This is a genomic window from Agrobacterium sp. 20P9.1.2 (genome assembly GCF_057799395.1).
In genome coordinates, this window is record NZ_JBYOKI010000003.1 from 400,007 (window position 1) to 512,284 (window position 112,278).

115 protein-coding genes, 3 tRNA genes and 2 pseudogenes (2 of these 120 only partly in view) are annotated in these 112,278 nt (G+C 57.3%); 42 read left to right on the forward strand and 78 right to left on the reverse strand.

The genetic code is table 11. The annotated features are described in order from the left end of the window. From glnA to hspQ, 3 genes are all read left to right on the forward strand, one after another. Positions 1-185, forward strand: the final stretch of a protein-coding gene (gene glnA, locus AC27VJ_RS11245; protein WP_062449491.1) for a type I glutamate--ammonia ligase. Its footprint begins 1,225 nt before the window's first position; 185 of the gene's 1,410 nt are visible here — the last part of the coding sequence; its start codon lies off the left edge, out of view; its stop codon occupies positions 183-185. A gap of 292 nt (positions 186-477) precedes the next feature. Next, positions 478-1,410: a DMT family transporter gene (locus tag AC27VJ_RS11250; RefSeq protein WP_488684090.1), complete on the forward strand. Its 933-nt coding sequence runs from the start codon at positions 478-480 to the stop codon at positions 1,408-1,410. Positions 1,411-1,474: 64 nt separating this feature from the next. Further along, positions 1,475-1,804, forward strand: a complete 330-nt coding sequence (gene hspQ, locus AC27VJ_RS11255) for a heat shock protein HspQ (protein WP_488684091.1) — start codon at positions 1,475-1,477, stop codon at positions 1,802-1,804. Positions 1,805-1,881: 77 nt separating this feature from the next. Here hspQ and AC27VJ_RS11260 read toward each other — a convergent pair whose 3' ends face one another. Together AC27VJ_RS11260 and AC27VJ_RS11265 are read right to left on the reverse strand one after the other, a co-directional pair. Then, positions 1,882-2,538, reverse strand: a complete 657-nt coding sequence (locus AC27VJ_RS11260; protein WP_113087724.1) for an invasion associated locus B family protein — start codon at positions 2,536-2,538, stop codon at positions 1,882-1,884. Positions 2,539-2,672: 134 nt separating this feature from the next. Further along, a complete protein-coding gene (locus AC27VJ_RS11265) occupies positions 2,673-2,885 on the reverse strand; it encodes a hypothetical protein (RefSeq protein ID WP_488684348.1) in 213 nt (70 codons plus the stop codon). Here AC27VJ_RS11265 and AC27VJ_RS11270 point away from each other — a divergent pair. The 3 genes from AC27VJ_RS11270 to AC27VJ_RS11280 all read left to right on the forward strand — a co-directional run bounded on the left by AC27VJ_RS11270 (position 2,863) and on the right by AC27VJ_RS11280 (position 6,457). Then, positions 2,863-4,689 carry an extracellular solute-binding protein gene (locus AC27VJ_RS11270; RefSeq protein ID WP_488684093.1) on the forward strand — a complete coding sequence of 609 codons (1,827 nt, stop codon included), beginning with the start codon at positions 2,863-2,865 and terminating at the stop codon, positions 4,687-4,689. The two genes, AC27VJ_RS11265 and AC27VJ_RS11270, sit on opposite strands and share 23 nt — an antisense overlap. Before the next feature lie 96 nt (positions 4,690-4,785). Continuing rightward, positions 4,786-5,457, forward strand: coding sequence for a DsbA family oxidoreductase (locus AC27VJ_RS11275; protein WP_488684094.1), 672 nt, complete (start codon positions 4,786-4,788; stop codon positions 5,455-5,457). A gap of 55 nt (positions 5,458-5,512) precedes the next feature. Continuing rightward, positions 5,513-6,457, forward strand: a complete 945-nt coding sequence (locus tag AC27VJ_RS11280; RefSeq protein ID WP_488684095.1) for a DMT family transporter — start codon at positions 5,513-5,515, stop codon at positions 6,455-6,457. A gap of 22 nt (positions 6,458-6,479) precedes the next feature. Here AC27VJ_RS11280 and AC27VJ_RS11285 read toward each other — a convergent pair whose 3' ends face one another. The 3 genes from AC27VJ_RS11285 to AC27VJ_RS11295 form a co-directional block, all read right to left on the reverse strand. Further along, positions 6,480-6,818: a hypothetical protein gene (locus AC27VJ_RS11285; protein WP_488684096.1), complete on the reverse strand. Its 339-nt coding sequence runs from the start codon at positions 6,816-6,818 to the stop codon at positions 6,480-6,482. 354 nt (positions 6,819-7,172) lie between these two features. Then, complete coding sequence (gene mfd / locus AC27VJ_RS11290) at positions 7,173-10,670, reverse strand: transcription-repair coupling factor (RefSeq protein ID WP_488684097.1); 3,498 nt, start codon at positions 10,668-10,670, stop codon at positions 7,173-7,175. Continuing rightward, the gene (locus tag AC27VJ_RS11295; RefSeq protein WP_488684098.1) at positions 10,667-10,984 is read right to left on the reverse strand and encodes a succinate dehydrogenase assembly factor 2; all 318 of its coding nucleotides are present in this window, start codon (positions 10,982-10,984) and stop codon (positions 10,667-10,669) included. Before AC27VJ_RS11295 ends, mfd begins: the two co-directional genes overlap by 4 nt. 170 nt (positions 10,985-11,154) lie before the next feature. Here AC27VJ_RS11295 and recG point away from each other — a divergent pair, with 170 nt between their 5' ends. The 3 genes from recG to AC27VJ_RS11310 are packed head-to-tail and all read left to right on the forward strand — an operon-like array spanning position 11,155 to position 13,835. Then, positions 11,155-13,260 (forward strand): ATP-dependent DNA helicase RecG, encoded by a 2,106-nt coding sequence (gene recG, locus AC27VJ_RS11300; protein ID WP_488684099.1) that lies wholly within the window; start codon positions 11,155-11,157, stop codon positions 13,258-13,260. 5 nt (positions 13,261-13,265) lie between these two features. After that, positions 13,266-13,526: a hypothetical protein gene (locus AC27VJ_RS11305; RefSeq protein WP_488684100.1), complete on the forward strand. Its 261-nt coding sequence runs from the start codon at positions 13,266-13,268 to the stop codon at positions 13,524-13,526. Positions 13,527-13,580: 54 nt separating this feature from the next. Further along, complete coding sequence (locus AC27VJ_RS11310; RefSeq protein ID WP_488684101.1) at positions 13,581-13,835, forward strand: type II toxin-antitoxin system Phd/YefM family antitoxin; 255 nt, start codon at positions 13,581-13,583, stop codon at positions 13,833-13,835. Between the two features lie 17 nt (positions 13,836-13,852). Here AC27VJ_RS11310 and AC27VJ_RS11315 read toward each other — a convergent pair whose 3' ends face one another. The 8 genes from AC27VJ_RS11315 to pcsA form a co-directional block, all read right to left on the reverse strand. Then, on the reverse strand, positions 13,853-14,521 hold the full coding sequence (locus tag AC27VJ_RS11315; protein WP_488684102.1) for a DUF502 domain-containing protein: 669 nt from the start codon (positions 14,519-14,521) through the stop codon (positions 13,853-13,855). Positions 14,522-14,709: 188 nt separating this feature from the next. Beyond that, on the reverse strand, positions 14,710-16,536 hold the full coding sequence (gene glmS / locus AC27VJ_RS11320; RefSeq protein WP_488684104.1) for a glutamine--fructose-6-phosphate transaminase (isomerizing): 1,827 nt from the start codon (positions 16,534-16,536) through the stop codon (positions 14,710-14,712). Positions 16,537-16,637: 101 nt separating this feature from the next. Then, on the reverse strand, positions 16,638-17,996 hold the full coding sequence (gene glmU, locus AC27VJ_RS11325) for a bifunctional UDP-N-acetylglucosamine diphosphorylase/glucosamine-1-phosphate N-acetyltransferase GlmU (protein ID WP_488684105.1): 1,359 nt from the start codon (positions 17,994-17,996) through the stop codon (positions 16,638-16,640). A 478-nt stretch (positions 17,997-18,474) separates the two neighbouring features. Then, positions 18,475-19,548, reverse strand: coding sequence for a BMP family ABC transporter substrate-binding protein (locus AC27VJ_RS11330; protein WP_488684106.1), 1,074 nt, complete (start codon positions 19,546-19,548; stop codon positions 18,475-18,477). A gap of 37 nt (positions 19,549-19,585) precedes the next feature. Then, positions 19,586-20,506, reverse strand: coding sequence for an ABC transporter permease (locus AC27VJ_RS11335; RefSeq protein ID WP_488684338.1), 921 nt, complete (start codon positions 20,504-20,506; stop codon positions 19,586-19,588). Then, positions 20,506-21,594, reverse strand: a complete 1,089-nt coding sequence (locus tag AC27VJ_RS11340; RefSeq protein ID WP_488684107.1) for an ABC transporter permease — start codon at positions 21,592-21,594, stop codon at positions 20,506-20,508. Before AC27VJ_RS11340 ends, AC27VJ_RS11335 begins: the two co-directional genes overlap by 1 nt. Beyond that, positions 21,584-23,143 carry an ABC transporter ATP-binding protein gene (locus AC27VJ_RS11345; protein ID WP_488684108.1) on the reverse strand — a complete coding sequence of 520 codons (1,560 nt, stop codon included), beginning with the start codon at positions 23,141-23,143 and terminating at the stop codon, positions 21,584-21,586. The genes AC27VJ_RS11340 and AC27VJ_RS11345 overlap by 11 nt, the downstream gene beginning before the upstream one ends. A gap of 180 nt (positions 23,144-23,323) precedes the next feature. Then, positions 23,324-24,049 (reverse strand): phosphatidylcholine synthase, encoded by a 726-nt coding sequence (gene pcsA, locus AC27VJ_RS11350; RefSeq protein ID WP_062449926.1) that lies wholly within the window; start codon positions 24,047-24,049, stop codon positions 23,324-23,326. A gap of 211 nt (positions 24,050-24,260) precedes the next feature. Here pcsA and AC27VJ_RS11355 point away from each other — a divergent pair, with 211 nt between their 5' ends. After that, positions 24,261-25,475: a UbiH/UbiF family hydroxylase gene (locus AC27VJ_RS11355; RefSeq protein ID WP_488684110.1), complete on the forward strand. Its 1,215-nt coding sequence runs from the start codon at positions 24,261-24,263 to the stop codon at positions 25,473-25,475. Here AC27VJ_RS11355 and AC27VJ_RS11360 read toward each other — a convergent pair. Next, on the reverse strand, positions 25,453-26,397 hold the full coding sequence (locus AC27VJ_RS11360; RefSeq protein ID WP_488684111.1) for an AEC family transporter: 945 nt from the start codon (positions 26,395-26,397) through the stop codon (positions 25,453-25,455). The genes AC27VJ_RS11355 and AC27VJ_RS11360 overlap by 23 nt on opposite strands. 35 nt (positions 26,398-26,432) lie before the next feature. Beyond that, positions 26,433-27,179: a cytochrome c biogenesis CcdA family protein gene (locus tag AC27VJ_RS11365; protein WP_353575970.1), complete on the reverse strand. Its 747-nt coding sequence runs from the start codon at positions 27,177-27,179 to the stop codon at positions 26,433-26,435. A gap of 273 nt (positions 27,180-27,452) precedes the next feature. Here AC27VJ_RS11365 and AC27VJ_RS11370 point away from each other — a divergent pair. From AC27VJ_RS11370 to AC27VJ_RS11390, 5 genes are all read left to right on the forward strand, one after another. Next, positions 27,453-27,528 (forward strand) — tRNA-Lys (locus AC27VJ_RS11370). Between the two features lie 135 nt (positions 27,529-27,663). Then, a complete protein-coding gene (locus tag AC27VJ_RS11375; RefSeq protein ID WP_488684112.1) occupies positions 27,664-27,816 on the forward strand; it encodes a hypothetical protein in 153 nt (50 codons plus the stop codon). 25 nt (positions 27,817-27,841) lie between these two features. After that, entirely contained in the window at positions 27,842-29,800 is a 1,959-nt protein-coding gene (locus AC27VJ_RS11380; RefSeq protein WP_488684113.1) for an AfsR/SARP family transcriptional regulator, read from the forward strand. A gap of 27 nt (positions 29,801-29,827) precedes the next feature. Beyond that, a complete protein-coding gene (locus AC27VJ_RS11385) occupies positions 29,828-30,046 on the forward strand; it encodes a hypothetical protein (protein WP_488684114.1) in 219 nt (72 codons plus the stop codon). A gap of 138 nt (positions 30,047-30,184) precedes the next feature. After that, a complete protein-coding gene (locus AC27VJ_RS11390; RefSeq protein WP_488684115.1) occupies positions 30,185-30,814 on the forward strand; it encodes a class I SAM-dependent DNA methyltransferase in 630 nt (209 codons plus the stop codon). Positions 30,815-30,851: 37 nt separating this feature from the next. On the opposite strand, the gene sufA is transcribed toward AC27VJ_RS11390, so the two are convergent. From sufA to AC27VJ_RS11430, 8 genes are all read right to left on the reverse strand, one after another. Then, positions 30,852-31,244: a Fe-S cluster assembly scaffold SufA gene (gene sufA, locus AC27VJ_RS11395; RefSeq protein ID WP_488684116.1), complete on the reverse strand. Its 393-nt coding sequence runs from the start codon at positions 31,242-31,244 to the stop codon at positions 30,852-30,854. 111 nt (positions 31,245-31,355) lie between these two features. Continuing rightward, positions 31,356-31,739, reverse strand: coding sequence for an SUF system Fe-S cluster assembly protein (locus AC27VJ_RS11400; RefSeq protein WP_353575972.1), 384 nt, complete (start codon positions 31,737-31,739; stop codon positions 31,356-31,358). 12 nt (positions 31,740-31,751) lie between these two features. Then, a complete protein-coding gene (locus AC27VJ_RS11405; RefSeq protein ID WP_488684117.1) occupies positions 31,752-33,002 on the reverse strand; it encodes a cysteine desulfurase in 1,251 nt (416 codons plus the stop codon). Beyond that, positions 32,995-34,266, reverse strand: coding sequence for a Fe-S cluster assembly protein SufD (sufD, locus tag AC27VJ_RS11410; RefSeq protein ID WP_488684118.1), 1,272 nt, complete (start codon positions 34,264-34,266; stop codon positions 32,995-32,997). The genes AC27VJ_RS11405 and sufD overlap by 8 nt, the downstream gene beginning before the upstream one ends. Positions 34,267-34,287: 21 nt before the next feature. Further along, the gene (sufC, locus tag AC27VJ_RS11415) at positions 34,288-35,043 is read right to left on the reverse strand and encodes a Fe-S cluster assembly ATPase SufC (RefSeq protein WP_353575976.1); all 756 of its coding nucleotides are present in this window, start codon (positions 35,041-35,043) and stop codon (positions 34,288-34,290) included. A gap of 13 nt (positions 35,044-35,056) precedes the next feature. After that, the gene (locus AC27VJ_RS11420; protein WP_488684119.1) at positions 35,057-35,350 is read right to left on the reverse strand and encodes a cytoplasmic protein; all 294 of its coding nucleotides are present in this window, start codon (positions 35,348-35,350) and stop codon (positions 35,057-35,059) included. Next, on the reverse strand, positions 35,350-36,819 hold the full coding sequence (gene sufB, locus AC27VJ_RS11425; protein ID WP_488684120.1) for a Fe-S cluster assembly protein SufB: 1,470 nt from the start codon (positions 36,817-36,819) through the stop codon (positions 35,350-35,352). Before sufB ends, AC27VJ_RS11420 begins: the two co-directional genes overlap by 1 nt. 179 nt (positions 36,820-36,998) lie before the next feature. Further along, entirely contained in the window at positions 36,999-38,168 is a 1,170-nt protein-coding gene (locus AC27VJ_RS11430; RefSeq protein WP_488684121.1) for a cysteine desulfurase family protein, read from the reverse strand. Between the two features lie 213 nt (positions 38,169-38,381). On the opposite strand from AC27VJ_RS11430, the gene AC27VJ_RS11435 reads away from it, so the two are divergent. Then, positions 38,382-39,059 (forward strand): alpha/beta hydrolase, encoded by a 678-nt coding sequence (locus AC27VJ_RS11435; protein WP_062449413.1) that lies wholly within the window; start codon positions 38,382-38,384, stop codon positions 39,057-39,059. 245 nt (positions 39,060-39,304) lie between these two features. On the opposite strand, the gene AC27VJ_RS11440 is transcribed toward AC27VJ_RS11435, so the two are convergent. After that, complete coding sequence (locus AC27VJ_RS11440) at positions 39,305-40,426, reverse strand: anhydro-N-acetylmuramic acid kinase (protein ID WP_488684122.1); 1,122 nt, start codon at positions 40,424-40,426, stop codon at positions 39,305-39,307. A gap of 148 nt (positions 40,427-40,574) precedes the next feature. Between AC27VJ_RS11440 and tyrS the strand changes: the two genes are divergently transcribed. Then, on the forward strand, positions 40,575-41,828 hold the full coding sequence (tyrS, locus tag AC27VJ_RS11445; RefSeq protein ID WP_488684123.1) for a tyrosine--tRNA ligase: 1,254 nt from the start codon (positions 40,575-40,577) through the stop codon (positions 41,826-41,828). Between the two features lie 173 nt (positions 41,829-42,001). On the opposite strand, the gene AC27VJ_RS11450 is transcribed toward tyrS, so the two are convergent. From AC27VJ_RS11450 to AC27VJ_RS11465, 4 genes are all read right to left on the reverse strand, one after another. After that, positions 42,002-42,763 carry an ABC transporter permease gene (locus tag AC27VJ_RS11450; protein WP_113087753.1) on the reverse strand — a complete coding sequence of 254 codons (762 nt, stop codon included), beginning with the start codon at positions 42,761-42,763 and terminating at the stop codon, positions 42,002-42,004. Beyond that, a complete protein-coding gene (locus AC27VJ_RS11455) occupies positions 42,760-43,686 on the reverse strand; it encodes an ABC transporter ATP-binding protein (RefSeq protein WP_488684339.1) in 927 nt (308 codons plus the stop codon). The genes AC27VJ_RS11450 and AC27VJ_RS11455 overlap by 4 nt, the downstream gene beginning before the upstream one ends. Before the next feature lie 124 nt (positions 43,687-43,810). Further along, a complete protein-coding gene (locus AC27VJ_RS11460) occupies positions 43,811-44,992 on the reverse strand; it encodes an extensin-like domain-containing protein (protein WP_488684124.1) in 1,182 nt (393 codons plus the stop codon). Positions 44,993-45,173: 181 nt separating this feature from the next. Further along, positions 45,174-46,097 carry a hypothetical protein gene (locus AC27VJ_RS11465; RefSeq protein ID WP_488684125.1) on the reverse strand — a complete coding sequence of 308 codons (924 nt, stop codon included), beginning with the start codon at positions 46,095-46,097 and terminating at the stop codon, positions 45,174-45,176. Positions 46,098-46,340: 243 nt separating this feature from the next. Between AC27VJ_RS11465 and AC27VJ_RS11470 the strand changes: the two genes are divergently transcribed. Then, a complete protein-coding gene (locus AC27VJ_RS11470) occupies positions 46,341-46,652 on the forward strand; it encodes a DUF1883 domain-containing protein (protein ID WP_113087755.1) in 312 nt (103 codons plus the stop codon). 13 nt (positions 46,653-46,665) lie between these two features. On the opposite strand, the gene AC27VJ_RS11475 is transcribed toward AC27VJ_RS11470, so the two are convergent. Both AC27VJ_RS11475 and AC27VJ_RS11480 read right to left on the reverse strand, forming a co-directional pair. Further along, a complete protein-coding gene (locus AC27VJ_RS11475; RefSeq protein WP_353579250.1) occupies positions 46,666-47,982 on the reverse strand; it encodes a replication-associated recombination protein A in 1,317 nt (438 codons plus the stop codon). Further along, entirely contained in the window at positions 47,979-49,385 is a 1,407-nt protein-coding gene (locus tag AC27VJ_RS11480; protein WP_488684126.1) for a DegQ family serine endoprotease, read from the reverse strand. The genes AC27VJ_RS11475 and AC27VJ_RS11480 overlap by 4 nt, the downstream gene beginning before the upstream one ends. Before the next feature lie 166 nt (positions 49,386-49,551). On the opposite strand from AC27VJ_RS11480, the gene AC27VJ_RS11485 reads away from it, so the two are divergent. After that, the gene (locus AC27VJ_RS11485; protein WP_113087758.1) at positions 49,552-49,905 is read left to right on the forward strand and encodes a lysozyme inhibitor LprI family protein; all 354 of its coding nucleotides are present in this window, start codon (positions 49,552-49,554) and stop codon (positions 49,903-49,905) included. On the opposite strand, the gene AC27VJ_RS11490 is transcribed toward AC27VJ_RS11485, so the two are convergent. Beyond that, entirely contained in the window at positions 49,902-50,894 is a 993-nt protein-coding gene (locus AC27VJ_RS11490; protein WP_488684128.1) for a serine hydrolase domain-containing protein, read from the reverse strand. The two genes, AC27VJ_RS11485 and AC27VJ_RS11490, sit on opposite strands and share 4 nt — an antisense overlap. 147 nt (positions 50,895-51,041) lie before the next feature. Continuing rightward, complete coding sequence (locus AC27VJ_RS11495) at positions 51,042-51,719, reverse strand: SDR family oxidoreductase (protein ID WP_488684129.1); 678 nt, start codon at positions 51,717-51,719, stop codon at positions 51,042-51,044. Between the two features lie 111 nt (positions 51,720-51,830). Here AC27VJ_RS11495 and AC27VJ_RS11500 point away from each other — a divergent pair, with 111 nt between their 5' ends. After that, positions 51,831-52,343, forward strand: a complete 513-nt coding sequence (locus AC27VJ_RS11500; RefSeq protein ID WP_488684130.1) for a GNAT family N-acetyltransferase — start codon at positions 51,831-51,833, stop codon at positions 52,341-52,343. Positions 52,344-52,440: 97 nt separating this feature from the next. Here AC27VJ_RS11500 and AC27VJ_RS11505 read toward each other — a convergent pair whose 3' ends face one another. After that, positions 52,441-53,193, reverse strand: a complete 753-nt coding sequence (locus AC27VJ_RS11505) for a glycosyltransferase family 2 protein (RefSeq protein ID WP_488684131.1) — start codon at positions 53,191-53,193, stop codon at positions 52,441-52,443. Between the two features lie 478 nt (positions 53,194-53,671). Here AC27VJ_RS11505 and AC27VJ_RS11510 point away from each other — a divergent pair. Beyond that, positions 53,672-53,780: pseudogene (locus AC27VJ_RS11510) on the forward strand (integrase core domain-containing protein); the annotation flags it as partial. Between the two features lie 212 nt (positions 53,781-53,992). Beyond that, entirely contained in the window at positions 53,993-54,904 is a 912-nt protein-coding gene (locus AC27VJ_RS11515) for a hypothetical protein (RefSeq protein WP_488684132.1), read from the forward strand. 146 nt (positions 54,905-55,050) lie between these two features. On the opposite strand, the gene ilvD is transcribed toward AC27VJ_RS11515, so the two are convergent. Then, positions 55,051-56,886 carry a dihydroxy-acid dehydratase gene (gene ilvD, locus AC27VJ_RS11520; RefSeq protein WP_488684133.1) on the reverse strand — a complete coding sequence of 612 codons (1,836 nt, stop codon included), beginning with the start codon at positions 56,884-56,886 and terminating at the stop codon, positions 55,051-55,053. 172 nt (positions 56,887-57,058) lie between these two features. After that, entirely contained in the window at positions 57,059-58,027 is a 969-nt protein-coding gene (locus AC27VJ_RS11525; RefSeq protein ID WP_488684134.1) for a LysR family transcriptional regulator, read from the reverse strand. Positions 58,028-58,162: 135 nt separating this feature from the next. Between AC27VJ_RS11525 and AC27VJ_RS11530 the strand changes: the two genes are divergently transcribed. Then, a complete protein-coding gene (locus AC27VJ_RS11530) occupies positions 58,163-58,777 on the forward strand; it encodes an FMN-dependent NADH-azoreductase (protein WP_488684135.1) in 615 nt (204 codons plus the stop codon). A gap of 68 nt (positions 58,778-58,845) precedes the next feature. Here AC27VJ_RS11530 and AC27VJ_RS11535 read toward each other — a convergent pair whose 3' ends face one another. Next, complete coding sequence (locus tag AC27VJ_RS11535; protein ID WP_488684136.1) at positions 58,846-59,157, reverse strand: HlyU family transcriptional regulator; 312 nt, start codon at positions 59,155-59,157, stop codon at positions 58,846-58,848. Positions 59,158-59,225: 68 nt separating this feature from the next. Next, positions 59,226-60,476, reverse strand: coding sequence for a threonine ammonia-lyase (gene ilvA / locus AC27VJ_RS11540; RefSeq protein WP_488684137.1), 1,251 nt, complete (start codon positions 60,474-60,476; stop codon positions 59,226-59,228). Between the two features lie 183 nt (positions 60,477-60,659). On the opposite strand from ilvA, the gene AC27VJ_RS11545 reads away from it, so the two are divergent. Further along, entirely contained in the window at positions 60,660-62,120 is a 1,461-nt protein-coding gene (locus AC27VJ_RS11545; RefSeq protein ID WP_353579239.1) for a TrkH family potassium uptake protein, read from the forward strand. 69 nt (positions 62,121-62,189) lie between these two features. Here AC27VJ_RS11545 and AC27VJ_RS11550 read toward each other — a convergent pair whose 3' ends face one another. From AC27VJ_RS11550 to AC27VJ_RS11590, 9 genes are all read right to left on the reverse strand, one after another. Continuing rightward, positions 62,190-62,801, reverse strand: a complete 612-nt coding sequence (locus AC27VJ_RS11550; protein WP_488684139.1) for an SGNH/GDSL hydrolase family protein — start codon at positions 62,799-62,801, stop codon at positions 62,190-62,192. 299 nt (positions 62,802-63,100) lie between these two features. Next, a tRNA-Leu gene (locus AC27VJ_RS11555) sits at positions 63,101-63,186 on the reverse strand. A 65-nt stretch (positions 63,187-63,251) separates the two neighbouring features. Next, entirely contained in the window at positions 63,252-63,959 is a 708-nt protein-coding gene (locus tag AC27VJ_RS11560; protein ID WP_488684140.1) for a nuclease, read from the reverse strand. A 203-nt stretch (positions 63,960-64,162) separates the two neighbouring features. Further along, positions 64,163-64,693, reverse strand: coding sequence for a MerR family transcriptional regulator (locus AC27VJ_RS11565; protein WP_488684141.1), 531 nt, complete (start codon positions 64,691-64,693; stop codon positions 64,163-64,165). A gap of 165 nt (positions 64,694-64,858) precedes the next feature. Further along, positions 64,859-65,197, reverse strand: coding sequence for an integration host factor subunit alpha (locus AC27VJ_RS11570; protein WP_062587057.1), 339 nt, complete (start codon positions 65,195-65,197; stop codon positions 64,859-64,861). Positions 65,198-65,341: 144 nt separating this feature from the next. Beyond that, positions 65,342-66,313, reverse strand: a complete 972-nt coding sequence (locus AC27VJ_RS11575) for a beta-ketoacyl-ACP synthase III (protein WP_113087807.1) — start codon at positions 66,311-66,313, stop codon at positions 65,342-65,344. Positions 66,314-66,316: 3 nt separating this feature from the next. Then, complete coding sequence (gene plsX / locus AC27VJ_RS11580; protein WP_113087959.1) at positions 66,317-67,378, reverse strand: phosphate acyltransferase PlsX; 1,062 nt, start codon at positions 67,376-67,378, stop codon at positions 66,317-66,319. A 100-nt stretch (positions 67,379-67,478) separates the two neighbouring features. After that, positions 67,479-68,042 carry a YceD family protein gene (locus tag AC27VJ_RS11585; RefSeq protein ID WP_488684142.1) on the reverse strand — a complete coding sequence of 188 codons (564 nt, stop codon included), beginning with the start codon at positions 68,040-68,042 and terminating at the stop codon, positions 67,479-67,481. Next, the gene (locus AC27VJ_RS11590; protein WP_488684340.1) at positions 68,042-68,647 is read right to left on the reverse strand and encodes a ubiquinol-cytochrome C chaperone family protein; all 606 of its coding nucleotides are present in this window, start codon (positions 68,645-68,647) and stop codon (positions 68,042-68,044) included. The genes AC27VJ_RS11585 and AC27VJ_RS11590 overlap by 1 nt, the downstream gene beginning before the upstream one ends. A gap of 218 nt (positions 68,648-68,865) precedes the next feature. On the opposite strand from AC27VJ_RS11590, the gene AC27VJ_RS11595 reads away from it, so the two are divergent. Next, positions 68,866-69,405, forward strand: coding sequence for an outer membrane protein assembly factor BamE (locus AC27VJ_RS11595; protein WP_113087809.1), 540 nt, complete (start codon positions 68,866-68,868; stop codon positions 69,403-69,405). Positions 69,406-69,639: 234 nt separating this feature from the next. Here AC27VJ_RS11595 and AC27VJ_RS11600 read toward each other — a convergent pair whose 3' ends face one another. From AC27VJ_RS11600 to ribH, 4 genes are all read right to left on the reverse strand, one after another. After that, positions 69,640-71,778: a sodium-translocating pyrophosphatase gene (locus AC27VJ_RS11600; RefSeq protein ID WP_488684144.1), complete on the reverse strand. Its 2,139-nt coding sequence runs from the start codon at positions 71,776-71,778 to the stop codon at positions 69,640-69,642. A gap of 201 nt (positions 71,779-71,979) precedes the next feature. Then, complete coding sequence (locus tag AC27VJ_RS11605; protein WP_488684146.1) at positions 71,980-73,209, reverse strand: MFS transporter; 1,230 nt, start codon at positions 73,207-73,209, stop codon at positions 71,980-71,982. Positions 73,210-73,227: 18 nt separating this feature from the next. Continuing rightward, positions 73,228-73,725 (reverse strand): transcription antitermination factor NusB, encoded by a 498-nt coding sequence (gene nusB / locus AC27VJ_RS11610; RefSeq protein WP_113087812.1) that lies wholly within the window; start codon positions 73,723-73,725, stop codon positions 73,228-73,230. A gap of 4 nt (positions 73,726-73,729) precedes the next feature. Further along, a complete protein-coding gene (gene ribH, locus AC27VJ_RS11615) occupies positions 73,730-74,176 on the reverse strand; it encodes a 6,7-dimethyl-8-ribityllumazine synthase (RefSeq protein WP_062449984.1) in 447 nt (148 codons plus the stop codon). 186 nt (positions 74,177-74,362) lie between these two features. On the opposite strand from ribH, the gene AC27VJ_RS11620 reads away from it, so the two are divergent. Further along, on the forward strand, positions 74,363-74,896 hold the full coding sequence (locus AC27VJ_RS11620) for a GNAT family N-acetyltransferase (RefSeq protein ID WP_488684147.1): 534 nt from the start codon (positions 74,363-74,365) through the stop codon (positions 74,894-74,896). Here AC27VJ_RS11620 and AC27VJ_RS11625 read toward each other — a convergent pair. The 7 genes from AC27VJ_RS11625 to AC27VJ_RS11655 form a co-directional block, all read right to left on the reverse strand. Next, positions 74,862-75,479 carry a riboflavin synthase gene (locus tag AC27VJ_RS11625; RefSeq protein ID WP_488684148.1) on the reverse strand — a complete coding sequence of 206 codons (618 nt, stop codon included), beginning with the start codon at positions 75,477-75,479 and terminating at the stop codon, positions 74,862-74,864. The genes AC27VJ_RS11620 and AC27VJ_RS11625 overlap by 35 nt on opposite strands. Next, positions 75,479-76,774 carry a bifunctional diaminohydroxyphosphoribosylaminopyrimidine deaminase/5-amino-6-(5-phosphoribosylamino)uracil reductase RibD gene (gene ribD, locus AC27VJ_RS11630; RefSeq protein WP_488684149.1) on the reverse strand — a complete coding sequence of 432 codons (1,296 nt, stop codon included), beginning with the start codon at positions 76,772-76,774 and terminating at the stop codon, positions 75,479-75,481. Before ribD ends, AC27VJ_RS11625 begins: the two co-directional genes overlap by 1 nt. 2 nt (positions 76,775-76,776) lie before the next feature. Continuing rightward, the gene (gene nrdR / locus AC27VJ_RS11635) at positions 76,777-77,256 is read right to left on the reverse strand and encodes a transcriptional regulator NrdR (RefSeq protein WP_077107058.1); all 480 of its coding nucleotides are present in this window, start codon (positions 77,254-77,256) and stop codon (positions 76,777-76,779) included. A 13-nt stretch (positions 77,257-77,269) separates the two neighbouring features. Next, the gene (gene glyA / locus AC27VJ_RS11640; RefSeq protein ID WP_488684150.1) at positions 77,270-78,559 is read right to left on the reverse strand and encodes a serine hydroxymethyltransferase; all 1,290 of its coding nucleotides are present in this window, start codon (positions 78,557-78,559) and stop codon (positions 77,270-77,272) included. 190 nt (positions 78,560-78,749) lie between these two features. Beyond that, positions 78,750-80,081 carry a L,D-transpeptidase family protein gene (locus tag AC27VJ_RS11645; protein WP_113087816.1) on the reverse strand — a complete coding sequence of 444 codons (1,332 nt, stop codon included), beginning with the start codon at positions 80,079-80,081 and terminating at the stop codon, positions 78,750-78,752. Positions 80,082-80,393: 312 nt separating this feature from the next. Then, on the reverse strand, positions 80,394-80,903 hold the full coding sequence (gene ldtR, locus AC27VJ_RS11650; RefSeq protein ID WP_173645921.1) for a transcriptional regulator LdtR: 510 nt from the start codon (positions 80,901-80,903) through the stop codon (positions 80,394-80,396). A gap of 234 nt (positions 80,904-81,137) precedes the next feature. Continuing rightward, positions 81,138-81,575 (reverse strand): DUF6163 family protein, encoded by a 438-nt coding sequence (locus tag AC27VJ_RS11655; protein ID WP_488684151.1) that lies wholly within the window; start codon positions 81,573-81,575, stop codon positions 81,138-81,140. A 367-nt stretch (positions 81,576-81,942) separates the two neighbouring features. Between AC27VJ_RS11655 and hemB the strand changes: the two genes are divergently transcribed. The 4 genes from hemB to AC27VJ_RS11675 all read left to right on the forward strand — a co-directional run bounded on the left by hemB (position 81,943) and on the right by AC27VJ_RS11675 (position 85,004). Continuing rightward, positions 81,943-82,956, forward strand: coding sequence for a porphobilinogen synthase (gene hemB, locus AC27VJ_RS11660; RefSeq protein ID WP_488684152.1), 1,014 nt, complete (start codon positions 81,943-81,945; stop codon positions 82,954-82,956). Between the two features lie 65 nt (positions 82,957-83,021). Continuing rightward, positions 83,022-83,480, forward strand: coding sequence for an RDD family protein (locus AC27VJ_RS11665; RefSeq protein ID WP_113087819.1), 459 nt, complete (start codon positions 83,022-83,024; stop codon positions 83,478-83,480). 135 nt (positions 83,481-83,615) lie between these two features. Continuing rightward, positions 83,616-84,380 carry an arginyltransferase gene (locus AC27VJ_RS11670; RefSeq protein WP_353579227.1) on the forward strand — a complete coding sequence of 255 codons (765 nt, stop codon included), beginning with the start codon at positions 83,616-83,618 and terminating at the stop codon, positions 84,378-84,380. Positions 84,381-84,437: 57 nt separating this feature from the next. Next, on the forward strand, positions 84,438-85,004 hold the full coding sequence (locus tag AC27VJ_RS11675; protein ID WP_488684341.1) for a DUF922 domain-containing Zn-dependent protease: 567 nt from the start codon (positions 84,438-84,440) through the stop codon (positions 85,002-85,004). Between the two features lie 10 nt (positions 85,005-85,014). Here AC27VJ_RS11675 and AC27VJ_RS11680 read toward each other — a convergent pair whose 3' ends face one another. Continuing rightward, positions 85,015-85,617: a J domain-containing protein gene (locus AC27VJ_RS11680; protein WP_353579254.1), complete on the reverse strand. Its 603-nt coding sequence runs from the start codon at positions 85,615-85,617 to the stop codon at positions 85,015-85,017. 340 nt (positions 85,618-85,957) lie between these two features. Here AC27VJ_RS11680 and AC27VJ_RS11685 point away from each other — a divergent pair, with 340 nt between their 5' ends. Both AC27VJ_RS11685 and AC27VJ_RS11690 read left to right on the forward strand, forming a co-directional pair. Beyond that, positions 85,958-86,311 (forward strand): nuclear transport factor 2 family protein, encoded by a 354-nt coding sequence (locus AC27VJ_RS11685; protein WP_488684153.1) that lies wholly within the window; start codon positions 85,958-85,960, stop codon positions 86,309-86,311. 101 nt (positions 86,312-86,412) lie between these two features. Further along, positions 86,413-86,488: transfer RNA gene (locus AC27VJ_RS11690), tRNA-Thr, on the forward strand. Positions 86,489-86,595: 107 nt separating this feature from the next. Here AC27VJ_RS11690 and AC27VJ_RS11695 read toward each other — a convergent pair. The 6 genes from AC27VJ_RS11695 to AC27VJ_RS11720 all read right to left on the reverse strand — a co-directional run bounded on the left by AC27VJ_RS11695 (position 86,596) and on the right by AC27VJ_RS11720 (position 93,763). Then, positions 86,596-87,705 carry an endonuclease/exonuclease/phosphatase family protein gene (locus tag AC27VJ_RS11695; RefSeq protein ID WP_488684154.1) on the reverse strand — a complete coding sequence of 370 codons (1,110 nt, stop codon included), beginning with the start codon at positions 87,703-87,705 and terminating at the stop codon, positions 86,596-86,598. A gap of 56 nt (positions 87,706-87,761) precedes the next feature. Continuing rightward, complete coding sequence (locus AC27VJ_RS11700) at positions 87,762-88,790, reverse strand: ABC transporter ATP-binding protein (protein WP_488684155.1); 1,029 nt, start codon at positions 88,788-88,790, stop codon at positions 87,762-87,764. After that, entirely contained in the window at positions 88,778-90,472 is a 1,695-nt protein-coding gene (locus AC27VJ_RS11705; RefSeq protein WP_488684156.1) for an ABC transporter permease, read from the reverse strand. The genes AC27VJ_RS11700 and AC27VJ_RS11705 overlap by 13 nt, the downstream gene beginning before the upstream one ends. A gap of 9 nt (positions 90,473-90,481) precedes the next feature. Further along, a complete protein-coding gene (locus AC27VJ_RS11710) occupies positions 90,482-91,465 on the reverse strand; it encodes an ABC transporter substrate-binding protein (protein WP_488684157.1) in 984 nt (327 codons plus the stop codon). A gap of 81 nt (positions 91,466-91,546) precedes the next feature. Further along, positions 91,547-92,380: a PhzF family phenazine biosynthesis protein gene (locus AC27VJ_RS11715; protein WP_488684158.1), complete on the reverse strand. Its 834-nt coding sequence runs from the start codon at positions 92,378-92,380 to the stop codon at positions 91,547-91,549. Positions 92,381-92,518: 138 nt separating this feature from the next. Then, positions 92,519-93,763 carry an aminotransferase-like domain-containing protein gene (locus AC27VJ_RS11720; protein WP_488684159.1) on the reverse strand — a complete coding sequence of 415 codons (1,245 nt, stop codon included), beginning with the start codon at positions 93,761-93,763 and terminating at the stop codon, positions 92,519-92,521. Between the two features lie 240 nt (positions 93,764-94,003). On the opposite strand from AC27VJ_RS11720, the gene AC27VJ_RS11725 reads away from it, so the two are divergent. Further along, positions 94,004-94,459 (forward strand): RbsD/FucU family protein, encoded by a 456-nt coding sequence (locus AC27VJ_RS11725; RefSeq protein WP_488684160.1) that lies wholly within the window; start codon positions 94,004-94,006, stop codon positions 94,457-94,459. Here AC27VJ_RS11725 and AC27VJ_RS11730 read toward each other — a convergent pair. The 5 genes from AC27VJ_RS11730 to AC27VJ_RS11750 form a co-directional block, all read right to left on the reverse strand. Beyond that, a complete protein-coding gene (locus AC27VJ_RS11730) occupies positions 94,450-94,719 on the reverse strand; it encodes a Txe/YoeB family addiction module toxin (RefSeq protein WP_488684161.1) in 270 nt (89 codons plus the stop codon). The two genes, AC27VJ_RS11725 and AC27VJ_RS11730, sit on opposite strands and share 10 nt — an antisense overlap. Then, positions 94,716-94,970, reverse strand: a complete 255-nt coding sequence (locus AC27VJ_RS11735) for a type II toxin-antitoxin system Phd/YefM family antitoxin (protein WP_488684162.1) — start codon at positions 94,968-94,970, stop codon at positions 94,716-94,718. Before AC27VJ_RS11735 ends, AC27VJ_RS11730 begins: the two co-directional genes overlap by 4 nt. A 298-nt stretch (positions 94,971-95,268) precedes the next feature. Beyond that, positions 95,269-96,288: a ketol-acid reductoisomerase gene (gene ilvC / locus AC27VJ_RS11740; protein ID WP_353578129.1), complete on the reverse strand. Its 1,020-nt coding sequence runs from the start codon at positions 96,286-96,288 to the stop codon at positions 95,269-95,271. Positions 96,289-96,333: 45 nt separating this feature from the next. Then, on the reverse strand, positions 96,334-96,990 hold the full coding sequence (locus AC27VJ_RS11745) for a TetR/AcrR family transcriptional regulator (protein ID WP_062450018.1): 657 nt from the start codon (positions 96,988-96,990) through the stop codon (positions 96,334-96,336). A 165-nt stretch (positions 96,991-97,155) separates the two neighbouring features. Next, complete coding sequence (locus AC27VJ_RS11750) at positions 97,156-97,563, reverse strand: winged helix-turn-helix transcriptional regulator (protein ID WP_488684163.1); 408 nt, start codon at positions 97,561-97,563, stop codon at positions 97,156-97,158. Positions 97,564-97,697: 134 nt separating this feature from the next. Between AC27VJ_RS11750 and AC27VJ_RS11755 the strand changes: the two genes are divergently transcribed. Continuing rightward, entirely contained in the window at positions 97,698-98,588 is an 891-nt protein-coding gene (locus tag AC27VJ_RS11755; protein WP_488684164.1) for an SDR family oxidoreductase, read from the forward strand. 175 nt (positions 98,589-98,763) lie between these two features. On the opposite strand, the gene AC27VJ_RS11760 is transcribed toward AC27VJ_RS11755, so the two are convergent. After that, the gene (locus AC27VJ_RS11760) at positions 98,764-100,029 is read right to left on the reverse strand and encodes an NAD(P)/FAD-dependent oxidoreductase (RefSeq protein ID WP_488684165.1); all 1,266 of its coding nucleotides are present in this window, start codon (positions 100,027-100,029) and stop codon (positions 98,764-98,766) included. Positions 100,030-100,109: 80 nt separating this feature from the next. Further along, the gene (locus tag AC27VJ_RS11765) at positions 100,110-100,865 is read right to left on the reverse strand and encodes a pyridoxine 5'-phosphate synthase (protein ID WP_488684166.1); all 756 of its coding nucleotides are present in this window, start codon (positions 100,863-100,865) and stop codon (positions 100,110-100,112) included. A 311-nt stretch (positions 100,866-101,176) separates the two neighbouring features. On the opposite strand from AC27VJ_RS11765, the gene AC27VJ_RS11770 reads away from it, so the two are divergent. Continuing rightward, positions 101,177-101,872: a MerR family transcriptional regulator gene (locus tag AC27VJ_RS11770; RefSeq protein ID WP_488684342.1), complete on the forward strand. Its 696-nt coding sequence runs from the start codon at positions 101,177-101,179 to the stop codon at positions 101,870-101,872. A gap of 65 nt (positions 101,873-101,937) precedes the next feature. On the opposite strand, the gene AC27VJ_RS11775 is transcribed toward AC27VJ_RS11770, so the two are convergent. Both AC27VJ_RS11775 and AC27VJ_RS11780 read right to left on the reverse strand, forming a co-directional pair. Next, positions 101,938-103,065: an ATP-dependent DNA helicase gene (locus AC27VJ_RS11775; protein WP_113087868.1), complete on the reverse strand. Its 1,128-nt coding sequence runs from the start codon at positions 103,063-103,065 to the stop codon at positions 101,938-101,940. Between the two features lie 211 nt (positions 103,066-103,276). Next, complete coding sequence (locus AC27VJ_RS11780; RefSeq protein ID WP_488684349.1) at positions 103,277-103,543, reverse strand: hypothetical protein; 267 nt, start codon at positions 103,541-103,543, stop codon at positions 103,277-103,279. Here AC27VJ_RS11780 and AC27VJ_RS11785 point away from each other — a divergent pair. The 6 genes and pseudogenes from AC27VJ_RS11785 to AC27VJ_RS11810 all read left to right on the forward strand — a co-directional run bounded on the left by AC27VJ_RS11785 (position 103,431) and on the right by AC27VJ_RS11810 (position 109,052). After that, entirely contained in the window at positions 103,431-105,368 is a 1,938-nt protein-coding gene (locus AC27VJ_RS11785) for a methyl-accepting chemotaxis protein (protein WP_488684167.1), read from the forward strand. The genes AC27VJ_RS11780 and AC27VJ_RS11785 overlap by 113 nt on opposite strands. A 126-nt stretch (positions 105,369-105,494) precedes the next feature. Beyond that, a pseudogene (locus AC27VJ_RS11790) lies at positions 105,495-106,779 on the forward strand (SDR family oxidoreductase). Between the two features lie 3 nt (positions 106,780-106,782). Further along, positions 106,783-107,262 (forward strand): DUF2269 family protein, encoded by a 480-nt coding sequence (locus AC27VJ_RS11795; protein WP_488684168.1) that lies wholly within the window; start codon positions 106,783-106,785, stop codon positions 107,260-107,262. 98 nt (positions 107,263-107,360) lie between these two features. Continuing rightward, positions 107,361-107,735, forward strand: a complete 375-nt coding sequence (locus tag AC27VJ_RS11800) for a COG4315 family predicted lipoprotein (protein ID WP_488684169.1) — start codon at positions 107,361-107,363, stop codon at positions 107,733-107,735. Beyond that, the gene (locus AC27VJ_RS11805) at positions 107,719-108,279 is read left to right on the forward strand and encodes an RNA polymerase sigma factor (RefSeq protein ID WP_488684170.1); all 561 of its coding nucleotides are present in this window, start codon (positions 107,719-107,721) and stop codon (positions 108,277-108,279) included. The genes AC27VJ_RS11800 and AC27VJ_RS11805 overlap by 17 nt, the downstream gene beginning before the upstream one ends. Next, complete coding sequence (locus AC27VJ_RS11810; RefSeq protein ID WP_488684171.1) at positions 108,276-109,052, forward strand: anti-sigma factor family protein; 777 nt, start codon at positions 108,276-108,278, stop codon at positions 109,050-109,052. Before AC27VJ_RS11805 ends, AC27VJ_RS11810 begins: the two co-directional genes overlap by 4 nt. A 2-nt stretch (positions 109,053-109,054) precedes the next feature. On the opposite strand, the gene AC27VJ_RS11815 is transcribed toward AC27VJ_RS11810, so the two are convergent. Further along, complete coding sequence (locus AC27VJ_RS11815; RefSeq protein WP_488684172.1) at positions 109,055-109,648, reverse strand: LysE family translocator; 594 nt, start codon at positions 109,646-109,648, stop codon at positions 109,055-109,057. Between the two features lie 143 nt (positions 109,649-109,791). On the opposite strand from AC27VJ_RS11815, the gene AC27VJ_RS11820 reads away from it, so the two are divergent. Continuing rightward, complete coding sequence (locus tag AC27VJ_RS11820) at positions 109,792-110,637, forward strand: aldo/keto reductase (protein WP_488684173.1); 846 nt, start codon at positions 109,792-109,794, stop codon at positions 110,635-110,637. A gap of 75 nt (positions 110,638-110,712) precedes the next feature. Here AC27VJ_RS11820 and AC27VJ_RS11825 read toward each other — a convergent pair whose 3' ends face one another. The 4 genes from AC27VJ_RS11825 to AC27VJ_RS11840 all read right to left on the reverse strand — a co-directional run. After that, complete coding sequence (locus AC27VJ_RS11825; protein ID WP_488684174.1) at positions 110,713-110,895, reverse strand: hypothetical protein; 183 nt, start codon at positions 110,893-110,895, stop codon at positions 110,713-110,715. After that, entirely contained in the window at positions 110,885-111,037 is a 153-nt protein-coding gene (locus AC27VJ_RS11830; RefSeq protein WP_488684175.1) for a hypothetical protein, read from the reverse strand. Before AC27VJ_RS11830 ends, AC27VJ_RS11825 begins: the two co-directional genes overlap by 11 nt. A 93-nt stretch (positions 111,038-111,130) precedes the next feature. After that, positions 111,131-111,703, reverse strand: a complete 573-nt coding sequence (gene ilvN, locus AC27VJ_RS11835) for an acetolactate synthase small subunit (protein ID WP_113087878.1) — start codon at positions 111,701-111,703, stop codon at positions 111,131-111,133. Positions 111,704-111,722: 19 nt separating this feature from the next. Beyond that, a protein-coding gene (locus AC27VJ_RS11840; RefSeq protein WP_488684176.1) for an acetolactate synthase 3 large subunit crosses the window boundary here: on the reverse strand, positions 111,723-112,278 show its 3' portion. The gene runs 1,238 nt beyond the window's last position; the window shows 556 of its 1,794 coding nt (coding positions 1,239-1,794); the start codon falls outside the window, past its right edge; its stop codon occupies positions 111,723-111,725.

Consider the following 112,278-nt stretch of genomic DNA (forward strand, 5'->3'; position numbering starts at 1 on the left):
CAACGGTGTGCGGATCGCTGCGTGAAGCCCTCGACAGCCTCGACAAGGATCGCAAGTTCCTCACCGCCGGCGGCGTGTTCGATGACGACCAGATCGATGCCTTTATCGAACTGAAGATGCACGAAGTCATGCGTTTCGAAATGACCCCGCACCCGGTCGAATTCGACATGTACTACTCGGCTTAATTGCCGGAAAAGGCGCTCTTCGGGGCGCCTTTTTTGTTTTGTTGTACGCCATGCGGGTGTGGCTTACCCCCCTCTGTCCTGCCGGACATCTCCCCCTCAAGGGGGGAGATCGGCTGGGCGCAGTGGCATCACTTCAATCTCAACGTCTGAGGTTATCGAGGGGTTTGCTGCGAGTCGATCTCCCCACCTGAGGGGGAGATGCCCGGCAGGGCAGAGGGGGGTGAGCGGCAATCGCCGTGATTTAATTGTGGCAGGCCACAAGACAATGAACCATCGCATACCGGAAAGCCCCATGCCCCCAGCCACCGACACCACCCCTCGCGTGCGTGACTGGCTGATATTCCTCGCCGTACCCTTCTTCTTTTCCAGCAACGTCATTTTCGGTCGCGGCGTGATTGGCGAAGTCTCGCCATTCGTCACCGCATTTCTGCGCTGGTTCTTTTCGGTGGTGTTCGTGGCACCCTTCATCATCCATGATTGGCGCGCCTGCCTGCGCTTCATCCAAACGAAAACGGCGCTCTGGCTGATCCTCGGCTTTCTCGGCATGGGCATCTGCGGCGGCGTGGTCTATTGGGGTCTCACCATGACCTCGGCAGCCAATGGCACGCTGATCTACACAACATCGTCTCTCTTCATCATCCTGTTTCAGCGGGTGCTTTACGGTCGTGCGATCCGGCGGCTGGAAGTGCTGGGCATGGTCATCGCCTTTGCGGGCGTGGCGGCAATTGTGCTGAAAGGCGATGTGGCGCAACTATTGCGGCTTGATTTCAATCGCGGCGATCTTGCCATTCTCGTCGCGTCGATCTCCTTTGCGATCTACTCTCTACTGCTGCGAGACCCAGCCGCCAGAGACATGGCGTCGCTTAGCCTGTTTGCCGTCATCGCACTGTCAGGCGCGCTGGTGCTGCTGCCACCGGCTGCTATCGAGCTTGCCCATGGCGGCATGTTGCCTTCATCAGTCGTGGCATGGGCAAAGATCGGCGGCATCATTCTGTTCGCATCAATTGCCGCCTTTTACTGCTTCACTCACACGGTGCGGGTCTTTGGCCCGGCCACCGCAGGCATCACGCTTTATATGATGCCGCCGGTATCCATCGTCATGGCCGTAGTGTTTCTGGGAGAGCGTTTCGAGCATTATCATGCGCTCGGCATTGTCCTGGTTACCGGCGGCGTGGTGCTGGCAACGGCACCCTTTGGCAAGCTGAAATCACAAAATCGCGCTTGACCACTAAATATCTTGATATTTTTCATCCGGACCCCAAATTGTATGGGGAAAGGATGTGCATGCCATGAAACAAAGAGACGCAAAATTTACGATTGGCGAGGTTGTTCGCCACAAGGTGTTTCCGTTCCGCGGCGTGGTATTCGACGTAGACCCGGAATATGCCAATACCGAAGAATGGTGGAACGCAATTCCAGCGGAAATCCGTCCGGATCGCGACCAGCCGTTTTACCACCTGTTGGCGGAAAACGATGAGACCGAATATGTCGCCTATGTCTCGGAACAGAACCTGATCCATGACGAGAGCGACCAGCCGTTGCGCAATCCGAATATCACCCGGATATTCGACACCACGCCAACCGGCGATCTACGCGCGAAAGCGGCCATGACGCACTGATCTCCCAAACGGAGCGTCACCCAACAAAAAACCGGCCTGATAACAGGCCGGTTTTTTTAATGTCGTGAATGACGATATTAGTTTGCAGGTTTGGTCTTTGCAGCATCCTGAGCAGCTTCCAGCTTCTTGCGAGCTTCTTCTGCCTTCTTCTGCATGCCTTCCTGTAGCGAACGCTGGCTTTCAGCGAGCTGGGACTGCGTGATTGGCTGGCCGTCATAAGCGCCCGTGAAGCCGCTGAGAGCGATCTTGATCGGGTTTGGCGCGCGGCGGAAGTTGATGGAGGTGAACACGATTTCCGTGCCCTTCTTCATGCTGGCAATCATTGCATCCGTCAGCGGCACTTCAGCTGTGCACTTGTCTGGAAGGCAAACCGCGTAGTCAAGCTTCTGGCCCTTGGCACCATCGATCTGCATCATGACGCCCGGAGGCAGCAAGCGTGCGGTTGGAACCGAAACCTGAAGAAGCTTGCGGTTGACCTTGCCTTCAACGCTGATGAGGCCGACAGCCGTAATCATCTGGCCGTTCTGGGCAAGAACAACGTTCTGCACGACGCAAACATCATTGTCTTCCTGCTTGCTGCATGTCTTGAACCAACCGAGCGGGGGTGCGCCAGCACCTCCGGCAGCCGGAGCTGCCTGCTGAGCCTGCGACACGGCAGGTGCAGACACGGCACCCAGAGAAGCAACGACAGCAGCTAGGGCTGCGCGGGTGAATGTGTTTGCGTTTTGCATCATAAGAGTTCCGTCTCCTAAAATTTTTTATGCGAAGCAGAACGGATCGAACTGCTCAACATCACCGGTATCCGTCTGCCCGTTCCACTGTCGTTTAAATGAGGCAAATGCGTGACCCGACTGTTTCGGCAACCCTGTTACATCCCGTTGGGCGCGATATCCAGCACTTCTTTGAACTTTTCTTGAGCGCCGACAGATTTTCTCTCGTCGGATGTCTGCCATAGTTGGGTGTGATACATTCCCGCGGGAATCAATACAAGACGAGCGGCGTTTGCCTCACGTAGCAATCCCGTGATTAAACAGCCCGAATGCGACAGGACAACTAACATGCGAAGCCTTTTGGCGTTCATCCCCGCCCTTCTTTTTTCCGGTCTGGCGTTGGCGGAACCCCTCCATGGAATTTCGATGCATGGGACTGTTGCCCTGTCTCCCGACTACAAAAATTTCCCCTATGTGAACCCTGATGTCAAAAAAGGCGGACGCATTTCCTATGGCGTCGTCGGCACCTTCGACAGCCTCAATCCCTTTGTTCTGAAGGGCATGCGCACCACCGCCCGTGGCGTATGGGATCCGGAATTCGGCAATCTTCTCTATGAACCATTGATGCAGCGCTCCGGCGATGAACCATTCTCGCTCTATGGCCTGCTGGCTGAAAGCGCCGAGTGGGACGACGACCGCACCTACATCCAGTTCAACATCAACCCGAAAGCAAAATGGCAGGATGGCCAGCCGGTCACGCCAGATGATGTGATCTTTACGTTCAATCTTTTGAAGGAAAAAGGTCGCCCGCCCTTCAACAGCCGCCTGAATGGCGTGGCGAAAATGGAGAAGGTAGGTGAACATGGCGTTCGCTTCACCTTCAACGAGAATGCGAATCGCGAGACGCCGCTCATCCTTGCCTCTTCGACGCCGATTTTGCCCAAGCACGCAATCGATCAGGCCACATTCGAACAGAGCGGCCTCGGCCCGGTCGTTGGCTCCGGTCCTTACCGAATCAAATCTCTGCGACCAGGAGAGCGGATCGTCTGGGAACGCGACCCGAACTACTGGGGCAAGGACGTGCCGTCAAAGGTCGGTTTCGACAATTACGACGAAATCAGCATCATCTATTTCCTTCAGGTCACGACCATGTTCGAGGCGTTCAAGAAGGGCGATATCGACATCTACCCGGAAGGTGATGCCATCAACGGCACGTCCGACACCTCCCATTGGGGGCAGGCCTATAACTTCCCCGCCGTTCATCGCGGTGAAATCGCCCGGGATGTTTTCGAATCCCGCTTGCCATCCGGCATGTTCGGCCTAGTATTCAACACCAGACGTGCCATGTTTGCGGATGAAAAAGTGCGCGAAGGCCTTTCTTTCGCGCTCGATTTCGAATGGATGAACCGCAATATTCTGGGCGGCGCTTTCAAGCGCACGCAAAGCTACTGGCAGAACTCCGCGCTGGGTGCCTTCGGTAATGCCGCCGATGCGCGCGAACTCGCCTTGTTGGGCGATGCTGCCAAGAAACTACCACCGGCACTTCTGGCTGGCACCTATGCCATGCCTGTCACCGATGGTTCGGGCGCAGACCGCAAGGTGCTGAAGCTTGCCGTCGATAGGCTGAAGGAAGCCGGTTATACGATCAAGAAGGGCAAGATGTCGGACGCCAATGGCCGGGCGCTGACCTTCGAGATCATGACGCAGAACCCGGCGCAGGAACGGATTGCGCTTGCCTATCAACGTTCGCTGAAACTGATCGGCGTCGATATGGCCATTCGCTCTGTCGATGACGGGCAATATCAGGCCCGCTCCAACAGTTTCGACTACGATATGATCATCCGCTCGCTGCCCTCTTCGCTGTCGCCGGGTGCAGAACAGCTGAACCGCTGGGGCTCGGATTCGCGTGATGCCAATGGCAGCTTCAACTATGCGGGCGTTGCCGACCCCGATGTGGACCGCATGCTGGAAGCTCTGTTGCAGGCGCGCTCCACAGAAGATTTTCAAGCCGCTGTGCGAGCCTATGACCGCCTGCTGACTGGCGGGCATTACATCATTCCGCTTTACTACATCGGCGCGCAGTGGGTGGCCCGCTGGAAATACATCGAGCGACCAGAGTCCACACCGCTTCTGGGCAACCAGAAAACGACGTGGTGGGACAAGCGCGTTCAGTAACGCTGCGGGACATGGTTCTCTTCAGGTAACGCCTTGCGCAAGCGCAGCAACGCCCCTAGATGGGGCACAGATTTTCAGGTCCGAAAGGGAAGCACCATGCAACGCATTGTTATCGACGTCGTCTCGGACATGGTCTGCCCCTGGTGTTATCTCGGCAAGGCTAGGCTTGATCTGGCGCTGGCAGAAGTACTGGATGAGGTGAGCGTCGACGTGAACTGGCGTCCCTACCGCCTCAACCCGGATTACCCGCCTGAGGGTGTGGACCAGAAGGCCGAGCTGGAAAAAAAGCTGGGCGGCAAGGACAAGGTCGAGCAGGCGCATGAGATGCTGACGCAGCTCGGCAAGGAAGTCGGCATCAACTTCGATTTTGACACCATCAAGGTTGGCCCGAATACGCTCGATGCCCACCGCCTGTCGCTCTGGGCGCATGCCGAAGGCCGCGAGTTTCAGGACAAGGTCGTGACAGAACTCTTCCGCGCCAATTTCGAGGAAGGCCTCAACATTGGCGACCACAAGGTTCTGGCCGATATCGGCGAGAAGGCTGGTATGAACCGTGAGGTCGTTGAGAAGCTTCTGGCATCCGACGCCGATAAAGATACCGTCATTGCCGAAATCGATGCCGCTCAGCAGATGGGCGTTGCGGGCGTTCCCTTCTTCATTCTCGACCAGAAATACGCTGTCAGCGGCGCGCAAAGCAAGGAAGTGCTGATTAATGCACTGCGGGATATTGCCAGAATGAAGCTGGAAGAGCATAGGGCAATGAACTGATCGTCAGCGCCTCCCCGCTGTCGATTTCCGGCCCCTAATATTTTCAGGTGTTTCCGTGTCCGATAGCACGTTGAAGGGCATTCTGCTCGCATTCGCAGCCTTTGCTGCCTACGCGTGGAGCGATGCGAGCGTGAAGCTCATCGAAGGGCAATTGTCGCCCTTCCAGTCCGCCTTTTTCGGCGCACTTTTCGGCCTCTGCGCCTTGCCCTTCATCCGCAAACGCAATGATGACTGGCGCGATATTGTTCGCACCACCAACCGTCCGCTCTGGTTACTGCGCTTCGTGACATCCGGCCTCGGTGCCATCACCTCGGTTACGGCCTTCACCCATCTCTCCATGGCCGAGGCCTTCGCGCTCATCTTCCTGCTGCCAGCCTTCGTCACCATCATGTCCGTCGTCTTCCTGAAAGAACAGGTTGGCATCAAGCGCTGGTCCGCCGTCATCATCGGCTTTGCGGGCGTATTGATCATTCTGCGTCCGGGATTTCGCGAGCTTTCGACCGGTCATTTCGCCGCCATTGTCGCTGGCCTCTGCGGCGCGATCTCCATCGTCATCTTCCGCGCCATGGGGCCATCGGAAAAGAACATCTCGCTCTATGGCGCAGGCTTGCTGGGAACGCTGGCGATTTGCGGTGTGGCGATGACGTCGTCGTTTACGCCGCCCAATGCCGAGCAATGGATGTTCCTGGCCGGTTACGGACTGCTTGGCGCGCTGGCCAACGTGCTGGTCATGTATGCTGCGAAATACGCGCCTGCGGCGGTCATTGGTCCCACCCAGTACAGCCAGATGTTGTGGGCGATCCTGTTCGGTTACCTGATTTTCGGCGACCATATTGATGGCTGGATGTTTGTCGGCATCGCGCTGATCATCGGCTCGGGAATGATCACGCTCATACGTGAGCGGCAGAGACATGTTGCACTTCCAACATCGGTCGCGGCGGCAGACCAGAATGTCGCCGTCGCGATGACACGGAAAGGTGATGAGGCGAAGACGGACTGATCAGCCCGTCTTCAATCGACCATCAATCGCAGACACGCACGCGGTACATGTCGCCGTAGCCATCCTGACGCCATGCCAGATGGCAGCGGTGATAGACCGGCTCATAGACAACGGGTGGGCCATAGACGGGCTGGCCGTAAGCGGGTCCATAGCCGTAGCCATATCCATAACCCGGCGAACCATAATAGTGGTGGGATGCTCCAGCAATCAGCGCGCCGCCGAGAACGCCCCCTGCTAGACCGGCGACGACGCCGCGTCCAAAATTATTGCGTGCTTCTGCCTGGCTGGTGGTGGCAATTGTGGTACCCGCAATTGTCAAGGCAAGCAGACCAGCGGTGACAAATCTATTCATCGTCCACATAGTCCTGCTCCTTAAGTGTGTGAGGGCAGCAACCAATGCCACCGACACGGTGAGACTATGCTTTCAACGGCTACCGCCGCATGTCCGTTTCATTAAATCTCGGTAAGGAATGGGAGTAGGTTATCACGGTAGCATGATGACTGTTTTGCCAACGCGCTCGTCCCGTGTGATCCGGTTAAGACCAACCTTAGCCATTCGAGACGCCCCTTGCTTCCGTCATACCGGCCTTGAGCCGGTATCCAGTCAGCCCAAGTCCTTGGGCGGAAAGAACGTTTTTCGCCGCGCAGACGCGCGTCTGCTGGCCCCTACTAGCCAAGTGCGGAGTGACGGGGAGAAACTGCTAAAACCTCGATATTAAGTCTTCGCAAGCTCCGCAAGCTGCGTCATCACCAGTGCCGCACCCGCTAGACGCTTCTCAGGCGTCGGCAGATCGCGGGTCAGGAACACGCTGTGATCTGGCCTGATCTTGGCCATGGAGCCCTGCTTGCCGATATAGCCCACAAGTGCTGCGGGGTTCGGGAATTGCTTGTTGCGGAACTGGACGACGACGCCCTTTGGACCGGCATCCAGCTTTTCGACATTGGCGGTGCGGCAGAGCGACTTGACGTAGACGATCTTGAGCAGGTGCTGCACTTCCTTCGGCAGCGGGCCGAAGCGGTCGATCATTTCGGCACCGAAGCCATCGATTTCGCCGAGATCGGTCAACTCGCCAAGGCGACGATAGAGACCCATGCGCAGGTGCAGGTCCGGCACGTAAGCCTCGGGGATCATGACCGAGGTGCCAACGGAAATCTGCGGCGACCAGCCGCTGTCGATGACATCGTCCTCGCCCTTCACTTCGGCCACGGCCTCTTCTAGCATCTGCTGGTAAAGCTCGAAACCGACTTCCTTGATATGGCCGGACTGTTCTTCGCCCAGCAGGTTGCCCGCGCCGCGAATATCGAGGTCATGGCTGGCCAGCTGGAAGCCAGCGCCCAGCGTATCGAGCGATTGCAGAACCTTCAGGCGCCGCTCCGCCATGGTCGTCAGCACCTTGTTGACCGGCAGCGTAAACAGGGCGAAGGCGCGAACCTTGGAGCGACCGACACGGCCACGAAGCTGGTAGAGCTGTGCGAGGCCGAACATATCGGCACGGTGGACGATCAGCGTGTTGGCGGTCGGCACATCTAGCCCGGATTCAACGATGGTGGTGGAGAGTAGCACATCATATTTGCCGTCATAGAAGGCGTTCATGATGTCTTCCAGCTCACCCGCTGCCATCTGGCCGTGAGCGACAGCGACCTTCAGCTCCGGCACGTCGGATTGCAGGAAGGCGTGAATGTCAGCCAGATCGGCAAGACGCGGGCAGACATAAAAACTCTGGCCGCCGCGATAATGCTCACGCATCAGCGTTTCACGGATGACCAGCGCATCGAACGGCGAAATGAAGGTGCGCACCGCCATGCGGTCCACCGGTGGCGTGGTGATCAGCGACAGTTCGCGAACGCCCGTCATGGCAAGCTGCAACGTGCGCGGAATGGGAGTGGCCGACAGCGTCAACACATGCACGTCGCTTTTCAGTTCCTTCAGGCGTTCCTTATGCTTCACGCCAAAATGCTGCTCTTCATCGATGATGAGAAGGCCGAGATTGGCGAAATTGATGCCAGCGCCGAGCAGCGCGTGGGTACCGACGACGATATCCGTCTTTCCCTCGGCCACTTCCTTCTTCGTCAGCGCCAGTTCCTTCGTGCCAACGAGGCGCGATGCCTGCTGAACGCGGATCGGCAGACCACGGAAGCGTTCGGAGAAGGTGCGGAAATGCTGCCGTGCCAGCAACGTTGTCGGCACGACGACAGCCACTTGCACACCATTCATGGCGGCGAGGAATGCGGCGCGCAGCGCCACTTCCGTCTTGCCGAAACCGACGTCACCGCAGATCAGGCGATCCATCGGGCGACCTGCCCCCAGATCGTCGCGAACGGAATCGATGGCGTTCTGCTGATCTTCCGTCTCGTCATAGGGGAAACGCGCAGCAAATTCGTCGTAGAGGCCATCGGGCGCAATCAGCGTCGGGGCGTGGCGCACCATGCGCGCTGCTGCGATGCGAATGAGATCGCCCGCCATATCCAGCAGGCGCTTCTTGAGCTTGGCCTTGCGCATCTGCCATGCGCCGCCACCCAGCTTGTCGAGATTGGCTTCCGCCGCATCCGAACCGTAGCGGGACAAGAGGTCGATGTTTTCGACCGGCAGGAAAAGCTTGGCCTCATCGGCATAATGAAGCTCGAGGCAATCGCGTGGCGCACCCGCCGCCTCGATAGTGCGCAGACCAACGAAGCGCCCGATACCATGTTCGGCGTGAACGACGAGCGAACCCTCGTCCAGACCGGCGACTTCCGAGATGAAATCCGCTCCGCGTTTGCGGCGCTTGGAGCGGCGCACCATTCGGTCGCCGAGAATATCCTGCTCACCGATGACGGCGAGGTTGCCCATTTCAAAACCGGCTTCAAGGCTTAGAACCGCAGCCGCGGCCTCACCCTTGCCGAGCTTCTCAATCTCCTTGAACGACTGGATGGTCTTGATGTTCTCAAGGCCATGCTCGTTCAGAACCTGCAACATGCGGTCGAGCGAACCTTCCGACCAGCCCGTGATCAGAACCTTCCAGCCCTTGGACCGGCGTTCCGCGATGTGCTTTACAGCAAGGCTGAACACATTGACGCGCTCTTCGCTCTCGCTTTCCGTCTGCGATTTCGCCCAGCGCGGGCCGACATGGGCATCCAGCGTTGCAACCGGCTTTTCCTGGCTGTCCTGCTCGTTAAAGGGCGTCAGGCGCACCGCATTGACGGCGTTCAGTGTCTCGGCGAAGCTCTTGCCGCCAAGGTAGATCTGGCTTGGCGACACCGGCTTGTAGGGCGCGCCTTGGGTTGCGCCCTTCGTCTGGCCGGATTGCTGCCGTGCCTCGAAATAATCATGTACCAGCTTGGACCGCTCGACGGCGGCTTCCCGCGCGGTATGGTCGGTGACGATGCGGAAACCCTGGAGATAATCGAAGGCCGTTTCCAGTTTTTCGTAAAACAGCGGCAGCCAGTGTTCCATGCCCGCATAACGGCGCCCCTCAGACACGGCCTGATACAGTGCATCGTCCCGCGTCGCGGCACCGAAGAGCGACAGGTAATTCTTGCGGAAACGGCTGATCGTATCCGGCGTCAGCGTCACCTCGCTCATCGGATTGAGGTCAAGCGAGCGGGCCTGTCCGATGGTGCGCTGGCTGGCGGGGTCGAAGGTGCGGATGCTCTCCAGCGTATCGCCGAAGAAATCCAGCCGCACCGGCTCTTCCGTACCGGGCACGAACACATCGAGAATACCGCCGCGCACCGCGAACTCGCCCACTTCGCGCACCGTCGCAACACGGTCGAAGCCGTTACGCTCCAGCCGTGCGGCGATGTCGTCCATGCGGATCTGGTTGCCGGGCTTGGCCGAGAACGCAAGGCTCTCGATGACATCGCGCGGGGCCATCTTCTGCAACATGGCATTGACGGTCACCAGCACGATGGCCGGGTGCGGCTTTTTCTGATGGTGGATAAGACCGGACAGGGTGGCAAGGCGGCGAGCCGACACATGCGCGCTGGGCGACACGCGGTCGTAGGGCAGGCAATCCCAGGCGGGGAGGCTCAGAACGGGAATATCAGGGGCAATGAAGCTAAGCATCTGCTCCAGATCGGCCACACGTTGACCATCGGAGAGCACGTAGGCAACAGGCGTGCCCTGCCGCGCCAGATCCGCGAGCAAGAAGGCTTCCGTGCCCGAGGGCACGTTGCCGATGGTCAGCGGCGTATCGGCCGATGCCACCAGCCTGACATCGAATCCGGCTATCATTTTGGGGTGTGTCCGTTCTGGGCCATGACCAGATCGAAATCCGGGCGGTAGGAAATGATGGTCTGAAACAGGGGCGTCTGAAATTTTTCAGGAATGGCCTGCGCGCCCGTTACCATCTGAACGAGGTCCTGATCTTCCTCGTTCATGATGATTTCAAGCTCGTCCAACTGCTCATCGGAAAGGTCCGCAATGTTCTCTTCCGCGAACTGGCCCAGAACGAGGTCCATTTCCCGGATACCGCGATGCCAGCACCGATAAAGAATTCGCCTGCGCCTCGGATCGAGGTCGGCGCTTGTGCGCACCAGTCCTGTCATCGCATTCACCCGTTTGTTGACTTGGACTTTCCTATAGAACAGGACAGGAACGATTGGGAACCGGTTTTTATCGAAATATTGTCGCACGAGCCAAAAACTGCCGGTGATAAACCGAGTTTATCGCTGTGACGGTCTTGCATTGCGCCCGCCCTTCCACGATTTTGCTCGCCATGCGCCCCGCCCTCCTCGATCCGCTGTTTGCCACCGTTGCCACGCTGACTGGCGTAGGCCCGAAGCTTGCCGATTTGCTGGCGAAGCTTTTAGGCCGGGAAAGTGTCGAGGAAAGCCGCGTTGTAGACCTTCTGTTTCATGCTCCCTACAACATCATCGACCGGCGCAACCGCCCCGGCATCGCGCATGCGCCGCAGGGCTCCATTGTCACCATTCAGGGACGTGTGGACCGCCACCAGCCAGCACCGCCCGGTAATCGTTCCGCACCCTACCGCGTGTTCGTCCATGACGAGACCGGCGAGATCGCGCTGACCTTCTTCCGCGCCCGGGGCGACTGGCTTTCAAAAGCGCTTCCCATCGATGAAGAGGTAATGGTCAGCGGCAAGGTAGACTGGTTCAACGGTCGCGCCTCCATGGTGCATCCCGACTTCATGGTGAAGGTTTCCGAGGCCGACAATCTGCCGCTGGTAGAGCCCGTATACCCGTTGACGGCAGGGCTTTCGCCCAAGGTGTTGAGACGGGCCATCGAAGGTGCGCTGACCAAACTGCCGGTCTTTCCCGAATGGATCGATGAGACGCTGGCCGCACGCCAAAGCTTTCCGCATGTGGCAGATGCGTTCCGCGAGCTTCACGACCCACGCGATGAGACTGATATCGATCCGCAGGCCCCTGCCCGGCGACGTCTGGCCTATGACGAATTTCTGGCCGGTCAGCTTTCGCTTGCACTGGTGCGGCAAAGACTGCGCAAGGTCACCGGCCAACCCATCCGCGCCAAGGGCGATTTTGCCGCCAAAATTCTGGCGAACCTGCCGTTTTCAATGACGGCAAGCCAAAGTGCTGCTGTAAAAGACATTCTGACCGACATGGCAAGCGAAGACCGCATGTTGCGCCTGTTGCAGGGCGATGTCGGAGCGGGTAAGACGCTGGTGGCGCTGATGGCCATGGCGACAGCGGTAGAGGCTGGCGGTCAGGCGGTGCTGATGGCACCGACGGAAATTCTCGCCCGCCAGCATTTCGCGACGATCTCGAAATTCGCCGCTGCCGCTGGTATCTCCTGTGAGGTCCTGACCGGTCGCACCAAGGGCAAGGAACGCCGCGAGATCGAGGAGCGCATCGCTTCCGGTGAGGCGCAGATCGTCATCGGCACCCATGCGCTGTTTCAGGATAGCGTCAGCTACAAGAACCTCGTTCTGGCGGTGGTGGATGAGCAGCACCGCTTCGGTGTGCACCAACGCCTGCGGCTAACCGCCAAGGGAATCTCGCCGCATATGCTGGTCATGACGGCAACGCCCATTCCCCGTACGCTGGTTCTGGCTGCTTTTGGCGACATGGACGTTTCCAAGCTGACGGAGAAGCCTGCTGGCCGCAAGCCGATCACCACCGTAACTATCCCAACGGAGCGCATCGGCGACATCGTAGCGCGGCTGAAAAGCGCGCTCGCGGAAGGCAAGAAAGCCTACTGGATTTGCCCACTGGTGGAAGAGTCGGAAGAGTCTGATCTGATGTCCGCAGAGGAACGCCATGCCGTTCTTGCGAAGTCACTGGGCGCAGACATAGGCCTCATTCATGGCCGCATGAGCGGGCCGGAGAAGGATGCAGCGATGCTGGCCTTCAAGAGCGGCGAAACCCGCCTGCTTGTGGCGACGACCGTGGTCGAAGTGGGCGTGGACGTGCCAGATGCGACCATCATGGTCATCGAACACGCAGAAAACTTCGGCCTTGCTCAGCTGCACCAGTTGCGCGGGCGCGTGGGGCGGGGTGACGAAGCCTCCACCTGCATTCTGCTCTACAAGGGACCGCTCAGCGAAAACGGCAAAGCACGCCTTTCCATTCTGCGCGATAGCGAAGACGGCTTTCTGATTGCCGAGGAAGACTTGAAGCTGCGCGGCGAAGGTGAGCTTCTGGGCACGCGCCAATCCGGCACGCCGGGCTTTCGCATCGCCAGCCTCGAAGCCCACGCCGACCTCCTCGAAATCGCCCGCAAGGACGCCGCCTATATTATCGAGCGCGACCCGGAACTATCAAGCGAGCGAGGCCGCAATCTGCGCACCCTGCTCTACCTCCATCGCCGTGACGAGGCGATCCGTTTCCTCCATGCAGGCTAACGATCATGAATGACATGCCCCTACCGCCAGCCGCCTTCTGCAAAGGCTACGCCCTCTGCTCGCCAGACAATCTACTGCTGCCGGACACCTTTGCCAAAAGCGAAAAGAAGGCCATCGGCAAGACCTTCAAGAAACCGGGGCGAAAGAAAGCATGGGCGAAGGCGCGGGAAGAAGGCTGGAGCGTGCGTTTCGTCTATATGCGCGTGTTCGTGCCGGTGTTCCACTCGACATCGACTGCTGGCAGCGAGGTGTTTGACGAGGATTGAAACGGACCATTTCATGGTCTGTCTTTGAACGGTAGTTCTCAAATCGAGACTGAGATGCAGATATCTGTAACCGATGCGAAAGCACAACTGACCGATCTCGTTCGCCGTGCTGAAGCGGGTGATGAGATTGTGACGCTTCACGGTCATCCTGCCGTGCGCCTCGTGCCCATTAATGCTGTCGTAGAGGCGTCAGCCCGCAGGCGTATAATTGAGGAAATCCGTGCGTCGGCGGCACAAAAACGAACCGATGGCCCCAGTGCTGCGCTCAGCCAGGATTTTCTCTATGGCAACGATGGCCTTCCTGAATGATCGCGGCGCTGTAACCATCAAACCGGCGCGATTGCCTTCGGCAGCTCGAAATCCGGCGCAACAAGTCCACCCGAGATCAGAAGTTTGGCACCGTCTTCCGGGGTCATATCCAGCATGATGATCTTGTCTTTTGGTACGAACAGCAGGAAGCCTGCGGTGGGAACCGGCGTCGGTGGCAGGAAGACGGCGACCATTTCCTGACCAATTTCGTTGAAGCGGTAAGCCATTTCGCCTTTGGCGTCCGACGCCACGAAAACCATGGCCCACGTGCCGGGCGATGGAAACTCTATGAGGCCGACTTTTTTGAACGAGCTGGAGTGTTCTTTCAAAACGGATTCGAAAAGCTGCTTGATGCTTTTATAGATGGGCCGAACGAACGGCATGTGGTTGAGAATGGACTCACCAAAACCTACAACCCATTTGCCGATGAGGTTGTTTCCTAGAAACCCAATCAGCGTAATGCCGATGACGGCGACCAGAAGGCCGAAGCCGGGAATGGCGACATCGAAATACTGCTCGGGATCGTAACGTGCTGGAATATAAGGCTTAACCCAGCTATCGACCCATTGCAGGAATGTCCAGACCAGCCACATGGTAATCGTGACCGGCGCCAGAATGAGGATGCCAGTCAGAAAATTATTACGCAACCGCGTGGCAAAGGAAACTTTGAGTGGGTGATCTTTCATACAATCCGTGGGGCTGTTGTTCGGTATCACCAAAGAAGGTTGGATGATAACGGACAATGCAGGAGGGGGTTCCTCCCCGCAAGGCCGGCTATCATGAAATGTTCGTCATGATTGGCCGCCGCCGCGCAGCTATTTTAAACCGGACAAACGGGCAACGGCGGATTTTGCGCCCTCGCCCGCGCACCAGATTACTCCACGGTCACCGATTTCGCCAGATTGCGCGGCTGGTCCACATCCGTGCCCATGAAGACGGCGGTGTGATAGGCCAGAAGCTGGATCGGCAGCGAGAAGACCATCGGGGCGATGATTTCGTCGACGTTCGGCAGAACGATGGTCGCCATGGTTTCGAGCTTGGAGGCAGCCGCGCCCTTCTCGTCGGTGATGAAGATGATCCGGCCGCCGCGAGCTGCGACTTCCTGCATGTTGGACACGGTCTTTTCGAAAAAGCGGTCATGCGGGGCGATGACGATAACGGGCATGTTCTCGTCGATCAGCGCGATGGGCCCATGCTTCAATTCGCCTGCGGCATAACCTTCGGCGTGGATGTAGGAGATTTCCTTGAGTTTGAGCGCGCCTTCCAGCGCCAGCGGGAAGCTGGTGCCGCGACCGAGATAAAGCACGTCCTTGAAGCGGGAGAGATCGCGCGACAGGGTTTCGATCTGCGGCTGGATGGCGTTCAGGACTTCGCTCATCACGCGCGGCATTTCGATAAGGTGGCGAACGAGGTCCGTTTCCTGCTCAACCGTCAGCGTACCGCGCGCCTTGCCTGCGGCAATGGCAAGCGAAGCCAGAACGGCCAACTGGCAGGTGAAGGCCTTGGTGGAGGCAACGCCGATTTCAGGGCCGGCCAGAATCGGGAACACCGCATCCGACTCGCGCGCCATGGTCGATTCGCGGACGTTGACGACCGTGCCGATCTTCAGGCCGTTTTCTTGGCAATAGCGCAACGATGCCAGCGTATCCGCCGTCTCGCCGGATTGCGAAATGAAGAGTGCGGCCTGCGTCGGCAGAAGCGGCATTTCGCGGTAGCGGAATTCCGAGGCGACATCGATCTCCACCGGCAGGCGTGCATAGCGCTCGAACCAGTATTTGCCGATGAGGCCGGACAGATAGGCCGTGCCGCAGGCGGAAATGGCGAGGCCTGTGAGCTTGGCAAAATCGATGGCGGGGTCGGCATCTTTCACGCGCTTTTCAGCGAAATCCACATAGTGGCTCAGGGCGTGGGAAATGACTTCCGGCTGCTCGTAGATTTCCTTTTCCATGAAGTGGCGGTGGTTGCCCTTGTCCACCACATAAGCCGTCGCCTGCGAGATTTGTCGCTGGCGCTGGACGGGATTGCCGGAGAAATCGATAATTTCTGCACCCTTGGCGGTGAGAATGGCGCAATCGCCATCCACAAGATAGGTGATTTCATTGGTGAAAGGCGAAAGCGCAATCGCGTCCGAGCCGAGGAACATTTCACCGCGTCCGTAACCGATGGCGAGCGGCGGGCCGGAGCGTGCAGACAGAAGCGTAGTAGGGTCATCCTGGAACATGACGCCCAGCGCGTAAGCACCGGTGACACGGTTCAGCATGGCCAGCATTGCGGCGCGGTGGTCCAGCCCTTCGCGGGTGAACTTGGCCAGAAGCTGGGCCACGACTTCCGTATCCGTCTGCGTGGTGAAGGTGGCACCGTCTGCCGCCAACTCATCGCGCAGTTCCGAGAAGTTCTCGATGATACCGTTATGAACGACGGCGACGCCATCCACGAAATGCGGATGCGCATTGGTTTCGTTCGGCACGCCGTGGGTTGCCCAGCGGGTGTGGGCAATGCCCGTCAGGCCGGGTAGCGGCTCTTCCGACAGCTTCTTTTCCAGATTGAAAAGCTTGCCTTCCGCACGGCGGCGGGCCAGTGCGCCATCATGGATCGTTGCAACGCCAGCGGAGTCATAACCCCGATATTCCAGCCGCTTGAGCGCATCCACAAGTCGCTCCGCAACCGGCTGCGTTCCAACGATTCCAACAATGCCGCACATGCAATTCTCCGAGGTATTTTATGTTGACCGAAGTCCTAGCGATTTCCGCAAAAATCGCAATTGCAACCGCGGTCACTTTCAATGTCTATCCGTTACGATTGTCAGGACTTCTTCTTGGCGTCCTTGATGGCCTGCGCGCGGGCGCGAAGAGCGGTTGCACGTCCCTCCTTCACCTCCTGCCGGGCACGACCAAAGGCCAGCGCATCGGCGGGCACATCGTCCGTAATCACGCTGCCGGAGGCGACATAGGCGTCGTCGCCAATCGTCACCGGCGCAACCAGCGAGGAGTTGGAGCCGACAAAGGCGTTTTTGCCGATGCGGGTTTCGTGCTTGTTGATGCCATCATAATTGCAGGTAATCGTCCCTGCCCCGATATTGCTGCCCGCACCAACGAAGGCATCGCCGATATAGGTCAGGTGATTGACCTTGGCACCCTCACCGATCTCGGCCTTCTTGACCTCGCAGAAATTGCCGACCTTGGAATTGGCGGCGAGATTGGCGCCGGGGCGAAGCCGCGCATAGGGACCAACCGCCGCGCCGCCGCTGACATGCGCGCCTTCCAGATGCGAAAAGGCATGAATGACAGCACCCGATTCGATGGTCACACCGGGCCCGATCACCACATTTGGCTCGATAAGCGCATCCTGCCCGATTTTGGTGTCCCAGGACAGAAACACGGTTTCTGGCGCGATCATCGAGACACCATCGATCATGAACTGATGGCGGGCGCGCTCCTGCCAGAGTTTTTCGATGTAAGCCAGTTCGGCGCGGTTATTGCAGCCGGTCAGTTCTGTCTCAGGCGCATCGATGGCGATGGCCTTGCCGCCTAGCGAGCGGGCTATTTCCACTACGTCCGTGAGATAATATTCGCCCTTGGCATTATCGTTGCCGATGCGAGTGAGCAGATCGAGCGCGCGGCGGCCATTGATCGCCATCAGGCCGCTGTTGCACCACGTGACCTTGCGCTCGTCCTCGGTCGCATCTTTTTCCTCGCGGATAGCAACGAGTTCGCCATTCTCCACCAGCAGACGACCGTAGCCGGTCGGCTTGTCGGTGTGGAAACCAATGACCACGACATCGACATTGTCGCTCAGCGCCTGACGCGCCTTGTTCAGCGTTTCGGATGTCAGCAGCGGCACGTCGCCATAGGCAATCAGAACATCGTCATAACCGCTTTCGATGGCAGCACGCGCTGCCAGCACGGCGTTGCCGGTGCCCAGACGCTCTTTCTGAAGATAGGGCTCGACGCTGACGCCAGCGCTGCGCGCCGCATCCGCCACCTTGTCCGCATCACGGCCCACCACAAGCGCGGCAGCACTGACGCCCGCGCCTGCCACCGCCTGCATCACATGCGCAATCATCGCCCGGCCAGCCACCGGATGCAGCACCTTCGACATGGATGACTTCATGCGTGTGCTTTCACCAGCGGCGAGAATGACGGCAAGGCAACTGCGTTCCATTGGTATCTCCGACTTGATCGTTCATTTGACCGCCAATCGATGGGCGGGCTCATTTTCCCGCTATAAACGCTCGAGAATAAAGAAACCATGGAAATTGCGTGAATGTTGGAAACCTGCCGTGAGCGGAGGCAAAGAAAAAGCCGCGCCTGTTTCCGGGCGCGGCTTGATTGATGAGACCCACGGTCGTCATGCTCGGGCTTGTCCCGGGCATCTGCCACGTAGCATCCGCAGAAGCGTGGTTAGATCCTCGGGACAAGCCCGAGGATGACGATGGAGGGTGAGGCAGTCCGCGTCTGAACATGCCAGCCGCACGCTCGACTTCACAAGCTTACTTGGCCGCATTCCCCAACTCCGTCATACCGGACTTGATCCGGTATCCAGCCGCCGCGCGTCTGCGCGACGAAACAGTTTTTCGTGGTCAAGGACTTGACCACACTGGCCCCCGGCTCAAGGCCGGGGTGACGGAAGTAAAACCAAGTTACTGCGGCAGCTTGTCGTCTACGCCAGCGACGTAGAAGTTCAGGCCGAGAAGAACCTTGTCTTCAGCCTTTTCGCCAGCCTTCAGCCACTCGGAGCCGTCCTGCTTCTTGATCGGGCCGGTGAAGGGGTGCAACTCGCCGGACTTGATCTTGGCTTCGGTTTCCTCAGCCATTTTCTTCACGTCGTCTGGCATGTTTGTGTAAGGTGCCATGGTGAGAATGCCGTCCTTCAGGCCGTCCCAGATCGATTCGGACTTCCATGTGCCATCCAGAAGCGCCTGCGTGCGCTTGATGTAGTAGGCGCCCCAGGTATCGACGATGGCCGTCATCTGCGTGTTTGGACCGGCCTTGATCATGTCGGATGCCTGACCGAAGGCCTTGATGCCACGCTCGGCAGCAACCTGCATCGGGGCTGTGGTGTCGGTGTGCTGGGTCAGAATATCGACGCCCTGGTCGATCAGCGCCTTGGCGGCATCGGCTTCCTTGCCGGGGTCGAACCATGTGTTGGCCCAGACGACCTTGACCTTGAATTCAGGGTTCACGGACTGTGCGCCGAGAACGAAGGCGTCGATGCCCATCACGACTTCAGGGATCGGGAAGGACGCGATGTAGCCGGCAACGCCCTTTTTCGACATCTTGGCTGCGATCTGGCCCTGAATGTAACGGCCTTCATAGAAGCGCGAATTGTAGGTCGCGAGGTTGTCGGCGTTCTTGAAGCCGGTCGCGTGTTCGAACTTCACCTTCGGGAACTTCTGGGCAACCTTCACGGTCGCATCCATGAAGCCGAACGACGTCGTGTAGATCAGTTCGCAGCCGGAACGGGCCATACGCTCGATGGCGCGCTCGGCATCCGGGCCTTCCGGCACGCTTTCCAGATAAGGCGTTTCGATCTTGTCGCCGAAATGCTTCTGCAATTCCTGACGGCCAATGTCGTGCGCCTGCGTCCAGCCGCCATCGGTCTTGGTGCCGACATAGACGAAGCAGACCTTTTTGGCGTCTGCGGCTTGGGCTGTGGGAACCACGCCGACGATGGCGGCGGCCGAGGCGGCCAGTGCGATGATGAGTTTCTTCATTTTTACCCCTGCTTGGTTAGGCGTGAACCTGGTTTTTTTAACGGTCCGGCACGAACGGTTTCCCGAGCGATGCCGGTGTATTGATCAGCGTTGTGCGACGATTATGGGAGATGATGATGAGGACCACAATAGTCGCTATGTAAGGCATTGCTGAAAGAAGTTGGGACGGCACACCGATGCCGAGAGCCTGCGCGTGCAGCTGGCCAATGGTGACGGCCCCGAAGAGATATCCGCCCGCCAGAACCCGCCATGGCCGCCAGGAGGCAAACACCACCAGCGCCAGCGCAATCCAGCCGCGCCCGGCCGACATGTTTTCCACCCATTGCGGCGTATAGACCAGCGAAAGCTGCGCCCCAGCGAGCCCCGCGCAGGCACCACCGAACGTGACGGCGAGATAGCGCGTACGGATAACGTTGATGCCCAACGCGTGGGCCGAACCGTGATTATCGCCAATGGCGCGGATTTTCAGGCCCGTGCGGCTCTTGAACAGAAACCAGCCGATGCCAATGACCAGCGCAATCGACATGTAGAAGATCAGATCCTGCCGGAACAGCGCCGGGCCGATGACGGGAATCTCCGACAGAACCGGAAAGGCGATGGGCGGCAACTTGACGCCAGGCAGGCCGACGAAGCTCTCGCCCAGCATGCCGGATACGCCAAGCCCGAGAATGGTCAGCGCCAGCCCCGTCGCCACCTGATTGGTGACGAGCGTCAGCGTCAGGAAACCGAAGAGCAACGAGAAAATGGCTCCAGCCGCAATGCCAGCGACGATACCGATATAGGGCGAACCGGTGATATGGGCGGCAGCAAAGGCGCAGACCGCACCCATGATCATCATACCTTCGACACCGAGGTTCAGCACGCCTGCACGCTCCGTCACCAGTTCGCCCAGAGCGGCGATGACCAGCGGTGTTGCGGCGGTAATGACGGTGAGAAGGATCGCCTGAAACATATCCATCATGCGGCTCCTTCGGTATTGCTGCCGCGCCCGAAACGGATGCGGATTTTGTAGATGATCAGCGTATCGCAGGAGAGCACGAAGAACAGCATCAGCCCCTGAAACACGCGCGTGACCTTATCTGACACGCCGATCGAAAGCTGCGCCGCCTCGCCACCCAGATAGGTCAGCGCCAGCACGAAGCCCGACGCGATGATGCCGAGCGGGTTCAGACGGCCCAGAAACGCAACGATGATGGCGGTGAAGCCGTAGCCGGGCGAAATGGACGGCTGCAAATGGCCGATGGAGCCGGAGACTTCCGAAATACCGGCAAGACCGGCCAAAGCGCCAGACAGCACCAGCGAAAACCAGACCATGCCGCGCGAGGAGAAACCGGCAAAGCGCCCTGCCCGTGGCGACTGGCCCAACACCGTGACTTCAAACCCCTTGAGCATGAAGCGCATCATAAACCACAGCGCAATGGCGGCGATGATGGCGAAGACGATGCCCCAATGGGCGCGACCGGATTCCAGAATTTCCGGCAGCACGGCGCTTTCGTTGAAGGCTGTTGTCTGCGGGAAATTATAGCCCGCCGGATCACGCCAGATGCCCCGCGTCAGCCAGTCCAGAAACAGTTGCGCGACATAGACCAGCATCAGGCTGGTCAGGATTTCATTGGTGTTGAAACGGGTTTTAAGCAGCGCCGGAATGCCTGCATACAGCGCACCACCCGCAGCACCCATGAGGAGCATCAGTGGCAGGATCATTGGCGATTGCCATTGCGGATAAAGCACCGGCAGAATGGAGCCGGTGATCGCGCCGATGGTGAATTGCCCTTCGGCCCCGATATTCCAGTTGTTGGAACGATAACAGATCGACAGGCCGACCGCGATCAGGATCAGCGGTGCCGCCTTGATCGCCAATTCGTGCAGCGACCACACCTCCAGCAGCGGATCGATGAAGAAGCTGTAGAGCGCGCTGAACGGGTTCTTGCCCAGCAGGGCAAACATAATGGCACCGAAGACCAGCGTCAGAAACAGCGCCAGCAGAGGCGACAGAATGGCGAAGAGGTTGGAAACGCCTGTGCGTTTTTCGAGTTCAATGCGCATGGGCAACGGCCTCCGCATGTCCGGCGTGAACACCGCCCATCAAAAGTCCGATCTTTTCACGATTCATTTCACCGGCCGGATAGGACTGCGACAGACGCCCATCGGAGATGACAGCAATGCTGGAGGCCACCTCAAAGATTTCATCCAGATCCTGACTGATGACGATAACCGCCGAACCGGCCTTGGCGAGATCGACCAGCGCTTGGCGAATGCGGCTGGCGGCACCGGCATCCACGCCCCAAGTCGGCTGGTTGACGACCAGCACGGATGGCTGGCGATCCAGCTCACGCCCGACGATGAATTTTTGCAGGTTCCCGCCAGAAAGCGAGCCGGCCAGCGGATCATCCCCACTTTTACGGACATCCATGGAGGCGGAAATGCGCTTGGCTGCATTTTTGATGGTGGAACTGCGGATGACCTTCAGAAAACCGCCGCTGAGGAAGGCTTTTCTATCAGAGCGGCAGCGCGCCAGAAGCAGATTGTCGGATAGTGTCATGGTCGGCACGGCGGCGTGGCCGTGGCGCTCCTCCGGCACAAAACCGGCACCCAGCAGGCGGCGGCCATTGATGCCCATGCGCCCCACCGGCTTGCCGCGCAGGAAGATCGAGTCATCCTTTGCCACCGGATATTCGCCGGAAAGAGCATCGAACAGTTCCCCCTGCCCGTTACCGGCAACACCGGCAATGGCCAGAACCTCGCCAGCGCGGACCTTCATGGAGATGTCTTTGAGAGAAACGGCAAAGGGTGTGCGGGCCGCAACGGAAAGACCGATCATTTCCACGCTGACATCACCGATAGTGCAGGTGTCATCCCGCTGAATGCCCGCGACATCCGAACCCACCATCATGCGCGCCAGCGAAGACGGCGTTTCCTTGCGCGGATCGCAAGCGCCCGTCACTTCGCCATGGCGCAGCACGGTTGCCCGGTCACAGATGCGCTGCACCTCTTCCAGACGGTGGCTGATGTAGAGAACCGAACGCCCCTCGGCCTTCAACTTCGCCAGCGTTTCGAACAGGCGGTCGGCTTCCTGCGGCGTCAGCACGGAGGTTGGCTCGTCCAGAATGATAAGCTGCGGGTTTTGCAGCAGCGCACGCACAATTTCGATACGCTGTCGCTCGCCCACGGACAGGTCGGCGACATGAGCGTAAGGATCGAGCGGCAGGCCGTAAGCCTTGGAAAGCGCTTCGGCCTCACGGGCAATTTCTTTCAGCGAAATGTTCGGGTCCAGCGATAGCGCGATGTTTTCGGCAACCGTCAGCGCTTCGAACAGCGAGAAATGCTGGAAGACCATGCCGATGCCGAGCTTGCGCGCCTCACCCGGCGAAGCGATGCGAACCGGCTCACCCTTCCACAGGATATCTCCTGCAGATGGTTCCAGCACGCCAAACAGCATTTTGACCAGAGTGGATTTTCCAGCACCGTTCTCACCCAGCAGCGCATGAATTTCACCGGGCGCAATATCGAGATCGATCGCATTGCAAGCGCCGAATGTTCCAAACAGCTTGGTCAGCTGGCGAACGGACAATAGAGGCGTGGCCCCAGACGTCACCGATCCCGTCACCTGTTCCCCTTTTCCAACCCGCCGCCGCACTTTCTTCGAAGTGTTGAACGACTGGATCGATAACGATGCACTAAATTTGGGCAGTGCCCTTAATCGATACTAAATACCGGTTTTATTGCCGCGCACAACTCTAAAAGACGTTCGAACGAAGGTTTTAAACGACTGACGTTAACGCGCACCAAGCGATGGGAAAAGCTGCATGATACCACCGATGCAATAGAGATAGATGCCGGTGATCACGACGCCCGCAACGACCCAATCCGGGGAGGCAAAGTGCAGCAGCAGCGCATATCCACTCAACACGCACCAAGCCAGGAATACAGCCATATTCAACCACCGCAGGCGCTTGACGCGCACCGGATGAAGAAAATTGATATTCAGGAAGGTCAGGACCACCGAAATCGTCACGACAATCATCGCGGTCGTCGCGCTGGCATCGATGACAAAGAGCGTGAACACCACCATGTTCCACACCACAGGAAAGCCGGAGAAGAAATATTCATCCGTCTTCATGCCCATATCGGCATAATAGATGGCGCTGGACACCACGATCATGCCTGCGGCCACGAAGGACCAGGGCTCGCCGATCATGCCGCTTTGATACAGCGCGAAGGCGGGCAGGAGGACATAGGTAACGTAATCGATGATGTTATCGAGCGTATCGCCGGACCAGTTCGGCAGCACTTCCTTCACCCGCACCTTGCGGGCAATGGGACCGTCGATACCATCGACGGCAAGCGCCAGACCCAGCCACCAGAACATATCGACAAAGCGATGTTCGGCAGCAGCAACGACACCCAGAAAGGCAAGAAAAGAGCCGGAGGCAGTGAGAATGTGGACTGAAAAGGCCCGCATTTCGGCATAGGGCACGCGCTTGTATTTGAATATTTTCATAAGCAGCGCAGACGCCTCACTCTTTATCTGGTCAGTCCCTCCGGTATGCGACCATTCACCGCTGTTTGCAACCATTCCCCGGGGCTTATCCTAGGACTAATATTGATTTTACATCAGCATCATGGCCCGCACGACACATCTGCCTTCTGGATTTGGCCGGGCTAAACGCCTATGTTCGCAGTCAGATTTGCGCGTGAAGTGGAATGGAACGATGAAAAACGTCGAGATCGCTATCGTTGGTGCGGGACTTGCCGGCCAGATTGCCGCCATTGCCCTTGCGCGCTCGGGCCGCAGCGTCGCGCTGATTGCACCGAAAACCGACAAGGTGGACAAGCGCACCACGGCCCTGATGGACCAGTCCATCCGCTTTCTCGACCGCCTTGGCTTGTGGTCGAAGATCGAGCCTTCCGCCGCCAAGCTCTCCACCATGCAGATTATAGACGGGACCGACCGCCTGCTGCGCGCGCCGACCGTCGCGTTCCGCTCGTCCGAAATCGGCCTTCCCGCCTTTGGCTGGAACATGCCAAATGAGGCGCTGCTGAAGGCACTTGGCGAAGCGGTCTCGCAGGAAAACAACATCACCCTCATCGATGGCGTGGCCGAAACCATCGACATTGGCGAACATGACGCCACCATCACGCTTGATAATGGCGAGCAGATTTCCGCAAACTTCCTGATTGGCGCTGATGGTCGCAAATCCAAGGTGCGCGATGTCGCCAATATCGGCGTGCGCTCTTGGTCCTATCCGCAGACGGCGCTGGTTTTGAACTTCGCCCACACACGTCCGCATGGCAATGTCTCGACTGAGTTCCACACGCCGACTGGCCCCTTCACGCAGGTCCCGCTGAACGGCAACCGCTCCAGCCTTGTCTGGGTAGTGACGCCGGGACAGGCAGCTGACTTCGCCGCACTGCCGCTGGAGGAACTGAGCCAGCGTGTCGAAGCGCGCATGCAATCCATGCTCGGTTCCGTCACTGTTGAAGACGACGTGCAGACATGGCCGTTATCCAGCATGACGGCACACCGCTTCGGTAAGGGCCGCGTGGCGCTGATTGGCGAAGCAGGCCACGGCTTTCCGCCCATCGGTGCACAGGGCCTCAATCTCAGCCTGCGTGACATCATTGTCCTGACCGAATTGCTCGGCACCCTGACGGGCGGTCCCATTCCATCGGATGCCGGTGCGAAATTCGACCGCCGCCGCCGTGCCGATGTGGTGAGCCGCACCCTGAGCGTTGATCTGCTCAACCGCTCGCTTCTGTCAGGCTTCCTGCCGATGCAGGTGGCGCGTGCTGCCGGTCTCCATGTGCTGTCCAACGTCGCACCGTTGCGCGGTCTGGTCATGCGCGAAGGCATCGAGCCGGGTCGTGGGCTGAAGGCGCTGCCTTCGCTTCTGGTTGGCAGCCTCAGACGCTCATGGAACGGATGACGTAAAGCACCAGCGAAACGGTGAAAACCGAAAGCACGGTCGAGATCAGGATCGTAGCCGACGCCCGCTCCTGCCAGACCTGATATTGCTGACCGATAACGAACACGTTCGTCGCAGTCGGCAAAGCGGCCAGAAGCACCGCAGTCGAGACCCAGATCGGATCGAACGAACCGAACGACGATAGAATGGCGTAGGCCAGAAGCGGGTGCAGAAGAAGCTTGGCTGGAACGATATAGCTGATCTCCACCGGCACGCGCTTCAAGGGCCGCAAAGCCAGCGTTACCCCCATGGCAAACAGCGCGCAGGGTGCTGCCGATTGTGCCAGATAATCCACCAGTTGCTGCACCGGCTGCGGTGGTTGCCACGCGATGACAGCGGCCAGAAACCCGGCAATCACCGAGAGAATGAACGGATGCGTCAGCACCTTCTTCCCCACATCTCCCGCCAGCCTTAGCGGTGAACGCTTGTCTCCACCCGCCACCGCCATCAGCGCCGGTGCGGTGATGAAATGCATGGCATTCTCCAGACAAACGATCAGCGCCACCGGCACCGCAGCCCGCTCCCCGAAAGCCAGCAGCGCCAGCCCAGGCCCCATATAGCCGATATTGCCGTAGCTTCCCGCAAAGCTCTGGATCGTCACATCGGCCAGATTGTTGCGGCGGATGACATAACCAATCACGAACAGCAGACCGAAAATGCTGTAGGTCGCCAGCAGGCTAAGGCCCACGAAATCCATCCGCGCCAATTGCTCCACGGGCGTCTTGGCAACCAGCTTGAAGAACAGCGCGGGCAGAGCGGCATAGATGATGAAGGTGTTCAGCCAGCCCATCGCTTCGGCAGGCTGTCTGGTAACGCGCCCGACCAGAAAGCCGATGAAGATCAGCCCGAAAAACGGAAACAGCAATCCGGCGATGTCGGCCATGGCTCCCCCTCACCCAATGCGATGCCTGGGCGGATTTAGCCGATTTGCATGAGGATTGGAAAGCTTTCCTGAAACCAGATCGCCACATTGGTAATGAAACCAGACATGAAGGCGATGCCGGTGAGAATGAGAAGCACGCCCATGGCCTTTTCCACGACACCAAGATGGCGGCGGAAGCGGGTCAGAAAGCGCATGAAGCTTCCGGAGAAGGCAGCAGCAATCCAGAAGGGAATGGCAAGTCCCGCCGAATAGACGGCAAGCAGCATTGCGCCCTCACCCACGGTTTCGCGAGATGCGGCAACGCCCAGAATGGCACCCAGCACCGGCCCGATGCAGGGCGTCCAGCCGAAGGCAAAGGCAAGCCCCATGACGTAGGCCCCGGACAGCGTTGCAGGCTTACCACCGCTCTGAAACCGCGCCTCGCGCGAAAACAGGCCGATTCGGAACACGCCGAGAAAATTCAAGCCCATCAGAATGATGATGAAGCCGCCGATCTTGGCCAGAATATCGAGATTTTGGCGCAGCACCATGCCGATGCTGGATGCACCAGCACCCAGCGCCACGAAAACCGTCGCAAATCCCAGCGTGAAAAACAGCGCCGCCAGCATGACCGCTTTGCGCACCTGCGGCTTTGCCTCGTAACGCTCATCGCGAAACTGCTCGACTGAAATGCCCGCCATGTAGCAGAGATAAGGTGGCACCAGCGGCAGCACGCAAGGCGACAGGAAAGACAGGGCTCCCGCCAGAAGCGCTGTAAAAAGGGATATATCGGCGATGGACAAGGCAGGACTCCGCTACATTTCGAAACGCATTTAACGCCGCCAACCCCTTGCGACCAATCACCTTTTTGTATCAGCGACAAAAAAACGCGGGAAGGTGAAATATTCCTGTTTTTATGGGTTGACCGCAGACCTGCCCCTCCCTATGTTCCGCCCACTTCCGAAGGGCGCTTCGCCGCCAACTGGGACAAGCGCAATTCTGCCAATACGGCAACTGAACCGAAACACATGCTGTGTGTTGATACGTCAGTGAAACGCGCAGGACGAAAATGGTGAGAGAGGCTAGCTCAGCTGGTAGAGCAGCGCACTTTTAATGCGCGGGTCGTGGGTTCGAGTCCCACGCCTCTCACCAACAAATTCAATCATTTAAGACATCAGACTGAACCCACAAGCTCAAACAAGGCTTTCGGCTTGACGCCGATCTGATGCCTAGCGTGGCCGGATGGATTTTGGAACACGTTAAAAAGCGCCTGTTCCTGATGAAATCATGGTCCGTTTTTTCAACCTTTTCGCCCTTGTCATTGCGGTCGATATTCAGATGCTTCAGGCCAATGCGCTGATAAAACACATCATCACGCTTGCGATGCACAAGATGCTTCCAGTTATCGAGAAAATCCCTATACAAATCAGTGATCGGTAATTCATGTCGCCTGGGCGCATTTAAAATGACGTTTTCTCTGCAAACATTCGGACAACTTCAGCTCTTGGATACGGAGGGCAAAGCCGTCCCCTTTCCGGAGAAGGGTCTCTTGATCTTTGCCTATCTGCTGACAAGCCATGAAGGTTCTGCTCCTCGCACGGCGCTGGCACAGTTTTTATGGGGCGATGTAAATAAGGATGTTGCGCTCATCAATCTGCGCTCAACCATTTCAAGGATCAAATCACGGCAGGATGAACTTGGCGCAGAGTTTCTATCCTTCACGGGGAGTACGATCTCGCTTGGAAAGACGGCGGTTGCCTCCGATTTGTTGTCGCTTCACAACAAGGAATCTGAGGAACCCCTCATCTGGTTAGGGCGACTTGTTGCGCTTTTTAATCGGACATTTCTGGCTTCTGTTAACTGCCAAAGTCGCGAGTTTGACGTATGGCTGATTCAGCGTAAAATTTATCACAGCTCTCTTCTCAAGGGATTGGTGAAAGAAACGTCCCAATCAGCCATGACGCCCAAAGAAGAGGAGATCATCAAAAATGCCGCTATCCTCATCTTCCATACAGAACCGGAAAATCCGGACACACTCAAGTTCCTCGTACAGATATTCAACGCAGAGGAAGAAGTTGAGTATTTTCGGAAATACCTTGAGCAACGCAAACAGTCACTTTCACGAGGCGTGGGCCATCTAGGTGCCAATTCCGATAAGACTTCTTCGGAAACCGTTACGAAAACGGGCGCGTCTGAGCGGTTGTCCACATGGGACAGATCAGTACCCGACCCTCTCACCCAAACCGAAAAAACACTGAAAAGCGCCGTCCCTCGCCTCGCTTTGCTTCCTCCTACGAACCTCCATCGTGATCCGATGGTCGCCATGGTCGCATCCTCGTTAATCGAAGATATTACGATAGGGTTCTGCGCCCTGAATAGCCTTGAGATCATTGCGCCTCATACGGCAGTGAGAATAGGAAAAACATCGGAAGACAAGCCCGGGGTTTTTGAGCGCTATGACATAACCTATGTTCTGGAAACGCGTTTAAGCGGCGTGGATAATGACGATCTGTCCCTGTTCGTTCAGCTTACATATGTCAACAACTCGGAGATTGTGTGGGCAGAGCGCTATAAGCTCGAAAGCCTAAACCTGATAGACAGACGCCGAGACCTCTTGCGGCAAATTACAATTTCCGTGGCCGGACGAATCGAGAGCCATCAGATTACTCGTCCCTATTTCGAGCGGAGCGCCGCTGCCTATCACCGGTACCTTGTTGGCCGTCACTACCTCAATCGTCTGACCCTTCAAAACCTGCGCCGTTCGCGGAAAGAGCTGAGAGGGGCGTTACAGGAAGACGCAAATTTCGCGCCTGCTCTGAGCGCAATTGCACGCACCTATTCAAAGGAATGGCTTCTGACCGCACGCGGAGATATGGACCTTCTGGAGACCGCAGCAGAATACGCTACGCGTGCAATCGAGGCGCGGCGTGACTTCGCAGATGGATATCGCGAACTGGGTGTCACAAAGCTTCTCATGGGAGAAATTGAAGAAAGTGCGCAGACGTTGGAAGTGGCTGAAACACTTAGTCCCCACTATGCCGACATCATCGCCGACCATGCTGACACCTTGAATCATTTGTCGCGGCCTGATCTTGCTTTGCAAAAGCTTGAACGAGCGATGGAGCTTAATCCACTTGCCCCGGACTCTTATTTATGGACCGCAGCAGGAGCGAGCTATAGCCTCGGCAACTTCAACGATGCCCTCGGTTACATCGATAAAATGGTCGACGGCGAACTGGCGGACCGGCTCTCGGCAGCAAGCTGGGCAATGCTCGGAAACGAAAAGAAGTCGCGTTTCTTCGTGCAGCGGGCTCTTGAAGCAAACCCCCAATTTGATCTCGATACATGGCTGGCCGTCGTTCCTTTTAAGGAACAATGGCAAAAGAATATTTACCGCGAAGGTTTAAAGAAAGCAGGGTTTTAGTTCGTTCACAGAAAGGAAGTTATTGAAATGGCTAAAGTTGTTGTGATTGGTGTGGCCGGTGAGCAAGGTCTTTGGGTTGTGGATTTCGGCGCAGGAACTGTTGCGCAGCTAGAGGAACCTACGACCGGCAATTTGAAAAACGTTGTCGATCTGCGGGCAGCCGGAGCTTCGGTCATTAAGGGGGTTGATGTGGCTATTGCAGTGGAGTCCGCTGGCTCTGTCGCCGCTGGTCACATGGAAGGATAATCCAGTCAGCTACCGGGGTGAAGTGCTGTGGCGGCGGCTCTTCACCTCTTTTGCGGCTTGCTGAGTATAGCATCCTATGCCGTTTCACCTTTAAACGTCCCGCACGTCGATGGGGCTTTCCCAATCAGATGAAGCACTATGCAGCGTGTGTCGCCAATGCCCGATGAGGATAGCCGAAACGTCATCAAACTCTATCACAAACATGCCGAACTATGGGACGAGTTGCGAGGGCGCACGCTGATCGAGCGGCACTGGTTGGACCGCTTTCTCGACACCATACCCCTCCCAGCGCCAGATATTCTCGACATTGGATGTGGCTCTGGCGAACCTATCGACCGATATTTGATCGGTCGCGGGTGCCAGATAACCGGTATTGATGGCGCCGTTGCTCTGGTTGAACGCGCCAAAACGAGTTTTCCCGAACACACATGGATGAACGTCGATATGCGCAGGCTGCCATCGTTACAGCGCTACCACGGTATTATCGCATGGCACAGCTTTTTCCATCTGACACCCGAAGAGCAGCGGCCCATGTTCGAAGTGTTTGATCGCCTGAGCGTGTCTGGCGCGGCACTCCTCTTCACCAGCGGTACGACGCACGACGAATCGTTTGGGTCCTTCGCGGGACAGCCGCTTTATCATGGCAGTCTGGATAGCTCAGAGTATCGAGACCTACTGCACGCAAATGGATTTAGCGTGGTCCAGCATGCGGAAAACGATCCGAATTGCGGTGGCGCAACTGCGTGGCTTGCGAGAAAAGTGCGTTGAGGCCTTGGGCACTACACACGACGGCCTTCAGCCTGCCTCAAGCGCTCGCGCCAGCCTCTTCCCGCTGCTTGGCAAGAGCGGCCAAGTCTGCCGGTTTTAACTCGACGGACTCACCGCAGCCGCAGGCAGATGTCTGGTTCGGGTTGCTGAAGGTGAAGCCAGAGCGGAGTTTGGTGGTTTCGAAGTCCATCTGGGTGCCCAGCAGGTAAAGCACGGCGGAAGGCTCTACCCAGACCTTGGCGTCCTGGAACTCTACCAAATCGTCCTTGGCATCTGGCTCGGTCACAAGGTCGATGGTGTATTCCATGCCTGCGCAGCCGCCCTTCTTGATGCCGACGCGAAGGCCTTTTGCCTCTGGGCCGGAATTTGCGACGATTGCTTTGACGCGGGAGGCGGCGGCCTCGGTTACGGTCATAATGGCAAAGCCCATGGGCTCATTCTCCTTCGACAATCGGGTTCAAGGCCCGATGCTTCATGGTCTTGAATCTAGTCCTACCGCGACGCGGTATCAATAGGCACGTCCGTTAAAGACGCGGCAGTATCAATACCAGCCGACAGCGACCTGCGCTTCTTCCGACATACGCTCAGGCGTCCAAGGTGGGTCAAAGGTCATTTCAACAGTAACACCAGACACGCCTTCGACGGCGCCCACGGCATTCTCAACCCAACCCGGCATTTCACCGGCAACCGGGCAGCCGGGGGCGGTGAGCGTCATGGCGATCTTCACCATCCGGTCGTCTTCGACGTCGATTTTGTAGATCAGGCCGAGTTCAAAAATATCGGCTGGAATTTCAGGATCGTAGACGGTCTTCAAAGCCGCGATCACATCATCGCTGATGCGCGCCAGCTCATCCGGAGCGATGGCGGAAACCTTGGCCGGGGCCTCGGTAACGGCGTCTGTCTGTTCTGTGATGTCGGTCGTCATGATCCTGATCCTTCAGGCGAAAAAGTTGCGGGCGTAGTCCAGCGCTTCGGCCAGAGCGTCCACTTCCGCGCGCGTATTGTAGAGGCCGAACGATGCACGGCATGTGGAGGTGACGCCGAAGCGTTTCAAGAGCGGCATGGCGCAATGGGTGCCTGCGCGCACGGCAACGCCGCGCCTGTCGATCACCATCGAGACATCATGCGCGTGAATGCCCTCAAGCTCAAAGGAGAAAATTCCGCCCTTGCCCGGCGCGTTGCCGATGATGCGCAGCGAATTGATCTCACGCAGACGTTCAGCCGCATAAGCCGCCAGATCCGCCTCATGCGCCGCAATCGCAGCACGGCCGACGCCGTCCATATAATCCAGCGCGTAACCAAGACCGATGGCTTGCACGATGGGCGGTGTGCCCGCTTCGAAACGGTGCGGCGGCTCGTTATAGGTGATTTCGTCCTCGGACACGTCGAGGATCATCTCGCCGCCGCCCTGGAACGGGCGCATCTCCTTCAAGCGGTCGGCCTTGCCATAGAGCACGCCAATGCCCGACGGGCCATAAAGCTTGTGGCCAGTCATCACATACCAGTCACAATCGATATCGCGCACATCGACCGGCATGTGAACCGCAGCCTGACTGCCATCGACCAGCACCGGAATGCCGCGCTCATGCGCGATGCGGCAAATCTCTTTGACGGGAACGACCGTGCCCAGCGCATTCGACATATGGGTGATGGCGACGAGCTTGGTCTTTTCGGTCAGGCTCTTTTCGAAATCCTCGACGTGGAAAGCGCCCTCATCATCCACCGGCACCCAGACGAGCTTGGCACCCTGCCGCTCGCGGATGAAATGCCATGGAACGATGTTGGAATGGTGCTCCATGATCGACAGAACGATCTCGTCGCCCTCGCCAATCTTGGGCATACCGTAGCCATAAGCCACCGTATTGATGGCCTCCGTCGAGGATTTGGTGAAGACGATCTCATCCACCGAACCGGCATTCAGGAAACGACGCACCTTTTCGCGCGACGCCTCGTATGCATCGGTTGCGGCATTGGAGAGAAAATGCAGGCCACGATGCACGTTTGCATATTCATTCGAATAGGCATTCGAGATGGCATCGATGACGACCTGCGGCTTTTGCGCGGACGCGCCGTTGTCCAGATAGACCAGCGGCTTGCCATAGACCTCGCGCGAAAGGATCGGAAAATCCTTCCGCACGGCTTCGACGTCATAAGGGGCGGCCACAGCGGCGCGTTCGCGATCAGGCATGGTGTTCCAGCCAGCTGGCGATGATATCTTCCAGCGCTTCTACCAGCTGCTCGTCTTCCAGCTCTTCGATGATCTCATCGACAAAAGCGTTGACCAGCATGGCCCGCGCCTTTGCCCGTGGCACGCCGCGCGCCATGAGGTAATAGAGATGGTTGTCGCTGATATCGGCAACAGTCGCACCATGGCCGCACTGAACGTCATCTGCAAAGATTTCAAGCTCGGGCTTAGCCGAAAACTCGCCATCGTCAGACATCAGCAGCGTGTTGCAGGCCATTTTGGCATCGGTCTTCTGGGCATCGGGCGCAACCCGGATCATGCCCTGGAAGATCCCCTTGGCGCGGTCGAACACCACGTTGCGGAAGACTTCCGTGGAGCTGGTGTTCGGCACGTTGTGGCCGAGAACCATAGTCACATCAGTATGCGTTTCGCCACCCAGCAGGTTGACGCCGCGGATGGAAAGATCAGAATTCTCACCCTGAACATCGACACGCAGTTCCTGCCGCACCAGCTTGCCACCGGCATTGATGACGAACAGACGCAGCTTGGCATCCGCGCCCATGACGATCCGCAACTGCCCGAGATGCGTATCGGCTGCACCCTGTTGCTGGAGAATGACGTAGGTCGCTTCCGCGCCGTCCTGAACCTCGATCTCGCTGACCGAAGAAACAAGAGCGGCCTCAGATGTCACCGACAGGTGACGCTCGATGACGGTTGCCTTGGAGCCCTTGCCGAAGCGAACCGGGAAGCGGGTGTGAACCTGCCCTGCCCCGTGAATGGCCTGAAGTTCCAGCGGCTGCTCGAGATCGGCTTCATCGGGAACGACGACAGAGACGCCATCGCGCACGAAGCTGCCGTTGATACGGCCAATCGTATCATCCTTGCTGGCGGCAACGAGAGCTGCGGCAGCGGTGCCATCGGAAAGGCTTTCCGCGTAGCTTTCGATCTGGAAGCCTTCAATCTGCGCATCGATTGCTTTGCCGTGCATGACATAGGCGACAGGCGCACCGGCCACGAGGCCCGCGCGCTTTTCGATGACAGGAGCAGGCGCATCTTCAGGCAGGCCGCGCAGCAGCGTCTTCAGGTCGGTATAGTGCCAGGCTTCGATACGGCGTGTCGGAAGACCGGCGGTCTTCAAATCGTCGAACAGCACATCGCGCGCGGCAACGACATTGCCATCACCCGGCAGTTCGCTGAACTTGGCGGTAAAGGCCTCAACCAGCGCCAATTCCGCTGGCGTCTGCCGGTTTGTGGTTTGCATGTTCATCACATCACCTTTCCCAGCCAATCAGGCTGCTTCACCGATGATGTCGGCATAACCGTTGGATTCCAGATCGAGCGCGAGGCTCTTGTCACCGGAACGGATGATCTTGCCCTTGTAGAGAACGTGAACACTGTCAGGCACGATGTAATCCAGCAGGCGCTGGTAGTGGGTGATGACGATGGTAGCGCGGTCCGGGGACTTCAGCGCGTTGACGCCATCGGCAACGATCTTCAGCGCATCGATGTCGAGACCAGAGTCGGTTTCGTCAAGCACGCAAAGCTTCGGCTCCAGCAGCGCCATCTGCAGAATTTCAGCGCGCTTCTTCTCACCGCCGGAAAAACCGACGTTGAGCGGACGCTTCAGCATGTCCATGTCGATCTTCAGATCGCCAGCGGCTTCCTTCACCTTCTTGATGAAGTCAGGCGTGGAAAGCTCGGCCTCGCCGCGCGCCTTGCGCTGCTCGTTCATCGCAACTTTCAGGAACTGCATGGTGGCAACGCCGGGAATTTCGACCGGGTACTGGAAAGCCAGAAAAATGCCCTTGGCCGCACGCTCGGCAGCGTCCAGTTCCAGAATGCTTTCGCCGTTATAGAGAATGTCACCGGAGGTGACTTCATAATCTTCGCGGCCCGACAGAATGTAGGACAGCGTAGACTTGCCAGAGCCATTCGGCCCCATGATAGCCGCCACTTCCCCAGCCGCAACCTTCAGGTTCAAGCCCTTGATGATCTCGGTTTCAGTGTCGGCGATCTTTGCGTGCAGGTCGATAATTTCAAGCATTTTCAACGTCCCTTCAATCAACAATTGGCGATTTATTATCAAACCAAATGTGTTTCATTCTTTCCAAAAACTGCGGGTTAGCTATCGAGTAACCTGAAGCATCTCCAACCACCGCATCGATTCCGCACATTGGACACATTGCACTGAAGCACTTTTCGTCATGCGTCTCGTGAATCCACTCCAGAACCTTGGCAGAGGAATAAATTTCGAGACAATGAAAGCACACAGCTAACGCACTCCGTTGCAACTCTTCACGATTGCAAGTGCTATGGCGGTGCGCAGCGACTATGTCCTGCGCATCACTCATCAACCAACGCTTCCCTCAAGCGAAATCCCGATCAGCTTCTGCGCCTCAACCGCAAATTCCATCGGCAGCTGCTGGATCACATCCTTCACGAAGCCGTTGACGATCAGCGCGATGGCTGACTCCTCGGGAATGCCGCGTTGCAGGCAGTAGAACAGCTGGTCCTCGGAAATCTTTGATGTCGTTGCTTCATGCTCGAACTGGCAGGACGAGTTCTTCGCTTCGATGTAGGGCACGGTATGCGCACCACACTTGTCGCCGATCAGAAGGCTGTCGCACTGCGTAAAGTTGCGCGTATTGGTCGCCTTGCGGTGGGCCGAGACCTGGCCGCGATAGACGTTTTCCGAGAAACCGGCGGCGATGCCCTTGGCGATGATGCGGCTCGACGTGTTCTTGCCGAGGTGGATCATCTTGGTGCCGCTGTCGATCTGCTGATGACCGTTGGACACGGCAATCGAGTAGAACTCGCCACGGCTATCGTCACCGCGCAGAATGCAGGATGGGTATTTCCATGTAATCGCAGAGCCGGTTTCCACCTGCGTCCACGAAATCTTGGAGCGGTGACCACGGCAATCGCCGCGCTTGGTCACGAAGTTGTAGATGCCGCCCTTGCCGTCCTTGTCGCCGGGATACCAGTTCTGGACGGTCGAATATTTGATTTCAGCATCATCCAGAGCCACAAGCTCGACCACGGCAGCATGAAGCTGGTTCTCGTCGCGCTGCGGCGCCGTGCAGCCTTCGAGATAGGACACGTAAGCGCCCTCTTCCGCAATGATCAGCGTGCGTTCGAACTGGCCGGTGTTCTTCTCGTTGATACGGAAATAGGTGGACAGTTCCATCGGGCAACGAACGCCCTTCGGCACGAACACGAAAGAACCGTCGGTAAATACAGCCGAGTTCAGCGTCGCATAATAATTGTCCGTCGTTGGAACGACCGAGCCGATATATTTCTTCACCAGCTCAGGATATTCGCGAATAGCTTCCGAGATCGACATGAAAATCACGCCGGCCTTCATCAGCTCTTTCTTGAAGGTGGTGACAACCGAAACCGAGTCGAACACGGCATCCACGGCCACGCGACGGTTTTCGACGCCAGCCAGAATTTCCTGTTCCATCAGCGGAATGCCGAGCTTTTCGTAAACCTTCAGCAGCTCAGGATCGACATCCTCAAGCGATTTCGGGCCGGGCGTGCTCTTGGGTGCCGCGTAATAATAGAGATCGTTAAAATCGATCTTGGGATAATTGACGCGCGCCCATGTGGGCTCTTCCATCGTCAACCAGCGCTGGTAAGCCTCAAGACGCCATGCCAGCATCCATTCCGGCTCTTCCTTCTTGGCGGAAATGAAACGGATGACCTCTTCGGACAGACCTTTCGGAGCCTTGTCCACTTCGATCTCGGTTTCAAAACCGTATTTGTACTGGTCCACATCGATCTGGCGGACCTGATCGATCGTTTCCTGAACCGCTGCCATAGTCGTTCTCCAATCTCGCCGGATCCAAGGTCCGGTGGCTTGTCAACGTATCAAGACGGCATACCCGCCTTCATTCGTGTCGAGCGCAACTTTTTCGTTACGCCTTATTTAGTGTTCGGATGGCGCTTTTCACACTCTCCGGCAAGCGGAAATTTGACTTTCCGCAATTGTTTTTGGCTCTACGCCGCCTGCCCGACCAGCTTTCGCCGCCCGGCAATCCTGGCAAAAGCCGCGATAGCCTTGTCGATATCGGCCTCAGTCGTTGCCGCGCCCAGCGAAATGCGCAGCGCACCCAGCTTCGGATCGTGCCCCATGGCCGTCAGCACATGGCTCTCGCCCACCTTACCGGAAGAGCATGCGGACCCAGCGGATAACGCCACGCCTTCGATATCGAAAGCAATCTGCCCTGTCTCGGATTTCAGACCCGGCAGAGTGAAAAAGGTCGTGTTGCAGACCCGCGCAGCGTTGGCGCCGTGAATGATCACATCGGGTGCCGCCGCGCGCATTGCATCTTCCAGAGTGACACGCAGGCCATTCAGGCGCGCAGCTTCCGCATCGAGATTTTTCAAGGCTTCGACGGCAGCGGTCCCGAACCCGATAATAGCAGACGTATTTTCAGTACCGGAGCGATGCCCCTTTTCCTGCCCGCCGCCATGGATCAAAGGCTTCGGCATCATCACTTCCCCGCGGGAAATCAAAGCACCCATGCCCTTGGGACCGCCGATCTTGTGGGAGGAGACAACAAGGAAATCAGCGCCGAGCGCTTCGATATCAACTGCAACACGGCCAACAGCCTGAACGGCATCGACAACCAGCAAACCGCCAGCGGCATGAACCAGACGCGCCGCTTCCGCAACTGGCTGGATGATACCGGTCTCGTTATTGACCAGCATCAGCGCGACCATCGGAAGACCCTTGGCGGCATCATGCGATACCAGCGCAGCCTTGAGCGCGGCAAGATCAACAACGCCTTCAGTTGTAACGGCGATTTCGCTGACATCAGCCTTGTCGAACCGACCGCCTTCACGAATGGCCGGGTGCTCGATGGCCGAAACGTAAAGATGACTGATGGAAAGTGCGGAACGCCCCATCTTATAGGCGGGCGAAAGCACCAGATTGGCAGCTTCCGTCGCACCACTGGTGAAGATCACATGCGACGCCTGCGCGCCGGTCAGCGCTGCCACATCACGGCGCGCGGATTCGATAGCGGCGCGAACGGTGCGACCTTCCTTATGGACGGAAGACGGGTTGCCAGAAAGGTCAAGAGCCGAGATAAGCGCATCCCGAACGGCGGGCAGCAAAGGTGCTGTCGCGTTCCAGTCGAGATATGTGCGCGTCGTGGTGCTCATGGAGAAACTGTCTGTCTAACCTGTGATTGATGCGCCAAAGCGCATTTTCCTTGAAATTTCCGTCGTGCTTGCCTTATGACACGTCCAACAGTGCAGACAGCACACGAAGTTTCGAATAGTTCTAAACTGGGTTTTAGAAAAGCTGACCTTCCGCGTCAAGTCTTCTTGCGCATGGAAAAGGGTCAGAAACAGAAAAACACGACCGGAGTACATATGCCCGAAGTCATTTTCAACGGCCCCGCGGGTCGCCTCGAAGGCCGTTACCAGCCGTCCAAGGAAAAAAGCGCGCCGATTGCCATCATCCTGCATCCGCACCCGCAGTTCGGTGGCACGATGAACAACCAGATCGTCTACCAGCTTTTCTATCTCTTCCAGAAGCGTGGCTTCACCACATTGCGCTTCAACTTCCGCTCCATCGGTCGCAGCCAGGGCGAGTTCGATCACGGCGCTGGCGAACTCTCGGACGCGGCATCTGCGCTGGACTGGGTGCAGAGCCTGCACCCGGATTCGAAGAGCTGTTGGGTCGCAGGTTATTCCTTCGGCGCCTGGATCGGCATGCAGCTTCTGATGCGCCGCCCGGAAATCGAAGGCTTCATGTCGATTGCACCACAGCCCAACACCTACGACTTCTCCTTCCTCGCCCCCTGCCCGTCCTCCGGCCTCATCATCAATGGTGACGCGGACAAGGTCGCGCCTGAGAAGGACGTCAACGGTCTGGTGGAAAAGCTGAAGACCCAGAAGGGCATCCTCATCACCCACCGCACCGTCCCCGGCGCAAACCACTTCTTCAACGGACAGGTGGATACGCTAATGGGCGAATGCGAGGATTATCTGGACCGCCGCCTGAATGGCGAGCTGGTGCCGGAGCCTGCGGCAAAGCGTATTCGTTAACGCGGCATCTAATGGCGGCGGGTGCGGCTTACCCCCCTCTGCCCTGCCGGGCATCTCCCCCTCAGGTGGGGAGATCGACTCGTGGCAACCTCTTGCCCATCTCGACCGCTTTGGAAGAGGTTGGCGCTTACGTTGGTACTTGAACGGTGAGCGTGCCCCCAGCCAATCTCCCCACCTGAGGGGGAGATGCCCGGCAGGGCAGAGGGGGGTAAGCGACACCCGCTGTCACACAACATGACCGCAATTCACACCCTCGCCAGCACCCCACCCGTCACCGGCTCCCGCACCCCCGTCGTGCCGGGATAGGTCAGCGGCAGACCTCTGAGCGACCGCACAGCCAAATACGCCCAGGCCTCCGCCTCCATCGCCCCACCATCGAAACCAGCGTCTTCTGCTGCGATGACCTTCGCCCCCAGCTTCGCTGCCTGCTCGGAAAACTCAGCCATAATCACCGGGTTCAGCCGCCCACCACCGCAAACGACATAGGTTCTGGCACCCTCCGGGAGATAGCTCGCAGACTTGAGAATGGCCGCACCGGTGAGATGCGCCAGCGTTCGCGCGCCATCCTCCAGCGAAACCTCGCCCTTGGCAGGCGGCAGGAAATCGGAGCGGTCCAGAGAGCGGCGGATGTTTGCAGAGAAGAACGGGCTTTCCATGTAGCGTAATACCAGTGACGGAACGACCTTGCCGCGAGCCGCAGTGGCGCCGCCCTTGTCATAGGCTTTGCCGGTATGTGCCTCAATCCATTGGTCGATCAGCATGTTGCCCGGGCCGCTATCGAAAGCCGCCAGCGTGCCACCCTCCCCGACAAAGGTGAGGTTGGAAATGCCGCCGATATTGACGAAAACCGCAGGCGTTTCGAATTGCGCGGGCAGATTGGCGGCGAGTGCCGCGTGGTAGACCGGGATCAGTGGCGCGCCCTGCCCGCCATGCACCATGTCATTGGCGCGCATATCATAGACCACATCGATGCGGGTCTCCTCGGCCAGCAGAGGTCCGTCGCCGATCTGCACCGTCAGGGCGTCATCCGGGCGATGAAGCACGGTCTGGCCGTGAAAGCCGACGACGTCGATGGCCTGCGCCCTCAATCCGTTCCGATGCAGGAATGATTTGACCGCAGCCGCATGTGCCAGCGTCAGCTTCCGCTCGGCCTCACCAAGATCATCGGGGCGCTCATCACGCTGGCGGATGGACTTGGCTGTGACCAGCGCCTTTTGCCATGTGGCGCGCAGTTGCTGATCATAGGGAAAATAGCCGCTCGGGCCGTGGTGCACGACGCTTTCTCCATCCGTGCGCAGAAGCGCAATATCGATGCCATCCATGGACGTTCCGCTCATCAGCCCTATCGCGGTTTTGACCTCGCCCATATCCGTTCTCCTGCCAGATGGAATCATCTCGTTACCGATTGCCGATATTCATGGCGCAAACGGGTGCACTTTTCAAAAAATGATGCTAAAGGCGCGGCATTCACTGGCATTTCAGTGAGCAGAAGACCCAACCAGAAAGAAAAAGGTTATGTCCAGGTTCAAGTCCGATTTCCTCCGCACGCTCGATGAGCGCGGCTTCATTCACCAGATCTCCGATGAGGCAGGTCTCGATGAACTCTTCGCCAAGGAAACCGTGACTGCGTATATTGGCTTCGATCCGACCGCGCCCAGCCTTCACGCTGGCGGTCTGATCCAGATCATGATGCTGCACTGGATGCAGAAAACCGGCCACCAGCCGATCTCTTTGATGGGCGGCGGCACCGGTATGGTCGGTGATCCCTCGTTCAAGGACGAAGCCCGGCAGCTGATGACGGTCGATACGATCGAAAGCAACATTGCCTCGATCAAGCGCGTCTTCTCGAACTACCTGAATTACGACGCCGCAACTGCGCCTGCGCTGATGATCAACAATGGCGACTGGCTGCGCGATATCAACTACCTAGAATTCCTGCGCGATGTAGGCCGTCACTTCTCGGTTAACCGCATGCTGTCCTTCGAAAGCGTCAAGACGCGACTGGAGCGCGAGCAGTCGCTGTCCTTCCTCGAATTCAACTACATGATCCTGCAGGCCTACGACTTCGTGGAGCTGAACAAGCGCACGGGCTGCCGGCTGCAAATGGGCGGTTCCGACCAGTGGGGCAACATCATCAATGGCATCGATCTCGGCCACCGCATGGGTACGCCGCAGCTCTACGCGCTGACCTCGCCGCTTCTGACGACCTCGTCGGGTGCTAAGATGGGCAAATCCGTCAACGGTGCCGTGTGGCTGAACCCGGATATGCTGTCTGCCTATGATTTCTGGCAGTACTGGCGCAACACGGAAGACGCTGATGTGTCCCGCTTCCTGAAGCTCTACACGACGCTGCCGATGGACGAGATTGCACGTCTTTCGGCTCTGGGTGGATCTGAAATCAACGAGGTCAAGAAAATCCTCGCGACCGAAATTACCGCCATGCTGCACGGTCGTGCCGCTGCCGAAGAGGCCGCAGAAACCGCCCGCAAGACCTTCGAAGAAGGTGCGCTGGCCGATAACCTGCCCTCCATCGAAGTGCCGAAGGGTGAGCTTGAGGCGGGCGTCGGTCTGCTATCGCTCATCGTCCGCGCCGGTCTTGCTGCCTCCAACGGTGAAGCCCGTCGTCACGTTCAGGGCGGTGCAGTGAAGATCAACGACCAGAGCATGTCCGATGAGCGTCAGGTCATTGGCGCTGGTGAAGTCACGGCAGATGGCGTGATCAAGCTATCGCTGGGCAAAAAGAAGCACATTCTCGTACGGCCTCTTTGAAAATAAGGCAGGGAGATAGCGCCCGCTTCTCCCTGCATTTCCTTGGAGGAGACAACCTCTCATCCGTCATGCTCGGGCTCGTCCCGAGCATCTAACGAACCCCAAGATCAAACGTGATCAGATCCTCGGGACAAGCCCGAGGATGACGTTGAGTGCGTGTAAACCGCTCTCGGTCAGTTTCTCAACTTATAGCCGGTCTTGAACATCCAGCCCACCACGCCAAGGCACACGGCCAGGAACAGCGTGATCATCGCAAGGCTGAGGATCGGGTTAACATCCGAAATCTCATAGAAACTCCAGCGGAAGCCGCTGATGAGATAAAGCACCGGATTGAAGTGGCTGACCGTCTGCCAGAATGGCGGCAGCATGTTGATGGAATAAAAGCTGCCACCGAGGAAGGTCAGCGGTGGAACGACCAGCATGGGAATGAGGTTGAGCTGCTCGAAATTCGAAGCCCATATGCCGATGATGAAGCCGAACAGGCTAAAACTGATGGCCGTCAGCACGAAGAACAGGATCATCATGAAGGGGTGGGCAATCGATATATCGACGAAGAAGGAGGCTGTGATGAGGATGATCGTGCCGATCATCAACCCTTTCGTCGCAGCAGCCCCTACATAGCCGATAACGATCTCGCTCATCGCCACAGGGGCGGATAGAATTTCGTAGATCGTACCGGTGAATTTCGGGAAATAAATTCCAAATGAGCCATTGCTGATACATTGCGTCAGCAAGGTCAGCATGATGAGGCCTGGCGTGATGAAGGCGCCATAAGAAACACCCTCCACCTGCTGAATGCGCGAGCCGATGGCCGTGCCGAACACGATGAAGTAAAGCGAGGTGGAGATGACCGGTGACACGACGCTTTGCAGAAGTGTGCGGCGCGTGCGGGCCATTTCGAACAGGTAGATGGATTTGATTGCCTCGAAGTTCATTTTTGACCTCCCACCAGCGCCACGAAAATGTCTTCGAGAGAACTTTGCCGCGTTGAAATATCCTTGAAGTGAATGCCAGCAGCAGACAGCGCTGCCAGCACGTCGGCGATCCGGCTCTGCTCGCCATTGCCTTCATATTCGTAGGTCAGGCAGTTGCCGTCTTCTGAGAGCGACAGCTGGAACTGTGAGAGACTGTCCGGCAAAGCCTTCACCGGCTCGGTCAATTCCAGCGAAAGCTGCTTGCGACCAAGCTTCTGCATCAGGGCCGTCTTGTCTTCCACCAATAGAAGCTCACCACCATTAATGACGCCAACGCGGTCGGCAATCTCTTCGGCCTCTTCGATATAATGGGTGGTCAAAATGATGGTGACGCCAGTGGCGCGAAGCTCTTCCACCACCTGCCACATATCACGACGCAGGGCGACATCGACGCCCGCCGTCGGCTCATCCAGAAACAGGATTTTCGGCTCGTGCGCCAGTGCCTTGGCAATCAGCACACGCCGCTTCATGCCGCCGGAGAGCTCGCGCAGCATGTTGTCCTTCTTGCTGAAGAGCGACAGCGATTTCAAAATGCGCTCGACCAGCTCCGGGTTCTTCTTCTGGCCATGCAGCCCGCGGGAGAAGGACACCGTGTTCCAGACGGTCTCGAACTGATCGGTCGTCAGTTCCTGCGGTACAAGGCCGATCAACTCGCGGGTCTTGCGAAATTCGCTGACCACATCATGCCCGCCGACCAGCACCCTGCCCTCGCCGGGATTGACCAGTCCGCAAATGATGGAAATCAGCGTCGTCTTGCCCGCGCCGTTGGGCCCGAGAAGCGCGAGGATTTCGCCTTGATAAATGTCGAGTGTAATACCCTTGAGAGCCTGAAAGCCGTTCGCGTAGGACTTGGTCAGGTTCTGGATGGAGACGATTGGAGTTATGGGGGAGTTCATAAGAAATCTTTCAACACAATCCTGCTGAGAAGGATATAGGTTCAAGATTGCTTAAAAGCCATCCCCGTAAGAAGATCATTCCATATGCTGGATGGTTTTGAGTAGACCAATCTCAGCTACAATGGCGATAGCCGGATTTGCGGGTGCGCAGATCGAAATGGAAGTGGTTCCAATGGTTTGGATCGCTTCCCGGCCCAAGTACCGTGGAGAAATATTTGCAGCTGTCGCTGCGCACGGCTTTCAAAAGACCCTTTTCACGGAAGGCGAAGAAGCTCTTCTTGCGCACATCGATTTCCTTGCCGTTCTTCAGCGTGATCGTGCCGATATCGATGGCGTTACCGCGCGCATGTTCCGACCATGGATTGCTGGAACGCGAATTCATCTTGCGGCAGGAATAACCGCCCATCGGCGTGATCCGCTCAACGCCAGAGAGATAGCGGAAGCGCGAAGACGGCACGAGTTCGAACTTCACCCATTTGGCAAAGGCAAGCGTGACCTGGCAGTTGAGTTTGACGGCAGGCCGGATGGCGACGCCGCTGGCAAGGCCTGAGAGTTCGAGGGGATAGTCGATGCCGCAGGTCGGGCCATCGGCTATGCGCGCGACATCGCGAAACGAAACGCCGAGCCTGCGCAGCTCCGAGCGGCAGGAGACTTCCGATTGCGGCATCATGCCCGGCGGGGAAGACATGCGGTTTTCCTGCATCGGGTTGTCAGGCATCAGCATGGCCACTTCCTGCACCGGCTGACGCTGGCGCTGGCCTTCACCGGGTGGCGGGACCAGGCGGGATTGATTGACAGGCTGTTGACGCTGTGCGGGTGCCGCCTGCATCCTGCTGCCCATCGGCTGGCTGGATGGGCTGGCGATATCCATATCCTGCTCTTCGGCAAGGCCACGCACGGGGCCGGAAACGCCCAGCCCGTCATCCATATTGACGCCGCCCTCGCCTTCGGCCATTTCGCTGGACATCTGCGGAGTTGCGCCACCCAAACGCGCCTGCTGCGCATCCAGCGTGGAATATTGCTGGCCGGGAGCCGCCTGCAACAAAGGATCGCGAGACGGCGTATGCTGCGGCATGGGCTGGGCGAGTCGTGCGTAATCGCTGGCGGGCTGGTTCTGAACCCCTGCCCCCGCAGGAACGCTGTAATTCTGCTGCTGAGAGGAGCGGATGGAGCTGACGCGTGTCGCGCCGTCGACTTCTGCGGGAGGAACAAGGCTCTCCGCAGAACACGACACGATCACCGTGGACATCATCAACAACGTCACAAAACGACGCGGAAGGGAAACATACGCCATACCAGAACCTGTACCTTCAGCGGCCGCAACGCGCGGCAATTGAAGGAAATTCTAAACAAATTTGGTAAACGAAGTCTTTGCGCCGCAGCCGAGAAAGTCAGTGGCAAAGGCTTGGGTGCGCAAAAGCCGGACAACATCGACGTTGCCCGGCTTGTAAGCGCATGAAGAATGGGTCGCTACATCACAGCTGGAATTTGAAGGTGATGACGTATTCGGTGGGTCTGCCACGGTCCCGCGTGCGGGACACTTCGAGTGTCACCTCTTCCATTTTATGTTCCAGCCTTTCGGTGACCTTGCCGCCGGTCGTATCTTCGCGGTGGAAGGAAGTTGGGCCGTAACCCAGACCCAGCCTGCGGGTCTGCGCGTTGTCCATGTAGGTCTTGCCAATCGAACCGTAGAGATCGCCATTGCGAACGGTCGCATCGAAACCGCGTTGCGTCTGCTCCTGAAAGACGCTTGCTGAGAGCGATCTGTCCAGATCCCGCACGGTTGACCCAGCGCTGAACCGGGTGAATCGGCTTCCATCATGCTCGACGGAAACATTGCTCTTCATTTCAAAATCTGGGTCACCGCTGGAGTGATATCCATTCGCAATGCGGTTGTTGTAGTTGAAGATATAGCGTTCGCTACGGGCATTGTACTGGAAGCCATAGGTCGAATTGCCGTTGCGCATCTGCACGCCGAGGGCTGGCTCCGTTCCCAAAATCGGGGAGACATTGCTGGCAAAATTGAACAACGGTGCTGTGACGCGATCAAACTGTGCATTGCTGAGTTCGAATGGCTTGCCGCTGCGATCAAAGCCGCCGACAGCCAGGCAGGGACGCTGGTCGATGACGCTTTTGAGGGCAAAGACCGTGCAGCCATCCGAGGTCATACCCGCGATTGCCGCATGCACCGAGTTGCGAAGCGTATAGCTGCCGCAGCAGGAATAGGGATCAGAGTCGAAACTGGCCTCCCCTGTGTAACCGGTAAAGATAATGCCGCTCGCACCGCTGGACTTGCCGGCACCGGAAAAATGCGGGCCACTCTTCAGCGGAAACAGTTTGAACTGGTCGTCTTGAGCCATGGCTTTGGAACCGGTCAGTTCCGATAGCGGTGATGCCATTCCCTGTCTCCTTATTCAGAAACGCAATCAAACAAAGAAAGACAAAACTAATGCGAGTGAAAATAGGGCGAAATTAAAGCCATGAGATGAAATCTAGCCAGACCCATAAAGCCAGTGAACGGTAGCTCACAGAATACTCGCGCAAAACATGAGAATGCAGACTTGCTTCGAACGCCGCGAAAGGAAGCGTTAATCATAGGGCCGTAACGTTATGGGACAGAGCTACGAATGAAGGGGCGACCCATGGCCAAGCCGAGCTTCCACTTTACCCATTATGATCTGAAGGAGTTGCGCGCTGGCGCGATCATCGAGGTATCGTTGAATGCCATCAACAATGTGCGGCTGATGAATTCGGGCAATTACCAGCGCTTTACCGAAATGCTGGATTTCAAGTATCTGGGTGGTGTAGCCAAGAAATCCCCTATTCGCGTGACGATCCCCGAGACATCGCACTGGCATCTGGTGGTGGATTGTGAAGGGCATGCGGCACTGGCGGAATCATCCGTCAAAATGCTGCCGCCCCATACGGCCATGCTTGCCCGCAAAGCATCCTGAGCAGGCTCACAGGCTATTTCGCGTTTCGTTCGCGCCGAAGCTTCGCCCACCAATCGAGCCGCTTTCGGATATCCCGCTCGAAGCCACGATCCGGCGGATCGTAAAACGTCGTGCGACCCATCTTCTCCGGGAAATAATCCTGACCTGAAAAGGCATCCGGCTCATCGTGATCGTAACGATAACCATCGCCGTAAGCTTCGCTCTTCATCAGCTTGGTCGGGGCGTTGAGAATATGCTTGGGCGGCAGCAGGGAGCCGTTTTCCTTGGCCGCCCGCATCGCCGCTTTGAATGCGGTATAGACGGCATTGGATTTGGGTGCCGTCGCCAGATAAACGCAGGCCTGCGCCAGCGCCAGCTCCCCTTCGGGCGATCCCAGATAGTCGTAGGCATCCTTGGCCGCATTGCAGATGACCAGCGCCTGCGGGTCGGCAAGGCCGATATCTTCCACCGCCATGCGCACCAGACGCCGCCCGAGATAGAGCGGGTCTTCGCCCGCATCCATCATGCGCGCCAGATAATAGAGCGCGGCATCCGGATCGGAGCCGCGCACAGACTTATGCAGCGCGGAGATGAGATTGTAGTGCCCGTCCTGCGCCTTGTCGTAGACTGGCGCGCGGCGCTGGACGATATGCGTCAAGCCTTCCGTATCGAAAATCTCGTCCTTGCGGACAGCGCGCCAGACCTCTTCCGCCAGCGTCAGCACCGCGCGACCGTCACCATCCGCCATGCGGATCAGCGAGGCGCGTGCATCGTCGGTCAGCGGCAGCGGCTTTTCCTCGACGCTTTCGGCGCGTTTCAGAAGCTCGGCAAGGCTGTCTTCGTCATGGGACTTGAACGTCAGCACCCGTGCGCGCGACAGCAGAGCGGCGTTGAGTTCGAAGGATGGATTTTCGGTCGTCGCACCAACGAGGATGATGGTGCCGTCTTCCATGACTGGTAGGAAACTATCCTGCTGGGCTCGGTTGAAGCGGTGTATTTCGTCTACGAACAGCAAAGTCTGCCGTCCGTTCATGCGGCGGGTGCGGGCGCCCTCGAAGACTTTCTTGAGATCGGCGACGCCGGAGAAGATGGCCGAGATTTGCTCGAAGGCCAACCCAGCCTCGCCCGACAGCAGCCGGGCAACGGTGGTCTTGCCCGTGCCGGGCGGGCCCCAGAAAATCATGGAGCCCAAAGAGCCGCTTTCGATCATGCGGCGTAACACGCCCTCTTCGCCCGTCAGATGCGACTGTCCGGTCACCTCGGCAAGCGTGGTTGGACGCAGCCGGTCTGCCAAAGGCCGCCGGTTGGCGACCTCCGTTGGTATCTGTGGGGCGAAGAGATCGCCGCTCATCGCAGGAATTGCCGGATGCGCTGACCGTCGCGAATGATTTCCAGACGCCAGAAGCCGGGATTGTCCTCCAGTGCCTTCTCGACATTGGCCGTGGACGTCATGTCAGCGCCGTTCAGCGACACGATGATGTCCTTAGGCTGGAAGCCGACGCGGGCGGCTGGCGAATTGCGCTTCACATCCATGATGACAACACCCGTCGTGGTGGTCGGCATGCGCAGCTCATCCGCAAGCTTGGGCGACAGATTGGCAACTGTCGCTCCAGCGAAAGGATTGCGACCTTCCAGCAGGCGTTCATCACGCGGAGCCGTTTCCGGCGCGGTATCGAGCGCGATTGTGACCGTTTTTTCCTTGCCCTTGTCGATCAGGGTGATCTTGGCCGATTTGCCGATGCCTGCTGTCGTTAGGCGATAGCCCAGGGCGTCGGGGTGCTCGACTTCGATGCCATTGACCGCCGTCACCACCTGCCCCGGCTCGATGCCGGCCTTTTCAGCCGGTCCATCCTTCACGACGCTGACGACCAGCGCGCCGCGGGCACGCTTAAGGCCAAGCGCCTCGGCGACTTCCGAGGTCACAGGATCAAAGGTTGCGCCGACATAAGGCCGCTGGAAGCTGGTATCGCCCTTTTCGGCAGCAGCGAGGAACACGCGCACCAGATTGGCCGGAATGGCAAAGCCGATGCCGTTGGAGCCACCGCCACGCGAGAAGATGGCCGTATTGATGCCGATCAGCTCACCCGCCATGTTCATCAATGCGCCGCCGGAGTTGCCGGGGTTGATGGAGGCATCAGTCTGGATGAAGAAGCCGAAATCGCCCTGCGTGACCTGGTTACGCGCCAGCGCCGAGACGATACCGCTCGTCACCGTCTGCCCCACACCGAAGGGGTTGCCGATGGCCAACACAAGATCGCCGACCTCTGTCTTATCCGAATCACCAAGCGACAGAACGGGGAATTCTTCCTTGGCATCGATCTGCAACACGGCGAGATCAATACGGTCATCCTTCAGGAGCACCTTGGATGAAAACTCGCGGCCATCGGCCAGAGCCACCTTGATATCGTCGGCACCATCGATGACGTGATTGTTCGTCACCACGAGACCGCTGCCTGTAACGATGACACCGGAACCGAGCGAGGACTGCTTTTCCGTGCGGTTGGGTAGTTGCTGCCCGAAGAACTGCTCGAAGAACGGGTCACCGGCAAAGGGCGAGCCCCGTTTCTGCACCATGCGCTCTGCATAGACATTCACGACCGCACCAGCCGTGCGCTTCACCAGCGGCGCAAAAGAAAGCTGCATTTCCGCCGTGCTTGCAGGCACGGTCTTATTGTCCTGCGCCCGCACGGGTACAGGCATGACCAGCATCGTCGCCAGAAGGCCGGTGGTCAGATACTTCAACATGCTTGGCATGTGATTCCTCATCCTCATCAATATGATGGAGTTATAACGCCTCAGCGTATAAATCAAAGGGCGGCAAGATAATGACAGACTGTGCATCAAACACAGCAATGGAACAAGTTGTGGTCATCAAGACTTTAGACGGCATATAAAGTCCGGTTCTGGAAAAGAGATCCACATGCATTTGAAGAAACATATCCTCGCTGCTTTGATTGTTATCGCATCATACTCTCATGGCTCACCCGTCGGTGCCGCCAGCTTCGATTGCACCAAGACGGATTTGAAAGCAGACGAAAAAACCATCTGCGAAAACCGCGCGCTGAACGATCAGGACGTGCGCATGGCAACCACTTTCGACATTCTCACGCAGCTAATGGCGATGGGCGCGCGCGATACGCTGCGCACCGAACAGAGCGAATGGCTGAAGACCCGCGAGGCCTGTGCAGCCGACACGGAATGCCTGACGAAATCCTATGACGAGCGCATGAAGAAGCTCGGCGAAGCCTTCCAGAACATCAACCGCCCGCTCTAAACGGTCGCGATGATACTGCCCATCAGCCCGTGCAACTGGTCTCGATAACCGGTGTGGGCGGATGGCGCATCTTCCCGCGACGTCATTACAACCGACAGCTTTTTCGACGGGACAATATAGAGCATCTGGCCGCCATAGCCCCAGGCATAATAGACCATCTCCCCCGCCATTTCCTTGCTGAACCAGCAATAGCCGTAACCGTCACCATTAAAGACGGAGTTGGTGCGTTGCACCCAGGACTGATCAATCCACTCTTGTGAGATCAGCCGCTTTCCATCAGCTGTCACACCACCACGCCGGTACAGTTCACCGAAAGCCAGCAACGACCGCGCAGTCATCGCCATCTGGTTTCCACCGAGATAGATACCCTGCGGATCACGTTCCCACGAGCCGATAGAAAAACCATCCAGCGGGCAAAACCAGTCCCGCGCCAAGGCCAGCGTCGATTTGCCCGACGCCTTGGTGAGAATGGCAGACAGGAGATGCGTAGACCCGGTGGAATACAGCATCCCGCCACCCGGCTCTCCGGCAAAACCGGACCCCAGCGCCGTGCGCACCCAATTGCGGCTGGAAACCCAGCGGCCGTAATTCGGGCCTGTCATGCGCTCCAGCCCTGATTGCATGGACAGAAGGTTGCCGATGGTGACGCGCTCTAGCCGCGGATCGGGCTTGGCGGGGAAATCGGCCCGCAACACGGAAGATATCGGCTGATCAACGCCCTCCAATATCTTGCGGTCAATCGCAATGCCCACAAGCGCCGAGACGATGGATTTGGAGGCAGACTTGATGTTGGTCGAGCCATTCAACGACGCGCCATGATAGGCACGGCTGGCAACCTCCCTGCCATCGACACTGACGATAACCGTCTTCAAGCTATCGAGAACATCGGCATCTTCGAGAAGTTCAGGCACCCCGCCCCGCGTTTGCGCGCGAAGGCTGGAGGCAAAGGGAAGCGTGGCGATGAGGGCAAGTGCGGTGCGGCGTTTCATAATGACTACGTAGTGCCTTTCGGGAAAGGCAGTAGACCCCTCACCGCTTTGTGACTTCACCCAACGGTGACAAGACCCACTCAAACAAGGACTTCCACCAATCTGCTGAATCAGTTTGGCAATGCGTTGAATCATTTTGTGAGGTGCTCACTCCTCATAAATCATCTTCTTCGTCATGCCGCCATCCAGCACAAGCACCTGCCCGGTCATAAAGCCTGCACTGGCGAGATAGATCACTGCATCCGCAATGTCTTTCGGGCGACCAACGCGACCGACCGGGTGCTGCGTCTGATCTTTTTCCCGCAGGTCGGTATCATCAGTTATCCAACCCGGTGCGATCGCATTGACGCGGATTTTCGGCCCGAGACTGACAGCCAGCGCATGCGTGAGCGCAACCAGCCCGCCCTTGGAAGCCGCATAGGCCTCTGTTTCCGGCTCCGACATGAAAGCACGAGTAGAAACCATGTTGACGATACTGGCACCCTCACCCATCAGCGGCACCGCAGAGCGCGTCATCAAAAACGCCCCGGTCAGATGGCTATCCGTCACCTTACGCCAATCAGCCAGCGATAATTCATGGATCGGCCCATTGTTCGGCCCGGCAATTCCGGCATTGTTGACGAGAAGCTCCAGCCCGGTCCAGCCAAGCTGCTTGAACGCCTCCGCAACCGACGCCTCATCACCGACATTGCAATGAATATTCTGCGCCTTCGTCTTGCTTTCCTTGATATCGAAGGATGCAACGGTCCAGCCATCTTCGAGAAGAGTCTCGATTATGCCTGTCCCGATCAAACCAGCCCCACCGGTGACAATTGCGCGTTTCATGGATTTCCGATCCTCATTTTGCACCCTTCAGCCAACGTGCCTGATGAAAACCAGTTCCGGTACAAAAATTCGCAATTGGCAGAAATGGCCCCATAGAACATTCTGCGATCCATGAGATCAGCAGACAGACCAGTGCCCAGATTAATCTCGCACCGCCTCACGCTGCGGCCATTCAACATAATGGACGCACCGGCGCTGGCCCGCATCACAAACGATCCGCTGGTCCTGCGCAATCTACTTAAAAAGTCATACCCTTTCACATCTCACGATGCTCGCCGGATGATCCTGCGACTACGAAAAAGGAACTCACCCGTCTGGGCCATCGATAATGGCCAACTGATCGGGCTGATCGGCCTTGCCGGAGAATTCGGCTTGTGGCTGGGTCGAAGCGCTTGGAGAAAAGGTTACGCCGAGGAAGCAGCACGGCTCGTCATCGTGCATGCCTTTAAGCAGCGAAAGGTGACCGCACTTCACGCCAATCCCATCAGCGACAACCGGGCATCCTGCCGCCTAATGGAGAAGCTGGGGTTCAAAAAAACCCATTGCAACCGCGGTTTCTGCCTTCAGAGATCGAGGATAATCCCTCTCATCTCATACAAACTTCGGCGGGAGGATTTTCGTTAATTTGTGCGGGTCAAGCGAGACAACCCCTGTTCTTCCTTACTGAAAAGGCTGCCCAAACGGCAGCCTTCCAAATATCAGCAGCGCAAGAAGCTACGGTTCAAAGAAACACAAGATATGCCTGTTCTTCCAATGTCTCGACCGCGTTCTCGAAATACGGATAGAAAATGGCGCTGTTTATTCGAACTTTCACATTGAGATAGTCTGGTCCCCATTTTTGTGGAAGTCTATCAAAGCCCCACTTCGCTGCAAAAAATCCGCGGCTTTGCTTGTGGAATTGCAATGACTGAATATGCGATTCGTCTCTTCTTTCGAAACCGCTAGGACTGAAACCTATGACATCTCCAACATTATTAATCGCATTGTGCTCGCGTCCGTGAATGGAGCCGTCATTGATCGACGCTCGTGCGCCCAGATATTTCGCGGCGCGAAGAAAGTAATCGGCTTCCTGAAAACCAATATTGCAGAACCGCTCATCCCAGAGGCCGACCTGCTTTACTGCTCTAGCATTATAACTCATGCAGTTATCGCCAACACCGTAGGTGACGAAATCAAATTTTTCATGATTTTTCAGAAGTGGGTCGAGATAATTGGGTGCGAACAGGCAGTCGTTCTGACTTAGGATGACGATGTCTGCTTCTGGATTGTTGAGATTAACAAAACCCGCAATCAGACCCTGATTCCAGTTTCGGGATAGATGTCCAGTGGAAAAATCAGGACGAGCATCATTCTTCAAAACGACGACAGGATGAGGGCCATCATACCTGTCTTTAGAGTGGTTTGCTATGACAAATACTTTTCGCTGATGCGCAGTACTCGTTGTAAATATACTATCGATCGCCTTCTCAAGCATATCGTTATTTTTATAAGTTACTATATAATGCTTTATTATCAAAATTTTTCTCCTGAAGCTGATTTATATGGCTTCTAATCAGCTTAACTTGCATGGGGCTTACGCTTGAATAATAGAAGAAGCGCACAGTGAAAGTAAAAAAATCCAATTTAAAGCATATATTATACATTTAATTCTTTAATCCGCCTCTCTTCGGCGGTTTTCTCCACAAAAATACAACACTTATTCCGTTGCGTTTCCAAAGTAGGGATAGAAAATTGGACCGTTCAATTTGATCTCAGCCTAGAGGAAATCCACTGCCCAAAACTCTGGCCCACAATCGGCGCCCCACTTGACGTTAAAAAAGTTACGGCTCTGGCGATGATATTGGTACGATGCCATATTCGACGCATCACGCATGTCAAAGCTACGCGGTGTTGGAGTGATGACGTTTTCGACCGTATCCGGAGTGTTATATAGCCGCCCGTGATATTTGGCTGCTCTCAGGAAAATCGATGGATGGATCGAAGACTACAACGAGGTTGCATCCACACTCAGCGCTGAAAATGTCCTCCCCGAGGGAGTTCATCAAAGCATTGTCTCAATAGCTAATCTGTCCGGCGAAATGGGGGCACTCCACACCAATGAAACTCATTCAAGATAAGTTTAACAAGAAATGAAAGCTCTCGGATTTTTTGTCTTATGATTCAGAGGCTCCGTTGCTTAGGGCACAGGTGCACTCAAGGGTATATTCCCACTCGCCAATTTAAAAGCCTTCAGATAAATATCCGCTAACCACATCAAGTGAAGCGGAGACGACGTGCGTAGAGCAATCATTATTCCAGTCCATATGCAGAAAATATTTTGGCTAGTAACTCTTATAAATAGCTACCTCGCCTCTGATACCTTCGCGTCTGGTGAAGACAAGCCAAGAATTGTTTTTGCATGTTCTAATGTAAATGAACTCAAGTTTATTTCAGCCAACCTTTCAGGCGTGGTTCGTGCGAAGTGGGTCGAGCTGATTGATCTGGACGAATACTGCGCCCTTACACTGGACAGCGAAGAAGTTGCGCAAGCAATGCGTGAGAATCGCAATGGCGCGATAGTCAATCTCAAAAAATTCGTTGCGCTCCACTGGGCAGCGCGTAATCAAATTGACGAGGCTATAATCATCGACGTCGATGTGATTTTTACTCGTACGGCGAGTTTTTCAGATATTTTCGAACATACGGCAGCGAGATATAATTCTAAGGTCATCCTTGGAACGAAGTTGGGGCCTGAAAATGATAATTACAGACAAGCCAACTACGCTTCACTCGCTATGTTAGCGATGGAAGACCAAGAAAAATTGAAGACGGAAAATATACCCGAAGTATATACTTGGTTTTCAAGTCCACCTTTCTATCCTATTTCTGATCTAGTTCCATTTTTTGATTATATGGCTAAGGTCCATGGGAACTTCGAATCATTTTTGCTCAACCTAAACTGGTACACTTTTGATAACTTGGTGTTTAATCTGTACAGAGCAGCTTTAACTGGCGTTGAGATAAAGAGTTACAACCATTTGGGTTTTGATGATTATGCCGAAACACTATCTTTAAAAATGATCGATACGATCGAAGCGAAGTTGGGGGTAAAACCAGTTTGGCTGCCGTTTAGAAGCGTCATTAGTGATCCGCTTCTTGCGATAAAGTATCCACAAGTGGGTCTATTATTTCATGTGGACCGCTGAGGCGACCATCGGATGATGCCTTAACTTTGCTTTCAGGGAGCGAAGATTACAAAAGCAAAAAACCGCCCGCAGTGTTTTGGGCGGTTTTTTTATAGACTTACGTCTAATCTCCGGGGCTGCCGAGGAAGACGTCGAGTGTGATTGTCTTACTCCGGCAAAATCCTGACAGCACCCTTATCCGCACTCGATGCAAACGCGGCGTAAGCCTTCAACGCCGTCGTCACGTTGCGTTTGCGGTGTTCCGCTGGCTTCCAGCCAAGCTGGTCCTGCTCGGCGCGGCGTGCTGAAAGTTCCGCATCTGGAACCTTGAGGTTGATCGTGCGGTTGGGGATGTCGATCTCAATCGGATCGCCCTGACGTACCAATCCGATGGCGCCGCCTTGGGCCGCTTCGGGTGAGGCGTGGCCGATGGAGAGGCCAGACGTGCCGCCGGAGAAGCGACCATCGGTGATGAGCGCACAGGCTTTGCCCAGGCCCTTGGATTTCAGGTAGCTAGTCGGGTAGAGCATTTCCTGCATCCCCGGACCGCCCTTAGGGCCTTCGTAACGGATAACGACGACGTCGCCAGCCTTGACTTCGTTGGACAGAATGCCCTTCACGGCGGCGTCCTGGCTTTCATAAACCACAGCCGTGCCGTTGAATTTCAGGATGGATTCATCCACGCCTGCTGTCTTCACGATGCAGCCATCCAGCGCAATGTTGCCGTAAAGAACGGCCAGACCGCCATCCTTCGAGAATGGCTTTTCGACCGAACGGATAACGCCGTTTTCGCTGTCGGTGTCGAGTTCATCCCAGCGCGAGGACTGGCTGAAGGCAACCTGTGTCGGCACGCCGCCCGGTGCTGCCTTGAAGAACTGGCGCACGTTTTCGCTGTTGGTGCGGGTGATATCCCAGCGGTTGATGGCATCGCCAAGGGTCGCTTCGTGAACGGTGTAGCAATCCGTGTTGAGGAGACCGCCACGTTCCAGCTCGCCCAGAATGCGCATAATACCGCCTGCGCGGTGCACGTCTTCCATGTGCACGTCCTGCTTGGCGGGCGCGACCTTGGACAGGCACGGCACGCGGCGCGACATGCGGTCGATGTCCTCCATGGTGAAATCGACGCCGCCTTCATGGGCCGCGGCCAGAATATGCAGCACGGTGTTGGTGGAGCCGCCCATGGCGATATCCAGCGCAATCGCGTTCTCGAATGCGGCCTTGGTCGCGATGGAGCGCGGCAGAACTGTATAATCATCCTGCTCATAATGGCGGCGGGCCAGATCAACGATCAGATGACCGGCCTCAACGAACAGACGCTTGCGATCCGAGTGAGTGGCCAGCGTCGAGCCGTTGCCGGGCAGAGCCAGACCCAGCGCTTCCGTCAAACAGTTCATGGAATTGGCGGTGAACATGCCGGAGCATGAGCCGCAAGTCGGACATGCCGCACGCTCGATGGTATCGACTTCTTCGTCGGTCATCTTGTCGTCGGCAGCAGCGACCATGGCATCGACGAGGTCGAGGGCTACGGTCTTGCCATGCAGCACGGCCTTGCCCGCTTCCATCGGTCCACCGGACACGAAGACGACGGGAATGTTCAGGCGCATGGCGGCATTCAGCATGCCGGGCGTGATCTTGTCGCAGTTGGAAATGCAGACCATGGCGTCGGCGCAATGCGCGTTGACCATGTATTCGACGGAATCGGCGATGATTTCGCGCGAAGGCAGCGAATAAAGCATGCCATCATGACCCATGGCGATACCGTCATCCACGGCAATCGTGTTGAATTCCTTGGCAACACCGCCAGCCGCTTCGATTTCACGCGCAACAAGCTGGCCAAGGTCTTTCAGGTGAACGTGGCCCGGCACGAACTGCGTGAACGAGTTGACCACAGCAATGATCGGCTTGCCGAAATCGCCGTCCTTCATGCCGGTCGCGCGCCAAAGGCCACGGGCACCGGCCATGTTGCGGCCATGGGTTGTCGTTCTGGAGCGATAAACTGGCATGTGCTTATTCCTCGATTTGTCTGCCGCGAAGGCTTTCTCCCGCAGAGCCATCTGCCCTGCCCTTCGCTTTTGCAAGGGTTCTACTCCAAAGCCGAGGGCCTGTCACTGTCACCTTGCGGCGAAACAGTACGGTTCGGTACGGTACGCATAACTCTGCCTTGGACGTAGCTTTCTACTCTGCGGCATCCCGCATGGTGTCGTTCTGGTCCGGTCCAAAATCCGAGAGGAAATTCTTGTGGTTCGGACATTGAGACAGTCGCTGCTGAAATTCGTCCACCAGCCATTTCGCGGCCGGGCCGCAAGGCGTGTCGGCCTTGCGCAACGCATAAAGCGGATATTCGCCGCCTTCGTAAGCGTCCATATCCAGCGCTTTCAGCACGCCATTGATGATATCATTGCGCACCACGGATGCCGGAAGCCCGCCCCAGCCGAGTCCGCCCTTGATGAGCTGATACTTGGTGGCAATGTCGCTCACGCGCCATTTCTTATAGGACAGGACGTTGAAATCTTTGCCCTTGGTCAGGCCCGACGCATCTGTCACGACCAGTTGCACCTCTTCGCGCACATCGGACAGCGTCAGCGGTCGATTGAGCCGCACCAGCGGATGATCGGACGCCGCAACCGGCACCATGAAGGAATGCCCAACCTTGTCGATAACCAGCCCGTCATCCTGATGGAACATGGCGCCGCCAATGCCGATTCCAGCCTTGCGGCTCTGTACCATTTCCATGACCATGCCGAGTTCACCGACATTGAGATTGAGCGTGACGGTTGGAAACTGCACGCGAAAATCGCGTAGCACCTCTACCATGGCTTCCGCAGGCACCATGGTGCTAATGGCAAGCGAAACCTCCGCCTCCAGCCCCTGCTTCAAACCCTTAGCGCGGGCGCGTAATTCCTGAAGACCGGCCACGATGCGGCGCGCATGCTCCAGCATGGCAGCGCCCTCTTCGGTCAGCTTCGGCTGCCTAACGCCATTTCTTTCGAACAGCGTCACTTCCAGCTGCGATTCCAGGTTAGCAATGGTGTAGCTCACCACCGATTGCGCCCGGTTCAGCGCGCGGGAGGCGGCGGAAAAGCTACCGGTTTCGGCAACGGCCAAAAACACCTGCAACTGGTCCAGAGTGGGGTTCGCTTCCATGGTCCATCCAATTCATCGATAGGTTACTTCCATATTATCACAGTTTTCTCGATGAGAACATTCACCGATATAAGGTGCAACGATTGGGTTTTCCCTGCCCTGTCTGACCTTCAAATTGAAACAAGGATATTTCAAATGTCGAAGATTCTCCTCGTTACCTCCAGCCCACGCGCTGACGAATCGCTGTCGAACAAGTTCGCAGGCGAGCTGGCTGCGAAGCTTCAGGCACAGTCGAATGGCACGATCACGCATCTTGATCTGGGCCAGAGCCCGATCAATCACCTCGACACGGTTACCACATCGGCCATCCGCAAGGCTCCCGATCAGCGCACGCCAGACGAAGCAGCCGCTGCAGACTATTCCGACAAGCGTGTGGCTGAACTGCTGGAAGCCGACACGATCGTTATCGGCACGGGCATGATCAACTTCAACATCTATTCCGGCTTGAAGTCCTGGATCGATAACGTTGCTCGCGCAGGTCAGACTTTCACCTATACGGAAAATGGCCCTGTTGGCCTTGTCACCGGCAAAAAGGTTTACGTCGTGATCGCTTCCGGCGGCGTTTATTCCGAAGGTCCGGCTGCTCCGCTCAACCACGCTGTGCCATACCTCAAGACCGTCCTCGGCTTCATGGGCATGAAGGACGTTGAAGTTATCTATGTAGAAGGTCTCGCATTCGGTCCAGAAGCTGCCGAAAAGGCAATCGCTTCTGCAACCGCCAAGGTTGAAGAGCTGGCCAAGGCTGCCTAACAAAAAAGCGGCGTTTTGCGACGCCGCTTTCAATCCTTTTGGTAACGGCTGCGAGCCTCTCGCGGCCGTTATTTTTTGTCGGAAAACAGCGACGGACCATTCTGGTCGATAATCAGCTGCGCCTTGCGCACGGTGCATTCCACGGCATCATCCAGACTGGTGAAGACATCGGCGCGCACGAATTCATGCGTCAGCGTTTCTTCGCCCACCTTCTTTTCAATGCGACCCGCAAGACGATATTGTCCGCCTTCCTTCAGCGGTGTCGCATAAATCTGGCAATCCTTGTAAGGATGCGCTTCTGACGTTTCGGCCTTCTTCGGCGCGTCATCCGAAGGCGCCGAGCCAAAGGCGGAAAAGAGTTTCGAGAAGAACGAAGCCATGGTGTTACCCTTCCATTTGTCTTTTCGCAGGGCGATGCAAACGCCGCCCTGACCGGTAATCGTGCAAGTCAGATGATCAGGTTTGCGAGGATTTCATTTTCGGTGATATCCTCATAACCAAGACCCGCCGCCTCGATACGCTGGAACAAGCCCGTGAAATTCTCCCGATCATTGGTTTCGATGCCAATCAGGATCGAACCGAAATTGCGGGCGGATTTCTTCAGATATTCAAAACGCGCGACGTCGTCATCGGGTCCCAGCAGATCAAGGAAATCACGCAAGGCACCCGGGCGCTGCGGCAGGCGCAGAATGAAGTATTTCTTCACGCCCGTGTAGCGCATGGCGCGTTCCTTGACATCAGGCAGACGCTCGAAATCAAAATTGCCGCCAGAGACGACGCAGATGACACGCTTGCCTTCCAGCCTCTCGCGGCCAAGCTTTTCCAGTGCGGCAATCGAAAGCGCACCCGCAGGTTCCAGCACCACGCCTTCAAGATTGAGCATTTCGATGATCGTTACGCAGATGGCGTTTTCTGCAATCAGCTCGACCTGTTCTGGCGGGAAATGCTGCAGCGCTTCAAAATTCAGATCGCCAATGCGCGCGACGGCAGCACCATCTACAAAATTATCGACATTGGTCAGCGTGACCGGCTTGCCTGCCTCAAGGCTTTTCTTGAGGCTTGGTGCACCGACAGGCTCGCAGAAAATGAAATTCTCGTTGGCAACTTTTCCGGCAAGAAACCCTGTCAGGCCAGCCGAAAGCCCGCCACCGCCAACCGGCATGATGACCAGATCGGGCGCATTGTGGTCGGGCAATTGATCGACGATTTCAGCCGCGACAGTCGCCTGCCCTTCGATAATGTCCTTGTGATCGAATGGCGAGACCATATAGCCGTCGGTCTCTTCCACATGTTTGCGGGCGGCCGCATAGCATTGATCGAAGATATCGCCCACCAGCCTGATCTTGATGAACTCGCCACCAAAAATGCGCGTCTTGTCGATCTTCTGCTGTGGCGTCGTCACCGGCATGAACACCACGCCATGAACGCCAAAATGGCGGCATGCGAAGGCAAAGCCCTGCGCGTGATTACCCGCAGATGCGCACACGAAAACCTTACCCTTGCCCGATTGGGCCACGGCCTTGCGCAAAAAGTTGAACGCGCCTCTAATCTTGTAGGAACGAACAGGCGTGAGGTCTTCACGCTTCAGCCAAATCTCGGCTCCGTAGCGACGGCTAAGATGTTCATTCAACTGCAACGGCGTTTCGGGAAACAGTTCCCGAACTTCCCGCCGTGCGGCTTCTACAAGCAATTTATCCACGATTTTCAATCCATTGAATTTCACGATGGCACCCGCTATGCCATAGGAAAAGGCCTGACACAAAGACTCTTTGCGCAACTTCGGTACGCCCTGGAGTCTTTCCAGGTTGGATAAGACTAATCTGCCCGCGCGGACTGCTTCTATCCAGCCTGGAAAGACTCTAACCAATCAAGGTTCCATTTATTGAACAGCAACCTTCTGCGCGCAGTGCTCTATATCGCGTCGATATTCGGGCTCTATATGGCCACGGCGATGTTCATTCCCGCCATGGCCGATCTTTATTACGGCAATAATGACTGGGCGGTGTTTGCGATATCCGGCTTCATGTGCGGCGGGCTGTCATTGGCCTGTGCCTTCGCCACCCGCGCGCCGATGCCGACCTTCAACAAACGCTTCGGCTTTCTGCTGGTCAATGTTCTGTGGCTGGTCTTTTCGCTGATCGGCGCTGTGCCGCTCTATCTCTCAGAACTCAATCTGAGTTTCGGGCAGGCCATGTTCGAATCCGTCTCCGCCATCACCACGACAGGCTCCACCGCCATATCGGGATTGGACAAGGCACCGCAAGGCATTCTCATCTGGCGCTCGCTGCTCTGTTGGCTGGGCGGTATCGGTATTGTCGCGCTCGGCCTCTTCATCCTGCCGCTGCTGCGCGTCGGCGGCATGACCTTCTTCCGCATGGAATCATCCGACACCGCCAATGACCGCCCTTTTGCGCGGCTGGCCAGCTTCACCAAGGCCTTCATCGGCATCTATGTCGTCATGACGCTGGCCTGTACCATCGCCTTCGATTTCGCAGGCATGACGCATTTCGATGCGCTGAACCACGCAATGTCCGCTGTCGCCACCGGCGGCTTTTCCACCCATGACGCATCCTTTGCCTTCTTCGGCGACAATGTCGCATTGCTGTGGATCGCGACATTCTTCCTCATCCTCGGAAGCCTGCCCTTTTCGGTGATGATCCTGCTCGCCGTGCGCGGGCGCATGGATATTCTCTACGATCCGCAGATCCGAGTCTTCATCGGCTATCTCTGCGCGATTTCACTTGCCGTCGGCATCTATCACCACATCACAAATGGCGTGCCGCTCGACATCGCGCTCAGCCATTCCTTCTTCAATATGACGTCGATTCTATCGACGGGCGGCTTCGCCAGCGATGACTATACGCTTTGGGGACCATTCGTCGTGGTCGTCGCCTTCTTTGCCACCTTCATGGGCGGCTGTTCCGGCTCCACCGCAGGCGGCATCAAGGCCTACCGCTTCGTCATCGTCTATAATGTCGTGAAGACCGGTCTGAAAAAGCTGCTCTATCCAGATGCCGTCTATACGGTACGTTACGGCACCCAAGTCGTGGATGTCGAAACCATTCGCAACGTCTTCCTGTTTTTGAGCTGCTTCCTCGCCCTCTGGATCGGCGGCAGCCTGGCCATGAGCGCCATGGGCTACGACTTCCTCACCGCCACCTCAGCCGTCGCCACCTCACTGGCCAATGTCGGCCCCGGCATAGGCCCCATCATCGGCCCCGCCGGCAACTTCTCCACCATCAGCGACCCGGCACTCTACCTGCTATCGCTGATGATGCTGCTGGGCCGTCTGGAGATATTGACGGTGCTGGTGTTGTTGATGCCGCTGTTTTGGAAGGGTTGAGCGCGATTACTCCCTTAGGGATATGAAATAAAACTGGAATGTAATTTTAGACAGTTTCTGTACCAACTACTATCGAGAGGTGCAGACAAAAAAGGATTTTATCTTTCGGAAAGGCGCAAACAATATGCCCTTAATACGTCTCCGAAATCTTTTGAATGGCGGAACATAACCAGGATGCATCATCGCTTTGACATTTGGCCAGCTCGGTTTCGTCGTTACAAACTCCATATCGAAGAGTTTATTCAAGGCATCAACGACAGGCTGAGCATTTCGACTATCTATGTGAACGTTTCCATCTGATAAATTGTAATTCAGCGCTCCATCACGGTCGGTAAAAAACGCTCGAAAATCTACCAGTGGAGCCATTTGAGATAAACGGTAATTCATCTGATCGCGAATAGCCTTCGCGTCATCGAAGGATGCTTCTGCGGAAGGATAATTTTCAGGCGAGAGCCCGAAACGGGCCGGCGGAAGAATGCAGGCGATAGCAAGTTGAGCTGGACATTGTCCTCGGAACGTTTCGACAGCAACAGCGAACCTATTACATAAAAGATCAACCTGTTGTATGGTTGTTGTCCCCTGGGCGAACGCTTGCTTTGCTATATGGACCCGGCAGTCAATCTCTCCGAATGAAAGTACAAAAATGTCTTTTGGGGTCGGCTGACAGTTTTTCGGCATCACGGACTTTATTCCATCTCTGGAAACCCTATGCATCGTGACGGGACCGCGCCAAAACAGCTTAGCGCCGGCTACACCCGCAAAGTTCCAGAGAGAATGGCTTTCGCCCAAGGTATAAAGTGTCGCATGGCTTCTCTGCTTATTCAAAAATGTCCCAGTTCAAACTAAAATGAAGTTTTATGGATGACACCGATATTTGAAGAAGGCGACCATACCGGCTAGAAACTCCTATCTTGGAGAGCACTCTATCTAACACAAGAAAATTCTTATAAAATAAATATCGCTGAATTATTTCCAAAAGCTGGTGCGGACGGCGGGACTTGAACCCGCAAGACCAGGGGCCGGCAGATTTTAAGTCTGCTGCGTATACCGATTCCGCCACGTCCGCTTGCGGTTTTTATCTACACAGCGCAGGCGGCTGTGGTCAACGGGGCGTGAGGGTGTGGAGGTGATTTAACCACACCAGGATTGATTTCTCGCGCCCACTGGCCGGGCCAGTCCCTCGCGCACCAGTTGGTCGGCAAAGGAGACACCGGACCTCGATAGAGTGGATGCACCACCGGAAGACGCGACTTGAAAGCCGCCGGAGTTCAGCATATCGCGCAGGCGGACCTTAGCGGTGAAGCCTCTCTGGCGTTCCTCAAGGCAGCGGGCCTGGTCGGTCTGTGGCACGTCTATACCGGCCAGTTTCATCTTCACGCCTTTGAGCCAGAAGGTGTTGCCGTCAGCAACGCAATTGTTAAGGCCGGAGCGGCCACAAAAGGCAAAGGTGGCGGGCTTTTCGTTGAGGGAGACATTCTGGACCTGCGGACGTGGCGAAGGCAGCGTGGCAGCCGTCATCTGTGTCGATGCGGCACCGGAAGGCATGGCGATGGCACGTGGCGGTACCGGCGCACCGCTGGCGGGAAGCGCTACCGTTTGCGTGGGAGCTGGCCTTGCCTTTTCCGACGCAACATCACGCGTCGCTGGCTTGGTCTGTGGCGCGACGGTTTTGGAAACCGAGGCGACAGTGCCTTTCAACTGCGGCAAAAGGCTGTCGCGGTGCTCATAGACCTGAATGCCGCCGACGGCGACGCCGAACAGCAACAGCCAGGACCACAGACCCGAGCCACCAGACTTTGCAGATGAACGGCGGCGGCTTGTCGGTTTTCTCTTGCTCACGATAAAACTCCTTGTCCGCGCGCATTATCGGTCCAAGGAGTTTCCGAAAGGTTGGCATTTGAGATAAATGCCACTCAAAAAGTGGGTTTATCCACAAACGAATAAACCGACATAAAAGCCATCGGTCAGTCGCGGCGCAAAAACTCTAAGCAGCCCAAAGCCTTGGGCTGCCTGCGACAGCTAAAGGTAACGAAGAAGAATGATTAACGCACCTGATCCAGCAGGCGTTTGCATTCCAGAAGGTCGAACAGCGCCTCTTGCAGCAGGGCGCGGTCGTCCTTGCTGATGCTGGATTTGCCGATGGAAATCTCCGGCGTTTCATCCTGGGCACCACCAAAGCCGAAGAAACGGCCGCTGGGCTTGGCCTTTGGGCGTCCGACGACTTCGTCTTCTTCCGCATTGGCAACGCGTGGCTCGACGGTTTCGCCGCTGGCGGCCATGATGGCTTCCATCGTCGCCATGTCGCCCGAGGCGATGGCCGAGACGAAGCGGTTGCCATTGGTCTTGAGGAGTTTCTGAACACCCTTGATCGTATAGCCGTGGTCGTAGAGAAGGTGGCGAATGCCCTTCAGCAGATCAACGTCGTCAGGCCGATAATAGCGGCGGCCCCCACCGCGCTTCATCGGCTTTATCTGCGGAAAGCGCGTTTCCCAGAAACGAAGAACGTGCTGGGGCAGGTCCAGATCATCGGCCACTTCACTGATCGTTCGAAAGGCGTCGGGGCTTTTATCCACGTTCAACTCCCATCCAGACCAGAGGCTGGATTCCAAAACACGAAACAAGGTACGATGCGAATCGTCCTTATTTCAACGGCTTGTCAGTTGAAATTCAACTATGTTCACAAGAGATAAGGAAGCGCTGCGTGCAGAAATCGAAGTGACCGCACGAAAATAAACGCATCAAGAGCCGGACTTCTGGCTCTTCTGCTTTGCCTTGCGGGCCGAGTGCGCCTTGAGAATGCGCTGCTTCAAAACGTTGGAGGCCTTGAAGGTCATGACGCGGCGGGGAGAAATCGGGACTTCCTCACCGGTCTTCGGGTTGCGACCGATACGTTCGTTCTTTTCACGGATTTGAAAGGTAGCGAAGGAAGAAAGCTTGACCACCTCTCCGCGAGTGATCGCGTTGCAAATCTCGTCGATGACGGTTTCAACCAGTTCGGCGGATTCGGTTCGGGACAACCCCACTTTTCGAAACACAGACTCGGCTAGATCCGCACGTGTCACTGTTTTCCCGGCCATATTTCCCCGCACCGCTCTCTTTTGTCTCGTTGAAGCCGCTCAAGATTATTGCCCTTGATGCGACCGGTCAAGCAAAGTTTCTAGAATCGTTTAGGGATTTCCAGCAATGGTGGCAATGGCTTACACCGCTTCGTAAAGCGAATTTTACCAGCGCAGCAGAACCGCACCCCATGTGAAACCGCCACCCATGGCTTCCAGCATCACCAGATCGCCCTTTTTGATGCGTCCGTCAGACGCAGCAGCAGCCAGTGCAAGCGGAATGGAGGCGGCAGAGGTGTTGCCATGCTGATCAACCGTGATGACGACTTTTTCGGTTGGAATGCCGAGTTTCTTGGCTGAACCGTCGATAATGCGGCGGTTTGCCTGGTGCGGCACCAGCCAGTCCAGATCGTCCGCTGTCGTGCCGGTTGCCTCAAAGGCCGCTTCGATCACGTCCGTAATCATGCCGACTGCGTGCTTGAAAACCTCACGGCCTTCCATGCGCAGATGGCCGACTGTGCCTGTCGTGGACGGGCCACCATCGACGTAAAGCTTATCCTTGTGCGAACCATCGGAGCGAAGATTGGAGGTCAGAATACCGCGATCGGAGGTTTTGCCCTCGCCTTCACCGGCTTCCAGCACCACGGCACCCGCACCGTCACCAAAGAGAACGCAGGTCGTGCGGTCGTTCCAGTCGAGAATGCGGGAGAATGTTTCCGCACCGATAACCAGCACGCGCTTGGCCATGCCGCCGCGAATGTAAAGGTCCGCCGTTGCCATGGCATAGACGAAACCGGAGCAAACCGCCTGTACGTCAAACGCAAAACCGCCGGTAATGCCAAGACGGTTCTGGATGTTGACCGCCGTTGCCGGAAAGGTGTTGTCGGGCGTAGAGGTGGCTACGATGATGAGGTCGATCTCCTCAGGCTTGATGCCTGCATTTTCCAGCGCGGCACGCGCAGCAAGTTCGCCGAGCGATGAGGTGGTTTCCCCCTCGCCCGCGATGTAACGCTGCTTGATGCCGGTGCGCTGAACGATCCACTCGTCCGAGGTCTCGACGATCGCTTCAATGTCCTGGTTCGTCATGACGCGCTTTGGCAGCGCTGCACCGAAACCTCGTATGATTGAGCGGATCATCTCTTATTCCTCATCAGCCACAAGCGCTTCAGGTTCCGGAGGCGGAAGCCTTCTTGCGTGGTAGGCCTTCAAATCGTTTTCTATTTTTGCTGTCAGGCCGTTATGAGCCATGTCATAGCCCACATCGACGGCGGACGCGAAACCAAGAGCATCCGTGCTGCCATGGCTTTTGATGACAATACCGTTCAGACCGAGAAACACGCCGCCATTGACCTTGCGCGGGTCCATCTTCTCGCGCAGCACATCGAATGCGCTCTTGGCGAGGAGATAACCGATCTTGGCGATGAAGCTTCGGGAAATCGCCTCGCGCAGCAGCGTGGTAATCTGCTTTGCCGTGCCTTCTGCCGCCTTCAGCGCAATATTGCCGGTGAAGCCTTCAGTCACGACGACATCCACGGTGCCCTTGCCGATATCATCACCTTCGACGAAGCCGCGATAATCGATGGTCGCAAGATCGGCTTCGCGAATGAGGCGGCCTGCCTCGCGAACCTCTTCCTGGCCCTTAACTTCTTCGACGCCGACATTAAGGAGACCAACCGTCGGACGGTCGATATCAAACAGAGCGCGCGCCATGGCGCTGCCCATGATTGCAAAATCAAGCAGCTGCTGCGAGTCGGCACCGATGGTAGCGCCGATATCGAGAACGATGCTTTCGCCTCTCAGCGTTGGCCATATGCCTGCAATCGCCGGACGTTCAACCCGCGCCATGGTACGCAGGCAGAACTTTGCCATCGCCATCAAGGCACCGGTATTGCCAGCGGAGACGGCAACATCGGCCTCACCAAGCTTTACCGCTTCGATAGAGCGCCACATGCTGGAGACGTAGCGGCCACGGCGCAACGCCTGGCTCGGCTTTTCGTCCATGGCAACGGAGACTTCGCAATCGAAAAACTGCGAATTGTCGCGAAGTTTGGGATACTGCGCCAGAATAGGTTCGCATCTGCTCTTCTGCCCATACAGCAGGAAGGTCACATCGTTATGCCGATCCAGTGCCTTGGCAGCGCCGGGTATGGCAACATCAGGGCCAAAGTCTCCGCCCATGACGTCAATTGCTATTCTGATCACTCGTCCCTGATCCTTCTTACCGCCGTGCGGTGGAATTTTGCGCGAAAATACCGTTTCCACGCTCGCTTACAACTGAATTGTTGGGCTTGACCCACCGCATTCAGTCTTTTTTCCAGTCTTTTAACACCGCAAAAGGCGATGGTTTTTTGTCGGCATCCACCTTTTCATTGCCGAATTCGGCAAAATCCACATCCGGCTTGCGGGGATAGGGATCGATGGCCAGTGCCGCGAATTCCGCCACCACGACACCGACGTCGATGGTGTCACCGCTGAATTGATCGGGAATATCCGGGCCATCCGGATCAAGAACAATCTCGCCCTGCTCATTGGGCATCAGACGCGCCAGCTTTGAACCTTCCGGCACGAAAATCTGCTCGATCTTTTCATCGATCACGCTTGGGACCGGTTCCAGCGTCACGACGCAGGCCTGCGTCAGAGCGGCACGCACATCACCTGTGATCTTCAATCCATCCTTCTTCCAGCGGGTTACCTGCAATTCGCTTTTCAGGTACTCCACGGACAATACGTCCCACAGTTTCGCCAACGCCTTCAACTCGTCCGCGTTTGCCGAAAGACCAATCCTCACCGGATTGGCAGAAATATGACCTACCTTCACAGGGTAGGAAAAAGGTACGTCATCATTGGCCGCGTTGTGCGAGTTCATTAAAACCTCTTAAAATCCGGGGCCGGCATCGTAACGTGTCCCGTCACGACCAACTCTTCCGATTGCGCCAACAATGCATCGGCGGCTGCCACCATCCAGTTGGCAAGGCCGCGCATATCTGCAGCGGTTGCTTCTGACTGGGGATATATATTGCGTGCAAGGGCTGCCGCAAGAGCCTCGACATCGTCGCCATCAAGTGCTGCGGCGTAGGATTCCAGCCGGCCATAGAACATGCCCGCGAATTTCTTCATGCGCTTGGGCACGCCCTGGTCACCAATTCCCAGTTCCCGCATGGAATGGTCGAGATCCTGAAAAAACGCATCCACAATCTCCTGCGCAATCTCCTGCCCGCTGGTGGAGGATGACTTTGTGCGACGGAAATAAAGAATCATGACGATGGACAGAAGCTCGAAGCGGCCCATCACCGTATCCGGCACATTGAGATACAGATAGAAACCCGGCTGGCGCCCAGCCGTCGTCAGGGCCGCGTATTGCCTGTCAACGATGGCGCGATTGCCGTTTTTCTTTTTGAAAAGACCGAAGACCATCGAAATTTCCGAATATTGATCGACGAAATCGCGTCTCGCCCATTGCCCTTGTTGCATGATTGCCAAAGCTGGTTTACCGAAGCATCCAAGAATTGCAATGCCGTTGAGGTCACGTTCATCGTTGGGCTGCAACAGTCGAAGAGAAGCGTCGGAGGAGGCGTTATTTTCGCAAACCCATTGCAATCCGTTGTGAAGCGGGGATTTTCTGTCCCCGGATTGACATAATCGTGTGTACAGAAGCGGTACACACGTAAGCATACCGGAAGGTGCCATTCATGATCGCAGTCGGGGAAACGCAGGTGAGCAAGCAGAAATCCGGAAAGCAGACCACGTTTTTCAGCAAGACTGCCGTGGCAATCGTCATCGCATCCAGCCTGCTGACGGCCTGCTCCAGCACCACCGATGTTTTCCACAATGGTTACGTGGCTGACGAACAGTCGCTGCAGCTTATTCCTGTCGGCTCCAGCCGTGAACAGGTGCTGCTGACCATGGGCACGCCCTCCACCACCGCGACCTTCGGTAACGAGGTGTTCTACTACATCTCCCAGAAGCGCGTGCGCAAAGCCGCCTTCATGAAGCCGCAGCTGGTAGAGCAGAACATTCTGGCCATCTATTTCGACAAGAACGGCGTCGTTTCGCAGAAAGCGAACTACACGCTGCAAGACGGCAAGGTCTTCGATACGATTTCGCGCACCACGCCAACAGGCGGCAAGGACCTCACCTTCCTGCAACAGCTGCTGTCTGGCGGCACCGCGGGCGCTGGTATCGCGAAGAGCATTCTGGGCCAGAGCGGCAACAACGGCAGCGGCTTCTGATCCAACAGACGGAAATGCAAAAGCCCGCGAGATGATCGCGGGCTTTTTTGTTTTATGCCTAGGCTCTTTCTCTCCGTCATACCGGCCTTGAGCCGGTATCCAGTAGCCGCGCGTCCGCGTGGCGAAAGGCTCTCTTGCGATCGAGGACTTGATCGCACGGGACCCCGGATCAAGTCCGGGGTGACGGAGAGGAGGAGGCGACGAGTCCATCTCGCTCCCCTAACCCGCACTTGTTCAATGGGCCAGAACCGCCAACAGCAGCAGCGCCACGATGTTGGTGATCTTGATGGCCGGGTTGACGGCAGGACCGGCTGTGTCCTTGTAGGGATCGCCAACCGTATCACCCGTCACGGACGCCTTATGCGCTTCCGAGCCCTTGAGATGCGTCACCCCATCCTTGTCGATGAAGCCATCTTCGAAACTTTTCTTGGCATTATCCCAGGCACCGCCGCCCGACGTCATGGAGATGGCGACGAAGAGGCCGTTGATGATGACACCCAGCAGGGACGCGCCGAGTGCGGCAAAGGCCGAGGCCTTGGAGCCGGAGATCAGCAGCACACCGAAATAGACGACGATGGGTGCCAGAACCGGTAGCAGCGAGGGAATAATCATCTCCTTGATCGCCGCTTTTGTCAGCAGGTCTACGGCCTTGCCGTAATCCGGTTTTTCCGTTCCCTGCATGATACCGGGCTTTTCACGGAACTGACGGCGGACTTCTTCGACAATGGAGCTTGCCGCCTTGCCGACCGCCGTCATGGCAATGCCGCCGAAGAGGTAGGGAATGAGACCACCGAAGATCAGACCAGCAACCACGTAAGGGTTGGACAGGCTGAAGGAAATCTCGCCTATATCCTTGAAGTAGGGATAGGTATCGCCATTGGCCGCGAAATAGGACAGGTCGTTGGAATAGGCTGCAAACAGCACCAGTGCACCGAGGCCAGCCGAGCCGATGGCATAACCCTTCGTTACCGCCTTGGTGGTGTTGCCAACGGCATCCAGTGCGTCCGTCGCCTTGCGGACATCCGGGTTGAGACCGGCCATTTCGGCAATACCGCCAGCGTTGTCCGTCACCGGTCCAAAGGCATCCAGAGCGACGATCATGCCCGCAAGACCAAGCATGGCAGTGACCGCGATGCCGGTGCCGAACAGGCCTGCCAGTTGATAAGTGGAGATGATACCACCGACGATGACGATGGCCGGAAGTGCCGTCGATTCCAGCGACACGGCAAGGCCCTGAATGACGTTGGTGCCATGGCCCGTGACGGAGGCCTGCGCGATGGAATTGACGGGGCGCTTGTTTGTGCCTGTGTAATATTCCGTAATCACCACGATCAGCGCCGTCACCAGCAGACCGACAAGGCCGCAGAAGAACAGGTTGGTGCCGGTAATATCCATTCCGGCAACGGTACCGATGGAGCCCCAACCGATGGTAAGCGAGGTTGCGACCGCAAGACCGGCAACGGAGAAGACACCGGTGGCAATCAGCCCCTTATAGAGCGCGCCCATGATGGAGTTGTTGGTGCCGAGCTTGACGAAGAACGTGCCGGCAATCGACGTCAGAATGCACACGCCGCAGATTGCCAGCGGGTAGAGCATGGCGCTTTCAAGGATCGGCGCACCCGCAAAGAAGATTGCCGCCAGAACCATGGTTGCGACGACGGAGACGGCATAGGTTTCGAACAAGTCCGCAGCCATGCCCGCGCAGTCACCGACATTGTCGCCGACGTTGTCCGCGATGGTGGCGGGGTTGCGCGGATCGTCTTCCGGAATACCCGCTTCCACCTTGCCGACGAGATCGCCGCCAACATCCGCACCCTTGGTGAAGATACCGCCGCCGAGACGGGCGAAGATCGAGATCAGCGATGCACCGAAGCCGAGCGAGACCAGCGCATCGATGACGGCGCGAGAGCCGACCGGATGGCCAAGGCCTGCCGTCAGCACGAGGTAATAGATGGAGACGCCCAATAGTGCGAGACCGGCAACCAGCATGCCGGTGATGGCACCGGATTTGAAGGCGATATCGAGACCCGCCGCTAAGCTATGGGATGCGGCCTGGGCCGTGCGAAGGTTGGCGCGCACAGACACATGCATGCCGACAAAACCGGCAGCGCCCGATAGTACCGCCCCGATGACGAAGCCGACGGCAGCTTCCGTCGAGAGAAAGAACCAGACAGCGATGGCAACGACGATACCGACGATTGCGATGGTAAGATATTGACGAGCGAGATAGGCCTGCGCGCCCTCCCTGATATAGCCTGCGATTTCCTGCATGCGCTCGCTGCCTTGGTCGGCATCCAGAACGCTTTTCGTTGCCCAGACCGCGTAAACCACGGACAAGACACCGCATAAAATTACCAATGCAATGACGGTCATTCGCACTTACCTCCTGTGTGCCGGGTTCTCACTCCCTCCCCGGCGGGCGAAACCATGCGGGGCGCAGGGTGTAGATCCCTGACGCCAAGGTGAGCCATTTGTTCCCCTCCCAAGGAAAAATGGCCTGCGAGCAGAGATTGCGTTGGCGAAACCCGCCACGTCAAGTCCGAAGATTCGCGACGAATGGCTTATCGCCCTGATTCAGACTGGTTTTTGAACGGGCTTCTGTTTCAGCAAAAGGAAAATCAGAAGAAGAAGGCAGGTGCCGGCAACCGGCCAGATGACGAGGTTCATGACCGACCAGCCCCAGGCGGTGAAGACCTGCCCCGAGGCGAAGGACGAAAGCGCAACGGTGCCGAACAGGACGATGTCGTGAAAGCCTTGCACCTTGTCGGCCTCATGCGGGCGATAGCTGGACGAAACGATGGACGTTGCACCGATGAAGCCGAAGTTCCAGCCGATGCCCAGAAGAATGAGCGCCGCCCAGAAATTCCACAGCTCGATGCCCATATGCGCGACGACGGCGCAGGCCATTAAAACCAGCAGCCCGGCTGCAACGACCTTCTCCGCACCGAAACGGGAAATCAGCATGCCGGTGAAGAAGCTTGGCCCGAACATGGCCAGCACATGCCACTGAATGCCGAGCGTAGCCAGTTCCGTCGGAAAGCCGCAGCCGATGACCATGGCCAGCGGCGCACCCGTCATCATGAATGTCATCAGGGCGTAGGAGCCGATGCCGCAGACCATGCCGGTGACGAAGCGATGGGTGGTGACGATCTCTTTTAACGGTCGTGCCGGTTGCGACGCCGAAGACGCGCTTTTCAGCTCAGGCAATTTTAGAAATGAAAAGATGATGGCGGCGATAATACCAAGCGGAATGAGCGCTATGAACGCGCCTGCGAAAACCACTGGCGCCAGCAAATCCTTGCCGAAAATCGCCAGTTGTGGCCCGACGATGGCCGAGATCACTCCGCCTGCCAGAATCCAGGAAATGGCCTTTGGCTTGTAGAAGGATGGCGACGCATCCGCTGCGGCAAAACGGATTTTCTGCGTGAAGCCGCCGGAAATGCCGATCAGCAGCAGGCCGAAGGCAAAAAGCCAGAAGTCGGAGCGAAACAGCGCAACCGCCGCAAGGGCGCCACCGGTGGAGCAGAGCAGCGCACCCAGAATGAACCCGGCCTTGCGCCCGAGAAAGCGGGCTGCAAGAGCAACGGAGATGGCACCGAGAGCGACACCGATATTGAAGCCGGTGAGCGGTGCGGTGGCCAGAGATTTGTCCGCACCGAGAAGCTGATAACCCGCCAGCGCGCCGATGGAAAAGCTGAGCGGCGCGGCAGAGCCCATGATGGCCTGCGCCATGGTGAGCAGGAAGACATTGCGCTTGGCTTCGTTCAGTTGATGTTCAAGTCCTGGAACAGAAACAGCGCTCATGTCTTCCTCGAATGTTTCTTAGCGCTTTGCCTCGCCGCGCACCTGCTTGGCAATGCGGTCTAACACCGCATTGACCAGTTTCGGCTCGTCATGTTCGAAAAACGCACGGGCGATTTCGACATATTCGGTGACGATCACAGCCACCGGAACGTCCTTGCGTTCCAGAACTTCGAAGGTTCCTGCGCGCAGGATTGCACGAACGGTGGTGTCCAGACGCGACAGCGGCCAGTCTTCCTGCAGGGCAGAGCGCACCAGCGGGTCGATCTTGGTCTGGTCGCGCACGACGCCAGCGACGATGGAACGGAACCACGACGGATCAGCCTTGAGATAGGTCTCGCCGTCTACTTCCTGACCAAGCCGATGCGCCTCATATTCGGCGACGACTTCCATCACACCGGTGCCGCCAACATCCATCTGATACAGCGCCTGCACGGCAGCAAGACGCGCAGCGCCGCGCTGGTTGACAGGCTTCGTGGACGGCTGGCGAGGCTCGGAACCATTTTCGGTGTTGGTCATGCTCTTAGCCACCCAGTTTTTTCTTCAGTTCGATCATGGTCAGCGCTGCACGGGCTGCAAAGCCGCCCTTGTCCTTGTCGGAACGGCGAACGCGCGCCCAGGCCTGATCTTCGTTTTCGACGGTCATGATACCGTTGCCGATGGCCAGCGATTCACTGACGGCGAGGTCCATCAGCGCACGCGAGGATTCGTTGGAAACGATATCGAAATGGTAGGTTTCGCCACGGATGACCATGCCGAGTGCAACAAAGCCATCATATTCCGTGCCGTCATTATCCGCACCATCCAGCGCCATGGCGATGGCAGGCGGAATTTCCAGCGCGCCCGGAACGGTGATGATGTCATAGGTGGCGCCCGCTTCATCGAGCGCAAATTTCGCGCCATCGAGAAGAGCATCGGCCATATCGTCATAAAAACGTGCTTCCACGATGAGAAGGTGAGGCTTGGACATGGGGATTTCCTGAAAAGCTGCGCCGGATCATCCCGGCTTTTGGCGCGGTCAAACCATGGCTGGCGTGCTTTAGCAAGCATTTTTCGCGCATGGCAGGTTCGAGGAACCGCACAGCACCGTAAAATTCCATGGTTTGATCGCAACAAGAATCTGATTAGATTCGGGAAATAACCCCAGGAGTTCAGGTTGCCCACCATTCCGACAATCGAAACATCGCGCCTTCTTTTGAGGCCGCACCACATTGATGACTTCGCAGACTATGTCGCGCTCTGGGCTGATCCAGCTGTGGTGCGCTACATCGGCAGCGCGCCGTCCACCCGTGAGCAGACCTGGGCGAGGCTCCTGCGCGCTGCCGGTCACTGGCACCACCTCGGCTTCGGTTTTCTCATCATTCAGGAGAAAGAAAGCGGTAAACTGATCGGCGAAGCGGGCTTCCACGAAGTCCGCCGAAACATCACACCCTCAATCGAAGGCACGCTGGAGACTGGCTGGCTGCTGTCTCCAGACAGCCACGGCAAGGGTTATGCTTTTGAGGCGCTCAGCGCACTGGTGGAATGGGCCGAGAGCAAGTTTCCCGAGATGGCCATGACCGCCATCGTCCACCCTGAAAACGGCCCCTCACTGAAGCTGGCCGACAAGCTTGGTTTTGTCGAGACGGCCCGCACGAACTACAATGGCGAAATCGTCATTCTTTCGCGGACGGAAACTCCGCCAGCCTAGCCGCATAACGCGCCATGGTATCGACTTCGAAATTCACGAAATCGCCCGCCTGCCGGTCGCCCCATGTGGTAACGGACAGCGTGTGACGGATGAGCAGGACGTCGAAATCCGTGCCGTTGACGGCGTTGACGGTAAGCGACGTGCCATCCAGCGCGATGGAGCCCTTTGACGCGACGAACTTCGCCAGATGTTCGGGCGCACGAAGCCGGATGCGCACCGCCTCACCTTCCGGTTCGATCGACAGAATTTCGGCCTTGTCATCCACATGGCCAGAGACGATATGACCACCGAGTTCATCACCGATTTTCAGCGCGCGTTCCAGATTGACGCGGGTGTCCTTGGTCCAGCTTGCAATGGTGGTCAGGCGAAGCGCCTCTTCCCATGCCTCGACCTCGAACCAGCGCTCGTTGCTTCCCGTCTCGGGCAGCTTCGTCACCGTCAGGCACACGCCTCCATGGGAAATCGATGCGCCGATATCGATGGTCTTGGGATCGTAATTGGTCGCAACGCGCAAACGCACGCCTTCCGGCAGCGTCTCCAACTCAGACACGGTTCCAACATCGGTAACAATTCCGGTAAACATCAAAGCGGCCTTTCAAATTCAAAACAGCGATCCGGCCCGTAAGCGGTCTCACCGACAAAGGTAAAGTCTTGTGGGATATCGGCGCGGCGCAGCGGGGTTTCAAGACCGCCAGCGCCGATGATAACGGGGCTTTCGAACAATAGGATACGATCTACAAGACCGGCTTCAAGGAAGGATTTTGCGATGTGGGCGCCGCCTTCGACCAGAAGTTCGGACATTCCTCGGTCTGCGAGAATGTTGAGGAGGGTGGCGAGGGTGCGCGCTTCTAAGACCTCGACGTGGGCGGCTTCAAGTTGTTGGCGTTTGTGGGTGTGGCTACCCCCCTCTGCCCTGCCGGGCATCTCCCCCACAGGTGGGGAGATCGGCTGGGCGCTAGCCTCGCTGGACATCTTACTCTCAGTGTTAGCCGCTAAAGACGCATCTGAGGTCGACGCGTCAATTATCGACTCCCAATTAGGGCGACCTGCCAACCGCGAGTCGATCTCCCCACCTGTGGGGGAGATGCCCGGCAGGGCAGAGGGGGGTAGCTCCGGGCTCGGCACTATCCGCGCCACCACAACACCCACGTCCCCAGCCGTCCGCACCAGCTTCGACCCTAACAGCAACTCCAACCGCCGATCCAACACAATCCTCACCGGCGAGCGATGCTCCAGCCCCGCAATCCGCACCGTCAACTCCGGATCATCCGCAATCGCCGTTCCAATCCCAACCAGAATAGCGTCACACCGCGCCCGCAATTCATGCACTGCCTGACGCGACTCCGGCCCGGTGACCGCCACCTGCCCTTCCCCAACGCGACCGATCATGCCATCGGCGGAAACAGCAAGTTTCAAAATCACATGCGGGCGGCTCTTCACCTTTAGCGTGAGATACCCGGCCAATACACGCTGACCCTCAGCACGCATCAAACCAGTCTCGACTTCGATGCCAGCATCACGCAAAATCTGGTAACCGCGCCCGGAAACGCGCTCATCCGGGTCATCCACGGCGACGACCACGCGGGCGACGCCGAAATCCACCAGCGCGTTGGCGCAGGGTGGAGTTTTGCCGAAGTGGGAGCATGGTTCAAGGGTGACATAGGCCGTCGAACCCCTCGCCGCCTCGCCCGCGATTTCCAACGCCTGACGCTCCGCATGCGGGCGCCCGCCAGTGGCGGTCACGGCTTCGGCGATGATCTCGCCATGCTTGACAAGAACGCAGCCGACGGAAGGATTGGTATCGGTGAGGCCTGTATGGCGGCGGGAAATCTCGATTGCCCGTGCCATGAACCGTTCATCATCGGCACGGGTCTTCATGACTACTTCCCGGCGTCCGTGTCACGCGCAATCTTGGCGTTGATCTCGGCAATGACGTTTTCGAAATCTTCGGCATGGCTGAAGTCGCGATAGACCGAGGCGTAGCGCACGAAGGCCACGTCATCGAGGCTTTTCAGCGCTTCCAGCACCTGCAGGCCGATTTCTTCCGATGGAATTTCTGTCTCGCCGGAGCTTTCCAGACGACGCGCAATGCCGGAAACCGCCCGCTCGATGCGGTCACGATCCACCGGGCGCTTGCGCAGTGCGATCTCGAAAGACCGCACCAGCTTTTCGCGGTCGAAAGGCAGCTTGCGGCCGCTCTTCTTGATGACCATCAACTCGCGCAACTGCACGCGCTCATAGGTCGTGAAGCGACCGCCGCAATCCGGGCAGATGCGCCGCCGGCGGATGGAGGTGTTATCCTCCGCCGGACGCGAGTCCTTGACCTGCGTATCTTCCGAGCCGCAAAAAGGGCAGCGCATCTGCGATCCTTCCTTAGAGGTACGGGTACATCGGGAAACGGTCTGTCAGTGCGACGACCTTTTCACGAACCGTAGCTTCGACACCGGCATTGCCTTCATCCGAATTGGCAGCCTTGAGGCCGTCAAGCGTCTCAACGATCAGCTTGCCGATTTCGCGGAATTCAGCTTCCTTGAAACCGCGTGTCGTGCCAGCCGGTGTGCCTAGGCGCACGCCAGAGGTGACGAATGGCTTTTCAGGGTCGAACGGAATGCCGTTCTTGTTGCAGGTGATGTAAGCGCGACCGAGTGCGGCTTCCGCCCGCTTGCCGGTGGCGTTCTTCTTGCGAAGATCGACCAGCATCAGGTGGTTGTCGGTGCCGCCCGAGACGACATCGAGGCCGCCATCGACCAGAGTTTCGGCCAGAGCCTTGGCGTTCTTGACGACCTGTGCAGCGTAGTCCTTGAACTCAGGCTTCAGCGCCTCACCGAAGGCAACAGCCTTGGCGGCGATGACGTGCATCAGCGGGCCGCCCTGCAAGCCTGGGAACACAGCCGAGTTGAACTTCTTGGCCAGATCTTCGTCGTTGGTCAGGATCATGCCGCCGCGCGGGCCGCGAAGCGACTTGTGCGTGGTGGTGGTGGCAACGTGGCAATGCGGGAATGGCGATGGATGCTGACCACCGGCGACCAGACCGGCGATATGCGCCATGTCGACCATCAGGTAAGCGCCGACTTCATCGGCAATCTCGCGAAAACGCTTCCAGTCCCAGATACGGGAGTAAGCCGTGCCGCCAGCCAGAATGAGCTTCGGCTTGGTTTCCTTGGCCTTGCGCTCGACTTCATCCATGTCGAGAAGATTATCGCCTTCGCGAACGCCGTAGGACACGACGTTGAACCACTTGCCGGACATGTTGACCGGTGAACCGTGTGTCAGGTGACCACCCGAGTTCAGGTCTAGGCCCATAAAGGTATCGCCCGGCTGAAGCAGCGCAAGGAATACGGCCTGGTTCATCTGGGAACCGGAGTTCGGCTGAACGTTGGCGAAGTTGACGCCGAACAGCTTCTTGGCGCGTTCGATTGCCAGTTCTTCGGCAATATCCACGAACTGACATCCGCCGTAATAGCGCTTGCCCGGGTAACCCTCGGCATATTTGTTGGTCATGATCGAACCCTGCGCTTCGAGCACGGCGCGGGAAACGATGTTTTCAGAGGCGATCAGCTCGATCTCGTGGCGCTGACGACCGAGCTCCTTCTCGATCGCGCCAAAGATATCTGGATCGACGTCGGCGAGCGGACTGGAGAAGAAGGCATCTGTATTCGTCATGATGAAAGCTCCTGAAACAGTAATGCGATGGCGTCTTAACGCCCTGCCCTTTCAAGAGCAAGACAGCCTGCGAGATTTGCCCGTCAAACTGCGACTTCGACAGAAAAATTCTATTTTTGGCGTCGCCATTCCACCAAAAACAAAAGCCGCGCTGTGAAAACGCGGCTTTTGTGATGTCTGGAACGATGGATCAGTTGCGCGGCAACAGATCGTCGTCGATGGAGCCGGAAGGCTGCTCCTGCGTATTGGTGGTGTTCAGCGCCAGTTCGGCATTGCCATCCTTGCTGTAGATGTCATCGCGGAACTGCACCACGCCATCGCGTGTGGACCACGCTGTGATGTAAACGAAATACACCGGAATTTCCTGCGCCAGCTTGATCGGCGTGTTGACGCGGGTGGCGATGACGCGTTCAATTTCCTGACGCGACCAGCCGGGCGTGTCACGCAGCATCCAAGATGTCAGGTCGCGCACGTTCTGAACGCGCACGCAGCCGGACGATTCGAAACGCATCAGCTTGTTGAACAGGCCCTGCTGCGGCGTATCGTGCATGTATTCGTTGTTCGGATTGTGGAAGTTGATCTTGGTCGAGGACATGGCGTTGTTCTTGCCCGGGTCCTGACGGAACATGAGGTTCGGAGCCTTTGGCGCGTTCCAGTCGATCGTCGTCGGAGACACTTCCTGTCCACGGCCATCCAGAAGACGGATGTTGTTCCGCTCCAGATAGGTCGGGTCCTTCTGCATCAAAGGAACGATGTCCTTTTCGATGATCGAGCGTGGAGCCGTCCAGTACGGGTTGAGAATGATCTCGTAAATCTTGGAGTTGATGATGTGGGTCGGGCGGCTGTCGCGACCGACAACTGCTGTATTGCGCAGCACAACGCGGTTGTTCTCGACAGCCTCAATCGACGCCGCCGGGATGTTCACCATCACATGGCGCGGGCCGAGATCGCCCGACATGGTGTTGATGCGAACGAGGTTGGTCTGCAGCTGTCCAAGGCGAACCTGCGCCGGAACGTTTAGCGCCTTAAGCGTAAATTCGCCGATAACGCCATCTGCCGGAAGACCGTGGCGGGCCTGGAAGCGCTTCAAGGCACCATCGACATAGGAATCGAATGCGCTGGAAATGCCTGCTTCACGCGGCAGATCGCCGGAGATCATCAGACGCTGGCGCAGGGCCTGCACGGATGGATCGCTGACGCCGATCTGAAGGCGCTGCTGGCTTGGCGGAACATCCGGCCAGCCACCGTTGGAAACGATTTGCTGATACTGCATCATCGCCTGCTGAACGAAGGCTGGCGATTCCGGGCTGAGAACCGGCGTGTTGGACGCAACACCGACAGCGGCGCGCGACGAGTTGGCATCGAACTGATCGTCCCAGTTACCGCGACGCGACGATCCAATCAGATCGTTAAACGCATCCTGCGCGAATGCGGGCGCGGCGAGAGCCACAGCACCAAGGGAAACGGCAGAGCGCAACATCGCGCGCCGTGAAATCACTTCTGGGACGATTTTCTTTGTCATTTTACCTACCAGCCACTTTATCAGGCATCTTAAACAATGCCTAAAACAACATCGTTAACAAACACGTATAGACGCGCCTGCCGGCAGGACTTACTCGATGCGAACTATGGATGACGCATGACGCGAACACAGGAGAAACCGCCGGCTCCTTCGCTTGTGGCGGTCCCATACCAATATGGCCAATTCGTGTCACCTGAAGGCATCTCACGAAGCTGTGTCGGCGTGTGATTTTCAAGCTGCACCGCACAAAAATGCAACAAGCCGGATGCTTGCGGCATCCGGCTTTGCTTGAAGGCTGATTATATCGGGCAATTACAGGCGGTAAGCGATGCTGTCGTTCCAGAAACGGTCCAGACGCTGGAGCATCTTGTTCATTTCCGCGAATTCGCCGGTGCCGATGCCGCCGACCTTTTCGATGGAGCCGATGTGGCGCTCATAGAGGCCTGCTACGGTTTCTGCGATGTCCTGGCCCTTTTCGGTCAGGCTGATGCGAACCGAGCGGCGGTCGATGCGGGAGCGCTGGTGGTTGATGAAGCCGAGGTCTACCAGCTTCTTCACGTTGTAGGACACGTTGGAGCCGAGGTAGTAGCCACGCGAGCGAAGTTCGCCAGCGGTCAGTTCTGAAGTGCCGATGTTGAAAAGCAGAAGCGCCTGAACTGCGTTGACATCATCGCGACCCTGACGGTCGAACTCGTCCTTGATGACATCGAGAAGGCGGCGGTGGAGGCGCTCGACCAGGTGGAGCGATTCCATGTAGAGAGAGCGGATGGTTTCGTCCTGAGCGTCGGAAACGATGGCCTGTGGCTTTGCTTTGCTATTGATCATGACTGCCTCACTGTTTTGTTTGGCGGTGTTTGATTTTGTTTCCCGCCTTGAGAGGAAATCTAAGCAATGCGCATAAAATTCTACTTAAAATGCACGATTAATGAATGGTTACTTGCATGTTCCGCTTTTGATGAAGCTTGTACCAAATCCAAATCGCGCCACAATCGACTTATATTTTTCAATGACTTACGGGTAAAAATCAGGAAAAATCCGGGCTGAATTGCTTTAATTTTATGGTAAATCAATTCTTGAGCGCTCATCGTTTTGGCGCGCATCCAGCCAAAAAGCGACCTGGAATAGTATATAAACGGTTGATACGATGCCGTGCATGACCGGTACCATGGTGTTGTGTCCGTAGATATTCGGCCAGACCTTATACATGGCGATCTGGGTTCCGGCACCGATGACCCACATGACAGCACCCCAGGAGGCACCGAGCCACAGCCCAAGCGCTGCCACGGGGAAAATGACGGCAAGGCTGGTGCCCGCCACGCGCCAAGGCATGTTGAGCATATCGAAGCGCGCCTGCCCGTTCAGCGAATAGCCGGTCAACATCGCCCAATATTGCAGCCCGAACCAGAAACACGACAAGGCCACCAACCTCAGGAAAGTGAGGTAGAGGATTTCCGCAAACGGCATTTTGGGATGAGGCTGAGAATCAGGTTCCATGGCGCGAAGATACTGACCTGTTGGGGATGCGACCAGCAGATATTGCGCTGCGGCACTGCAACTGTCAAAGCCCCGCAACGATCTGCCGCATTCGCATGTGCCTTACATTGTGTTATGGGCAGCAAAATACATGACAAGGGCCGTTTTCAGACGTTGCTGTGACTCTCCGCCCTCATTCCTGTGCTTGTCACAGGAATCCAGTCGTCGCGCGTCTGCGCGGCGGAGTGAGCCTTTTCAGCCCAAAGACTTGGGCTGGCTGGATTCCTGTGACAAGCACAGGAATGAGGAAGAGAATGCAGCGGCGTCTAAAAACGGCCATGCCGCGCCTCATACGCGCGGACATTACCGGATATGGAAGGACATAATGATGAACGACAAGACACATCTGGTGGACCACATTACCGGCCACCGCCGCATGCGCAGAAACCGCAAGGCAGACTGGACGCGACGCTTGGTGCGCGAGAACCAGTTGACGGTGGATGATCTGATCTGGCCGGTGTTCATCGTGCCGGGCACCAATATCATCGAACCCATTCCGGCCATGCCAGGCGTGAACCGCATGAGTGTGGACCGGCTGGTGGAGGCGGCGAAAGAAGCAGCTGATCTCGGCATTCCCGCCATCGCGACCTTCCCCAATATCGAAATGGACCTGCGCGACGAGACCGGATCGCAGTCGCTGGAGGCCAACAACCTCATCAATCAGGCCACCGCTGCCATAAAAAGGTCGGTTGGCAACATCGGCGTCATCACCGATGTCGCGCTGGACCCCTTCACCAGCCACGGCCATGACGGCATTTTGCGCGGCGACGATATCGTCAACGACGAAACCGTGGAGCAGGTCGTCAAGGCCGCGATTATGCAGGCAGATGCCGGTGCCGATATCATTTCACCATCAGAGATGATGGATGGGCGCATCGGCGCCATTCGTCGCGGGCTCGACGCTGCCGGGCACCAGAATGTCGGCATCATGGCTTATGCCACCAAGTTTTCTTCCGGCTTTTACGGCCCTTACCGCGAGGCGATCTGTACCAGCGGCCTGCTTAAGGGTGACAAGAACAGCTATTACATCAACCCCGCCAACGGCATGGAGGCCATGCGCGATGCAGCGCTGGACGTGGAAGAAGGCGCGGACATGCTGATGGTCAAGCCCGGCCTGCCCTATCTCGATATCTGTTGGCGTCTGAAGGAAGCCTTCGGCCTGCCGACCTTCGCCTATCAGGTGTCAGGCGAATACACCCAGATCAAGGCCGCCGCCATGAATGGCTGGATCGAGGGAGACCGGGTGATGATGGAAACGCTGCTGTGCTTCAAACGCGCAGGCTGCGATGGCATCTTGACCTACTTCGCGATCGAGGCCGCCAAAAAACTCGCCAAGGGTTGAACAGGGAGATCATTGCATTGCACGGTTTCGATACCATATTATTTCCCGAATAGGAGAAACCGTCGATGAGCCTCGACCCGAATACCACGTATGTCCCCACCGAAGACTGGCGCGCCTATAGCGGCGTGCTGAGCCGCCGCGTGTTTGCGTTCATCATCGATTACATGATTGTGCTGCTGCTGTGCATTCCCGCCGCCGTGATCGTCTTCTTTCTCGGTGTGATCACGCTGGGCCTCGGCTTCTTCCTCTACCCGGTCCTCTTCTTCGTCGTGGCCGTGCTTTATTTCGGTATGACGCTGGGCAGTTCCGCGCAGGCAACACCGGGCATGCGGGCCATGGGCATCGCCATGGCGCGTACGGATGGTCGGCGAATCGATTTCCTTCTGTCCACCGTGCACATCGCGCTGTTCTGGATCATGAACTCCATCCTCACACCGCTGATCCTGCTGGCAGGCCTGTTTACGGAGCGTTCGCGCCTGATCCATGACTTTCTTTTGGGAACAGTCATGATCCGGACTACCTGAACATCAAAAAAGCCGTTTCGGCGGCTTCAATTTGATGTGCACCACACATCTGCCAGTTGACGTTTTGCGGCTTTTTGTCATTCTGATACAGAGGCTTGACTGAGGCTTACTGGCGAAGGGAGCGATCAGGGTTCGATGAACACGCAGGCGACGCCTTCTCCGCAATTTTATCTGACAGCACCGGCCACCTGCCCCTACCTGCCCGGCCAGCTGGAGCGGAAGGTATTCACGCATCTCGTCGGGCCACGCGCTGCCGAAATGAACGATCTTCTGACCCAGGGCGGCTTTCGCCGCTCTCAGAATATCGCCTACCGCCCAGCCTGCGAAAACTGCCGCGCCTGCGTTTCCGTGCGCATTCTGGCGGAACGTTTCATCCCCACCAAATCCATGCGCCGCGTTCTGGGCTATAACAGCGATCTGGTCGCGAGTGTTCATCAGGCTGAACCATCCACCGAACAGTTCTCGCTCTTCCGCCGCTATCTTGACCACCGCCACCAGTCCGGCGGCATGTCGGATATGTCGGCGCTGGATTACGCGGTCATGGTGGAAGACACCCACGTCAACACCCGCATTATCGAGTATCGCAAGCGCGAACCGGGTGCCGGTATCGATGACAGCAAGCGCGGCGAACTCGTGGCCGTGGCACTGACCGATACGATGAGCGACGGGCTTTCAATGGTCTATTCCTTCTTCAACCCGGAATTCGAAAAACGCTCTCTCGGCACCTTCCTCATTCTCGATCACATTGCCCGCACCCGCACGCTTGGCCTGCCGCATGTCTATCTCGGTTACTGGGTCGATGGCTCCGAGAAAATGGGCTACAAGACCCGCTACCATCCGCAGGAGCATTTGACGCCACGCGGTTGGGAACTTTACGAGCCAACGGCTCCCACGACATGACGACGAGCAGGAAAACGCGTGCCTTCAAGATTTAAGACCACCCTCGCCGCAGGTGCCCTGCTCACACTGCTGGCACCCTCGACCTATGCCCAAACCAGTTGGACGCCCGCAGAGCAGATCAAGACATATGCCATTACAGGCAATTCCGGCATCGATCTCTACCGCTCCATCGGCGAGCGCGGTCCGCAGGCGGGTGTACAGGCGGTTGCTCACACGACATTCAAACTCACATGGCGGCGCGACTATCGCCCACAGCCCGACGGCGCCTGCGTGCTGGCAACCGCGCGCCCGAACCTGACCATCATCTACACATGGCCGAAAGCACCGGCAAAACTTCCGCCAGATGTTTCAGCAAGCTGGCAGCGCTTCATTTCCGGCGTTGAAAAGCACGAGCGCGTGCATGGCGAGCATATTCTCGACATGGTCAAGAAGATCGAGGCCTATAGCGTCGGCTTGCGCGCGGAAGATGATCCAAAGTGCCAGAAGGTACGCGCCGTTCTACAACAGCGGCTGGGCGAGCTTTCCAACGAACAGCGCCAGCGCGGACGGGATTTCGACAAAGACGAGCTTTCGAATGGCGGTGCCGTGCACCAGCTCATTCTGGCCCTGGTCAACGGGCCGTAACGCGCACGGATTACTCCGCCGCCTCACCCTTCAGCACCGGTTCGGCCAATATCGCGACCTCGAGCTCGTAGGAATAACCTTCCAGCATCGTATAGGCCTGCTCGATAACCTCGATTTGTGTCTCGGCATTGCGAATGGCATCGGCAATGGACTGGCTGCGCGCGCGCAGCATGGAGCCCAACACATCCGTCTCCGGCTTGCGACCAAGACGATCCATATGCTTGCGAACGCGGGCGCGGTGACGCTCTAGCTCTAGAATATGAAAGCGGCTTTTGAGAATATCATCCGTCAGCTTGCGACGCATGGCCGCCACGGGATCGAAGCTACCGGGCTCGCGTTCATCCAGAATGAATTCGTTGACCAGCGTTTCCAGCATCAGCAAGCCCTTGAGATCCTTGGCATCTGCCAGTTGCGGGTCATAGCCCGTGTCGTCGAAAACCTTTCGGCGTACAGGGTCTTTCAGCAGATCATAGGCCAGTTGCAGTCTGGCAAACTGATCCGCATCCCCGCCGCTGTCCGGATGGGCGCTCTTGGCCACCTTGCGATAGGCAGACTTGATCGTCGCCTCATCGGCATCGCGCTCAACACCCAGCAAAACATAAGGATCGATCACCGAAACACCTGCACTCGCATTCTCGAAAACAGCCTTTGCCCGCAAGGGACAGCGATGGCTCAAGCGGGATCATACGAAATTTTCCCGGCCCAAGGCACCCCTCTGTTGTGGTTTTGAACGCAAAACGACATTCGCCCTTTCGCTTTCACCAACCGCGATACGCCATTGCCCGCAAATTTGTCCACCGCATGGCGGGCGCGAAAAGGCGCACGACAAATATGTGGAAAGCGCGCCCGGAATATCTACCGAGGCCGGGTTATGCGCTGCTTTCAAGGGGTTATGGCGCATTGCCCGAAACCGGTGTACTTTAGAAATAACTTCTGGAGGGAGGGTCACAACAATGTCGGAAACGATAAGCCAGACGGTTTCAGATTACGTGCAGGCAATGACGTACGCCGATGCCGGTTTGCTGCGGGATGTCTTCGATCCCCGCGCCAGCATCGTCGGCAATTACGAAGGCGCAACCGAATGGCTGTCGCTGGAAGACTTCATCCACCAACTCCGCTCCGCCGATCAGGGCCTGCAGGAACAACACTCCGAATTCGAAATCCTCGGCATAGACAAAACCGGCGACACCGCCTCCGTAAAACTCACCACCCACTTCTCCGGCATGGGTTTTTCCGAATATCTCTCGCTTCTGGAACGCGAAAAAAACTGGACCATCGTCCACAAGCTCTACTACCTGACGGAATGACAGCACCCCTCACCCACAAAAACGCACCATTTTTTCGGCCCCCAAATGAAATTTCCACTTTACACGACCAGAGAATCTGATAATTCCACCCGCACTGGATTGCCCTTGTAGCTCAGTTGGTAGAGCACCTGATTTGTAATCAGGGGGTCACGAGTTCGAACCTTGTCGGGGGCACCAGTATTTTCCCTAAATTATGGCTTCAATTCGCTGCCGCGACACGCCTGCGCATGTGCCGGGTTATTCATACCACCCATAGATGTCGGCCTGTGCTTTGGAAGCGCCGTCTACGCAAAATCCAGCGTCATAACCACCGGGCAATGGTCCGAAGCCTTCGGCCTATCCCACCCCGTCCTTGGATAACGCTCAACCTCCTGCCCCGGCGGAAAGATTGTGCGATAGGGCTGTCCGCCACGGATGATTTCTGGCGCGCTGGTGGCGTTTGCTTCCGCCAGATGCGGTGAGAGCCAGATGTAGTCGAGCTGGCAGAGATGCTGCTCCTGCGGGCCGCGGGAGTGGTACAGCGTCCAGCGGTCCATTTCGTCGCGGCGCAGCATGGGGTTTATGGCGAAACCGTCCTTGCTGAAGATATCGAGCGCGCTGCGCTCTTCCTTCACCGGCGTGAAGCTATAGCCGGTACGGCGGTTGCCAGAGATGGTGACGCGTTCCTGATAGTCGTTCATGTCGCCGCATATGGCGAAATTCTTGGAGCGGGCCTTGTCCGCTCCGAAACGGTTTTCGATGATGCGGCGGATGGCGCGGACTTCGGCTTCGCGCACGGGCATGGTGGAAAGTCGGGCATCGCCTGCCTCCCGCGCATTGGTCATGGATTTCAGATGTGTGACGTAGAGCGTGAACGGTTTGCCGCCGATGCGCAGATCGAGTTCGAGGCAATCGCGTTTGAAAATCTTGTCGTCGATGCGGTTGGTCAGCGCCAGTTCCGGCGTGAACAGTTCAAGCTCGCGATAGGTTAGCGTCGCATGGCTTTTGATCTCGACAAGTTCGATCTTTTCGCCATCCAGCGTTTCCTCGCGCATGATGACGGCGACATCGATGCCACGGCTGTCATTGCCTTCCACCAGATATTTCTGGCGGTAGCCATTGCCCACCATGCGGTAAAGATATCCGTATTCGAACGCCTGAAGCGCGGCCATGTTATCGACTTCCTGCAGGCAGAGAATGTCGGCATCCGCATCGGCAATCGCCAGAGCAGAAAGCTGGCGGGTGTCATCGGTGGAGGCCAGCATGCGCGCGCTTTCCAGCGCCTGATAGGTCGCCTCGTCACGCACATCGAAAAGCTGCATGGCCCGGTCGCGCCGCGTCTGGTTGCGAAAGCCCGTATAATCGAAACGCGTCATCAGGTTTTCGATGTTGAACGTGGCAAGCCGCAGCGACATGAATCATTCCCGGTTGGTCCCGGTCAGACTATCCATTTCTCCTGTCACGGCAAGGATTACAGCCGCCAGGCCGAACGGATCACGATGGGGAAGAGCGAGCCGATGGCGGCGGGTTCGCGGGAATAGGCGCGAAGCACCTGCCCGTCCGGCAGCGTCAGGCGCAGGGCATAACGCTCACCCTCGTAGAGAATGTTGGCGACGCGGCAGGCTATGCCTTCGCCGTCCTGGATCACGTCCTGCGGGCGCACCAGAATATCTCCGCTCGGTGACGACGAGCTTTCACCTGCCATCATTGGCCGCAACTGGCTCCAGTCCAGAGACCTTGGCGCATTTTCCGGCAGCGGCAGAGAGAGTATCGCGCCCTGCCCCACCAGCCCGCCGACGAGCCTGCCTTCGGGGCGGGCGTAGAGTTCCGCCGGTGCTGCCATCTGCAACAGCTTGCCCTCGGACATGACAGCGACGTCGGTCGCGAGTGCCATGGCTTCGGCCTGGTCATGGGTCACATAGACCATGGTTGCGCCTGATGTGGCGTGGAATTCGCGGAAGGTTTCTTCCATTTCCTGGCGCAGATGCCGGTCGAGATTGGCGAGCGGTTCGTCCAGCAGCACGACATCAGGTTCGGTGACGAGGCAACGGGCCAGCGCCACGCGCTGCCGCTGCCCGCCGGAAAGCTCGGATGGGCGGCGGTCCGCATAGGCTTCCAGCCGTACTGTGGCGAGCGCGTCTGCCACCTTGCGCTTGTAGGCTTCACCGGAAATGCCGCGCACCTTCAGCGGGTAACCAGCGTTGTCGGCCACGGTCATATGCGGCCAGAGCGCGTAGGACTGAAACACCATCGCCATGTTGCGGCGTTCCGGCGGCACCATGCTGCCGGCATCGGCCAGCACGCGGTCCCCCAGCAGAATGGCGCCGTCAGTCGGCTGCTCAAAACCGGCAATCATGCGCAAGACGGTGGTCTTGCCGCAGCCGGAAGGGCCGAGCAGCGCCAGAAAGCCGCCTTCGCGAATGGTCATCGACACGTCGTTGACGGCCGGTTTGCCGCCGCCAAAACTCTTGGACAGGCGATTGAGGATCAGTTTCGCCAAGGCACAACTCCCTTCGGCAGCTTTCGGCCGAGCACTTCCAGAAGCAGCATCAGGACGATCACCATCGCCACCACCAGCACGGAGAGTGCCGAAGCCAGATCGAAACTGCCGCTGTCATCGAGATTATAGATCACCACACCCAGCGTCTGCGTGCCTGCGGACCAGAGCAGCGCCGAAACGGTCAGTTCGTTGCAGGCAATGAGGAACACGAGAATGACCGAGGCACCCGCCGCAGGCCCAACCAGCGGCAGAATGATATCGAACATCCGCCGCCAGAACCCTGCCCCCGCCAGCCGTGCCGCCTCTTCCAGTGCGGGGTCGAACTGCGTGAAGGCCGAGACCATCGGCTTCAGGCTGACAGCGAAGAAGGAGGAGAAATAGGCGAGCAGGATGATCCACAGCGTGCCGTAGAGCGTCACGCCCAGCAGCGGAATGGGTGCGGCAAAGAGAAGGACATAGGACACGGAAATGACGACACCCGGCAGCGCATAGGGAATATCCACCAGCGCCGACAGCAGGAACATGAAACGGCTTTTGCCCCGCACCAGAAAATAGGCCGTCAATACCGTCACCGCCAGGAGACAAAGCGATGTTGCCGTGGCGAGAAACAGCGAGTTGGCAAAGGCCGTGCGCGTGACCGCCTGCCGGAACAGAATTTCCTCATAGGCATGCAGCGTCGCGGTTTTGAGGGTCAGCGGCACGCCATAGGCAGGCGCCAGCGAACTGACGACGAGTGCCGTCAACGGTGCGACCAGCATGAAAAAAATGCCGAGCCAGAGCGCCAACTCCGCCAGCATCCGCCAGCCGCCAAGCTGGAAGGTCGCGGCCTTGCCGGACAGGCCGATGATGCGGTAATCGCGCCCCTTCATCGCCCGCTCCTGTATCGCAAGACCAAGGACGGAGATGATGGCGATCATGCCCGAGAGCATGGCGATGTCGCCGAAGGTGCTGCTGCCGAAGCTGGCAAAGCGGCTGTAGATCAGTGTCGGCAGCGTGAAGATCGAGGCCGGAATACCGAGAATCGCGGGAATGCCGAAATTGCCGACGCCTGACACGAAGGAGATGGCCGCACCCGCAATCAGCCCCGGCATGGCCAGCGGCAGAATGATGTCTTTCAGCACCTGCCAGGAAGATGCGCCGGAAAGCTTGGCCGCCTCGATACCATCCTGTGGCAAGGCCAGCAGCCCGGCGCGAAGCGACAGATAAACCAGCGGCGCATGCTGCACGCCCAGCAGCAGCGCAATGCCAGCAATGGAATACAGCGGCTGTGGCGAGCCCAAGGGCGGCGCAAGACCGATGGCCTTCAGCAGTGTGCTAGATGGCCCCGTCATGCCGATCCATGACAGCGCCGTCACCTGCGGCGGTATCATCATCGGCAGCATGAAGAGAAAGCTTAGCGCCGACTTGGCTCTGATATCGCACAGCGTCAGCGCCAGCGCGAAACCGGCCCCGATGGTAAGCGAAATGACCATGCCGAAGAAGGATGTGGACAGCGTGTTCACCACCGCGTTCCACAGCGCCGGGTCGCTCAGCAGCGGCCACATGTCACCTTTCAGTGACGAAAGGATACCGGTATAGGCCAGCCGTCCCAGCGGCAGGGCGCTCAGCATGAAAACGACTGAAACCACAAAGGGAAACAGCCAGCGCGGCTGGCTGTTTCCTGTCTTGGACACGCTTTGCATGAATGCAGATCAGCCCTTGGAGCCGAAGATATCCGAGAAGGTTTTCAGGTCCTTTTCCGAGTTCTTCAGCGCTTCGGGCGCATTGATCGGCAGCACCTTGATCTTGTCGCGTGCCGGAAAGCCTTCCGGCAGGGCAACGTCGTTGCGGGCTGGAATATAGCCGAGCTTGACGAAGCCTTCCTGGCCCTTGGCAGAGAGGACATAATCCACGAACTTCTTGGCGGCTTCGGCATGCTTGGTGTTGGCCAGAATGCCAACGGGCTCTGTTACGGCCGAAACGCCCTCTTCCGGGAATACGAATTCTACCGGCGCGCCCTTCGCCTTTTCGCGGATCGGCATGTAATCGACCACGACGCCATAGGCTTTTTCGCCCGATGCGACAGACTTCAGCACGGCACCGTTGCCACCAGCGGCAATCGCGCCATTTTCCTTGAGCGCCTTGTAATAATCCCAGCCGAGGCTGCTGACGCCAGCCAGCGTCTGCGCATGGATGAGAGCGGCACCAGAGGTCAGCGGGCTTGGCATGGTCACAAGGCCCTTGGCTTCCGGCTTTGCCAGATCCTTCCAACTCGTCGGCTTCATCGCTGCCTGCGTGTTATACATGATGCCGGTTGTGATGAGCTTGGTGGAGTAATAATAGCCATCGGCATCATAGAAGGCCGCATCGTAATGGGCAGCTTCCGGCGACTTGTAGGCCAGAAGCTGCTTGTTCTGCTTCATGCGCTCCAGCGTGACCGTGTCGGCAATCAGCAGCACGTCGGCGACGGGGTTGCCCGCTTCGATCTCGGCCATCAGCTTTGCCATGATCTTCGGCGTTCCGTCACGCACCCACTGAATGTCGATGTTTGGGTTGGCAGCCTTGAAGCCATCGACGGTTGCCTGCGCATCCTCGTTCGGCTGGCTGGTGTAAAGCACCAGATCAGCCGCCTGGGCGCTACCGACGAGAATACCCAGCGAAACGATGGCCGTGAAGGCGGAGAGAAGCGTTTTCATAAATGCGGTTCCAGTTGCGATCTGGCACCGCTAAAACACAAATCCATAACATGTATGTGACAGGCAGGCTTTGCGCACCCCTTACAGGGTGACAGTCCCCTCGATCAACACCGTCACCGCACCACCGATCCAGATATCGTCACCGATCTTGTCGATACTCACGCGCCCTGCCCGGCCTAGAACAGTGCCCTGGCTTGCCACGTAGTTGTGCGGCGCGATTCCATGGCCGATCAGCCATTGCGCGATGCCTGCATTCAAGCTGCCGGTGACCGGGTCTTCATACCCATCAGCAAAGGCTCTCAGCTCAAAATCTGCCTCGATAGCGTCATCCGCACCACAGGGTGCCGCCACGCCAACCTTGAAGCCGCCAAGGACCGCATAGTTCGGCTTGATGTTCAAAATATCCTGCCGGGAGCGCAGCAGAAGGGAAACCCAGCCGGGGCCGTTATCCGTCCAGTTCGCATCGACAACGGCGTCTTTCGCAAGACCAAGACCCGCGATGACGTTTTCCAGCGTTTCGGCATCCACCGAGCCGGATTTGCGCAAGGGCGGCGCGGCAAAAGCGAGCTTGCCGTCAGACACCCTGATCCGAACCAGACCCACCTCGCACTCCTGCACCACTTCGCTCTTGTCTGCCGTGCCCTGACGTGAAAGCCAGACATGGCATGTGCCAAGCGTTGGATGGCCGGCAAATGGCAACTCACCATGCGGCGTAAAAATCCGCACCCGATAATCGGCATCCGGCGATGTCGGTTTCAGCAGAAACGTCGTTTCACTCAGATTCGTCCAGTTGGCGAAGGCCGCCATCTGCGCATCCGACAGGCCATCCGCATCACACACGACTGCGAGAGGATTGCCCTTGAGTGGTTCTGCCGAGAAGACATCGACTTGCTGGAATGCGTGCTGGCTGGTCATGAGCGAACCCTTTCTTGGGAATCTGGAGACACAAGTGTTCGTCACCCTCGGGCTTGTCCCGAGGGTCTAACCACGTTTGGTGTTGGGGTGCCTTAAATCCTCGGGACAAGCCCGAGGATGACGTAAAAAAGTTGCTGCTTAAACCAGCGGCATCGTCGCGTTGGACGTCGTTTCCGCTCCAGCAATCAAACGACCGAGGCGTTTGATGCCTTCATCGATCATCTGTTCGTTGGCGCAGGAGAAGCTGACGCGCAAGGTGTTGGCACCCGACCCATCGGCAAAGAACGCCTTGCCCGGCACAAAGGCGACGCGCTCCGTGGATAGCGACTTGGCAAGAAGCTCCGCCCCATCCATGCCTTCCGGCAGGGTGACCCAAACGAACATGCCGCCTTCCGGCTTCGTCCAGCGGGCAGACTTTGGCATGTACTTTTCGAGGGCGACCAGCATTGCATCGCGGCGCGCGCTATACGCGGCCTTGATCTTGGCAACCTGTTTGTCGAAACCGCGAGAGGCGACATGCTCGACGGCCATCTGGTTGATGGTCGAAGAATGCAGGTCTGCCGCCTGCTTCATCAGCACCAGCTTGCGAATGACAGGCATGGCCGCAACCACAAAGCCAACGCGCAGGCCCGGCGCCAGCGTCTTGGAGAAGCTGCCGGAATAGATCGTGCGGGTCTTTTCGATGGTGCCGTTACGGGCGATATCCAGCGCCAGAATCGGCGTGACGGGCTCGCCATCGAAACGCAGGTTCTGATAGGCCGCATCTTCCAGAACGGCGATATCCAGCTCGTCGGCCAATTCCAGCAGCTTCTTGCGACCGGCCAGATCGACGGTTTCGCCGGTCGGGTTGGAGAAGTCAGCCGAGAGATAGGCGAACTTCACCGAACCACCAGCCTTAGCAGCGGCATCGCGATAGGTCTGCGGTGTGCGGTTTCCGTTCGGATTCAGCTGGTCGTAGGTCGGCTCATAGGCGTTGAAGGCCGAGAGCGCGCCGAGATAGGTCGGCCACGTCACCAGCGCCGTATCGTTGGGCGAGAGGAACAGCTTGCCGAGGTAATCCAGCGCCTGCTGCGAACCGGATGTGATAAAGACGTTATCGACCGAGCATTCGATGCCGATCTTCGCCATATCCTGCACGATCCATTCGCGCAGCGGCTTGTAGCCTTCGCTGACGGAATATTGCAGAGCCGAATTGACCTGCGGGCCCGAGAAAATATCAGCGTAAGCCTGCTTGAATTCCTGGTCTGGAAACAGCGCCGGGTCAGGAATACCGCCAGCAAAGGAAATGATATCCGGCTGCTCCAGCAGCTTCAGCAATTCGCGGATTTCAGACGCCTTCATGCGCGAAGAGCGCGTGGCGAATATTTGTTCCCAATCGAGCATGGGTTCGTTTCCTCTTGTTTCGTTTTCTTGCGCATATATGTATCGAAACACTGATAGGTCAGCAATACTGACTTATCGATTTTCGGTACGGTTTTTCAGCTTTTCTGCGCAGCCTCCCAGATGGCGCACCCGCAATACATCTTTGGCCCAGAGTCTACAATCGGCATCACGATGGATTGACGGCGAGGCAATTTCCGGGTCGATTGCAAACCACTGATTTGAAGCATGACGGAGGATACAATGCTCAAGAATATCGACCCGGCTCTCAACGCCGATGTGCTGCACGCGCTGCGCGCCATGGGCCACGCCGACACGCTTGTCATCACAGACACCAACTTTCCATCCGACAGCATCTCCCAGCACACGGTGGTCGGTCAGGTTCTGCGCATGGAAAACATCTCCGCCGCCCGCGCCATGAAAGCCATCCTCTCGGTCTTCCCCCTCGACACCCCCATCCAGCCCTCCGTCGGCCGCATGGAAGTCATGGGCGCGCCAGACCAGATCGAGCCGGTGCAGGCCGAAGTGCAGGCCGAAATCGACGCCGCCGAAGGCGAATCCGCACCCATGTACGGCATCGAGCGCTTTGCGTTTTATGAGCAGGCAAAAGATGCATACTGCGTGATTACCACGGGTGAAACGCGGTTTTATGGCTGCTTTATTCTGACGAAGGGTGTGATTGCGCCGTCTCAGGCATAGTGGAAACGGCACTGGAGGATCTCCAGTCGCTGCTCATCACCACTGCCTGCCACGCGATAAACAAAACGGTGCTCGCCGGTAATGCGGCGAGACCAGAAGCCGGACAAATCCCCTTTTAGCGGTTCCGGCTTTCCTAACCCTGCAAAGGGCGTTCTCTTTGCATTCTTGATGATCTCATTGATCTTTTCGACCATCCGCAGATCGGTCTTTTGCCAGAACTCGTAATCGTCCCAGGCATGTTCGGTCCAGACCAGCGTCATTCTTCAGTCGGGTCACGCTCGATGACATCACCCTTGCGAAGCTGATCCATGCTGGCCCGCAACCGCTCCGCATTGGCGGGGTTGGAAAGAAGATGTAGCGTTTCCTGCATGCTTTCATATTCCCCCTCGGCAAGCACCACCACCGCTTCCCTACCCTGTCGCGTCACGAGCAACGGCGCACGCGATTCCAGCACCGCATCGAAATGCGTTGCAAAGTTCTGGCGGAATTCGGTGAAGCGGACATTTGGCATGGGAGCCTCTTGGGTGATTTTTATGTACAGATATATGTACGCTCATAAGAATTAGATATCAAGCTGCCCTGTTTGAGGGACCGTCAAGCTAAGGATATCCTCGACCAAACATCCCATACTCAACGTCATCCTCGGGCTTGTCCCGAGGATCTGATCACCGTTCAGCGGATGCAACGTTGGCAGATGCCCGGGACAAGCCCGAGCATGACGGCATTGGTTGCCGCCTGCCTTACCGCCCAAAACCAAAAGGCCGGAGCTTCCGCTCCGGCCTTTCGCAAATTTATCCCAGCAATGAAGCTTAGTTCACAGCCTTGTCAACCAGCTTGTTCTTGCCGATCCAAGGCATCATGCCGCGCAGCTTTGCGCCGACTTCTTCGATCTGGTGAACGTCGTTCATGCGGCGGATGCCCTTGAAGCGGGCGGCGCCGGAGCGGTATTCCTGCATCCAGTCGGAGGTGAACTTGCCGGTCTGGATGTCGTGCAGGACGCGCTTCATTTCAGCCTTTGTTTCAGCGGTGATGATGCGCGGGCCGGTGACGTATTCGCCCCATTCTGCCGTGTTGGAGATGGAGTAGTTCATGTTGGCGATGCCGCCTTCGTAGATCAGGTCTACGATGAGCTTCACTTCGTGCAGGCACTCGAAGTAAGCCATTTCAGGCGCATAACCGCCTTCGACCAGCGTTTCGAAACCGGCGCGGATCAACTCGACGAGACCGCCGCACAGAACGACCTGTTCGCCGAAGAGGTCGGTTTCGCACTCTTCCTTGAAGTTGGTTTCGATGATGCCGGAGCGACCGCCGCCAACGCCGCAGGCGTAGGAGAGAGCAACTTCAAGAGCATTGCCGGATGCGTTCTGGTGAACGGCAACGAGGCAAGGAACGCCGCCGCCCTTCTGGTATTCGCCGCGAACCGTGTGGCCTGGGCCCTTCGGTGCGATCATGACGACGTCGAGCGAAGCCTTTGGCTCGATGAGGCCGAAGTGAACGTTGAGGCCGTGGGCGAATGCAATCGCGGCACCGTCACGAATGTTGTCGGCAATCTCTGCCTTGTAGATGTCAGCCTGGAGTTCGTCAGGTGTTGCCATCATCAAAAGGTCGGCCCACTTGGCAGCTTCGGCAACGGTCATGACCTTGAAGCCATCGGCTTCTGCCTTCTTGATGGTGCCGGAACCAGCCTTCAACGCGATGGCGATGTTCTTCTGGCCGCTGTCCTTCAGGTTCAGCGCATGGGCGCGACCCTGGGAACCATAACCGACGATGGCGACATTCTTCGCCTTGATGAGATTGAGATCGGCATCACGATCGTAATAGACGCGCATTTCGGTAGTCCTTCCTTGGATATTTGACGTTGTTTAGACCGGAACTCAGGCGACCTTTCCACCAGTTTCCGAATGTACCTTCTCCGTGCCGTAAAGCGTCAGAAAGGCCGATACGGCCTTGCGTGCCCGGGCAGAAAAATCCTTTGCCTGCTGCGCTTCACCCAACAGCATGCGCACATGCAGGTCGGAAACGATCAGGCCATAAAAGCTGCGATAGGCGTCTTCGAGATCATCGAAACGCAAATAGCCGGAGCGGCGACCGGCCTCGATAAGACCGCGTGCACGCTTGTCGATCTGGCGGCGACCACGCTCCAGAAGCAGGTTGCCCAGCTTCGAGCCATCCCGGCTGGCCTGCCCGATGGCGAGACGGTTCAGCGCAAGCGAAACATCGCCCGCCAGAACATCCAGCAAATCATGAGCAAAGACTTCGAGGTGGTCGGTCAGCTGCGGCGCAGAAACGCGGTCCCCTGCCTTCTCGAAGGTGCGGACCTTGCTCTGCTGAAAAGTGATCATCGCGGCCAGCAGACCGTCACGGTCACCGAACCACTTGTAAAGGCTTTCCTTGGAACAGTTGGCGGCGCGCGCTAAGCCCGATGTGGTTAGCGCTTTCTCCCCGCCCTCGACCAGAAGACGCAAAGCCTGCTCCAGAACGGCGTTCTGACGCGGCGAAAATTCCTGCGCTGTGATCGGATCGGTCCCCACCTTGTCCACTCCACCTGAGACGTTATGTACCGTACGGTACGGTTCGAGTGTTGTTTAAGGGGAGCGGCGAAAAGGGTCAAGAGGTTTTTTGACGAAGAGCTACGAATTGACGCGGCGCAATATGAGCGTCAGCGAAAATGGCTGCAGGTTATAGGTGAGCGGGTATCAGGTCTCAGCCTCGAAACGCTGACGCGCAACCTTGACCGCGTCGTGGTTTTCCAGCGCCCAGTTGATGACTTCCGAAAGCGGGCGATACAGCGAGCGCCCCAACGGCGTCATGCTATATTCCACGCTCGGCGGCTTGGTGGGGAAAACCTCGCGGTGAATGTAACCATCGCGCTGAAGGTCGCGCAGGGTTTGGGTCAGCATGCGCTGGGAGATATCTGGCACCATGCGGCGTAGTTCACCGAAGCGATATGGCTTCTCGGCCAAGGCTTGCAGCAGCAGGGTCGACCACTTACCGCCGATATGGTTGAGCAGGTCGCGCACCGGGCAATTGCCGAAATCCAGATTGGCAAAATCTGGCGTTGGCGCAGATGCTGCTGGCTTCAGCCTTGAAATTGTCGCGCTCATGGTGGTTCCCTTTTGGTAACGTATGGCAAGAAAAATGCCTTCTTTACATCATGCAGTCAATTCCTATTTTAGCCTTACTCTCTTTTTGAGACCAGCAAAGCATCGGCTTTCAACGGATGCGGAAAAGGACATATGTGATGAGCAAAATTCTCGTAACTGGCGCTTCCGGCCAACTCGGTCAGGCCGTCATCCGCCACCTCTTGGAAACCTACGGCGTCGCCGCATCCGATATCGTTGCCGCCAGCCGTGATACCGCTAAGCTTTCGGCCCTTGCCGCAAAGGGCGTCGAAACCCGCAAGGCCGATTTCGATGACGCAGCTTCGCTCGCCGCTGCTTTCGCTGGCATCGACACCGCCCTCCTCATTTCCACGGACGCCCTTGCCGTTCCGGGCCAGCGTCTGACGCAGCACAAGACCGCTGTCGAAGCCGCCGCCAAGGCTGGCGTGAAGCACCTCGCCTACACGTCCATGCCCAACCCGGACAAATCGCTCGTCACGTTTGCGCCTGATCATCTCGGCACCGAGCAAGCCATCAAGGCCAGCGGCGTGCCTTACACCATCATTCGCAATGCCTGGTATTACGACAACTACCTGCATGGTATGCCGCACAATCTGCAAAGCGGCCAGTGGTTCACCGCCATGGCTGACGGCAAGGTCTCCAACATCTCTCGCGATGACTGCGCCCGTGCCGCAGCCGCCGCTCTTGCCAAGGGCAAGGCCGAAAATAAGACCTACACCGTCACCGGCCCGCAATCGCAGAACGCCGACGAAATCGCCGCTGTCGCCTCCCAAGCCGCCGACAAGCCGCTTGCTGTCATCAAGGTATCGCCTGCTGATTTGCAGAAGGGCATCGAAAGCGCTGGCCTTCCCGGATTCGTCGCCGCCATGCTGGCATCGGCGGATGCGAACATCGCTGCGGGCAATTTCGACCTCGTCACCAACGACTACGAGACGCTGACGGGCGAAAAGCCACAGACCAGTGAGGCGTTTTTCAAGGCAAATAAGGCGAAGTTGCTGTCGGCCTGATACAGAAAGGGGCAGCGTCGGCACTTTTTGGCCTGTCGCCCTACATACACGACGTCACCCTCGGCCTTGTGCCGAGGGTCTAATGAATTGACCGTGGGCAGAGCCTCGGGACGAGCCCGAGGGCGACGGAGGAAAGGCATCGCCTCCCCTCCAAAACTGCGCCAAGGCCTAAACCTTACGCCTCGTCCTTCAACGTTTCTTTCTGCGTAATCAGCCGCGCGCTGTGGTGGCCGCTGAGGTAGATCCACAGCCAGCTCCAGGCCACGGCGAGGCGGGAGCGGGTGCCGATGAGGAAGTAGATGTGGGCGAGGCCCCAGATCCACCAGGCCAGAACGCCGGTCAGCTTGAACTTTCCGAAATCGATAACAGCCGCCCGCTTGCCGATGGTGGCGAGGTTGCCCTGGTGGCGGTAGTGGAACGGGGCTGACATGGGCTGGCCTGCAAGCTGCGCCTTGATGACGCGGGCGACATAGCTGCCCTGTTGCTTGGCGGCTGGGGCGACGCCAGGGACTGGCTTGCCATCGACCTGCTTGACCAGCGCCGTATCGCCAATCACAAAAATCCGCTCGTCATCGGGAATGTTTAACTGCGGCGTCACTTCCGCGCGCCCTGCCCTGTCTGCAGAAGTGCCAAGCCATTGCGCGGCGGGAGATGCCTGCACACCGGCGGCCCAGACGATGGTCTTGGCAGGAAAATGCGTGTCACCCACCGTCACGCCATCATCAGTGCAGGCGGAAACGGGCGTGCCCAGCAGCACGTCAACGCCAAGCTTTTCCAGCGCGGTCTTGCTGTAGGCAGAAAGGTCTTCCGTAAAGGCTGGCAGCACTCTCGGGCCGGCTTCCACCAGCAGAACACGGGTCTTTCGGGTATCGACATTGCGGAACTCCGGCGGCAGCGTCTTATGCGCCAGTTCGGCAATCATGCCCGCCATTTCCACGCCGGTTGGACCGGCGCCGATGACCACGAAGGTCAGGTAAGCCTGTTTTTCTTCTTCCGTTTTTGCAAGTTCGGCAAGCTCGAAGGCAAGCAGCAAACGGCGGCGGATGGTGGTGGCGTCTTCCAGCGTCTTTAAGCCCGGCGCATGCTTTTCCCAGGCATCATTGCCGAAATAGGCGTGACGTGCGCCGGTGGCCAGAACCAGCGTATCGAAAGGGATGGCCTCGCCGGATTTCAGGATAACGGTGCGGCTTTGGCGATCAACGCCGCCGACTTCCGAAAGCAGCGTGGTCACTTCCGGCCTGTCCCGATACAGCCGCCGGATCGGCCAGGCGATTTCCGATGTGGCCAGTGCCGTGGTCGCCACTTGATAAAGCAGCGGTTGAAACAGATGGTGATTGCGGCGATCGATCAAGGTGATGCGAACCGGCGCGCCTTTCAGCCCATGAACGACCTGCAGTCCGCCGAAGCCTCCCCCAACGACGACAACGTGATGCTCCTGCATGAAAAAATGCCCTTTTCAAAATCAATAAAACCGCGCAGCAACTGCGCGGCCTGCAATATAATGGCAAAAATTGACGATAGTTATGAAATAGTCTGACCACAGGCGCGACAAAAACGCCGTACCGTTTCCGCCATTCCATACTCCATGGCATCCGCCGTCAGCCCATGACCGATGGACACTTCAGCGAGATAGGGAATGCGCTTGACCAAGGCTGGAAGGTTGGCAACCGTCAGGTCATGCCCGGCATTCACCTCAAGCCCAAGCGCCTTGGCATAATCCGCCGTGACGCCGAGCTTCTCGATCCAGACGTCAGCGTGTTCCGGGTTGTCGAAGCACCCGCCATAGGGGCCTGTGTAAAGCTCGATGCGGGCCGCGCGCGTCTCTGCCGCCAGCTGTACCGCCGCCTTGTCGCCATCACCATCCGCAAACAGCGAAACGCGCATGCCGCCGCCGTTCAGGCGCGCCACGGTCTCTTTCAGGAAAGAGGCGTGTTTGCTAAAATCCCAGCCATGGTCCGAGGTCGCCTGTGACGGATCGTCCGGCACCAGCGTCACCTGCTCCGGCTGGGTTTCCTCGCACAGCAGCAGGAAGTCTTCTGATGGGTAACCCTCGATATTGAACTCGGCCTTCGGAAACTCGTCATCTATCAGAGCGCGCAAAACCGGCAGGTCTGAAAGGCGGATATGCCGCTGGTCCGGGCGCGGGTGAACGGTCAGTCCGCTGGCACCGGCGGCCAGCGCGATACGGCCAAAATGCGCGACATCCGGCCAGGGAAGATCGCGGCGATTGCGCAGCATGGCGATGGCATTGAGATTGACGGAGAGTGTGGTTGACATGATTTCTGACCGCTCGCGTTCGATATAAGAAGGTCTTGTTTCCTTCACTATCACACCCGCTGCAAGCACCCCCGAAAAAATAATTGAAAAGTTTTGGAACCATTTGCGCGCACCCGCATTGAAGCGCCGATTGGGCATTGGGGTTTATAATGGCGAACGATTACTTTTTTTCAGAAACACAACTCAAAATACATCCTAGTATCGACATGGCATCCGAAGCTGGAATGGACGAATTCCTGAACGACGAGCTGCCTGCGCGAAGGTCCATTCCCGGAAGAGCGCGCAACGAAGCCCGATGGAGGGCAAAGCCCATGCGCGATGCGGAAGAGCCGGCGAAATCTCCCACAAGGGATATTTCGAAAATTGCGCGCAAAGGTTTTCTTCCAGAAGTCTCACTTCCCTCGCCTCTGCCACCGGAACCGGTTGCGATTGCAGACATGGCAAACATGTTCGGCGTCACGCATCGCACACTGCATTTCTACGAAGAAAAAGAGATCATCTCGTCTCGCCGCGCTGGCTTGATGCGCATCTATTCGCATCAGGATGTCCACCGCATGGCGGTCATCAATTTCTGCCGCGAGATCGGCATCCCTGTCGCCACCATTCAGGACATCATGCAGAAGCTGGCGGACGCACCGACACAGGCCGATGCTGACGCCCTGTTCCAGGATGTTCTCAACAATCGCAAAAGCGAGCTGGCTGCGGAAATCTCCACCGTGCGCCGTCAGATCCAGCAGATCAGCGACGTTCTGACCGATGACGATGCTCTCGAAGTTGAAGCCGAGTTGCTGACCGACGCCGATGTGAAGCTGAGCACACAGGAACGCAAATGTCTGGAATTGATGGCGGAAGGTTACGCGCCGGTTCGCCTCGCCCGTACGCTCGGCATTTCCAACGAGGAACTGCAAAAGCTCGAATCCTGCGTGATGGAAAAAGTCAGCGCCAGCAACCGGTTTCAGGCCGTGGCCAAAGCTTACATGATGGGCGTCATCCAGCCTGCATCATAAGCGATTATTCGATCAAGATTTGAACAACGCCCGGCGCAGGTTTGAATACCGCGCCGGGCGTTTGCTTATCGAACAATGGTCAATGTTTCGGCAGCACGGGTAATGGCCGTGTAAAGCCAGCGCTCACGCGAATCACGGAATGCAAAGCTTTCGTCGAACAAGACGACATTGTTCCACTGCGAACCCTGCGCCTTGTGCACCGTCAGCGCATAACCGTAATCGAACTCGTCATAACGCTTGCGCGTCGTCCAGGGAATTTCGGTTTCAGTTTCCTCGAACGCAGCCTTCAGCAGTTTGATCTTGGCCGCACCGCGGTCCATATCGTCGTCTTCCGGGCGTATCATCAGGTTGATGCCGGGCTTCACTGTCTCGCGTGACGAACTCATCACCTGCCACAGAGAACCATTCAGCAGACCCTTGGCCGGGTCGTTGCGCAGGCATACCAGCTTGTCACCGGATTGCGGATAATCGGCGCTGAAGCCCTTTAGCTCGCGAAGACGCTGATTGTAACGGCGGCGGGTACGGTTGGTACCGACCAGAACCTGATCCGCATCCAGCACCAGCCCCTGCGTCACCTCATTCTTGGAAATGACCTGCGCCGCGCCATAATCGCCGCGCATGATCTCCTTGCCCTCCCGCACATCCATGGCAAGCTGAATGATGGGATTGTCCTTCGCCTGACGGTGGATTTCTGACAGCAGGAAGTCCGGCTCCTGCTCGGTAAAGAAACCACCACCGGATACGGGCGGCAACTGGCCGGGATCACCCAGAACGAGGATGGGCGTGCTGAAACTCATCAAGTCCCTGCCCAGCGCCTCATCCACCATCGAGCATTCGTCGATGATGATGAGTGCCGCCTTGGCCAGCGGGCTCTGGCGGTTGATGGAAAACATCGGCGCGATGGAGGTCTTGCCGGTCTCCTCATCCTCGACTGCCTCCTCGCCGCGCGGGCGATAGATTAGCGAGTGAATGGTGCGGGCATTCGTCGCCCCACGGGACCGCAGCACCTGCGCCGCCTTGCCGGTGAAGGCCGCAAACAGAACCTCACCATCGACATGCTCGGCAAAATATTTTGCAAGCGTGGTCTTGCCCGTACCGGCATAGCCGAACAGCCGGAAAACCGGCGTGCGGCCTTCCTTCAACCAGCGCGAAACAGCCTTTAAGGCTTCATCCTGTTGCGGTGAAAATTGCATGCGTTCTCTTCGCAGGATTCGAGCGCGAAGCGCAACTGAAAAAGAACGAAAGAAGAATAAAGCCGTGAATTGATCGACCCGCGATTAAAGCTCAAGACGAGCCATAAATGTCGGCACAAACGTTATTTCAGCAAAATGTAATTATAACTTATCATCATTACAATTTTAACTAACAATAAATTGATATCAAATAAAATCATTAATGCGTGAATTAGATATTAGGGACATCTGACAAGCGCCATGAAACGAACCAGAACGACACGACGGCTTTCCTAAAGAAAACCCCGAAAATAAAAACAAAGTTGTTCGGAGCAACGCCATGCTCACCATCAATGAAATAACTTACACTATAGGGGTCGGGAAAAATGTTCTCTTTCAGGGATCTTTCCACAAAATCAAAAGTCGTATCCGGCACATCAGCACCGGTCTTGCTTGCAATTGCGATAGGTGCAATTGCACTGACAAGTATTTCTTCCATGATAGAAAGTAATGGTTGGGTAGATCACACCAACCAAGTGTTGCAGAGAACCGACGCTATCACGGCATCTGCCGTCGATATGGAAACGGGTATGCGAGGCTATATCATCGCCGGTAAGCAGGACTTCCTGGCGCCATATCGTCAAGGCGAACAGGCTATTTACAAGACAATCGATGACCTGAAGAAAATGGTCAGCGACAATCCGACTCAGGTTGGACGTCTCGACAAGATTCAGAGTGCGATCAGCGATTGGCAGAAGAATTTCGCTGAACCGCAGATCAAGGCGCGTGCAACGCTGGCCGATACGACATCAATTGCTGAGATGAACCAGAAGCTCGATGCTTCCCAAGGCAAGACCTATTTCGATAGCCTTCGCGGCTTGATCAAAGAAATGCAGGGTGACGAAAAGACATTGCTGGCAAAACGTTCCGCTGCGAACGAAGCGGCAATCTCATCCGCGATCAAGATGATCTGGGGCAGCCTTGCAGGCGCAATCGTCATTGCCATCGCGGCTGGTCTGCTGATCGGTTCCGGCATTTCCCGCCCACTTCTTGCCATGACGTCGGCCATGAAGCGTCTGGCCGGCGGTGAAACACAGGTGGACGTTCCCGGCGTTGGCCGTAAGGACGAAATCGGCCAGATGGCCGAAACCGTGCAGGTCTTCAAGGACAATGCCATCGCCAAGATCCAGATGGAACGCGAAGCCGATGCCAACCGCTCCATGACCGAAAAGGAACGTCAGGAGCGCGAGCTTCAGAAAGCCAAGGAAGCCGCCGACATTCAGTTCGCCGTCGATGCACTGGCGCAGGGCCTTGGCCAGCTGGCCGATGGCAACGTCGCCCACCGCATCAACGCGCCTTTCGTGGATCACCTCGATCGCCTGAGAAACGACTTCAACAATTCGGTTGGCAAACTGAATGAAGCGCTGGTTTCCGTGGGCAAGAATGCTCGTGGTATCGACGCTGGCGCCAACGAAATCCGCTCTGCCGCCGACGACCTGTCCAAGCGTACCGAGCAGCAGGCCGCTTCGGTCGAAGAAACCGCAGCAGCGCTGGAAGAAATCGCAACGACTGTTCGCGACTCTGCCAAGCGTGCCGAAGAAGTCGGCGGTCTCGTCACCAAGACCCGCCTCAGCGCTGAACATTCCGGCCAGGTCGTTCGCGATGCCGTTATCGCCATGCAGCAGATCGAAAAATCCTCCAGCGAGATTTCGAACATCATCGGCGTCATCGACGAAATCGCTTTCCAGACCAACCTCTTGGCACTGAATGCCGGTGTCGAAGCCGCACGCGCCGGTGAAGCCGGTAAGGGCTTTGCGGTTGTCGCACAGGAAGTACGCGAATTGGCCCAGCGCTCGGCAACGGCTGCAAAGGAAATCAAGACGCTGATCGTCACCTCAGGTGATCAGGTCAGATCCGGTGTAGAACTCGTCGGCAATACGGGCAAGGCGCTGGAAAACATCGTCTCCGAAGTCCAGCAGATCAACCAGCACGTCAACGCCATCGTGGAATCTGCCCGCGAACAGTCTGTCGGCATTCAGGAAATCAACTCCGCCGTCAACACCATGGACCAGGGCACCCAGCAGAATGCCGCCATGGTCGAGCAATCGACAGCGGCAAGCCACAGCCTTGCCAAGGAAGCGGCAGCCCTGAACCAGCTGATCACCCAGTTCAACCTCGGCAACGGCTCGTCCTCGCGTCCAGTCCAGGTCGCATCGCACAACTCCGCCCCGGTCGCCTCCCCGACCCGCCAGCTGATGCGCAAAGTGTCAGGCGCCTTCGGCGGCGGCGCGGCAGCAGCCGACAGCTCCTGGGAAGAATTCTGATCCCTACCGATCTCCACAGAACGAAGAGCCCAAGGGAAACCCTGGGCTCTTTTTTTGCGCAATGATTGGGCCGACCGTGAAATCAGTCCGTGGCGTTTTGCGCGAAACTTTGGATAGACTACACGCATGAAAATTCTGATTCTCGGTGCCACTGGTTTTATCGGTTCGGATATCATCCGCAGGCTTCTGCGTGATGGCCATGCCGTCACGGGCCTTGGCCGATATACCGATGCTTCCAAGCGAAAAATCCCGTTTGCAGATTGGGTGACCGCAGACCTTGCACGCCTGACCACGCCAGAGGATTGGCAGTCTCTGGTTGAAAGCCACGACGCCATCGTCAACTGCGCTGGCGCGCTACAGGATGGCCTGTCCGACGATCTTGTCGCTACGCAGGAAAGATCGATGCTGGCGCTTTATCAGGCAAGCGTGAAGGCTGGCGGACGGCTGATCGTGCAGATATCCGCCCGCACATCCAACATGGCATCCGACACTGCTTTCCTTGCCACCAAACAGCGCGCCGATCAGGCATTGGCAGCAAGCGGCCTGCCCCATGTCATCCTTCGCCCCGCGCTCGTCATCGGACGCAACGCCCATGGCGGCACGGCACTGCTCAGAGCATTGGCGAGCATTCCCTACGTCACCCCAATGGTCCACGCTCAAAGCCCCGTGCAAACTGTAGCCTTGTCTGATGTCGCCGACATCGTGGCCGACGCAATCAGTGGAAAAATCGCACCGGGTGCTGATCTGCATCTGGCGGCAGGCGAAATATTGACCTTGCAGCAATTGATAGGGCTTCATCGTCAATGGCTGGGGCTGGCCAGCAGCCCAACCGCCTCACCCCCGGCGATCCTGGCAACACCGGTCACATGGCTAGCTGGATATGGCGGGGCGGCTTGGATGGCGCTCCCCTCTGCGCTCAACAGCCATGGCGGTGATGTCTCAAGGCGTAACGGTCGATGGCGCTTATCCTCAAGGTTTCGCATTCAAGACGGCGGCGCAGACGCTGGCAGACAACCCATCAGGCGTTCAAGACCTTTGGTTTGCCCGGCTTTTCCTGCTGAAACCCATCATCCTCGTCTGCCTGTCACTGTTCTGGCTTCTCTCCGGCCTCATACCGCTTTTCGATGTATCGAGATCATCGGACCATTTTCTGCCTTTCATGCCGAACGGTGCTGCTTTGACGGTGACGATAACCACCTGCTTCATCGACATTGCGCTGGGAGCAGCCGTTCTGCTGCGACCCTATGCTCGCAAAGCCATGGTCGGCATGCTGCTTGTTACAAGCGCGTACCTGCTGGGCGGAACGATGCTGGTACCTGAGCTGTGGCTCGATCCGCTCGGGCCGCTTGTCAAAGTGCTTCCCTCCATCGTTCTAACCCTTGCCGCACTGGCGATACTGGACGAAAGATAGGCTATGCTCGAGGACCTCATTCGCCTTGCCCATGTCATCGGCGCGACGGTTTTGCTCGGCACGGGCGCAGGCATTGCCTTCTTCATGGTCATGGCACGTAGAACGGAAAACCCGTCCCTCATTGCACATGTTGCGCGGACAGTGGTGATTGCCGATACGATTTTCACGGCAACGGCTGCCATTCTTCAACCCATCACCGGCTATATGCTCGCCCGCATCATCGGCTGGCCATTGACGGAAGGCTGGGTGTTCCTGTCCCTGCTGCTTTATGTCTTCGTCGGCATCTTCTGGCTGCCTGTGGTGTGGGTACAGATGAAGCTGCGGAACATCGCGCGCCTGGCCGCCGCGTCTGGCGAGCCTCTGCCATCGCAATGGTTCCGGCTGTACCGCATCTGGTTTGCCTGTGGTTTTCCCGCATTCTTCGCCGTCATCGGCATCGTCTGGTTGATGCTGATGAAACCGGATATTCCGCTCTGGAACTGACGCGTCAGTTTTTTCGTAACAGCAGGGAATAAACTCGCCCTGCCCGGTGTCTTATTCTCGTTGGCGGCAGACGCTGCCTGATCCAGAGGAGGACATCCATGAAAATGCGTGCTTTAATCTCGCTTGCGGCTTTTGCCATCGCAAGCTCCGCCTTCGCCGCGCCGATGGTTGAAACTGTCAAGGCCGATAAGGGCAATGTTCTTGCCGGTGAAAAAGGCATGACCCTTTACACCTACAAGAAAGATATGAAGGGCGAGTCCAGCTGCTATGAAAAATGCGCTACCAACTGGCCACCTTTCTTTGCATCGGACAGCGACAAGGCCGATGGCGCCTATACGATCGTTACCCGCAAGGACGGAAAGAAACAGTGGGCCAAGGATGGCATGCCGCTGTATTACTGGGCCAAAGACATGAAAAAGGGTGACATGACGGGCGACGGCATGGGCGGAAATTGGGATGTCGCAAAGCCATAACGGCAAAGGCAGTGATCGGCGGGGACAATCTGCCCCCGCCTCCGGCTCGTTCGAAGCGCAGATGCTGGCCCTCATGCCATCGCTGCGGCGCTATTCGCGCAGCCTTTCGCGCCATGATGCCGATGGCGAGGATCTGTTTCAGGACTGTATCGAAAAAGCGCTTCTCAACCGGCACCAATGGCGCGGCGGCGGGCTGAAGGCATGGGCCTATGCCATCATGACCAACCTTTACCGCAACCGGCATCGCAGCGAAAAACGCCACCCATCCGAAAGCCTCAATGGCCATGAGGAGGATGCAGGTAGTACAGAAACCCAAGGCGATACGCTGGAAAACGACCGGCTGCACCACGCTCTTGCCGGGCTAGCACCCGAGGCACGCGCGGTTTTGATGCTGGTGACGGTGGAAGGCTACAGCTATCAGGAAGTGGCAGACATGATGCACATCCCCATCGGCACCGTCATGTCGCGGCTTTCGCGCACGCGGGAAACGCTGCGGGCGCAGCTTGCCGCAGACAATATCATTCCTCTTCGGAGACCGAAATGAACAGCACCGACGCCATATCAGAAACAGATCTGCACGCCTATGTGGATGGCCACCTTGGTGATGCGGAGCGTTTGCGCGTCGAAGCCTGGCTTGCCGACCACCCGGAAGATCGTAAACGCATCGCAGAGTGGCAGACGCAGGCACAGATGCTGCGCAACGCCTTTGCCCCTTATGAAACTGGCCGCGAGAGTGACCGGCTGATGCTGACCGCTGCGCCACGCCGCTGGGCTCCCCTTCTGGCGCGCACCGCCGCCGCCTGCCTCATTTTTGCAGCCGGTGCCGTGGCCGGGCAGTTTCTGCCCCAGATGCGATTGAAAGCACCTGAAGCCGCGTCGCTCACCCAGACTGCGGATATTTCCAGCCAGTCGAAATCCGCCTATCTGATCTATGCCAGCGAGGTGCGTCACCCGGTCGAGGTGGGCGCAGACCAGCAGCAGCATCTGGGCACATGGCTCGGCAAACGCCTCGGCTCACCCTTTGCGATCCCTGATCTCAGCAATATCGGCTTCACTCTCGTTGGTGGGCGTCTGGTTCCCGTCAGCGGCAAGCCGGGGGCGATGCTGATGTATCAGAACCAGGCCGGGCAGCGGGTCACGGTCCTGATTGGCCATAACCCTGATAATCGCGAAACCAGCTTCCGGCTGGCAAGCGCCGATGGCATCGAAACCTTCTACTGGATCGATAATGCGCTGGGCTATGCCGTATCAGGCGAGATTTCCAAGGCCGATCTGCAGAAGATTGCCGAGGAATGCTACCGGCAGTTTCCCGCCTAAGACTATTTCAGCATCGGCCACAGGCTGATGACCAGCAGCACGGCCATGGTGATGTTGAACCATTTCAGCCGCGCAGGCACCGATAGCCATTCCCGCAGCGCCGAACCGAATCCCGCCCATGTGGAAACGCTGGGCAGATTGACGGCGGCAAAGGCGATGCCAACAAGCATGACGGTGAAATAATACTGGCTGTCATCCGTATAGGTCGCCATAGCAGTGACCGCCATGACCCATGCCTTGGGGTTGACCCACTGAAACGCAGCCGCGCCGACAAAGGTCATCGGTTCCGCACCCGTTTTGCCATCACTTAAGGAGCGCGACGTGCCGATTTTCCACGCCACCCACAAAAGATAGGCACCGCCTGCGAATTTCAGCAGCGTGTAGAGAACGGGAAGAGAATGCAGCAAAGCGCCCAGCCCCAGCCCGACACCGATCAGCAATGACAGAAACCCCGCGCCGATGCCGAGCATATGCGGAATGGTGCGGCGGAAGCCGAAATTCACGCCCGATGCAAACAGCATCATATTGTTCGGTCCCGGCGTGATCGATGTCGTGAAAGCGAAAAGCAAAAGCGCGATAAAGGTTTCGATTGTCATGGCGTCCCTCTCGCGGCCAAATCTATGCGCGCTCCCTTTCAAACACCAGACAGGGACGCGAATGGAAATGGCCACAAGTTTTGATGGATCGACGCTGGGACTGATTTGTTTATGGTACTGACAGCATTGAGAGGAGACACCGCATGTTCGACGACATCCCCACCGTCACCCTGCCCTCCGGCACCTCCATTCCCGCATTGGGCATCGGCACCTGGAACATGGGCGAAATCGCTGCCGATGCAGCACAGGAAATTGCCAGCATCCGCAAGGCCGTAGAGCTTGGTATGACGGTGGTCGATACGGCGGAAATGTATGCCGATGGCCGTTCCGAGGAAATCGTTGGCGAGGCGATCCAATCCCTGCGCGATGACGTGTTCCTTGTCAGCAAGGTTTACCCTTACAATGCCAGCGCCCAAGGCACCATCGAAGCCTGCGAGCGCAGCCTCAAGCGGCTGGCAACCGGCCACCTTGACCTATACCTCCTTCATTGGCGCGGCTCCTATCCGCTGGAAGAGACCGTCGGCGCTTTCGAAAAGCTGAAGGCTGATGGAAAAATCCAGAATTGGGGCGTTTCCAACTTCGATACCGACGATATGGAAGAGCTGTTTTCCGTAACCGATGGCAAGAACTGCGCGGCCAATCAGGTGCTTTACAACCTCTCCCGTCGCGGGCCGGAATACGACCTGCTGCCATGGTGCCAGAGCCACGGCGTGCCCGTTATGGCTTACTCGCCCATAGAACAAGGCCGCATCCTCTCCAACCACGAACTCATCCGCATCGCCAAGGCTTATCAGGCCACACCGGCACAGGTGGCGCTGGCTTTCCTTCTGGAACGCGACGGCGTTATGCCCATCCCGAAATCCTCGAGCCCCGAACGCGTGACGGAGAACCTAGGCGCCACAGAACTGGAAATCACCGACGAAGACTGGGCCGCACTGGACGCGGCATTCCCGCCGCCGCAGAAGAAGGTTTCGCTGGAGATGCTTTGATTTTAAGCACTTACTTCACTTTCCGGATTCAAATTCTCAGCGACCAGATACAGATATTGTCCGCGATTTCTGGCTTCAGCGCGGGCGATAAAACAGCTTGAGGATCAGATAGACCGGATAGCTGATGACAAGGAGGATAATGGTCGCCTCATGCGTTGACGCAACGTCCGTCCAGCCCTCCATTTTGGAGTTGCTGCCAAATACACCCACACCGAAAAGCAAAGCGCCAACAAGGAGAATGGCGGAACTAATCAGCACGCCCCAACCACTCCAGTTCAAGCGATCCCGCCCACGCCGCGTAGCCCACGACGCTGGCACCGGCAAACATCAGGAAGCCGACAGTAAGCAGATAGCTTCGCCAGAACAACGCTCCATCCAACTGCCTTAAACGTTTTGACATGCCTGAAACCTCGATGGAATAAATACATTAAAACCGCAAACGAAAATGCCCGCGACCAAGCACGGGCATTTTAAGATCAATAGAAGACGGGAATTACATTCCCTGCGGACCACGGTTCATCGCCGCGATACCGGTTCGGCAGACTTCGAGTAGGCCGAGCGGCTTGATGATGGTCAGGAACTGGTCGATCTTCGAAGACTTGCCGGTGATTTCGAAGATGAAATGCTCCAGCGTCGCATCCACGACCTTGGCATGGAAGGCATCGGCCAGACGTAGGGTCTCGGCGCGGTCTTCGCCTCGTCCTGCGACCTTAATCAAAGCAACTTCACGCTCAATCGGACGGTCCTGGCCGTTCTGGCGGGCGCGGACGGTGAGGTCCACGACGCGGTGAACCGGAACGATGCGTTCCAGCTGCGCCTTGATCTGTTCCAGCACGCCCGGCGTACCGCGCGTGACGATGGTGATGCGCGACAGGTGCGATTCGTGTTCCGTTTCCGAAACGGTCAGGCTTTCGATGTTATAGCCACGACCGGAAAACAGGCCGATGACGCGGGCGAGAACGCCCGGCTCATTGGCGACGAGGACCGATAGCGTGTGGTTTTCGACGGTTTCCGTTTCCTTCTGAATGAAGTAGGCCGAACCGGTAGGCTGTAGGTGTGCGTTCATATCCGTGTTCCTCTCCCAATCAGACTAGCTGACGGCCCTTGGCGTCGATGGCGTTTGCAACGGCTTCGTCGGTTGCTTCATCCGGCAACAGCATCTCGTTATGCGCCTTACCCGATGGGATCATCGGGAAGCAGTTGGCGAGATTGGCGACGCGGCAATCGAAGATGACAGGCTTGTCGACTGCGATCATCTCGGCAATCTTGTCGTCCAATTCCTTCGGGTCATCGCAATACATGCCAACGCCGCCATAGGCTTCCGCAAGCTTCACAAAGTCGGGCATGGCTTCCGTGTAGGAGTTGGACAGGCGGTTGCCGTGCAGCAGCTGCTGCCACTGGCGCACCATGCCCATATACTGGTTGTTCAGGATGAAAATCTTGACCGGCAGATTGTACTGGATGGCGCAAGACATTTCCTGAATGCACATCTGGATCGATGCGTCACCGGCGATATCGATAACCAGCGCTTCCGGATGCGCAACCTGAACGCCGATGGCGGCAGGCAGGCCATAACCCATGGTGCCCAGACCGCCAGATGTCATCCAGTGGTTCGGCTCTTCGAAACCAAAGAACTGCGCC

Bases quoted from the DNA above. Each gene is read 5' to 3' on its own strand.
- AC27VJ_RS11800 (WP_488684169.1), top strand. From the start codon at position 107,361: ATGAAAATGCGTGCTTTAATCTCGCTTGCGGCTTTTGCCATCGCAAGC.
- glmS (WP_488684104.1), bottom strand. From the start codon at position 16,536: ATGTGCGGCATTGTTGGAATCGTTGGAACGCAGCCGGTTGCGGAGCGA.
- ilvN (WP_113087878.1), bottom strand. From the start codon at position 111,703: ATGAACGCACACCTACAGCCTACCGGTTCGGCCTACTTCATTCAGAAG.
- AC27VJ_RS11725 (WP_488684160.1), top strand. From the start codon at position 94,004: ATGCTCAAGAATATCGACCCGGCTCTCAACGCCGATGTGCTGCACGCG.
- ilvC (WP_353578129.1), bottom strand. From the start codon at position 96,288: ATGCGCGTCTATTACGATCGTGATGCCGATCTCAATCTCATCAAGGCG.
- sufC (WP_353575976.1), bottom strand. From the start codon at position 35,043: ATGCTTGAAATTATCGACCTGCACGCAAAGATCGCCGACACTGAAACC.
- AC27VJ_RS11585 (WP_488684142.1), bottom strand. From the start codon at position 68,042: ATGAACTCGCACAACGCGGCCAATGATGACGTACCTTTTTCCTACCCT.
- AC27VJ_RS11820 (WP_488684173.1), top strand. From the start codon at position 109,792: ATGTTCGACGACATCCCCACCGTCACCCTGCCCTCCGGCACCTCCATT.
- AC27VJ_RS11360 (WP_488684111.1), bottom strand. From the start codon at position 26,397: ATGGCCGACATCGCCGGATTGCTGTTTCCGTTTTTCGGGCTGATCTTC.
- AC27VJ_RS11440 (WP_488684122.1), bottom strand. From the start codon at position 40,426: ATGGGCGAGGTCAAAACCGCGATAGGGCTGATGAGCGGAACGTCCATG.
- AC27VJ_RS11485 (WP_113087758.1), top strand. From the start codon at position 49,552: ATGCATTTGAAGAAACATATCCTCGCTGCTTTGATTGTTATCGCATCA.
- AC27VJ_RS11665 (WP_113087819.1), top strand. From the start codon at position 83,022: ATGAGCCTCGACCCGAATACCACGTATGTCCCCACCGAAGACTGGCGC.
- AC27VJ_RS11810 (WP_488684171.1), top strand. From the start codon at position 108,276: ATGAACAGCACCGACGCCATATCAGAAACAGATCTGCACGCCTATGTG.
- ribD (WP_488684149.1), bottom strand. From the start codon at position 76,774: ATGAAGACCCGTGCCGATGATGAACGGTTCATGGCACGGGCAATCGAG.
- AC27VJ_RS11490 (WP_488684128.1), bottom strand. From the start codon at position 50,894: ATGAAACGCCGCACCGCACTTGCCCTCATCGCCACGCTTCCCTTTGCC.
- recG (WP_488684099.1), top strand. From the start codon at position 11,155: ATGCGCCCCGCCCTCCTCGATCCGCTGTTTGCCACCGTTGCCACGCTG.
- AC27VJ_RS11330 (WP_488684106.1), bottom strand. From the start codon at position 19,548: ATGAAGAAACTCATCATCGCACTGGCCGCCTCGGCCGCCGCCATCGTC.
- AC27VJ_RS11530 (WP_488684135.1), top strand. From the start codon at position 58,163: ATGTCGAAGATTCTCCTCGTTACCTCCAGCCCACGCGCTGACGAATCG.
- AC27VJ_RS11380 (WP_488684113.1), top strand. From the start codon at position 27,842: ATGACGTTTTCTCTGCAAACATTCGGACAACTTCAGCTCTTGGATACG.
- AC27VJ_RS11305 (WP_488684100.1), top strand. From the start codon at position 13,266: ATGAATGACATGCCCCTACCGCCAGCCGCCTTCTGCAAAGGCTACGCC.
- AC27VJ_RS11475 (WP_353579250.1), bottom strand. From the start codon at position 47,982: ATGAGCGGCGATCTCTTCGCCCCACAGATACCAACGGAGGTCGCCAAC.
- AC27VJ_RS11450 (WP_113087753.1), bottom strand. From the start codon at position 42,763: ATGAACTTCGAGGCAATCAAATCCATCTACCTGTTCGAAATGGCCCGC.
- AC27VJ_RS11340 (WP_488684107.1), bottom strand. From the start codon at position 21,594: ATGCGCATTGAACTCGAAAAACGCACAGGCGTTTCCAACCTCTTCGCC.
- pcsA (WP_062449926.1), bottom strand. From the start codon at position 24,049: ATGAAAATATTCAAATACAAGCGCGTGCCCTATGCCGAAATGCGGGCC.
- AC27VJ_RS11405 (WP_488684117.1), bottom strand. From the start codon at position 33,002: ATGCCTGATCGCGAACGCGCCGCTGTGGCCGCCCCTTATGACGTCGAA.
- AC27VJ_RS11355 (WP_488684110.1), top strand. From the start codon at position 24,261: ATGAAAAACGTCGAGATCGCTATCGTTGGTGCGGGACTTGCCGGCCAG.
- ilvD (WP_488684133.1), bottom strand. From the start codon at position 56,886: ATGCCAGTTTATCGCTCCAGAACGACAACCCATGGCCGCAACATGGCC.
- AC27VJ_RS11805 (WP_488684170.1), top strand. From the start codon at position 107,719: ATGTCGCAAAGCCATAACGGCAAAGGCAGTGATCGGCGGGGACAATCT.
- AC27VJ_RS11710 (WP_488684157.1), bottom strand. From the start codon at position 91,465: ATGAAAACGCTTCTCTCCGCCTTCACGGCCATCGTTTCGCTGGGTATT.
- AC27VJ_RS11430 (WP_488684121.1), bottom strand. From the start codon at position 38,168: ATGAGCACCACGACGCGCACATATCTCGACTGGAACGCGACAGCACCT.
- AC27VJ_RS11480 (WP_488684126.1), bottom strand. From the start codon at position 49,385: ATGCCAAGCATGTTGAAGTATCTGACCACCGGCCTTCTGGCGACGATG.
- AC27VJ_RS11250 (WP_488684090.1), top strand. From the start codon at position 478: ATGCCCCCAGCCACCGACACCACCCCTCGCGTGCGTGACTGGCTGATA.
- AC27VJ_RS11420 (WP_488684119.1), bottom strand. From the start codon at position 35,350: ATGAGTGATGCGCAGGACATAGTCGCTGCGCACCGCCATAGCACTTGC.
- AC27VJ_RS11460 (WP_488684124.1), bottom strand. From the start codon at position 44,992: ATGGCGTATGTTTCCCTTCCGCGTCGTTTTGTGACGTTGTTGATGATG.
- AC27VJ_RS11495 (WP_488684129.1), bottom strand. From the start codon at position 51,719: ATGAAACGCGCAATTGTCACCGGTGGGGCTGGTTTGATCGGGACAGGC.
- nrdR (WP_077107058.1), bottom strand. From the start codon at position 77,256: ATGCGCTGCCCTTTTTGCGGCTCGGAAGATACGCAGGTCAAGGACTCG.
- AC27VJ_RS11815 (WP_488684172.1), bottom strand. From the start codon at position 109,648: ATGACAATCGAAACCTTTATCGCGCTTTTGCTTTTCGCTTTCACGACA.
- AC27VJ_RS11595 (WP_113087809.1), top strand. From the start codon at position 68,866: ATGATCGCAGTCGGGGAAACGCAGGTGAGCAAGCAGAAATCCGGAAAG.
- AC27VJ_RS11685 (WP_488684153.1), top strand. From the start codon at position 85,958: ATGTCGGAAACGATAAGCCAGACGGTTTCAGATTACGTGCAGGCAATG.
- AC27VJ_RS11730 (WP_488684161.1), bottom strand. From the start codon at position 94,719: ATGACGCTGGTCTGGACCGAACATGCCTGGGACGATTACGAGTTCTGG.
- AC27VJ_RS11570 (WP_062587057.1), bottom strand. From the start codon at position 65,197: ATGGCCGGGAAAACAGTGACACGTGCGGATCTAGCCGAGTCTGTGTTT.
- AC27VJ_RS11695 (WP_488684154.1), bottom strand. From the start codon at position 87,705: ATGTCGCTGCGGCTTGCCACGTTCAACATCGAAAACCTGATGACGCGT.
- AC27VJ_RS11605 (WP_488684146.1), bottom strand. From the start codon at position 73,209: ATGAGCGCTGTTTCTGTTCCAGGACTTGAACATCAACTGAACGAAGCC.
- AC27VJ_RS11795 (WP_488684168.1), top strand. From the start codon at position 106,783: ATGCTCGAGGACCTCATTCGCCTTGCCCATGTCATCGGCGCGACGGTT.
- AC27VJ_RS11525 (WP_488684134.1), bottom strand. From the start codon at position 58,027: ATGGAAGCGAACCCCACTCTGGACCAGTTGCAGGTGTTTTTGGCCGTT.
- hemB (WP_488684152.1), top strand. From the start codon at position 81,943: ATGAACGACAAGACACATCTGGTGGACCACATTACCGGCCACCGCCGC.
- AC27VJ_RS11310 (WP_488684101.1), top strand. From the start codon at position 13,581: ATGCAGATATCTGTAACCGATGCGAAAGCACAACTGACCGATCTCGTT.
- AC27VJ_RS11315 (WP_488684102.1), bottom strand. From the start codon at position 14,521: ATGAAAGATCACCCACTCAAAGTTTCCTTTGCCACGCGGTTGCGTAAT.
- hspQ (WP_488684091.1), top strand. From the start codon at position 1,475: ATGAAACAAAGAGACGCAAAATTTACGATTGGCGAGGTTGTTCGCCAC.
- AC27VJ_RS11295 (WP_488684098.1), bottom strand. From the start codon at position 10,984: ATGACAGGACTGGTGCGCACAAGCGCCGACCTCGATCCGAGGCGCAGG.
- AC27VJ_RS11465 (WP_488684125.1), bottom strand. From the start codon at position 46,097: ATGGCATCACCGCTATCGGAACTGACCGGTTCCAAAGCCATGGCTCAA.
- AC27VJ_RS11625 (WP_488684148.1), bottom strand. From the start codon at position 75,479: ATGTTTACCGGAATTGTTACCGATGTTGGAACCGTGTCTGAGTTGGAG.
- AC27VJ_RS11760 (WP_488684165.1), bottom strand. From the start codon at position 100,029: ATGCAGGAGCATCACGTTGTCGTCGTTGGGGGAGGCTTCGGCGGACTG.
- AC27VJ_RS11590 (WP_488684340.1), bottom strand. From the start codon at position 68,647: ATGCAACAAGGGCAATGGGCGAGACGCGATTTCGTCGATCAATATTCG.
- sufB (WP_488684120.1), bottom strand. From the start codon at position 36,819: ATGGCAGCGGTTCAGGAAACGATCGATCAGGTCCGCCAGATCGATGTG.
- AC27VJ_RS11335 (WP_488684338.1), bottom strand. From the start codon at position 20,506: ATGGATATGTTTCAGGCGATCCTTCTCACCGTCATTACCGCCGCAACA.
- AC27VJ_RS11385 (WP_488684114.1), top strand. From the start codon at position 29,828: ATGGCTAAAGTTGTTGTGATTGGTGTGGCCGGTGAGCAAGGTCTTTGG.
- AC27VJ_RS11655 (WP_488684151.1), bottom strand. From the start codon at position 81,575: ATGGAACCTGATTCTCAGCCTCATCCCAAAATGCCGTTTGCGGAAATC.
- AC27VJ_RS11505 (WP_488684131.1), bottom strand. From the start codon at position 53,193: ATGCTTGAGAAGGCGATCGATAGTATATTTACAACGAGTACTGCGCAT.
- glyA (WP_488684150.1), bottom strand. From the start codon at position 78,559: ATGACGAATACAGATGCCTTCTTCTCCAGTCCGCTCGCCGACGTCGAT.
- AC27VJ_RS11275 (WP_488684094.1), top strand. From the start codon at position 4,786: ATGCAACGCATTGTTATCGACGTCGTCTCGGACATGGTCTGCCCCTGG.
- AC27VJ_RS11785 (WP_488684167.1), top strand. From the start codon at position 103,431: ATGTTCTCTTTCAGGGATCTTTCCACAAAATCAAAAGTCGTATCCGGC.
- AC27VJ_RS11265 (WP_488684348.1), bottom strand. From the start codon at position 2,885: ATGAACGCCAAAAGGCTTCGCATGTTAGTTGTCCTGTCGCATTCGGGC.
- AC27VJ_RS11670 (WP_353579227.1), top strand. From the start codon at position 83,616: ATGAACACGCAGGCGACGCCTTCTCCGCAATTTTATCTGACAGCACCG.
- sufD (WP_488684118.1), bottom strand. From the start codon at position 34,266: ATGAACATGCAAACCACAAACCGGCAGACGCCAGCGGAATTGGCGCTG.
- AC27VJ_RS11535 (WP_488684136.1), bottom strand. From the start codon at position 59,157: ATGGCTTCGTTCTTCTCGAAACTCTTTTCCGCCTTTGGCTCGGCGCCT.
- AC27VJ_RS11715 (WP_488684158.1), bottom strand. From the start codon at position 92,380: ATGACCAGCCAGCACGCATTCCAGCAAGTCGATGTCTTCTCGGCAGAA.
- AC27VJ_RS11705 (WP_488684156.1), bottom strand. From the start codon at position 90,472: ATGCAAAGCGTGTCCAAGACAGGAAACAGCCAGCCGCGCTGGCTGTTT.
- AC27VJ_RS11750 (WP_488684163.1), bottom strand. From the start codon at position 97,563: ATGAGCGCGACAATTTCAAGGCTGAAGCCAGCAGCATCTGCGCCAACG.
- AC27VJ_RS11770 (WP_488684342.1), top strand. From the start codon at position 101,177: ATGCGCGATGCGGAAGAGCCGGCGAAATCTCCCACAAGGGATATTTCG.
- mfd (WP_488684097.1), bottom strand. From the start codon at position 10,670: ATGATAGCCGGATTCGATGTCAGGCTGGTGGCATCGGCCGATACGCCG.
- AC27VJ_RS11765 (WP_488684166.1), bottom strand. From the start codon at position 100,865: ATGTCAACCACACTCTCCGTCAATCTCAATGCCATCGCCATGCTGCGC.
- AC27VJ_RS11500 (WP_488684130.1), top strand. From the start codon at position 51,831: ATGAGATCAGCAGACAGACCAGTGCCCAGATTAATCTCGCACCGCCTC.
- tyrS (WP_488684123.1), top strand. From the start codon at position 40,575: ATGTCCAGGTTCAAGTCCGATTTCCTCCGCACGCTCGATGAGCGCGGC.
- AC27VJ_RS11575 (WP_113087807.1), bottom strand. From the start codon at position 66,313: ATGATCCGCTCAATCATACGAGGTTTCGGTGCAGCGCTGCCAAAGCGC.
- AC27VJ_RS11600 (WP_488684144.1), bottom strand. From the start codon at position 71,778: ATGACCGTCATTGCATTGGTAATTTTATGCGGTGTCTTGTCCGTGGTT.
- AC27VJ_RS11390 (WP_488684115.1), top strand. From the start codon at position 30,185: ATGCAGCGTGTGTCGCCAATGCCCGATGAGGATAGCCGAAACGTCATC.
- AC27VJ_RS11270 (WP_488684093.1), top strand. From the start codon at position 2,863: ATGCGAAGCCTTTTGGCGTTCATCCCCGCCCTTCTTTTTTCCGGTCTG.
- AC27VJ_RS11400 (WP_353575972.1), bottom strand. From the start codon at position 31,739: ATGACGACCGACATCACAGAACAGACAGACGCCGTTACCGAGGCCCCG.
- AC27VJ_RS11775 (WP_113087868.1), bottom strand. From the start codon at position 103,065: ATGCAATTTTCACCGCAACAGGATGAAGCCTTAAAGGCTGTTTCGCGC.
- AC27VJ_RS11645 (WP_113087816.1), bottom strand. From the start codon at position 80,081: ATGACAAAGAAAATCGTCCCAGAAGTGATTTCACGGCGCGCGATGTTG.
- AC27VJ_RS11375 (WP_488684112.1), top strand. From the start codon at position 27,664: ATGGTCCGTTTTTTCAACCTTTTCGCCCTTGTCATTGCGGTCGATATT.
- nusB (WP_113087812.1), bottom strand. From the start codon at position 73,725: ATGACCAACACCGAAAATGGTTCCGAGCCTCGCCAGCCGTCCACGAAG.
- AC27VJ_RS11285 (WP_488684096.1), bottom strand. From the start codon at position 6,818: ATGTGGACGATGAATAGATTTGTCACCGCTGGTCTGCTTGCCTTGACA.
- ribH (WP_062449984.1), bottom strand. From the start codon at position 74,176: ATGTCCAAGCCTCACCTTCTCATCGTGGAAGCACGTTTTTATGACGAT.
- AC27VJ_RS11720 (WP_488684159.1), bottom strand. From the start codon at position 93,763: ATGCTCGATTGGGAACAAATATTCGCCACGCGCTCTTCGCGCATGAAG.
- AC27VJ_RS11830 (WP_488684175.1), bottom strand. From the start codon at position 111,037: ATGTCAAAACGTTTAAGGCAGTTGGATGGAGCGTTGTTCTGGCGAAGC.
- AC27VJ_RS11470 (WP_113087755.1), top strand. From the start codon at position 46,341: ATGGCCAAGCCGAGCTTCCACTTTACCCATTATGATCTGAAGGAGTTG.
- AC27VJ_RS11435 (WP_062449413.1), top strand. From the start codon at position 38,382: ATGCCCGAAGTCATTTTCAACGGCCCCGCGGGTCGCCTCGAAGGCCGT.
- AC27VJ_RS11735 (WP_488684162.1), bottom strand. From the start codon at position 94,970: ATGCCAAATGTCCGCTTCACCGAATTCCGCCAGAACTTTGCAACGCAT.
- AC27VJ_RS11780 (WP_488684349.1), bottom strand. From the start codon at position 103,543: ATGGAAGAAATACTTGTCAGTGCAATTGCACCTATCGCAATTGCAAGC.
- AC27VJ_RS11260 (WP_113087724.1), bottom strand. From the start codon at position 2,538: ATGATGCAAAACGCAAACACATTCACCCGCGCAGCCCTAGCTGCTGTC.
- sufA (WP_488684116.1), bottom strand. From the start codon at position 31,244: ATGGGCTTTGCCATTATGACCGTAACCGAGGCCGCCGCCTCCCGCGTC.
- glmU (WP_488684105.1), bottom strand. From the start codon at position 17,996: ATGGAACGCAGTTGCCTTGCCGTCATTCTCGCCGCTGGTGAAAGCACA.